This is a genomic window from Duganella sp. GW822-FHT06D06 (assembly GCF_058799615.1).
The window spans coordinates 561,988-676,899 of the sequence record NZ_JBXALQ010000001.1 but is presented as its reverse complement, the minus strand read 5'-3'; the positions used below and the strand labels follow the sequence as shown (position 1 = coordinate 676,899).

At 65.4% G+C, this 114,912-nt stretch carries 95 protein-coding genes and 2 tRNA genes (2 of these 97 cut by a window edge); 26 read left to right on the top strand and 71 right to left on the bottom strand.

The features are described from left to right. The 4 genes from AC1RMD_RS03105 to AC1RMD_RS03090 all read right to left on the bottom strand — a co-directional run. On the bottom strand, window positions 1-1,746 hold the 5' portion of the coding sequence (locus AC1RMD_RS03105; protein WP_492923528.1) for a CusA/CzcA family heavy metal efflux RND transporter. Its footprint begins 1,383 nt before the window's first position; the window shows 1,746 of its 3,129 coding nt (coding positions 1-1,746); the start codon lies at window positions 1,744-1,746; the stop codon falls past the left edge of the window. A 13-nt stretch (window positions 1,747-1,759) separates the two neighbouring features. Beyond that, window positions 1,760-2,953 carry an efflux RND transporter periplasmic adaptor subunit gene (locus AC1RMD_RS03100; RefSeq protein ID WP_492923526.1) on the bottom strand — a complete coding sequence of 398 codons (1,194 nt, stop codon included), beginning with the start codon at window positions 2,951-2,953 and terminating at the stop codon, window positions 1,760-1,762. Further along, window positions 2,946-4,166 carry a TolC family protein gene (locus tag AC1RMD_RS03095; protein WP_492923524.1) on the bottom strand — a complete coding sequence of 407 codons (1,221 nt, stop codon included), beginning with the start codon at window positions 4,164-4,166 and terminating at the stop codon, window positions 2,946-2,948. The genes AC1RMD_RS03100 and AC1RMD_RS03095 overlap by 8 nt, the downstream gene beginning before the upstream one ends. A gap of 75 nt (window positions 4,167-4,241) precedes the next feature. Then, window positions 4,242-4,586: a hypothetical protein gene (locus tag AC1RMD_RS03090; protein ID WP_492923522.1), complete on the bottom strand. Its 345-nt coding sequence runs from the start codon at window positions 4,584-4,586 to the stop codon at window positions 4,242-4,244. A 59-nt stretch (window positions 4,587-4,645) separates the two neighbouring features. Between AC1RMD_RS03090 and AC1RMD_RS03085 the strand changes: the two genes are divergently transcribed. Then, complete coding sequence (locus AC1RMD_RS03085) at window positions 4,646-5,236, top strand: hypothetical protein (protein WP_492923520.1); 591 nt, start codon at window positions 4,646-4,648, stop codon at window positions 5,234-5,236. Between the two features lie 15 nt (window positions 5,237-5,251). Here AC1RMD_RS03085 and AC1RMD_RS03080 read toward each other — a convergent pair whose 3' ends face one another. From AC1RMD_RS03080 to ssb, 5 genes are all read right to left on the bottom strand, one after another. Next, a complete protein-coding gene (locus AC1RMD_RS03080) occupies window positions 5,252-6,013 on the bottom strand; it encodes a substrate-binding periplasmic protein (RefSeq protein WP_492923518.1) in 762 nt (253 codons plus the stop codon). Next, window positions 6,010-8,061, bottom strand: coding sequence for a sensor histidine kinase (locus AC1RMD_RS03075; protein ID WP_492923516.1), 2,052 nt, complete (start codon window positions 8,059-8,061; stop codon window positions 6,010-6,012). The genes AC1RMD_RS03080 and AC1RMD_RS03075 overlap by 4 nt, the downstream gene beginning before the upstream one ends. A 128-nt stretch (window positions 8,062-8,189) precedes the next feature. After that, window positions 8,190-8,909, bottom strand: coding sequence for a substrate-binding periplasmic protein (locus AC1RMD_RS03070; RefSeq protein WP_492923514.1), 720 nt, complete (start codon window positions 8,907-8,909; stop codon window positions 8,190-8,192). Window positions 8,910-9,100: 191 nt separating this feature from the next. After that, window positions 9,101-10,471 (bottom strand): type II toxin-antitoxin system HipA family toxin YjjJ, encoded by a 1,371-nt coding sequence (gene yjjJ, locus AC1RMD_RS03065; protein WP_492923512.1) that lies wholly within the window; start codon window positions 10,469-10,471, stop codon window positions 9,101-9,103. Between the two features lie 200 nt (window positions 10,472-10,671). Further along, window positions 10,672-11,181: a single-stranded DNA-binding protein gene (gene ssb, locus AC1RMD_RS03060; RefSeq protein WP_445231155.1), complete on the bottom strand. Its 510-nt coding sequence runs from the start codon at window positions 11,179-11,181 to the stop codon at window positions 10,672-10,674. Window positions 11,182-11,434: 253 nt separating this feature from the next. On the opposite strand from ssb, the gene uvrA reads away from it, so the two are divergent. Then, the gene (gene uvrA / locus AC1RMD_RS03055; RefSeq protein ID WP_492923510.1) at window positions 11,435-14,281 is read left to right on the top strand and encodes an excinuclease ABC subunit UvrA; all 2,847 of its coding nucleotides are present in this window, start codon (window positions 11,435-11,437) and stop codon (window positions 14,279-14,281) included. A gap of 51 nt (window positions 14,282-14,332) precedes the next feature. Here uvrA and AC1RMD_RS03050 read toward each other — a convergent pair whose 3' ends face one another. The 3 genes from AC1RMD_RS03050 to AC1RMD_RS03040 form a co-directional block, all read right to left on the bottom strand. Next, window positions 14,333-16,141: a DUF885 domain-containing protein gene (locus AC1RMD_RS03050; RefSeq protein WP_492923508.1), complete on the bottom strand. Its 1,809-nt coding sequence runs from the start codon at window positions 16,139-16,141 to the stop codon at window positions 14,333-14,335. A 316-nt stretch (window positions 16,142-16,457) separates the two neighbouring features. Continuing rightward, complete coding sequence (locus tag AC1RMD_RS03045; RefSeq protein ID WP_492923506.1) at window positions 16,458-17,075, bottom strand: TetR/AcrR family transcriptional regulator; 618 nt, start codon at window positions 17,073-17,075, stop codon at window positions 16,458-16,460. A 101-nt stretch (window positions 17,076-17,176) separates the two neighbouring features. Continuing rightward, window positions 17,177-19,045, bottom strand: a complete 1,869-nt coding sequence (locus AC1RMD_RS03040) for a phosphoenolpyruvate carboxykinase (GTP) (protein WP_492923504.1) — start codon at window positions 19,043-19,045, stop codon at window positions 17,177-17,179. A gap of 282 nt (window positions 19,046-19,327) precedes the next feature. On the opposite strand from AC1RMD_RS03040, the gene AC1RMD_RS03035 reads away from it, so the two are divergent. Beyond that, entirely contained in the window at window positions 19,328-20,323 is a 996-nt protein-coding gene (locus tag AC1RMD_RS03035) for a D-2-hydroxyacid dehydrogenase family protein (RefSeq protein ID WP_492923502.1), read from the top strand. On the opposite strand, the gene AC1RMD_RS03030 is transcribed toward AC1RMD_RS03035, so the two are convergent. Continuing rightward, complete coding sequence (locus tag AC1RMD_RS03030) at window positions 20,324-21,091, bottom strand: L-asparaginase (RefSeq protein ID WP_492923500.1); 768 nt, start codon at window positions 21,089-21,091, stop codon at window positions 20,324-20,326. Between the two features lie 139 nt (window positions 21,092-21,230). On the opposite strand from AC1RMD_RS03030, the gene AC1RMD_RS03025 reads away from it, so the two are divergent. Continuing rightward, window positions 21,231-21,716, top strand: a complete 486-nt coding sequence (locus AC1RMD_RS03025) for an asparaginase domain-containing protein (protein WP_492923498.1) — start codon at window positions 21,231-21,233, stop codon at window positions 21,714-21,716. Window positions 21,717-21,732: 16 nt separating this feature from the next. On the opposite strand, the gene AC1RMD_RS03020 is transcribed toward AC1RMD_RS03025, so the two are convergent. From AC1RMD_RS03020 to AC1RMD_RS02990, 7 genes are all read right to left on the bottom strand, one after another. Then, the gene (locus AC1RMD_RS03020; RefSeq protein WP_492923496.1) at window positions 21,733-24,942 is read right to left on the bottom strand and encodes a hypothetical protein; all 3,210 of its coding nucleotides are present in this window, start codon (window positions 24,940-24,942) and stop codon (window positions 21,733-21,735) included. A gap of 154 nt (window positions 24,943-25,096) precedes the next feature. Next, on the bottom strand, window positions 25,097-32,869 hold the full coding sequence (locus AC1RMD_RS03015) for an SPM autocatalytic domain-containing protein (RefSeq protein WP_492923494.1): 7,773 nt from the start codon (window positions 32,867-32,869) through the stop codon (window positions 25,097-25,099). 172 nt (window positions 32,870-33,041) lie between these two features. Then, window positions 33,042-33,938 carry a recombination-associated protein RdgC gene (locus AC1RMD_RS03010; RefSeq protein ID WP_492923492.1) on the bottom strand — a complete coding sequence of 299 codons (897 nt, stop codon included), beginning with the start codon at window positions 33,936-33,938 and terminating at the stop codon, window positions 33,042-33,044. Between the two features lie 185 nt (window positions 33,939-34,123). Then, the gene (dinB, locus tag AC1RMD_RS03005) at window positions 34,124-35,275 is read right to left on the bottom strand and encodes a DNA polymerase IV (RefSeq protein ID WP_492923490.1); all 1,152 of its coding nucleotides are present in this window, start codon (window positions 35,273-35,275) and stop codon (window positions 34,124-34,126) included. A 70-nt stretch (window positions 35,276-35,345) separates the two neighbouring features. Next, window positions 35,346-36,176, bottom strand: a complete 831-nt coding sequence (locus tag AC1RMD_RS03000) for a helix-turn-helix domain-containing protein (protein WP_492923488.1) — start codon at window positions 36,174-36,176, stop codon at window positions 35,346-35,348. A 91-nt stretch (window positions 36,177-36,267) separates the two neighbouring features. Then, the gene (locus AC1RMD_RS02995) at window positions 36,268-36,624 is read right to left on the bottom strand and encodes a nuclear transport factor 2 family protein (protein WP_492923486.1); all 357 of its coding nucleotides are present in this window, start codon (window positions 36,622-36,624) and stop codon (window positions 36,268-36,270) included. 70 nt (window positions 36,625-36,694) lie between these two features. Continuing rightward, the gene (locus AC1RMD_RS02990; protein WP_492923484.1) at window positions 36,695-37,969 is read right to left on the bottom strand and encodes an MFS transporter; all 1,275 of its coding nucleotides are present in this window, start codon (window positions 37,967-37,969) and stop codon (window positions 36,695-36,697) included. 179 nt (window positions 37,970-38,148) lie between these two features. Between AC1RMD_RS02990 and AC1RMD_RS02985 the strand changes: the two genes are divergently transcribed. After that, window positions 38,149-38,224: transfer RNA gene (locus AC1RMD_RS02985), tRNA-Val, on the top strand. Window positions 38,225-38,247: 23 nt separating this feature from the next. Then, window positions 38,248-38,324: transfer RNA gene (locus tag AC1RMD_RS02980), tRNA-Asp, on the top strand. 111 nt (window positions 38,325-38,435) lie between these two features. On the opposite strand, the gene AC1RMD_RS02975 is transcribed toward AC1RMD_RS02980, so the two are convergent. Continuing rightward, window positions 38,436-39,113 (bottom strand): Fic family protein, encoded by a 678-nt coding sequence (locus AC1RMD_RS02975; RefSeq protein ID WP_492923482.1) that lies wholly within the window; start codon window positions 39,111-39,113, stop codon window positions 38,436-38,438. Window positions 39,114-39,182: 69 nt separating this feature from the next. Between AC1RMD_RS02975 and AC1RMD_RS02970 the strand changes: the two genes are divergently transcribed. The 4 genes from AC1RMD_RS02970 (at window position 39,183) to AC1RMD_RS02955 (ending at window position 42,608) form a co-directional block, all read left to right on the top strand. Next, window positions 39,183-40,331: a hypothetical protein gene (locus tag AC1RMD_RS02970; RefSeq protein WP_492923480.1), complete on the top strand. Its 1,149-nt coding sequence runs from the start codon at window positions 39,183-39,185 to the stop codon at window positions 40,329-40,331. Further along, a complete protein-coding gene (locus AC1RMD_RS02965) occupies window positions 40,322-40,939 on the top strand; it encodes an ABC transporter ATP-binding protein (RefSeq protein WP_492923478.1) in 618 nt (205 codons plus the stop codon). The genes AC1RMD_RS02970 and AC1RMD_RS02965 overlap by 10 nt, the downstream gene beginning before the upstream one ends. Before the next feature lie 65 nt (window positions 40,940-41,004). Beyond that, complete coding sequence (locus AC1RMD_RS02960) at window positions 41,005-41,487, top strand: cyclic nucleotide-binding domain-containing protein (RefSeq protein ID WP_116993826.1); 483 nt, start codon at window positions 41,005-41,007, stop codon at window positions 41,485-41,487. After that, a complete protein-coding gene (locus AC1RMD_RS02955; protein WP_492923475.1) occupies window positions 41,484-42,608 on the top strand; it encodes an AI-2E family transporter in 1,125 nt (374 codons plus the stop codon). Before AC1RMD_RS02960 ends, AC1RMD_RS02955 begins: the two co-directional genes overlap by 4 nt. Window positions 42,609-42,701: 93 nt before the next feature. Here AC1RMD_RS02955 and ahpF read toward each other — a convergent pair whose 3' ends face one another. Continuing rightward, window positions 42,702-44,297 (bottom strand): alkyl hydroperoxide reductase subunit F, encoded by a 1,596-nt coding sequence (gene ahpF, locus AC1RMD_RS02950; RefSeq protein ID WP_492923473.1) that lies wholly within the window; start codon window positions 44,295-44,297, stop codon window positions 42,702-42,704. A 108-nt stretch (window positions 44,298-44,405) separates the two neighbouring features. After that, window positions 44,406-44,969 carry an alkyl hydroperoxide reductase subunit C gene (gene ahpC / locus AC1RMD_RS02945; RefSeq protein WP_492923471.1) on the bottom strand — a complete coding sequence of 188 codons (564 nt, stop codon included), beginning with the start codon at window positions 44,967-44,969 and terminating at the stop codon, window positions 44,406-44,408. 262 nt (window positions 44,970-45,231) lie between these two features. On the opposite strand from ahpC, the gene AC1RMD_RS02940 reads away from it, so the two are divergent. Next, a complete protein-coding gene (locus tag AC1RMD_RS02940) occupies window positions 45,232-46,440 on the top strand; it encodes a cation:proton antiporter (protein ID WP_492923469.1) in 1,209 nt (402 codons plus the stop codon). A 22-nt stretch (window positions 46,441-46,462) separates the two neighbouring features. Here the strand turns inward: AC1RMD_RS02940 and AC1RMD_RS02935 are convergent, their stop codons facing one another. The 3 genes from AC1RMD_RS02935 to AC1RMD_RS02925 all read right to left on the bottom strand — a co-directional run bounded on the left by AC1RMD_RS02935 (window position 46,463) and on the right by AC1RMD_RS02925 (window position 53,383). Further along, entirely contained in the window at window positions 46,463-49,276 is a 2,814-nt protein-coding gene (locus tag AC1RMD_RS02935; RefSeq protein ID WP_492923467.1) for an EAL domain-containing protein, read from the bottom strand. A 145-nt stretch (window positions 49,277-49,421) separates the two neighbouring features. Beyond that, complete coding sequence (locus tag AC1RMD_RS02930) at window positions 49,422-50,855, bottom strand: RCC1 domain-containing protein (RefSeq protein WP_492923465.1); 1,434 nt, start codon at window positions 50,853-50,855, stop codon at window positions 49,422-49,424. 227 nt (window positions 50,856-51,082) lie between these two features. After that, the gene (locus tag AC1RMD_RS02925) at window positions 51,083-53,383 is read right to left on the bottom strand and encodes a YgiQ family radical SAM protein (protein ID WP_492923463.1); all 2,301 of its coding nucleotides are present in this window, start codon (window positions 53,381-53,383) and stop codon (window positions 51,083-51,085) included. A 234-nt stretch (window positions 53,384-53,617) separates the two neighbouring features. Here AC1RMD_RS02925 and AC1RMD_RS02920 point away from each other — a divergent pair, with 234 nt between their 5' ends. Continuing rightward, window positions 53,618-54,127 (top strand): DUF1269 domain-containing protein, encoded by a 510-nt coding sequence (locus tag AC1RMD_RS02920; protein WP_492923461.1) that lies wholly within the window; start codon window positions 53,618-53,620, stop codon window positions 54,125-54,127. 46 nt (window positions 54,128-54,173) lie between these two features. On the opposite strand, the gene AC1RMD_RS02915 is transcribed toward AC1RMD_RS02920, so the two are convergent. From AC1RMD_RS02915 to AC1RMD_RS02905, 3 genes are all read right to left on the bottom strand, one after another. Then, window positions 54,174-54,455, bottom strand: coding sequence for a DUF4404 family protein (locus tag AC1RMD_RS02915; protein ID WP_492923459.1), 282 nt, complete (start codon window positions 54,453-54,455; stop codon window positions 54,174-54,176). Window positions 54,456-54,463: 8 nt separating this feature from the next. Next, window positions 54,464-54,673 carry a VF530 family protein gene (locus AC1RMD_RS02910; RefSeq protein ID WP_492923457.1) on the bottom strand — a complete coding sequence of 70 codons (210 nt, stop codon included), beginning with the start codon at window positions 54,671-54,673 and terminating at the stop codon, window positions 54,464-54,466. 86 nt (window positions 54,674-54,759) lie between these two features. After that, complete coding sequence (locus tag AC1RMD_RS02905) at window positions 54,760-56,889, bottom strand: M3 family metallopeptidase (protein ID WP_492923455.1); 2,130 nt, start codon at window positions 56,887-56,889, stop codon at window positions 54,760-54,762. A 214-nt stretch (window positions 56,890-57,103) separates the two neighbouring features. Here AC1RMD_RS02905 and AC1RMD_RS02900 point away from each other — a divergent pair, with 214 nt between their 5' ends. Continuing rightward, on the top strand, window positions 57,104-57,493 hold the full coding sequence (locus AC1RMD_RS02900) for an MmcQ/YjbR family DNA-binding protein (protein ID WP_492923453.1): 390 nt from the start codon (window positions 57,104-57,106) through the stop codon (window positions 57,491-57,493). On the opposite strand, the gene AC1RMD_RS02895 is transcribed toward AC1RMD_RS02900, so the two are convergent. Beyond that, window positions 57,462-58,019 (bottom strand): TMEM175 family protein, encoded by a 558-nt coding sequence (locus tag AC1RMD_RS02895; RefSeq protein WP_492923451.1) that lies wholly within the window; start codon window positions 58,017-58,019, stop codon window positions 57,462-57,464. The genes AC1RMD_RS02900 and AC1RMD_RS02895 overlap by 32 nt on opposite strands. A 307-nt stretch (window positions 58,020-58,326) precedes the next feature. On the opposite strand from AC1RMD_RS02895, the gene AC1RMD_RS02890 reads away from it, so the two are divergent. Beyond that, window positions 58,327-58,704 carry a BTB/POZ domain-containing protein gene (locus AC1RMD_RS02890; protein WP_492923449.1) on the top strand — a complete coding sequence of 126 codons (378 nt, stop codon included), beginning with the start codon at window positions 58,327-58,329 and terminating at the stop codon, window positions 58,702-58,704. 49 nt (window positions 58,705-58,753) lie between these two features. On the opposite strand, the gene AC1RMD_RS02885 is transcribed toward AC1RMD_RS02890, so the two are convergent. Together AC1RMD_RS02885 and AC1RMD_RS02880 are read right to left on the bottom strand one after the other, a co-directional pair. Next, complete coding sequence (locus AC1RMD_RS02885) at window positions 58,754-59,206, bottom strand: DUF2846 domain-containing protein (protein WP_492923447.1); 453 nt, start codon at window positions 59,204-59,206, stop codon at window positions 58,754-58,756. Window positions 59,207-59,340: 134 nt separating this feature from the next. Next, window positions 59,341-59,787, bottom strand: coding sequence for an SRPBCC family protein (locus AC1RMD_RS02880; RefSeq protein ID WP_492923445.1), 447 nt, complete (start codon window positions 59,785-59,787; stop codon window positions 59,341-59,343). A gap of 115 nt (window positions 59,788-59,902) precedes the next feature. On the opposite strand from AC1RMD_RS02880, the gene AC1RMD_RS02875 reads away from it, so the two are divergent. Next, entirely contained in the window at window positions 59,903-60,370 is a 468-nt protein-coding gene (locus AC1RMD_RS02875; RefSeq protein ID WP_492923443.1) for a heme-degrading domain-containing protein, read from the top strand. Here the strand turns inward: AC1RMD_RS02875 and AC1RMD_RS02870 are convergent, their stop codons facing one another. The 4 genes from AC1RMD_RS02870 to AC1RMD_RS02855 all read right to left on the bottom strand — a co-directional run bounded on the left by AC1RMD_RS02870 (window position 60,371) and on the right by AC1RMD_RS02855 (window position 64,257). Continuing rightward, a complete protein-coding gene (locus tag AC1RMD_RS02870) occupies window positions 60,371-60,586 on the bottom strand; it encodes a SlyX family protein (RefSeq protein WP_020703788.1) in 216 nt (71 codons plus the stop codon). A gap of 45 nt (window positions 60,587-60,631) precedes the next feature. Continuing rightward, window positions 60,632-61,087 carry a cache domain-containing protein gene (locus AC1RMD_RS02865; RefSeq protein WP_492923441.1) on the bottom strand — a complete coding sequence of 152 codons (456 nt, stop codon included), beginning with the start codon at window positions 61,085-61,087 and terminating at the stop codon, window positions 60,632-60,634. Window positions 61,088-61,151: 64 nt separating this feature from the next. Continuing rightward, window positions 61,152-63,212: a UvrD-helicase domain-containing protein gene (locus AC1RMD_RS02860; RefSeq protein ID WP_492923439.1), complete on the bottom strand. Its 2,061-nt coding sequence runs from the start codon at window positions 63,210-63,212 to the stop codon at window positions 61,152-61,154. 52 nt (window positions 63,213-63,264) lie between these two features. Further along, window positions 63,265-64,257, bottom strand: coding sequence for a zinc-binding alcohol dehydrogenase family protein (locus AC1RMD_RS02855; RefSeq protein ID WP_492923437.1), 993 nt, complete (start codon window positions 64,255-64,257; stop codon window positions 63,265-63,267). 101 nt (window positions 64,258-64,358) lie between these two features. On the opposite strand from AC1RMD_RS02855, the gene AC1RMD_RS02850 reads away from it, so the two are divergent. Beyond that, entirely contained in the window at window positions 64,359-65,267 is a 909-nt protein-coding gene (locus AC1RMD_RS02850) for a LysR family transcriptional regulator (RefSeq protein WP_492923435.1), read from the top strand. A gap of 82 nt (window positions 65,268-65,349) precedes the next feature. Next, complete coding sequence (locus AC1RMD_RS02845; RefSeq protein WP_492923433.1) at window positions 65,350-65,832, top strand: SRPBCC family protein; 483 nt, start codon at window positions 65,350-65,352, stop codon at window positions 65,830-65,832. 7 nt (window positions 65,833-65,839) lie between these two features. Here AC1RMD_RS02845 and AC1RMD_RS02840 read toward each other — a convergent pair whose 3' ends face one another. Continuing rightward, window positions 65,840-66,976: an HD-GYP domain-containing protein gene (locus tag AC1RMD_RS02840; RefSeq protein WP_492923431.1), complete on the bottom strand. Its 1,137-nt coding sequence runs from the start codon at window positions 66,974-66,976 to the stop codon at window positions 65,840-65,842. A 70-nt stretch (window positions 66,977-67,046) separates the two neighbouring features. Next, window positions 67,047-68,489 carry a dihydrolipoyl dehydrogenase gene (locus AC1RMD_RS02835; protein WP_492923429.1) on the bottom strand — a complete coding sequence of 481 codons (1,443 nt, stop codon included), beginning with the start codon at window positions 68,487-68,489 and terminating at the stop codon, window positions 67,047-67,049. Between the two features lie 145 nt (window positions 68,490-68,634). Here AC1RMD_RS02835 and AC1RMD_RS02830 point away from each other — a divergent pair, with 145 nt between their 5' ends. Next, the gene (locus AC1RMD_RS02830) at window positions 68,635-69,525 is read left to right on the top strand and encodes an ArgP/LysG family DNA-binding transcriptional regulator (protein WP_492923427.1); all 891 of its coding nucleotides are present in this window, start codon (window positions 68,635-68,637) and stop codon (window positions 69,523-69,525) included. Between the two features lie 94 nt (window positions 69,526-69,619). Here AC1RMD_RS02830 and AC1RMD_RS02825 read toward each other — a convergent pair whose 3' ends face one another. Next, window positions 69,620-71,653, bottom strand: coding sequence for a primosomal protein N' (locus tag AC1RMD_RS02825; protein WP_492923425.1), 2,034 nt, complete (start codon window positions 71,651-71,653; stop codon window positions 69,620-69,622). Here AC1RMD_RS02825 and AC1RMD_RS02820 point away from each other — a divergent pair. After that, on the top strand, window positions 71,652-71,870 hold the full coding sequence (locus tag AC1RMD_RS02820; protein ID WP_492923423.1) for a hypothetical protein: 219 nt from the start codon (window positions 71,652-71,654) through the stop codon (window positions 71,868-71,870). The two genes, AC1RMD_RS02825 and AC1RMD_RS02820, sit on opposite strands and share 2 nt — an antisense overlap. 566 nt (window positions 71,871-72,436) lie before the next feature. Here the strand turns inward: AC1RMD_RS02820 and hemE are convergent. Then, window positions 72,437-73,531: a uroporphyrinogen decarboxylase gene (hemE, locus tag AC1RMD_RS02815; RefSeq protein ID WP_492923421.1), complete on the bottom strand. Its 1,095-nt coding sequence runs from the start codon at window positions 73,529-73,531 to the stop codon at window positions 72,437-72,439. A 114-nt stretch (window positions 73,532-73,645) separates the two neighbouring features. On the opposite strand from hemE, the gene AC1RMD_RS02810 reads away from it, so the two are divergent. From AC1RMD_RS02810 to AC1RMD_RS02795, 4 genes are all read left to right on the top strand, one after another. Beyond that, on the top strand, window positions 73,646-75,607 hold the full coding sequence (locus AC1RMD_RS02810) for a dipeptidyl-peptidase 5 (RefSeq protein ID WP_492923419.1): 1,962 nt from the start codon (window positions 73,646-73,648) through the stop codon (window positions 75,605-75,607). Window positions 75,608-75,613: 6 nt separating this feature from the next. Next, window positions 75,614-79,777 (top strand): DEAD/DEAH box helicase, encoded by a 4,164-nt coding sequence (locus AC1RMD_RS02805; protein ID WP_492923417.1) that lies wholly within the window; start codon window positions 75,614-75,616, stop codon window positions 79,775-79,777. A 103-nt stretch (window positions 79,778-79,880) separates the two neighbouring features. After that, complete coding sequence (locus AC1RMD_RS02800; protein WP_492923415.1) at window positions 79,881-81,839, top strand: DUF885 domain-containing protein; 1,959 nt, start codon at window positions 79,881-79,883, stop codon at window positions 81,837-81,839. Window positions 81,840-81,957: 118 nt separating this feature from the next. After that, window positions 81,958-82,374 (top strand): coiled-coil domain-containing protein, encoded by a 417-nt coding sequence (locus tag AC1RMD_RS02795; RefSeq protein ID WP_492923413.1) that lies wholly within the window; start codon window positions 81,958-81,960, stop codon window positions 82,372-82,374. Between the two features lie 9 nt (window positions 82,375-82,383). On the opposite strand, the gene tatC is transcribed toward AC1RMD_RS02795, so the two are convergent. The 24 genes from tatC to AC1RMD_RS02675 all read right to left on the bottom strand — a co-directional run bounded on the left by tatC (window position 82,384) and on the right by AC1RMD_RS02675 (window position 99,447). Beyond that, entirely contained in the window at window positions 82,384-83,139 is a 756-nt protein-coding gene (gene tatC / locus AC1RMD_RS02790) for a twin-arginine translocase subunit TatC (protein ID WP_492923411.1), read from the bottom strand. Beyond that, a complete protein-coding gene (tatB, locus tag AC1RMD_RS02785; protein WP_492923409.1) occupies window positions 83,140-83,634 on the bottom strand; it encodes a Sec-independent protein translocase protein TatB in 495 nt (164 codons plus the stop codon). Window positions 83,635-83,673: 39 nt separating this feature from the next. Continuing rightward, complete coding sequence (tatA, locus tag AC1RMD_RS02780) at window positions 83,674-83,877, bottom strand: Sec-independent protein translocase subunit TatA (protein WP_492923407.1); 204 nt, start codon at window positions 83,875-83,877, stop codon at window positions 83,674-83,676. Window positions 83,878-84,002: 125 nt separating this feature from the next. Further along, complete coding sequence (locus AC1RMD_RS02775) at window positions 84,003-84,374, bottom strand: histidine triad nucleotide-binding protein (RefSeq protein WP_217941600.1); 372 nt, start codon at window positions 84,372-84,374, stop codon at window positions 84,003-84,005. Between the two features lie 22 nt (window positions 84,375-84,396). After that, the gene (locus AC1RMD_RS02770; protein WP_492923405.1) at window positions 84,397-84,735 is read right to left on the bottom strand and encodes a phosphoribosyl-ATP diphosphatase; all 339 of its coding nucleotides are present in this window, start codon (window positions 84,733-84,735) and stop codon (window positions 84,397-84,399) included. Continuing rightward, on the bottom strand, window positions 84,732-85,193 hold the full coding sequence (gene hisI, locus AC1RMD_RS02765; RefSeq protein WP_492923403.1) for a phosphoribosyl-AMP cyclohydrolase: 462 nt from the start codon (window positions 85,191-85,193) through the stop codon (window positions 84,732-84,734). The genes AC1RMD_RS02770 and hisI overlap by 4 nt, the downstream gene beginning before the upstream one ends. 24 nt (window positions 85,194-85,217) lie before the next feature. Beyond that, the gene (gene hisF / locus AC1RMD_RS02760) at window positions 85,218-85,979 is read right to left on the bottom strand and encodes an imidazole glycerol phosphate synthase subunit HisF (RefSeq protein ID WP_332853874.1); all 762 of its coding nucleotides are present in this window, start codon (window positions 85,977-85,979) and stop codon (window positions 85,218-85,220) included. 11 nt (window positions 85,980-85,990) lie between these two features. Beyond that, entirely contained in the window at window positions 85,991-86,782 is a 792-nt protein-coding gene (gene hisA / locus AC1RMD_RS02755) for a 1-(5-phosphoribosyl)-5-[(5-phosphoribosylamino)methylideneamino]imidazole-4-carboxamide isomerase (protein ID WP_492923401.1), read from the bottom strand. A 33-nt stretch (window positions 86,783-86,815) separates the two neighbouring features. After that, entirely contained in the window at window positions 86,816-87,454 is a 639-nt protein-coding gene (hisH, locus tag AC1RMD_RS02750) for an imidazole glycerol phosphate synthase subunit HisH (RefSeq protein WP_217941595.1), read from the bottom strand. Window positions 87,455-87,460: 6 nt separating this feature from the next. After that, window positions 87,461-88,051 (bottom strand): imidazoleglycerol-phosphate dehydratase HisB, encoded by a 591-nt coding sequence (gene hisB / locus AC1RMD_RS02745; protein WP_492923399.1) that lies wholly within the window; start codon window positions 88,049-88,051, stop codon window positions 87,461-87,463. A 19-nt stretch (window positions 88,052-88,070) separates the two neighbouring features. After that, window positions 88,071-89,171, bottom strand: coding sequence for a histidinol-phosphate transaminase (gene hisC / locus AC1RMD_RS02740; RefSeq protein ID WP_492923397.1), 1,101 nt, complete (start codon window positions 89,169-89,171; stop codon window positions 88,071-88,073). A gap of 13 nt (window positions 89,172-89,184) precedes the next feature. Then, the gene (locus AC1RMD_RS02735; protein WP_492923396.1) at window positions 89,185-90,003 is read right to left on the bottom strand and encodes a DNA-methyltransferase; all 819 of its coding nucleotides are present in this window, start codon (window positions 90,001-90,003) and stop codon (window positions 89,185-89,187) included. Then, window positions 90,000-91,316 (bottom strand): histidinol dehydrogenase, encoded by a 1,317-nt coding sequence (hisD, locus tag AC1RMD_RS02730; protein ID WP_492923395.1) that lies wholly within the window; start codon window positions 91,314-91,316, stop codon window positions 90,000-90,002. The genes AC1RMD_RS02735 and hisD overlap by 4 nt, the downstream gene beginning before the upstream one ends. A gap of 6 nt (window positions 91,317-91,322) precedes the next feature. After that, complete coding sequence (gene hisG, locus AC1RMD_RS02725) at window positions 91,323-91,985, bottom strand: ATP phosphoribosyltransferase (RefSeq protein ID WP_217941591.1); 663 nt, start codon at window positions 91,983-91,985, stop codon at window positions 91,323-91,325. Between the two features lie 2 nt (window positions 91,986-91,987). Beyond that, window positions 91,988-93,238, bottom strand: coding sequence for a UDP-N-acetylglucosamine 1-carboxyvinyltransferase (gene murA, locus AC1RMD_RS02720; protein ID WP_492923394.1), 1,251 nt, complete (start codon window positions 93,236-93,238; stop codon window positions 91,988-91,990). Window positions 93,239-93,244: 6 nt separating this feature from the next. Further along, window positions 93,245-93,481: a BolA family protein gene (locus tag AC1RMD_RS02715; protein WP_008443072.1), complete on the bottom strand. Its 237-nt coding sequence runs from the start codon at window positions 93,479-93,481 to the stop codon at window positions 93,245-93,247. 15 nt (window positions 93,482-93,496) lie between these two features. Beyond that, window positions 93,497-94,264, bottom strand: a complete 768-nt coding sequence (locus tag AC1RMD_RS02710) for an ABC transporter permease (protein WP_492923392.1) — start codon at window positions 94,262-94,264, stop codon at window positions 93,497-93,499. After that, a complete protein-coding gene (locus AC1RMD_RS02705; protein WP_492923390.1) occupies window positions 94,261-95,184 on the bottom strand; it encodes an ABC transporter ATP-binding protein in 924 nt (307 codons plus the stop codon). The genes AC1RMD_RS02710 and AC1RMD_RS02705 overlap by 4 nt, the downstream gene beginning before the upstream one ends. A 186-nt stretch (window positions 95,185-95,370) precedes the next feature. Beyond that, entirely contained in the window at window positions 95,371-95,796 is a 426-nt protein-coding gene (locus AC1RMD_RS02700; RefSeq protein ID WP_492923388.1) for an STAS domain-containing protein, read from the bottom strand. Between the two features lie 22 nt (window positions 95,797-95,818). Continuing rightward, entirely contained in the window at window positions 95,819-96,463 is a 645-nt protein-coding gene (locus AC1RMD_RS02695; protein WP_492923386.1) for an MlaC/ttg2D family ABC transporter substrate-binding protein, read from the bottom strand. A gap of 31 nt (window positions 96,464-96,494) precedes the next feature. Beyond that, window positions 96,495-97,343, bottom strand: coding sequence for an MlaA family lipoprotein (locus AC1RMD_RS02690; protein WP_492923384.1), 849 nt, complete (start codon window positions 97,341-97,343; stop codon window positions 96,495-96,497). Beyond that, window positions 97,340-97,810: an outer membrane lipid asymmetry maintenance protein MlaD gene (mlaD, locus tag AC1RMD_RS02685; protein WP_492923382.1), complete on the bottom strand. Its 471-nt coding sequence runs from the start codon at window positions 97,808-97,810 to the stop codon at window positions 97,340-97,342. The genes AC1RMD_RS02690 and mlaD overlap by 4 nt, the downstream gene beginning before the upstream one ends. 36 nt (window positions 97,811-97,846) lie before the next feature. Continuing rightward, on the bottom strand, window positions 97,847-98,632 hold the full coding sequence (gene mlaE, locus AC1RMD_RS02680) for a lipid asymmetry maintenance ABC transporter permease subunit MlaE (RefSeq protein ID WP_492923380.1): 786 nt from the start codon (window positions 98,630-98,632) through the stop codon (window positions 97,847-97,849). Continuing rightward, window positions 98,629-99,447 carry an ABC transporter ATP-binding protein gene (locus AC1RMD_RS02675; protein ID WP_070267833.1) on the bottom strand — a complete coding sequence of 273 codons (819 nt, stop codon included), beginning with the start codon at window positions 99,445-99,447 and terminating at the stop codon, window positions 98,629-98,631. Before AC1RMD_RS02675 ends, mlaE begins: the two co-directional genes overlap by 4 nt. Before the next feature lie 261 nt (window positions 99,448-99,708). On the opposite strand from AC1RMD_RS02675, the gene AC1RMD_RS02670 reads away from it, so the two are divergent. From AC1RMD_RS02670 to AC1RMD_RS02660, 3 genes are read left to right on the top strand one after another with little or no spacing between them, the layout of a single operon-like run. Continuing rightward, window positions 99,709-100,527 carry a PEP-CTERM sorting domain-containing protein gene (locus AC1RMD_RS02670; protein WP_492923378.1) on the top strand — a complete coding sequence of 273 codons (819 nt, stop codon included), beginning with the start codon at window positions 99,709-99,711 and terminating at the stop codon, window positions 100,525-100,527. A gap of 18 nt (window positions 100,528-100,545) precedes the next feature. Then, entirely contained in the window at window positions 100,546-101,421 is an 876-nt protein-coding gene (locus AC1RMD_RS02665) for a GNAT family N-acetyltransferase (RefSeq protein ID WP_492923376.1), read from the top strand. A 25-nt stretch (window positions 101,422-101,446) separates the two neighbouring features. Continuing rightward, window positions 101,447-103,279 carry an alkaline phosphatase family protein gene (locus AC1RMD_RS02660; protein WP_492923374.1) on the top strand — a complete coding sequence of 611 codons (1,833 nt, stop codon included), beginning with the start codon at window positions 101,447-101,449 and terminating at the stop codon, window positions 103,277-103,279. A 68-nt stretch (window positions 103,280-103,347) separates the two neighbouring features. On the opposite strand, the gene AC1RMD_RS02655 is transcribed toward AC1RMD_RS02660, so the two are convergent. The 7 genes from AC1RMD_RS02655 to AC1RMD_RS02625 form a co-directional block, all read right to left on the bottom strand. Further along, the gene (locus AC1RMD_RS02655; protein ID WP_492923372.1) at window positions 103,348-104,811 is read right to left on the bottom strand and encodes a glutamate synthase subunit beta; all 1,464 of its coding nucleotides are present in this window, start codon (window positions 104,809-104,811) and stop codon (window positions 103,348-103,350) included. A gap of 35 nt (window positions 104,812-104,846) precedes the next feature. Beyond that, complete coding sequence (locus AC1RMD_RS02650; protein WP_492923370.1) at window positions 104,847-109,574, bottom strand: glutamate synthase-related protein; 4,728 nt, start codon at window positions 109,572-109,574, stop codon at window positions 104,847-104,849. A gap of 194 nt (window positions 109,575-109,768) precedes the next feature. Beyond that, window positions 109,769-110,470 (bottom strand): REP-associated tyrosine transposase, encoded by a 702-nt coding sequence (locus AC1RMD_RS02645; protein WP_492923368.1) that lies wholly within the window; start codon window positions 110,468-110,470, stop codon window positions 109,769-109,771. Between the two features lie 57 nt (window positions 110,471-110,527). Continuing rightward, window positions 110,528-112,123, bottom strand: a complete 1,596-nt coding sequence (locus AC1RMD_RS02640) for a methyl-accepting chemotaxis protein (RefSeq protein WP_492923366.1) — start codon at window positions 112,121-112,123, stop codon at window positions 110,528-110,530. Window positions 112,124-112,227: 104 nt separating this feature from the next. Next, entirely contained in the window at window positions 112,228-112,908 is a 681-nt protein-coding gene (locus tag AC1RMD_RS02635; RefSeq protein ID WP_116991391.1) for a response regulator transcription factor, read from the bottom strand. 55 nt (window positions 112,909-112,963) lie between these two features. Next, window positions 112,964-114,097, bottom strand: coding sequence for a PAS domain-containing sensor histidine kinase (locus AC1RMD_RS02630; RefSeq protein ID WP_492923364.1), 1,134 nt, complete (start codon window positions 114,095-114,097; stop codon window positions 112,964-112,966). After that, window positions 114,098-114,912: the 3' portion of a DEAD/DEAH box helicase gene (locus AC1RMD_RS02625; RefSeq protein WP_492923362.1), read on the bottom strand. Its footprint extends 2,335 nt past the window's final position; only the last 815 of its 3,150 coding nucleotides appear in the window; its start codon lies off the right edge, out of view — the gene reads right to left on this strand; the stop codon is at window positions 114,098-114,100.

Genomic DNA, 114,912 nt, shown 5'->3' with positions numbered 1-114,912 from the left:
CTGCGTCAGGCTGGTGCCGGGGATGCGCAGCGCCTGGATCGCGATGTCGCCCTCGTTCAGGCTGGGCACGAACTCGCTGCCCATGCGCGTGGCCAGCAGCACCGACAGCGCCACCGCGATGCCGGCGAAGGTCAGCACCACCGGCGTGTTGGCCAGCACGCGTTCCAGCACCGCCGCGTACCAGCCGGTGATGCGGCGCTGCTCCTTCTCGACCACATGGTCGCCGATGAACAGCGCCACGGCGGCCGGGATGAAGGTGATCGACAACAGCATCGCGCCCACCAGCGCCATCACCACCGTCAGCGCCATCGGATGGAACATGCGCCCTTCGACACCGGTCAGCGCGAAGATCGGCAGGTAGACCACCATGATGATCAGCTGGCCGAACAGCAGCGGCCTGCGGGCTTCGCGCGCGGCGGCGTACACTTCCGCGTAGCGCTCGGCGCGCGTCAGCACGCGGCCGTGGCGCGCCTGCGCGTGCGCCAGCCGCCGCACGCAGTTCTCGACGATGACCACCGCGCCGTCGACGATGATGCCGAAGTCCAGCGCGCCGAGGCTGAGCAGGTTGGCGCTGACCTTGTAGGTCACCATGCCGCTGAAGGTGAACAGCATCGCCAGCGGGATCACCAGCGCCGTGATCAGCGCCGCGCGGATGTTCCCGAGGAACAGGAACAGCACCACGATCACCAGCACCGCGCCTTCCAGCAGGTTCTTCTTGACGGTGTCGATCGCCTTGTCCACCAGCGTGGTGCGGTCGTACACGGTGACCGCCTGCACCCCGGGCGGCAGGCTGCGGTTGATGTCGACCATCTTGCGGTCCACCGCCTGCGACACCGCGCGGCTGTTCTGCCCGATCAGCATGAAGACGGTGCCCAGCACCACCTCGCGGCCGTTCTCGGTGGCGGCGCCGGTGCGCAGCTCGCGGCCGATATCGACCTCCGCGACGTCGCGCACCCGCACCGGCACGCCGTCCACGTTGCTGAGGATGATGTTGCGGAGGTCGTCGAGCGTCCGCACCTGTCCCGGCGCGCGCACCAGCAGCTGCTCGCCGCGCCGCTCGATGTAGCCGGCGCCGGCGTTGCCGTTGTTGCGCTCGAGCGCCGTCACCACGTCCTGCAAGGTCAGGCCGTAGGAGGCCAGCCGCTGCGGGTTGGGCGCCACCTGGTACTCCTTGGCGTAGCCGCCGATGGCGTTGATCTCGGTCACGCCGGGCACGTTGCGCAGCTGCGGCTTGATGATCCAGTCCTGGATCTCGCGCAGGTCGGTCGGCGTGTAGGGCGTGCCGTCGGCCTTCTTCGCCCCCGGCCTGGTCTCCACCGTCCACAGGTAGATTTCGCCCAGGCCGGTCGAGACCGGGCCCATGGCCGGCGTGACACCGGCCGGCAGCTGCGCGCGCGCTTCCTGTATCCGTTCGCTGACCATCTGCCGCGCGAAGAAGATGTCGGTGCCGTCCTTGAAGATGACGGTGATCTGCGACAGCCCGTAGCGCGACAGCGAGCGTGTCTGCTCCAGCCTGGGCAGGCCGGACATCAGGGCCTCGATCGGGAAGGTCACGCGCTGCTCGGTCTCCAGCGGCGAGTAGCCGGGCGCCGAGGTGTTGATCTGCACCTGCACGTTGGTGATGTCGGGCACGGCGTCGATCGGCAGCTTCTGGTAGTTGTAGACGCCGAGTGCGGCCATGCCGGCCACCGCCAGCAGGACCAGCCAGCGCTGGGCGATGGCGAATTGGATGATGCGTTCAAACATGGTGTCCCCCGTCTCAGTGCGCGTGCTCGGCGCTGTCTTTGCCCAGCTCCGCCTTGAGCACGAAGCTGCCCGCCGCCGCGTACTGCGCGCCGGCCGCCAGGCCCTTGAGGATCTCGGTCAGCTTGCCGTCGCTGCGGCCGAGCACCACCGGCTGCGCGCGGAAGCCGCCCGCCACCTTGACGAACACCACCGGTTTGTCTGCCACCGTCTGGATCGCGTCCGCCACCACCGTGACGGCGGCGTCGGCGGCCTGGCCCGACAGCACATCGACGCTGACGAACAGGCCGGGGCGCCAGGCGCGGTCGGGATTGGCCAGCGCCACGCGGGCCTTGGCGGTGCGGGTCTGCTCGCCCAGCAGCGAGCCGACATAGGTGATCTTGCCGCTGGCCTGGGCCTCGAAGGCGGAGGCCTTGACCAGCACCGTCTCGCCCACGCGCACCAGCGCCAGGTCCTTGGGCGGCACGGCGATCTCGGCCCACACGCCGGACAAATCGGAAATCGTGAACACGGCGGCATCCTCCTTGACCGCCTCGCCCAGCGCCAGATGCTTCTCCATCACCACGCCGTCGAACGGCGCCCGCAGTTCCAGCCGGTTCAGGTCCGCGCCCGCCGCCGCGCCGGTCGTGGGGCCGGCGCCGATGGCGCTCAGTTTCTGGCGCGCGTTGCGCACCGCGATCTCGGCTTCGCTCAACGCCTGCTGCGCTTGCAGGTAGTCCTGCTCGGCGGAGATCTTGTCCTGCCACAGGCGGCGTTCGCGTTCGAAGGTGGTGCCGGCCAGCGCCAGCCGCCGCTGCGCCGACAGCAGCTCGCTGCGCTGCTCGGACAGGCCGCTGCTGGCGATCACCGCCAGCACCTGCCCCTGCTTGACGTTCTGCCCCAGCTCCGCGCGCACGCCGGTGACCACGCCGGCCAGCTTGGGCACGACGTGCGCGGTGCGGTCCTCGTTGAAGCGGATCTCGCCCGGCAGCGTGATGGCGACGCTGATCCGGGCCGGCGCCGCCACGGCCAGCGCAATGCCGGCGGCCTTGGCCTGGGTCTCGTCGAGCGCGATTTTTTCAGGCTGCGCATCCGCGTGCCCGCCGTGCTCCGATTCCGCCGGTGCCGCCGCCGCCGGGGCTGCGCCGCGCCTGGGCATCAGCATCAGGGCCGCCAGCAACAGTCCGATGAGCGCCATGACGGCGATGGTGATTTTCTGCTGCTTATTCATGTTCTTCTCCGAGGATGCGGCCGATGACGGCCAGCGCGCGGTGCGCGTCCGCCAGGGCGTTCAGATATAGCGTTTTCGCCTGCAGCAAGGTGCGCTGGGCGTCGAGCACGTCGAGAAAACCGAACTTGCCGTATTCGAAGCCGGTGCTGGCGGCATCGTAGGCGCTTTGCGCGCCGGGCAGGATGTCGTCGCGCAGGGCCTGCGCCTGCTGGCGGGCGAGGTCGAACTCCGCGCGCGCCTGCGCCAGCTCGGCCTCCAGCCGCAGCGCGGTGGCGGCCAGCTCGTCGCGCGCCTTGTCGACGCGGCGCGCCGACTCCAGCACGCTGCCCTGGTTGCGGTCGAACAGCGGCAGCGGCACCGAAATGCCGAACACCGCCTGGGTGCGCCCCAGTTCCTCCGAGCGCTTGCCGCCGAGGTTGAGCGTCAGGTCCGGCGTGCGCTTGCTGACCTCGACCTGGGCCAGCGCCTGACGCCGCGCCAGTTCCGAGCGGGCCAGCGCCAGCGCCGGCGCGCGCTCCAGCCGACGGCGCATGGCCTCGGCCGGGGCCAGTTCCGGCAGCGCCTCGATGGCGCCGTCGACCCGTTCGAAGCGCGGCGCCGGATTGCCCCACAGGGTCGCCAGCCGCTGGCGCGCGCCGGCCAGCAGGCTGCGGGCGCGGATCAGGTCCAGCTGCACCGACGCCGCGGCCACGCGGGCGCGGGTCTGCTCCACCGGCGACACCTTGCCGGCCACCACGCGGCGCGCGGTGGCGCCGGCCGCGCGCTGCGCCAGCTCGGCCGCCTGCTGCGCCAGCCGCACATGCTCTTGCGCGGCCAGCACGGCGAACCAGCCGTCGATCGCGGCGGCGCGCAGCTCGGCCTGGCGCACTGCCAGTTCGGCGGCGGCGCTGTCGCGGCCACGCTCGGCCGCCTGCACGCGGGCGGCGCGCTTGCCGCCCAGCTCGAGCGGCTGGCTCAGCTGGAAGGTGGTCTCGCGGGTAGCACGCCGGGTGTCGAGCCGTTCGACCGACAGCGTGGGATTGGGCAGCAGGCCGGCCTGCTGCACCGCGCCGTCCAGCGCGCCCAGCTCATGGCGGGCGGCGGCCAGTTCGGCGTTGGCGGCGCCGGCCAAGGTCAACGCGGCCTTCAGCGTCAGCGGCGCGGACGGCTCGATTTCGGCCTGCGCATAGGCAGGCCACGCCGCTACGACGAGCGGCAACAGATACTTGTACATCGAATTCTCCAGACGACAGGAACAGGAATTCGACGAGACTCAGGCGTCTAAAAAAGGGGCGAGGGCCTCGTCGCGCTAGGCGACGAGCAGCCAATTGGGCCGCGCGGGCCCGTCGGAGATATGGGACAGGTAGAGCGCCGGCAAAGGCGGCGCGTGGCCGCCCACGGTGGCGGCCAGCGCCGGCGTGGCGCCGCCCGGCACCGAGGCCTGCACCGCGTGGTGGCACACCTCGCAGTCGCTGTGGACCTTGACCGGCTTGCTCTGGTCGGCGCCGTCGTCGGACTGCGCCTGGTGCTGATGGCCATGGTGGCCGAAATGGGTGACCTTGGCCGGCTCGTGCTGGCAATAGACGGCCGCCATCGACCAGGCGTACTGGATGGGCAGAATGGTCAGCAGCAGGATCAGCAGAATCTTTTTCACGCCGCTATTGTAGCTTGAATTTACAATAAGGCTTCCCGCTCATCGAATAGGCGCAGCGCATGAATCCCGACCAGCAGCCCGCGACATCGCAAGGCGATTTCTTCAACACGCTCAACGACAAGGTCGACGCCCACGGCGCGCTGGTCGACCGCTTCCACCTCGACCTGCAAACCCTGGCCAGGCAGATCGCCGGCTGCGACAAGCTGGTGCGCATGGCGCATATCAGCCTGAACCAGATCGACGCCCGCATCGCCGAGGCGGTGCGGATCGAGACCCAGGCCGCGGTCCAGCTCGAGGCCACCGGGCGCGAGGCGGCGCGCGCCGCCACCGAGGCGGCCAACGCCGCCGTCGCCGGCATGGTCGGCCAGATGCAGGCCGCCAGCCGCGAGGCCGAGCAGGTCTGCCGCGCGCTGCACCGCGCGCGCGGCCAGACCGGCCTGTGGCTGGCCGCCTACGTGGCCGGCACGCTGGCGCTATGCCTGCTGAGCGGCTGGATCGCCTACCAGGTCCACCCGGAGACGCCGCCGCCGCCCGAGCTGGCCGGCCTGGCCGAGCAGGGGAAAAAGCACGCGGCGCTGCTGGACAAGGCCAGCGACAAGGAGCTCAAGCTGATCAGGGAAATCCAGGCGCGCCGCGCCAGGCCGAAATAGGCCGCCAGCGCGGCCTCAGTTGCCGGCCAGGCCGTACTTGCGCTGGATGCGCGCCAGGCCGCCGTCGGCGCGCAGCGTTTCGTAGGCGGCGCGCCACTTGCGCGCCTCGTCCTCGCTGAAGTCGAGCGAGCCGCCCAGCCAGACGTCGCCGCTGCGGATGGTGGGGCTGAAGTCGAAGTCGGCCTCGCGGTTGCCGTCCAGGTTGGCGGCGTGGCGGTGGATGTCCTCGCCGCCGTAGGTGGCGTCGGCCACGCCCTTGCTGACCATGCGCATGCAGTCCTTGACGCTGGCGCATTCGGCCACCGCGCTGAAGTGCAGCGACTGCAGCATCAGCTTGTGCGGCGAGCCGCGCAGCACCGCCAGCGGCCGCCGCGCCAGCGCCGCCGGGTCGCGCAGTTCGCGCGGGTCGATGCTGCCGCGGCGGGCGACAAACACGAAGTTCTGCTGGCGCAGCCGCACCAGCCAGCGGTAGTGCGGCTCGCGCTCGGGCGTGCGGGTCAGCGGCAGCACCGCGGTGCGCGGCAGCACGCCGGTCAGCGCCAAGGCGCGCTGCCACGGGTAGAACTCCACCGTGGCCGGCGTGCCCACGCGGCGCGCCAGCTCCTGCACGATCTCCACCAGCAAACCAGGGCTGTCGCCGCCGGCCGCGATCGCATACGGCGGCAGGTCGGCCGCCACCAGCCGCAACGGTGCCGGCGCCTGGGCGCGCGCCGGCGCCAGCGCCAGCGCGCACAGCAGCACGGCGCCCAGCCTGGCCCCTGCCTTGGCCCCCATCATGCCGCACCGCCGTCGCCGTGCGGCAGGCGCAACGACACCCGCGTGCCGCGCTGCACCGTGCTGGCCAGCGTCACCTGGCCGCGCATCAGGCCGACCACCATGCTGTGCACGCTGGCCAGGCCGAGCCCGGCGCCGGTCAGGCCCAGCTGGGTGGTGTAGAACGGTTCGAACACCTGCGCCAGGTGCTCGGGCGCGATGCCGCAGCCGTCGTCGCTCCAGTCGATGACGATGGCGTCGGCGGCGGCGCGCGCCTCGACCACGATGGCGCCGCCGGCGCGGCGGGCGAAGGCGTGCAGCAGGCAGTTGTCCAGCAGCTGCTGGAACACTTGCTGGCAGGCGCCCGGGTAGCCGTGCAGCCACAGCTGGTCCGGCAGCGCCAGGCTCAGGCTGACGCCGCGCGCCTGCAGGCCGTGGGCCCAGGCGCCGGCGCAAAAGCGCAGCCGCTCGGCCAGGTCGAAGCGGCTGGCCGGCTCCTGGGTCGGCTGGCCGGACAAGCCCTTGAAACGCTCGACCAGGCGGTTGATCTGCGCCAGCGCGCGGTCGACCAGTTCGCCGCCCTGGGTGACGCTGGCCAGCAGGCCGGCCACCTCGCTGCGGCGCAGCGCGCCGGCGTCCAGGCCGCGCCGCAATTGTTCGGCCTGGGCCGTGATGGCGCTGGCCGCCACCCGCGCATTGCCCAGCGGCGTGTTGAGCTCGTGCGCCATGCCGACCACCATGCGCGACAGGCCCAGCTGCTTTTCCTGCTGCATCAGCGCGCGCATCGCGTGGCCCAGCTCGTCCGTGCGCTCGCGCACCTGCTGCTCCAGCCGGTCGTGCGCGCCCTGCAGCGCCGCCTCGGCGGCCTGGCGCACCGCCACCTCGCGCCGCAGCGTCTCGAGCGCCTCGCCCAGCTCCTGGTTGCGCTGCACCAGCGAGTTCTCCAGCACCGTGCCGTGCTGCGCCAGCAGGGCGTTCTGGTGCAGCAGCTGCGGCCGCTCCATCACCGCGCTCAAGGTCTCGCCCAGCGAGGTCGCCAGCGCGCGCTTGTGGCGCCGCTCCAGCCCGACCTGGGCGATGGTGGCCCGCAGCGCCGCGTCGAGCCGGCCCCAGCGGCGGCCGTAGCGGCGGATCGCGCACAGCGTGATCTCGCGCAGGCGCGTGCCCTGCGGGGTCTGGTCGTCCAGGCCGGCGTCGTAGGCCAGCAGCGCCGGCCAGGCGCTGGCGCGCTCGCCGTCGGCGCAGTCGGCCAGCAGCGTGCACAGCTGCAGCCACGGGCTCCAGTAGCCGTCGCGGCCGAACCGGGCGCGCAGCTGGGCCATGTAGCCGCGGCTGGCGTCGGCCTGCTCGCAGCTGGCGCTGACCACGGCCAGGTTGAGCAGCGCCAGGCATTCCTGCGCGTCCAGGCCGAACTCGCGGGTGCGGCGCAGCACCAGCTCGCGCCGCGCCAGGCAGTCGCGCCACAGCGGCGCGGCGGCGTCGTCGTCGGGCTCCTCCAGCGCCAGGTAGTAGGCGCCCGAGGCCGCGCTGTCGAGCAGCATGACGTGGATGGCCGGCGTCAGCTCGCCCGGCTCGGCCAGCATGGCGGCGCAGAATTGCAGCAGCTCCAGGTGCATCTCGGCGCCCAGCAGCACGCGGCAGCGGGTGGCGCGCATCTGCGTGGCCAGCCGCGGCAGCGCGCCGCGCGCGTACAGCTCGGCGGCCGTGGCCAGGCTGTCGAGCGCCGCGTGGTGCAGGCGCAGGCGCATCTGCACCCAGTGCAGCGCCCGCAGGGCGGCGGCCTGGGCCAGCGGGTGCTGTTCGGTCTGGGCTTGCAGCTGCAGATTCCTGGCCGGCAGCAGCAAGGTGTCGGCGGCCACGGCGACGTCGGCGGCCCGCGCCAGCAGCTGGAACGCCGCCAGCTCCAGCGCCTGCGAGCCGTTCAGGCGGCAGCCGGCCAGTTGTTGCAGGGTCAGGGCGTGGTGCGGCATCTCTTGCGGCATCAGGCAGGCGCGCAGTACCTGCAGCAGCTGCTCGGCCGCGGCCACCTGGTCGGCGCGCGCGGCATAGGATCGTGTTTCAGATGCAGACATGGCACTGCCCCCGTAGCGAACTCATGTCGGCCCAGTATTACACGAAGTCGCTTTCAGCTGAACCGCCATGCGGCGGGCTGTTGCAAAAACGTGTAATCGGCGGCGATCGCCAGGCCATGACGCCGGCGCTAGCGAAAGCGCGTCAGCATGTGGGCCAGGCTGCCGTCCCTGGTCGCCTGGCCGATGGCCTGGTCGATTTCCGCCAGCGCCACACGGCCTTTGCGCGACACGGCGCAGCGCGTGGTGAAGGACATGACGGAGAGCGGCGGATGGATCGCCAGCGGCTGCTGGCGGAGGCGCTGGTAGTAGTCGAGCACGACCCTGGTGATCAGGATGTGCCGCACCCGGCCGCGCATCAGCTTCTCCATATTGCTTTCCATATTGGGCGCGTTGTCGCGCACAAAATCCTTGCCCAGCAGCGCCTCCATCTCGGGATGCAGATAGCCCAGGATGGTGCCGACCGGCTTGCCGCGCAGCTCCGCGATCGCACGCACAGGCGGAGCGCGCGTATCCGTCACCAGCACCTCTTCCGTCGTGAAGACGACGCGGCTCCACAGATAATCGCCCGTCAACCATTCCGGCATGTAGGCGCACAGGACGTCGGCCTCGCCGCTTTGCAGCGCATGCTCGAGGCGCTTGCGGGGCAGCATCACAAAGCGCACCTGGCGCCCCATGTGGCGCGCCAGGATCTCGCCGATTTCCTTGTGCACGCCGTCGACCAGGCGGCCGTTGTCGACCAGCGCCATCGGCATATTGGCCGTGCTGTCGACCATGACCACCAGTTCGGCCGTCCGCGCCGGCCAGGCCGCGCCCAGCAGGCACGCCATCAATAGGAGGTTTGCGCGCATCGTCTCGCCACTTGAATACATGGAGAACCCATGGGTCAACTCATTCTACAGATATTTCTGCGCGACAAACCTAACCGAACACGATCAAACGGCCCGACCTGACATCGACGATCTTTTTGAAGAACCGCGCCAGATGGCTTGGCTCATGGAAGCCGCAGGCAGGCAATGGCAGCCCAAGCCCACGCTCGGACCTAAGCCCGCCGATCAGCTCCTGCCGCGGGAGCAAATGGCCGGATCGCCGTCACATGGCGATCCGCGACGGCTTTGAAGTCCTCCGAGATACGAGGATCGTCGACCACGTCCTGCCAAAATTGAAGCGCCATGGCATAACACTTCGATAGATGCCTCAACTCCATTCGGCCCATGTAGGCTGGCAGCCACTCCCGCTCAATAATCTCGCCGTGCGAATTGGGACGATACAGCATGGGAAGCATGTCATATGCATCCAGCAATCGGTGCTTGCGTTCAAATGTCCACGAGACCGCGATATTCCCATGATGCTTGTCTGTGTTGCCGATGAATGAACCGAAAAGGTCGAGTATCTCAACGGTCGTCATGTCTTTCCCAGACAACTCTCCGAGGCGGCCAAGCTCACGGGCGACAGCTGTCCAGTTCTGATCCATCATCCCCAGATCGCCATCCAATGCGAAGAAAGTAGCCATCGGTCGCCGTCCTCGCAACCCGACGCGATCAAACCGAACCACCTCTAAAAAAACACGGGAGCCCGATTCGAGTATCGTAGTTTTAGCCGCGGCGATACCATTGCGAGCGAGAACTTGTAGCGCCAGATGTTCACATATGAGCAAGTCTCCCCAACGTCTCCCAGAGGGAGTGCCAACTTGCGGAGAGAATTTGACTATGACGTGCTCAACCAACATCCCGTCATCGTCACGACGGATCACGGCAGTGAACTTGGGCTGCTCGCCACCTGCGGACGAACCCGGAGACTCGCCTTGCATGGCGTGTTCCGCCATCCCGGGGTAGCGCCCAACACGCTCCCCAACTGGTATAACTTGCCTCTCCAACGCGGCGCAAGACTCGATATACCTGGCACAGGACTCGTTACCAAGAATGAGGTCTCCCGCAGCATGCTCACTGCGCCGGGAAATGTATTTCAATATCTGCTCATCCGTCCAGTGCAAGATGTTGTCTGGCAAATCCAGATCCCGGTTTCTTCCCGGCTCCATGCGCCCCAAAAATCCTTGAGGACGGAGATCGCGGGTGAAAAATGGCATGCCCTTAAACACGGCATAGCCGGTCCCCTCCAAGGGCATCATGGCGTAAAACCCGCCTTGAAGGACGTCCAGGTAGCCTATGGGGGCGAGCCCGCCCTCTTCAGAAACACGAAATATGGGAACAGGAACCTCGATTCCCTGGACGTGACGCCTCAAGGCGTACTGTCGGGCCTTACCCGCGCCCAACACCACCCCGTCTCGTACAGTTGCCCATAGACGGGAGAAAGTAGGCTGGCTGATGTCAAGTTCCCTCAGAATAGATGCCGTTTTTGCCGGCCCCTGCTGGAGAAAATGTCGCAACTTTTCAATGTTTTGGGTTTTAGCCACTATGTTTTCGACATTCGATGAATAGAAAAATTAGCTTGTTTTCATAGGGGCTAGTCCATTTTTGAATACTAAAATGAATAGTATTATGAATGGAATAATCGTATCACATGAAAGAGGCGGCGCATCGAGGCCGGCAAGAAAAAAGCCCTATGGATCAATGATCTATAGGGCTTAGTTTGCAAATGAGGGACGACTAAATCTTAGAACGGGATATCGTCATCCATGTCCGAGAAGTTCGGCGCTGGGCGTGGCGCCGGGCGCGGTGCTGGTGCCGGTGGCGCCATCTGCGGACGCGGCGCCGGGGCCTGGCGCTGCTGCTGTGGCGGGGCTTCGTAGCCGCCGCCGTCGTCCATGCCGCCGCCTTCACCCATGCCTTGACGGCCACCCAGCATTTGCATCTGCTCGGCGATGATGTCGGTCGCGTATTTCTCGACGCCGTCTTTGTCGGTGTACTTGCGGGTCTGCAGGCGGCCTTCGACGTAGACCGACGAACCTTTTTTCAGATACTGGCCGACGATTTCAGCCAGGCGGCCGAAGAACGAAATGCGGTGCCACTCGGTGAGCTCTTTCTGCTCGCCGGTGTTGCGGTCCTTCGATTTGTACGATGTCGCCACAGCAATGTTGGCGATCGCGTCACCGCTAGGCATGTAGCGAATTTCCGGATCGCGACCCAGATTGCCGACGATGATGACTTTGTTGACTGATGCCATGTATAAAACTCCTGAGTAACGGCGGCCGCGAGGGCGGGCTGTTTATGTGTTGCGCAAACAGCGATTATAGTCGAACAGGCCAGCCACCCACCAAAAATTCCATTGCCGCTGTTCATGCTGCAAGTTGAAACAGTGTAAGAAAATACTGGTATTATATACAGTGTCGAGCCACCGGAACGCGATCCAGCGCAAGGTCGGCGCAAGTAATCAAACCCGGCTATAGTAACGGGTTGACCCGAAAGGCAAAAAATCCATGGAACAGATCCGCATCCGCGGCGCACGCACGCACAACCTCAAAAACATCAACCTCGACCTGCCGCGCAACAAGCTCATCGTGATTACCGGCCTGTCCGGCTCCGGTAAGTCCTCGCTGGCTTTCGATACGCTGTACGCCGAGGGCCAGCGCCGCTATGTGGAATCGCTGTCGGCCTATGCCCGCCAGTTCCTGCAACTGATGGAAAAACCCGACGTCGACCTGATCGAAGGCCTGTCGCCGGCCATCTCGATCGAGCAGAAAGCCACCTCGCACAATCCGCGTTCGACGGTCGGCACCGTCACCGAAATCCACGACTACCTGCGCCTGTTGTATGCGCGCGTCGGCACGCCCTACTGCATCAACCACCCGGAGCACGCCTTGGCCGCGCAAACTGTCTCGCAGATGGTGGACGCCGTGCTGGCCATGCCGGAAGCGACCAAGCTGATGATCCTGGCGCCGGTGGTGGCCAACCGCAAGGGCGAGCACTCCGACCTGTTCGAGCAGATGCAGGCCCAGGGCTTCGTGCGCTTCCGCGTGCAGAGCGGCACCCACGACGCCAAGATCTACGAAGTGGACGACCTGCCCAAGCTGAAGAAGACCGAAAAGCACACCATCGACGTGGTGATCGACCGCGTCAAGGTCAGCGCCGACATCAAGCAGCGCCTGGCCGAAAGCTTCGAGACCGCGCTGCGCCTGGCCGACGGCCGCGCCATCGCGCTGGAAATGGACAACGGCACGGAGCACGTCTACTCCAGCAAGTTCGCCTGCAACGAGTGCGGCTATTCGCTGCAGGAGCTGGAACCACGCCTGTTCTCGTTCAACAACCCGATGGGCGCCTGCCCGGAATGCGACGGCCTCGGTCACATCGAGTTCTTCGATCCCAAGCGCATCGTCGCGTTCCCCAACCTGTCGCTGGCCTCGGGCGCGGTCAAGGGCTGGGACCGCCGCAACCAGTTCTACTTCCAGATGCTGTCCAACCTGGCGGCCTACTACGAGTTCGACCTCGACCTGCCGTACGAGCAGCTGCCGAAGACCGCGCAGGAAGTGATCCTGCACGGCTCGGGCAAGACGCACATCCCGTTCACCTACGTCAACGAGCGCGGCCGCACCGTCATCAAGGAGCACGCGTTCGAAGGCGTGGTCACCAACCTGTCGCGCCGCTACCGCGAAACCGATTCGATGGCGGTGAAAGAGGAACTGGCCAAGTTCATCAACGAGAAGCAGTGCCCGTCCTGCCACGGCGCGCGCCTTCGCGTCGAAGCGCGCTTCGTCAAGGTCGGCACCGGCAAGCAGGAAAAAGCCATCTACGAGATCGCCGAGAAGCCATTGCGCGACACGCTGACCTTCTTCGAGCAGCTGAAACTGAAGGGCGCGAAAAAAGAGATCGCCGACCGCGTGGTCAAGGAGATCATCTCGCGCCTGAAGTTCCTCAACAACGTCGGCCTCGACTACCTGTCGCTGGACCGCAGCGCCGACACGCTGTCCGGCGGCGAAGCGCAGCGCATCCGCCTGGCCTCGCAGATCGGCTCCGGCCTGACCGGCGTGATGTACGTGCTCGATGAACCGTCGATCGGCCTGCACCAGCGCGACAACGACCGCCTGATCGAAACGCTGAAGCACCTGCGCGACATCGGCAACAGCGTGCTGGTGGTGGAGCACGACGAGGACGCGATCCGCACCGCCGACTACATCGTCGACATGGGCAAGGGCGCCGGCGTGCACGGCGGCGACATCATCGCCCAGGGCACCCTGGCGGACATCCTGAAGAACAAGAATTCGCTGACGGCCCAGTACCTGAAAGGCACGCTGAAGATCGCCGTGCCGGCCAAGCGCCACGTGGCCGACCCGGACAAGCAGCTGGTGATCAGCGGCGCCACCGGCAACAACCTGAAGAAGGTCAACCTGCACCTGCCGGTCGGCCTGATGACCTGCGTGACCGGCGTGTCCGGCTCCGGCAAGTCCTCGCTGATCAACGACACGCTGTACCCGGCCCTGTCGCGCCACCTGTACGGCTCGCAGACCGAACCGTCGCCGCACGACTCCATCAGCGGCCTGGAACATTTCGACAAGGTGATCTCGGTCGACCAGGCGCCGATCGGCCGCACGCCGCGCTCGAATCCGGCCACCTACACCGGCCTGTTCACGCCGATCCGCGACCTGTTCGCGACCGTGCCGACCGCCAAGGAGCGCGGCTACAGCGCCGGACGCTTCTCGTTCAACGTCAAGGGCGGCCGCTGCGAAGCCTGCCAGGGCGACGGCGTGATCAAGGTCGAGATGCACTTCCTGCCGGACGTATACGTGCCGTGCGACGTCTGCCACGGCAAGCGCTACAACCGCGAAACGCTGGAAGTGCAGTACAAGGGCAAGAACATCACCGAGATCCTCGACCTGACCGTCGAAGACGCGCACGAGTTCTTCAAGCCGGTGCCGCTGATCGCGCGCAAGCTGCATACCTTGCTGGACGTGGGCCTGGGCTACATCAAGCTGGGCCAGAGCGCCACCACCTTGTCGGGCGGCGAGGCGCAGCGCGTCAAGCTGTCGCTGGAGCTGTCCAAGCGCGACACCGGACGCACCTTGTACATCCTGGACGAGCCGACCACCGGCCTGCACTTCCACGATATCGATTTGCTGCTGAAGGTGATCCATCGCCTGCGCGACCAGGGCAACACGCTGGTCATCATCGAGCACAATCTGGACGTGATCAAGACGGCCGACTGGATCGTCGACCTGGGACCGGAAGGCGGCGCGGGCGGCGGCAAGATCATCGCCGCCGGCACGCCGGAAGACGTGGCCGCCAATCCTGCCAGCGTGACCGGCAAGTATCTGGGACCGCTGCTGAAATAAGCGGTCGGGTAGCACGCCGCCTGCAGTGCGCTGCAAGCGGCGCTTGGAACGTTACTGCGCGGTGACGCGGGTCTGCTTCAGCTTTTCCGCGACGACCCAGTCCTTGATGTGCGACTCCAGCACATCCATCGGCAACGCGCCCGCGCCCAGTACCTGGTCGTGGAAGTTGCGGATGTCGAAACCGGTGCCCAGTTCCTTGCGTGCGTAGTCGCGCAGCTCAAGTATCTTCAGCTGGCCGATCTTGTAGCCCAGCGCCTGGCCCGGCCACACGATGTAGCGGTCGGTCTCGCTCTGCACGTCCACTTCCTCGATGCCCGAGTGGTCGTGGAAGAAGTCCACCACCTGCTGGCGGCTCCACTTCTTGTAGTGCAGGCCGGTGTCCACCACCAGGCGGATCGCGCGCAGCATCTCATCCTGCAGGTGGCCGTAGTAGCTGTACGGGTCTTTGTAGAAGCCCAGCTCCTCGCCCAGACGCTCCGAATACAGCGCCCAGCCCTCGGCATAGGCGGTGTAGTTGCCCTGCTGGCGGAAGGTCGGCAGACCTTCGATCTCCTGCGCGATGGTCAGCTGCATGTGGTGGCCCGGCACGCCTTCGTGCAGCGCCGTGGTCTCGATGCCGATGGTCGAGCGGTGCTCGAAGTCGCCGGTGTTGACCATCACGCGGCCGGCGCGCTTGCCGTCCGGCGAACCCGTCATGTAGGCCGCCGCCGAGGCGCCCTTCTCGCGGAATTCCTCGACCTGCTTGATCTCCACCTTACCCTTGGGCAGCACGCCGAACTGCTGCGACAGCTGGGTGTACATCTGGTCCGTATATTTCTGGTACAGGTCGACGATTTCCTGGCGCGATTTCGGATGCAGCTCCGGCTTGGCGGCCAGCGCCTTGTTGAAGCTCTTCAGGTCCTGGTAGCCCAGCTTTTGCGCGGTCGCCAGCATCTGCGCCTCGATGCGCTTGACCTCGGACAGGCCCAGCTGATGGATCGCTTCCGGCGCCATCTCGGTGGTGGTCGAGGACTTGGCCTTGTAGGTATAGCGCGCCGCGCCGTCCGGCAGCGACCACATGCCCACGTCCATGCGGCCGTAAGGCGCATACTTGGTCTTGGTGAACACGGCCAGCTTCTTGTAGGCCGGGATCACGTCCTTCTGCACCGCCGCCAGCACTTCCTTGCTCAGGCGCGCCTTGTCGGCGGCCGAGAACTCTTTCGGGAATTTCTTCAGCGGCTCGGCGAACGGCGAATCGGCCGGCTTGATGGCCGCCACGTCCTCGCACTGCTTGACGATTTTCGGGATCAGGAATTTCGGCGGCATCAGCTTGTCGCGCACGCCTTTTTCCATCTGCACGCGGGTCTCGTCGAACAGCTTCGGCAGCGTGTGCAGGCGGACGATGTAGTCCTCGTAGTCCTTGACGGTGTCGAACGGCAGCGCCGACACCAGCTGCGGCGCATCGATGTGGATGCCGGAGTTCTGCGCCAGCGGCATCTCCCATTCCTTGAAGCGCCCGCCTTCGACGTTCTGGCGCAACTGGCGCACCATCAGGTCGCGGTTCAGCTGCTCCTGCAGCGGGAAGCCGGAGGTGTCCAGCGCTTCGAAGCGCTTGAGGAAGTCGGCCGTGAGCTTGAGGTCGGCGTCGATGCCGGCCTGCGAGAAGTCGGACCACTTGTCGTTGTAGCGCTTGTCGCCCAGCAGCGACGCCCATTCAGGGCTGGCGCGCATCGTGTATTCCCACTGTTCCTTGATCAGGGAGTTCAGTGCTTCGCGGCGACCCGCCAGGTCGGGAGCTGCCGTGTCGGCATGGGCCACGCCCAGGATCAGGGAAAACAACAGGGCGCTGGCGACGCCGATACGGGTAGTTGCAGTTGTCATGTCTAGAGGCCTATCAGGAAAAAATGTTGAACATGCACTGTAGGCCTGCGCCCGCCCCGGCGCGCGCGAATTGCGCCGGAATGTTGAAACAAGGGCATGAACTGCATTTTTCCGCGATGGGCGTGGTTTGCTCAAAACAGGACGAAGTCCTCGTTGCAGCTCGGTAGCGAACGCAGCACGCACCACAACGGGCTGCGATAGGCAAAGTATAGTCCGACGGGGATCAGCATCAGCAAGGCGGCCATCATATTCTCCTTTTTTCGCACATGTGTGCGAAATTAGTTTCAAGAAAACCGCAGACGCGCTGCGGCCGGGTTTATTCCAAGTCGTTGAAGCTTTTGTAAGTCGAGATCAAGCGGCTGAAGGCGCGTTGCATGTGGCGCCTGGCCTGCTCGTCGCGCAGGAAACGGGTGTCGTGCATCAGCCCCACGATCAGGCTGTAGATTTCGTAGACCAGCTGGCCGGCGTCGGTGTCGGGCCGCAGGTGGCCCAGCTCCATCGCCTGCAGGATGGTCTTGCGCAGCGCGGCGCGCCAAGCCATCACGCCCTGTTGCAAACGGTCGCGCAGGGGGCCGTGCTGGTCGTCGAACTCGAACGCGCCGGCGCTGTACAGGCAGGCGTTGTTCAAGCCCTCGTCGCAGGCGCGCCGCGACCAGGTGCCGACCAGCGCGATCAGGCGCGGCAAGCCCCTCGGCTGTTGCAGCGCAGGCAGGAACACTTCCTGCGCAAAGCGGCGGTCGTATTCGTCCAGCACGGCGGCCTGCAAGGTCTCCAGCGAGCCGACGCGGGAAAACACGCCGCTCTTGCTGATGCCGGTGCGCTTGGCCAGCTCGCCCAGCGACAGCTTGCCGATGCCCTCGGCCGCCGCCATGGCCAGCGCGGCGTCGATGATGGTGGCGAAGGTCGCTTCGCTTTTTGCGGTCAGGGTGTCCATGTGTCGAACTTTAGCACACCTGTGCGAAACTACAAGCAAAAAAAACCCCGTGTGGCGTTGGCATGCACACACGGGGGTTTTTCGGTCTCCTCCAGGCCGGCTTATCGTGCCAGGCGCTTCTCCAACTCAGCCTTGACGGCCGTCAGTTCGGTCGGCAGATGGTAGGCCAGTTTGGCGAACAGTTCATCGTGCAGTTTCAGTTCTTCGCGCCAGGCGTCCTTGTCGATCGAGGTGATCGTTTCGAACTCTTCCGGCGAGAACGGGATGCCGTCCCACTTCAGGTCGCCGAAGCGCGGGGTGGTGCCGAAGATGTTTTCGACGCCGCCGGCCGTGCCTTCGATGCGTTCCAGCATCCACTTCAGCACGCGCATATTGTCGCCGAAACCAGGCCAGACGAAATGACCCTGGTCGTCGGTGCGGAACCAGTTGACGCAGTAGATCTTCGGCAGCGTCGCGGCGTTGAGCTTGCCCAGCTTCTCGCCCATGTTCAGCCAGTGCTGGAAGTAGTCGCTCATGTTGTAGCCGATGAAAGGCAGCATCGCGAACGGGTCGCGGCGCACGATGCCCATCTGGCCGGCGGCGGCGGCGGTGGTTTCCGAGCCCATGGTCGCGGCCATGTAGACGCCCTCGACCCAGTTGCGCGCTTCGGTCACCAGCGGCACGGTGGTCGAACGGCGGCCGCCGAAGATGAAGGCCGAGATCGGCACGCCGGCGGGATCGTCCCAGGCCGGATCGATCACCGGGTTCTGGGTCGCGGCCACGGTGAAGCGGGCGTTCGGGTGGGCGGCCTTGGTGCCGGAGGCCGGCGTCCAGTCCTTGCCCTGCCAGTCGATCAGGTGCGGCGGCGCTTCCTTGGTCAGGCCTTCCCACCAGATGTCGCCGTCGTCGGTCAGCGCGACGTTGGTGAAGATGGTGTCCGAACCCAGCGACGCCATGCAGTTCGAGTTGGTGCGGGTGTTGGTGCCCGGCGCCACGCCGAAGTAGCCGGCTTCCGGATTGATCGCGTACAGGCGGCCGTCGGCGCCCGGCTTGATCCAGGCGATGTCGTCGCCGATGGTGGTGACTTTCCAGCCGTCGAAGGTGGTCGGCGGGATCAGCATGGCGAAGTTGGTCTTGCCGCAGGCCGAAGGGAAGGCCGCCGCGACGTAGTGCTTCTTGCCTTCCGGCGATTCGACGCCCAGGATCAGCATGTGTTCGGCCAGCCAGCCGGTGCCGCCTGCTTGCGCTTCCTGATGCCCCATGTTGGAGGCGATGCGCAGCGCGAAGCACTTCTTGCCCAGCAGCGCGTTGCCGCCGTAGCCGGAACCGTAGGACCAGATCTCGCGGGTCTCGGGGAAGTGCACGATGTATTTGGTGGCGTTGCAAGGCCAGGCGACGTCCTTCTGGCCGGCGGCCAGCGGCGCGCCGACGGTGTGCACGCACGGCACGAACGCGCCGTCGGTGCCCAGCACGTCGTACACGGCCTTGCCCATGCGCGTCATGACGCGCATATTGACCGCCACGTACGGCGAGTCCGACAGTTCCACGCCGATGTGGGCGATCGGCGAGCCCAGCGGGCCCATCGAGAACGGCACCACGTACATCGTGCGGCCGGCCATGCAGCCGTCGAACAGCGGGTTCAGGGTGGCGCGCATGTCCGACGGCGCCATCCAGTTGTTGGTCGGGCCGGCTTCTTCCTTGGTGTTGGAGCAGATGAAGGTGCGGTCTTCGACGCGGGCGACGTCGGTCGGGTCGGAGCAGGCCAGGTAGGAGTTCGGACGCAATTCCTGGTTCAGCTTTTTCATGGTGCCGGCGGCAACCATTTCGCCGCACAGGCGGTCGTATTCTTCCTGCGTACCGTCGCACCAGTAGATGCGTTCCGGTTTGGTCAGGGCGGCGATTTCCGCCACCCAGTTGATCAGTTTTTGCTGCTTGATGTAAGCTGGGACGTTGAGCAGTGCCGCAACGCCACCCATGACGGGTTGATTCATACTACCTCCAATGCTAATTAAAATTCTGCATGCGGCAGGATCGTCGTCAGCTTTTGGCTTGCGCTCAGATGCCCATTCGAAATGGGTCGGCGGGGTCACGGCGGTCTTGCGCGGCCCGGATGCGTGATCGACAGGCCTTATTTTTGAGGCGATTGTACACCCGTCAATAGCCGTTTCAGTCAAAAATGTAGGAGAATTAGTTGAGTAAAGTAGTAAGCTATTCAGGTTCTTTTGCAAGCCGTTATTTCCCTACGAAATTCACCATAAAATCGGTTATCTCCCATGAAAATTGCGATTCTAGACGACTATCAGAATGCCACGGCCACGCTGGCCTGCTTTAATTTATTGCAGGAACACGAGGTCAAGGTGTTCAACAGCTCGACCCGCGGACTGGGCCAGCTGGCGATCCGGCTGGCCCCGTTCGACGCGCTGGTGCTGATCCGCGAGCGCACCGCGCTCAACCGCGCTTTGCTGGCCAGGCTGCCCAACCTCAAGCTGATTTCGCAGACCGGCAAGCTGGCCGGCCATGTCGACGTCGACGCCGCGACCGAGCTGGGCATCGCGATCGCCGAGGGCGTCGGTTCGCCGACCGCGCCGGCCGAGCTGACCTGGGCGCTGATCATGGCGGCGGCGCGCAAGATCGTGCCCTACGCCGCCAACCTGAAGGATGGCCTGTGGCAGACGGCGTCGACCAACCCGCAGCTGAACGGGCTGGGCGTGGTGCTCAAGGGCCGCACGCTGGGCATCTGGGGCTACGGCAAGATCGGCCAGATCATCGCCGGCTACGGCCGCGCCTTCGGCATGCAGGTGATCGTCTGGGGCAGCCAGTCCAGCCGCGACAAGGCGGCCGCCGACGGCCACGCGGCGGCCGCCTCGCGCGCGGCGCTGTTCGAGCAGGCCGATGTGCTGAGCCTGCACCTGCGGCTGCATCCGGACACGCGCGGCGTCGTCAGCGCCGACGACCTGGCGCGCATGAAGCCGAGCGCGCTGTTCGTCAACACCAGCCGCGCCGAGCTGGTGCAGCCCGGCGCGCTGGAGCAGGCCTTGCCCCAGGGCCGACCCGGCTACGCCGCGCTGGACGTGTTCGAATCCGAGCCGCTGGCGGCCGACAGCCCGCTGCTGCGCATGCCGACCGTGCTGGCCACGCCGCACCTGGGCTATGTGGAGCAGGACAGCTACGAGCTGTATTTCCGCCACGCGTTCCAGAACATCGTCGATTTCGCCGCCGGCCGCTGCGAGCAGATCAACAACCCCGGCTACCGGGCCAACGCCCGCTAGCTAGTCGGTCTGTTCGGGGATTTCCGGCAGGCCGCTCAGGTTGATGCGGGGGACGGGCATGGCGTGCACCTTGCTCCACAGCCCTGCCCAGCCGGGCGGCCACGGGATGTCCGGGCCGGCATACGGCGGCAACGTGGCGCGCACCGGCACCACCGGCACCGGCGGCATGTCGAGCAGCGGGCCGCCGTCGGGGCGCTGCATGTCCAGGCTGTACATATAGCCCGGCAGCAGCGCGTCGCACACGCCGGCGAACCAGGCCGTGTGGTCCTCGTCGCGCCCCAGCGCCTGCGCCAGCCCATGCGGGTCGAAGCGGGCCAGCGCGTGCACCAGCTCCTCGGTGCTGGCGCCCGGCGTGTCGCCCCAGCCCAGCACCGGATTGACGTTGTAGTCGGCGCCCGAGCCATACCAGCCCTCGCGCCACGAGCGCTGCATCCAGTCGCGCCCGCCGGTGAACAAATGCCAGCGCCAGTGCAGGCCGGACGGCTTGGGCCAGGAATACAGGTAGAGCCGCTGGTAGCCGGCCTGGTGCAGCGCGCGCACCAGCGCCATCAGGCGCGCGTGCGGCATGCGGTCGGGCGGGGCGCGGCGGAACAGGATGGCTTCGCCGTCGGCGAACTGCACCTCGTCGGTGGACAGGTTCAAGTCCAGCGTCCTCGCCTCGCTGCCGAACCGGGCCGAGATCCAGCCGGTCAGCAGATTGACCGACGTGATGACGCCGTAGCCGCGATGGCGATGGAAAATGACGGTTCCGGGGGCAAGCGCTTTCATGGTATCGAAACGAACAAAGAAACCAGTGTAGCCATAGTATGCCCAAGTTTCCAGCCCGCCGACGGACTCTTTTCGGGTTCTGGGGCGGTTGCGGTTTGGGTTATGATGCAGATCATTTTAATCTGCCCGAGCTTTCACCATGACCCTGCGCATCCTCGCCACCGGCGGCACCTTCGACAAACACTACAACGAACTGAACGGCACCCTCGGCTTCGCCGACAGCCATGTGCCGGCGCTGCTGGCGCGCTGCCGCCTGACGGTGGACGTGGCGCTGGAACAGCTGCCGCTGATGGATTCGCTGGACATGGCGGACGCCGACCGCGAGCGCATCCTGGCCGCGTGCCGCGCCGCCAGCGAAAAGGCGATCGTCATCATCCACGGCACCGACACCATGCCGCAGACCGCCGCCGTGCTGGGACCGGCCAAGCTGGGCCAGACCATCGTGCTGACCGGCGCCATGATCCCCTACTCGATCGCCAATTCCGACGCGATGTTCAACCTGGGCTTTGCCGCCGGCGTGGCGCAAACCCTGCCGCCGGGCGTGTATGTGGCCATGAACGGCCAGATCTTCGCGTGGGATAACGTGCAGAAAAACAAAGCGGCTGGAGTGTTCCAGCCGCTGTAAGGGTTTTCCCCGGCGCCTACTTGCGCGGCAGCGCCAGCAAGTCCTTGGCCTCCGGCGACAGGATAGCCAAACGCAAGCCATCGGGCGCGGCCAGCATGCCGGCCCCCTCGTTCAGCGCGCCCGGCATGGTCAGCGACGACTGCCCGGCCGCCGCCGGCTGGCCGGCCTCGTTGAAGGCCGCCAGCGCCTCCACCATGCCGCCCACCCGCTTGCGCAACGACGGCCCGCCCTGCGCCGTCAGGTGCGGCAGCCTGGCCGCCGCCAGCGCCGCCAGCTGCGCCGTGCTCAGGCCGGCCGTCTGCGCGGTCGTGAACACCAGCGCCTGCGCCGTCGTCAACGCGCCGAGCTGGGTGGTCGACAGCACCGCCAGCTGCGCGCTGCTCAGCGCCCGCAGGTCGCGCGTTTCGATCGCCGCCAGGTCGTCCGACCCCAGCGCCGCCAACAGCGGCTTGCTCAGCGCCGCCACCTGGCTCGACGTCAGCGCCACGATCTGATCGGTGGTCAGCACGTCGCCGCCGGCGATGTGCGCGGTCGGCAGCGCCGCGATCTGGCGCTGCGACAAGGCGGCGATCTGCCCGGTGCCGAACGCTTGCAACTGTTCCGGCAGCAGCTGGGCGATGGCGATGGTGCTCAGGCCGCCGATCGCGGCGGTGCTCAGCGCGGCCAGGCCGTCGCTGCCCAGGCCGCGCAACTGCGTGGCCGCCAGCGCCGCCACTTGCGCCGCGCTCAGCGCGCCCACCTGCGTGATCGACCAGGCCGCCAACTGCGCCGTGTTCAGGCTGGCGATCACCTGCGACGACAGCGCCGCCAACTGGCCGCTGCGGATCGCCGCCACTTCCTCCGCGGTCAAGGCCTGGTACTGGCGCGAGGTGAGCACGCCGAACTGCGTGACCGTCAGCCCCGCGAACTGCTCCAGGCTCAGTCCGGCCAGCGCGGCGGTGGTCAGCGCCGCCACCTGGCCGCCGGCCAGCGCGCCGATCTGGCGGCTGGTCAGCGCCGCCAGCGTGGCCGGCGACAGGTTGGCGATCACCGAGGTGTTCAGCCGCGCCAGGTCGCTCAGCTGCAGATTCGCCACCACCTCGGCCGACAGCGCGCCGAACTGTGTGCTGCTGAGCATGGAAACCTGGCCGGCCGTCAGCGCGTTGATCTGGTCGCTGCCCATGGCTTGCAACTGGTCGCTGCGCAGGCCGACGATGGCGCCGAGCTGCAGCGCGGCGATTTCCGCCGTCTGCATCTGCGCCATCACGTCGCTGGACAGGGCGGCGATGTGCTGGCTGCCCAGGCCGGACGCCTGGGCGGTGGTCAGTCCCAGGATCTGTTCGCTGCCCAGCACCGCCAGCTGCGCGGTGCGCAAGCCGAAGATCGCCGCCGCTCTCAGCGCCGCGAAGTCCTGCGGCTCCAGCGCCGCCACCGCCTCCAGCGACAGCGCGGCGATCTGCGCGCCGCTCAGCGTGGCCGCCTGCGCCGTGCTCAGCGCGATGGCCTGCCCGACCGTCATGCCGGCCAGCGTGGCCGGCTTCAGCTGGGCGATCTGCGCCGTGCTGAGCAAGCCGATCTGGTGTTCCGCCCCGCCCAGCACGGCGAACTGCGCCGAGTTCAGCGCGCCGAACACGGTGGCCGGCAAGGCCGCCAGCGCGGCCGGCGACAGCGCCGCCAGCTTGGCGGTCGACAGGCCGACCGCCGACGCCGGGTTCAGCTTGGCGATCTGCGCCGTGCTCAAGGCCTGGAATTGTTCGATGCTCAGGGCGTTCAGGCTGGCCGAGCCGAACGCGGTGAGCTGGCGCGGCGTCAGCGCGGCGATGCGGTCCGGTCCCAGCAGCGCCAGCAGGCGGGTCGACAGGCCGGCCAGCGCGTTCGGTCCCAGCGCGGCCAGGTCGGCGGTCTCGATCGCGGCGAAGGCGTCGCTGCCGAGCGCGTTGACCTGGCTGCTGCTCAGCATGGCCACCTGGGCCGTGGTCAGCGCCGCCAGCTGTTCACCGTTGAGCGCGGCGAGCTGGCGCGTCTTCAGGCCGGCGATGGCGCTCGCCTTCAAGGCCGCCAGGTCGCCGCCGTCGAGCGCGACGATGGCCTGGGTCGACAAGCTGCCCAGCTGCGTCGCGTTCAGTGCGGCGGCCTGGGCGCTGGTCAGCTGCGACGCTTGCTGCGCCGTCAGGCCCGACAGCGCGGCGCTGCCCAGGGCCGCCACCTGCGCGCTCGAGAACAGGCCGAAATCGCCGTCACCGTTGGCGCCCATCGCGGCCAGCTGGGCCGAGGTCAGGCCCATCATCACCGCCACCCGCAGCGCGGCCAGGCTGGCGCCGTCCAGCGCCATGATGTCGTCGGTCGACAGCACGCCGAACTGGCGCGCGGTCAGCGTGGCCAGCTGGGCGCTGCTCAGCGCGTGCAGCTGGGCCGCCTGCAGCGCATGGATTTGCGCCGTGCTCAACGCGCCGATGAGCGCCGCGCTCAGCACATGGATGCGCTCGGGATCGAGCGCCTGGATCTGCCTGCTGCCCAGCGCCGCCACCTGGCGGCTATGCAGCGCGTGCAGCTGGTCCAGGCTCAGGGACATCAGTTGCGCCACGCTCAGCACGCCGATCTGGCGCGAGCCCATGGCCGCGACATCGGCCGTTTCGATGGCCGCCAGCTCGGTGGCGCTCAGCTGCGTCAACAGCGCCGTGCTCAGCGCGCCGATCTGCTGCGTGGAAAACGCCGCGATCTGGTCGGCGCTGAACATGTCCTCGCCCTCGCGCCGGCGCGACGGCAGCGCGGCCACCTGGCCGAGCTTGAGCGCGGCGATCTGGCCGGCGCTCAACGCATGCACCTGCTCCGGTCGCAGCTTGTCGATCAGCGCCACCGCCAGCGCGTTGACCTGGCGCGTGCCCATGGCCGCCAGGGCCTCGGGCGACAGTCCGGCGATGCCCTTCACGCTCAGCAATCCCGCCTGCGCCACCGTCAGCGCGCCCAGTTGTTCCGGCGTCAGCGCCGCCATGAAGGCGGTCGATTGCGACGCCTGGTTCAGCGCGTAGGTGCGCAAGGCCGCGAAGTCGGCCGGCTGCAGCGCGCCGACGCTGGCCGCCGGCAGCGCCGCCAGTTGCGGAGCGCTCAGCGTGCTGGCCTGCGCCGTGGTCAGCGCCGCGATGTACTCCACGCCCAGCTGGGCCATGTCGGCGGTGGTAAGCCGGCTGATCAGACGGGTGCCGCCGGCGGCAAACTGCTCCGGGGTCAGGCTGCTGTCGAAGCTCATGGTGTTTCCTTTTTGATGAAGTGGTAGCGAGCGTGAGTTGGGGGAAACGGAAAGGTTAAGGATTTGCTACTCGCGTGCGCAAAAAAAACCGCCTGCACCGAACGCGGTCTTGAGCGCGTTCAGGCTGGCGGTTTTGGGGGGGCGGCTAGTCAGGCTATTTCGGCACCGCCAGCAGACCGTGTCCCGCGGCCGTCTGCAGGGCTTTCAGGCGCAGCGTGTCGCTGTCCACCTGGCCGCCCGCGGCGTTCCGGCCGAGGTCGTGGAACTGTTGCAGCACGTCGGCCAGATGCGCCGCGTTGGCCGCCAGGGGACCGGCCGGCCGGCCGCCGTCGAACGCCAGTCCGCCGCGCGGCGCCTGCGGCGCGCCGGCGTCGTACGCGGACAAGGCTTGCGCCATGCCGCTGACCTGCGCGCTCAAGCCCTGCTGGAACCAGACGTCGGCGGCCGCGTGCTGCCGGCCGTCGGTGCTGGTGTAGCTGGACGTCAGGCCGATGAGGTTGCCATGCTCGACAGCGCCGCCCCGCTGCACATCCAGGTTCAGGCTGGCGATGCGCAGAGCCGCCAGCGTCTTCAGCTCGCCGGACTGGCTGACGCCGTCGGCGTTGGCGTCGACCCACACGCGCAAGTCGCTGTAGCCGGCGTCGAGCGCGCTGACCATGCCGTCGTGGTTGCCGTCGAGTTCCGCCAGCGCCTGGTAGCCGTTGGCGGCGGTGCCGCCGGCGGCCAGCCGGGTGGACGAGCCGAACAGCTCGCTGCCGTCGTCGATGCCGCCGTTGTGGTTGCGGTCCAGCGCCAGCAAGCCGTCGCCCGCCCCCACCCAACCGGTGGCCCGTTGCCGGCCGTTGGCGGCCAGGTCGAACTGCACGCCCGCCTCCAGCCCCAGCGTGGTGACGCCGTTGCCGTCCAGGTCCAGCACCAGCGGCGTGCTGAACGGCATGGCGCTCAGCTGCGCCGCGCTGAAGGCGAGGATCTGTTCGTCGCTCAAGGCGTTGTACTGGACCAGGGAGAACGCATGGGTCTGGCTCGTGGTCAGCGCCGCCAGCTGCGCCGTCGCCAGCGCCTGCATCTGCGTCGTGCTCAGCGCGGCGAACTGGCGCGTGCTCAGGCCGGGGATGTCGCGCGTTTCGATGGCGCCAAGGTTGGCCGCCGTCAGGTCGGCGATCAGCGCCGTGCTCAACGCCCCCAGCTGGGCCGAGGACAGCGCCGCCATCTGGGCGCCGGTGAACTGGCTGGCGGCGGAAGCGTTGGGCAACAGCGCCGCCACTTGCGCCAGGCTGAGCGCGGTGATCTGGTCGGTGCCCAGCGCCAGCAGCTGGTCGTCATGCAGCGCGCGGATCGCGGCCGTGCCCAGCGCCGCGATATCGGCCGTTTCAATCGTCGCCAGCGCCAGCGCCTGGATCTGCACCAGCGCCGCCGAACCGAGCGCGGCGAACTGCGCCGTGGTCAACGCGCGCAGCTGGGCGGTGCCCATGCCCGACAGCAGATTGCCGTCGCGCGCGGCGGCGTTCAGCACCAGCGGCTTGATCGCACCCACATCTTCCGTGCCCAGCGCCGCCACCTGGCCGGCGCTCAACGCGATCAGCTGGGTGCTGCCCAGCGCGCCCAGCTGGGCGCTGCCCAGCGCCGCCAGCTGGGCGTTGGTCAAGGCCTGCATCTGCTGCGTCTTGAGGCCGGCGATGGCCGCCGTTTTCAGGGCCGCCACATCCGCCGTTTCCATCGCCGCCAGCACCGTCGACTGCAGCGCGCCCAACTGGGCGCTGCCCAGCGCCGCCGCCTGGGCCGTGGTCAGCGCCACGACCTGGGCCGTGCTCAGACCCAGCAAGGCGGCGCTGCGCAAGGCGACGATCTGCTCGGTGCCGAGCGCGGAGATCAGTTGCGCCGCGCTGCCCAGCGGATCGGCGCCGAGCACCGCCATCTGCGCCGACGACAGCCCGGCCAGCGCCGAGGTGCTCAGCGCGGCCAGGTTGTCGGTGCGGATGGCGGCCACGTCGTCGACCGACAGGCGCGCCAGCTGTTGCGAGCTCAGCGCGCGGATCTGCGCCGAGTTGAGGCCGTAAATCTGTTGCGTGCTCAATGCGTCGAGCTGGGCCGTGCGCAGCGAGCCCACCTGGACCGACGTCAGGCCGGCCAGTTGCGCCGCGCTCAGGCTGGCGAAGCTGGCGCCCGACAGGCCGCCCAGCGCACTGGTGCTCAACGCGCCGAGATCGGCGCTTTCCAGGCCCGACAATGCAGCCGTGCTCAGGGCCGCCACCTGGGCGCTGTTCAGTACGCCGGCCTGGGCGGTCGTCAAGGCCGCCAGCTGCAAGCTGCTCAGCGCCGCGACCTGGGCGGTCCGGATGCCGGCCACGGCGGCGGTGCGCAGCGCCGCGATTTCCTGCGTGGACAAGACCGTCATCAGCGCCGGCGCCAGCGCCGCCAGCTGCGCGCTGCTCAGCACCGCCACCTGGCGGGTGCTCAAGGCCAGCACCTGGACCGCCGTCAAGCCCTGCATGGCGGCGGTACTGAAGGCCGCCACCTGCGCCGTGGTCAGCGCGCCGACGAAGGACGGCGAGCCGTTCGGCTCCACGCCCAGCACCGCCATCTGCTCGGTCCGCAGGCCGGCGATCGCCGCCGTGCTGAGGGCGCTCAGATGCGCGGTGTCGAGCACGACCATATTGGCGGTCGACAGGCCGGCCATCTGGAGCGTGCCCAGCGCGCCGGTTTGCGCCAGCGTCAGCCCGGCCACCTGGGCGCTGCCGAGGGCGGCGATCTGCTGGCTCCGCAGCGCCGTCACCTGGCGCGTGCTCAAGCTGTTGAGCTGGCTGAGCGACAGATTGGCCAGCAACGACAGGTTCAGGCCGGCCACCGCTTGCTGGCTCAAGGCGGCCAGGTTGGTGGTGGACAGGCCGACCACCATCTGGCTGCTCAGGGCGCCGATCTGCGCACTGCTGAGCACGCCGAACTGCGCGCTCGTCAACGCGCCCAGCTGGACGCTGTTCAGCGCCGCCAGCTGGGCGCTGCCCAGGCCGGCGATGGAGGAAACTTTCAGCGCGGCCAGGTCGGCCGTCTCGAGCGCGGCGATCTGCCGGGTCGACAGCGCGGCCACCTGCTGGCTCAGCAGGGCCGCCGCCTGCGTCGTGCTCAGCGCGACGATCTGGCGCGTGTCCAGGCCGGCCAGCGCGGCGCTGCGCAATGAAACGATCTGGGCCGTCGTCAAGGCGTCGAAATGGCTGACGCCGGCGGTGTCGGTGCCCAGCACGGCCAGCTGGCCGGAACTGAGGGCGGCGATGGCGGCGGTCTTCAGCGCGGCCAGGTCATCGGTTTGCAAGGCGGCGATCTGCGCCGAGCTGAAGGCGGCGATCTGGGCGCTGCCGAAGGCGGCCGCTTCGCCGGTGGTCAGGGCGACCAGCTGCGCGCTGCCCAGTCCCGCCAGGGCGGCGGTGCTGAGCGCGGCGATCTGCGCGCTGCGCAGCGAGGCGAACTGGGCGCTGGCGAGGTCGCCGCCGAGGGCGGCCAGTTGCGCCGAATTGAGCGCGGCGATCGCGGCCGTGCTCAGGCCCGGCAGCGTGCGGCTGTCGAGCACGGCCAGGTCGATGGTGCTCAGGCCGGCGATCTGGCGCGAGCCGAACGCGCCCAGCTGCGCCGAGCTGAAGGCCAGGATTTGCTGGGTGCCGAGGGCGGCGATCTGGTCGCTGCCCAGCGCCATCAGTTGCTGCGTCTTCAAGGCCGCCAGCTGCGTCGCCCCCAGTTGCGAGATCACCCGCGTGGTCAGGCCGCTGATGGCGGCGGTGGTCAGCGCCGACAGATTGGCGGTCGACAAGCCGGCCAAGGTGCTGCTGGACAAGGCGCCCAGTTGCAGGCTGCTCAAGGCGGCCATCTGCTGGGTGGTCAATGCGGCCAGCTGGGCCGCGGTCAGCGCCCGCATCTGGTCGGTCGACAGGCCGCTCAGCGCGGCCGCGCGCAAGGCCGCCACATCCACCGTTTCCAGCGCGGCGATGGCGCTGGTGCCGAGCGCGGCCAGATGGGCGCTGCTCAGCGCGGCCGCCTGGGCCGTGCTCAGGGCGACGATCTGGCGCGTGCTCAGGCCGCCGATGGCGGTGCTGCGCAGCGCGCCGATCTGCAAGGTGGACAGCAGGTCGATATGGCTGGCGCCGCCGGCGTCGTTGCCCAGCTGGGCCAGCTGGGCCGAGCTCAGCGCGGCCAGCGCGGCGACCTTCAGGCCGGCCACGGCGGCGGCGTCGAGCGCATCGATGGCGGCCGTCGACAGCGCGGCGATCTGGTTGGAACCGAAGGCGCCCAGCTGCGCCGACGTCAGCGCGGCCAGTTGCGCGCTGGCCAGGCCGGCCAGCTGGTCGGTGCCGAGGGCGCCGACCTGGCGCGTGCTCAGCGACGCGACCTGGGCGCTGCTCAAGCGCAGCAGCGCGCCGACCGGCAAGGCGGCGATCACCGCCGTGCCGAGCGCGCCGACATCGCTGGTCTGCAAGCCGGCCAGGGCCGAGCTCGACAGCGCCATCACCTGGCTGCTGTTCAGCGCGCCGACCTGGGCGCTGGTGAGCGCGGTCACCTGGTCGCTATTGAACGCGGCCATTTGCTGGGTGCTCAGGCCGGTCAACGCCGCGGTCCTGAGCGCGGCCAGGTCCGCCGTTTCCAGCGCGGCGATGTCGTTGCTGGAGAAGGCGGCCAGCTGGCCGCTGCTCAGCACGGCGGCTTGCGCGGTGCTCAGCGCCACCACCTGGCGGGTGCTCAGGCCGGCCAGGCCGGTGCTGCGCAACGCGGCGATCTGCGCCGTGCCCAAGGTGCCGAACAGGCTGCCGGACGGATCGTCGGCCAGCGCGGCCAATTGCTCGGCGCTCAGCGCGGCCAGCGCCGAGGTGCTCAGGGTGCGGGCGGCGACGGCGCTGAGGGCGGCCATGTCGGCGCTCGACAGGCCGGCGATGTTGCGCGAGCTCAGCCCCAGGATTTGCGGCACGCCCAGGCTGGCGATCTGCGCCGTTTGCAGCGCCGCCAGCTGGCTGCTCGACAGCACGCCAAACTGCAGCGAGGACAGGCTGGACAATTGCAGCAGACTCAGGTTGCCGACCGCGGACGGACTCAGCGCCGCGATATTGGCGGTGCTGAAGGCGGCCATATTGGCGCTGGCGAAGCCGGCGATGGTGGCGGACGACAGCGCCGACAACTGCGACGCGTTCAGGGTCAGGAATTGCGCCATGGTCAGCGCGGCCAGCTGGCTGCTGGTCAGCGCCGCCACCTGGGCCGAGCTCAGGCCGGGAATGGCGGCGGTGCGCAGCGCGGCCAGGTCGAGCGGCTCCATGGCGGCGATCGCTTGCGTGCTCAGCGCGCGCAGCTGGCTGCTGCTCAACGCGGCGACCTGGGTGGCCGTCAGCGCCGCCATTTCGGCGGTGGTCAGGCCGGCCAGCGCGGCGCTGCGCAGCGCGACGATCTGGGCCGTGGTCAGCAACTGCACCTGTCCCAGCGCGGCCAGCTGGTCGCCATTGAGTGCGGCGATCGCGGCCGTGCGCAGCGAGGCCAGCGTGGCCGTGCCGAGCGCCGCGATGTCGGCGGTCGACAAGCTGCCCACTTGCAGCGAGCTCAGCGCGCCTACCTGCGCGGAGTTCAGGCTGTGCACCTGGGCGGTGCTCAACGCGGCCAGCTGGGCGCTGCCCAGCGCCGCCACCTGGCGCGTGCCGAGGCCTGCCAGTTGCGTCGTGCTCAGGGCACCGACGCTGGCGGAAGCCAGGCCGGCGATAGCATTGGTGCCCAGCGCGGCGAAGTCGTCGCCTTCCAGTCCGGCCATGCCGGTCGTGCTCAGCGCATTGAGCTGCTTGCTGCCCAACGCGCTGATCTGGGTCGTGGTCAGGGCCGTCACTTGCGCGCTGCTCAGCGCCCCGGCCTGCAGCGTGCTCAGCGCCGCGATCACATTGCTGCGCAACGCGGCCAGGTCCGCCGTTTCCAGCGCCGCCAGCTGCACCAGCGACAGCGCGGCGAATTGCGCGCTGCTCAGCACGGCGGCTTGCGTCGTGCTGAGCGCCGCCACTTGTGCGGTGCCCAGGCCGGCCAGCGCGGCGGTGCGCAGCGTGGCGATCTGGGCGGTGGTCAGCTGACCGAACAGGTTGCCGCCGGCGGCGTCGCCCAGTTCCGCCAGCTGCGCCGAATTCAGCGCGGCCAGCGCGGCGGTGCTCAGCGCCCGCAGCGCGGCGCTGCCCAGCGCGGCCAGGTCGGCCGGCGTCAAGCCCAGCGCCTGGCGCGAACCCAGCGCGCCGATCTGCAGGGTCGACAGCGATTGTATTTGCGTGCTGCTCAGCGCGGCGATCTGGTCGCTGCCCATCGCCGCGTAGTGGCGCGAGCCGAGCGCGCCCAGTTGCGCGCTGTTCAACGAAGCCAGCAGCAACGGCGTCAGCAGGGCCACCGCGCCGGGATTGAGCGCGGCCAGGTCGGCGCCCGGCAGGCCGGCGATCGAGGCGCTGGACAGGGCGGCCAGCTGCTTGCTGCTCAGCGCGGCGAATTCGGCGGTGGTGAACGCGCCCAGCTGGGCGCTGCTCAGCGCCGCCATCTGCTGCGTGCTCAGGCCGGTAATGGCGGTCGTCTTCAGCGCCGCCAGGTCGGCCGTTTCCAGCGCGGCCAGCTGCGCCAGCGACAGGCCGTTCAGCTGCGCGCTGCTGAGGATGGCGGCCTGGGTGGTCGACAGCGCCGCCACCTGGGCTGTGCTCAGGCCGGCCAGCACCGCCGGCCGCAGCGCGGCCAACTGGGCCGTACCCAGCAAGTCGATCTGGTTGCCGGCCGCGCCCAGCTGGGCCAACTGGGCGGAATTGAGCGCGCCCACCGCCGCCACGCTCAAGGCCTTGATGCCGGCGCTGCCGATGGCGGCCACGTCGTCGGTCGACAGGCCGGCCACCTGGCGCGAGCCCAGCGCGCCGATCTGCGCCGAACTGAGGGCCTGGATCTGGGTGCTGCTCAGCGCCGCGATCTGCGCACTGCTCAGCACGGCGATCTGGCGGCTGCCGAAGGCATTGATTTGCGCCGTGCTCAGCGCGGCCAGCAAGGCGGTGCTCAGTTGCGGCACGACGGACGGATTCAGGGCCGCCAGGTCGGCGCCCGGCAAACCGGCCAGGGCGTTGGTGGACAGTGCGCCGATCTGGGCGCTGTTCAGTGCGGCGAATTCAGCGGTGGTCATCGCGCCCAACTGGGTGCTGGTCAGCAGCGCCAGCTGGCGGGTGGCCATGGCGGCGACGGCGGCGGTTTTCAGCGCGGCGACGTCGGCCGTTTCCAGCGCGCCGACGGCGTCGCTGGACAGGGCGTTCAGCTGCGCGCCGTTGAGCGCGGCGGCTTGCGCGGTGCTCAGCGCCACGGCCTGCTGCGTGCTCAAGGCGCGCACTTGCGCCGTGCTCAAGCCGGCGGTGGCCTGCGTGCCCAGCGCGGCGATGCCGCGCGTGCCGATGGCCAGGATGTCATCGGCCGAGAAGGTGGCCAGCTGGCGCGTGCTCAGCGCGGCCAATTGGCCGCTGCTCATCAGGGCCACCTGGTCGGACGACAGGCTGGCGATATTGGCGGTGCTCAAGGCGGCCAGGTCGGCCGTCTCAAACGCGGCGATCGCCTGGCTGCTCAGTCTGATGAAAGCCTGGCTGCCCAGCGCCGCCGCCTGGGCGGTGGTCAAGGCGGCGATCTGGGCGCTGCCCAGCGCGCCCATGAAGCCGGACGGCAAGGCGCCCACGGCGTTCAGGGTGGCGGCCTTGATGGCGGCCAGGTCCTGCGTGGTCAGCACCGCGACATTGGCGCTGGCCAGGTAGGCCAGCTGGGCGCTGGTCATGACGAACAGGTGATCGGTGCGCAGGGCCGGCACCTGGAGCGTACTCAACGCCGCGATATCCTCGCTCGTCCACGACAACACGTCCAGGGTGGTCAGGTCGTTGGCGATTTGGGACGTGCTGAGGATGGGAACGAAGGTGCTCATCACGAGTTCCTAATTTGATAACATCTTTCACTATAGCAGAAATCGCGCTAATTTCTACAGAGCAACGAAATTATTTTCCCGGTTTTTTATCAAAAATTACATGAAAAATGCCGCAAAATCAAAGACTTTGCGGCATTCTTAACCAACAGGCAGGGCTTTTGTTGCAGTGCGATCAAGCCTTGGCTTCGCCGCCCAAAGCCTCGACCACGTCGGCCATCAGCTTGGCCAGTTCGCCGGACATCAGCATGAAATCGCCGTCGAAGCGTTCGTCGTCGTTCTTGGTGCTCGATTCCTTTTCGGCGATCACGTCCAGCGGCTTGATGCCCTTGATCGCCAGCGATTCGGTCAGCACGAAGGAGATCTTGCTGTCCCAGGTCATGGCCAGGCGGGTGCACTGCTTGCCGGCCGCGATATGGCGCCGCACTTCGTCCGCTTCCAGCGTGTGGCGCACATAGCGCACCGCCGCCTTGCTCTCGCCGGTGGCGCGCAGTTCGGTGTCCATGTCGACCGTGAAGCCGGCCGGCGCATCGTCCGCCTGCAGCCATTCGGTCATCACGCCCACCGGCGAGCGCTGCACGCGCAGGCTTTCCAGCGGCAGCTTGTCGACCGCCTTCAGCAGCAGCTTGATCACTTCGTCGGCCTTGGCCGGGCTGGCCGCGTCGACCACCAGCCAGCCGTTGACCGGATCGATCCAGGTCCAGACGTTGCTGCGGATCGAGAAGGCGCGCGGCAGCAGTTCGTCGGCCACGCGCTCTTTCAGTTCCTTCATCGCCTTCTTGCCTGGAGCGAAGCCCTGGGCCTCTTCCATTTCGGCGGCGCGCGCCTTGGCGACCTGGTTGATGACGGTGTTCGGCAGCAGCTTCTTCTCGGTGCCCAGCAGGATCAGCATCTGTTTGTTGACCACGTGCACCAGGCCGCCGTTCGGACGCGGCGTGTCCCAACCCTGGCGCAGCAGCTCATTGCTGCTGGCTGGGACGAAGGAGTGGGGCGCCAATGCTGCTTCCAGTTGTTCGGGGGTATAGGCCCAAGGGGCCGGCAGACGGTAAATCTGTAGATTCTTGAACCACATGTGTTGAGCCTTGTTTCAGTAATGCCAGGGGAGCGCCATTTTACACGGTGATGGCGGCGCCGGACCGATTGTGTTGCGTGACCAAGAAGTTGTTTCAAAATGAGCGCAGCTAGGCGTGGGGCCGAAGACAGTGCGAATGCACGGCGAGGCGCCACAACGACGCTGCGGTCTTTTTGAAACAACTTCTAGGCGAACAATTCGCCTTGGCGGGGCAAAGCGGCCTGCCCGCCGGCGCCGGGCGGCTCCAGCGTGCTGGCGCGCACCCCCAGCAGGCGCAGCCGGCGTTGCAGCGGCACCCGCTTCAGGCACTCGCGCGCCGCGTGCAGGATGCCGGTGGTGTCGGCCACCGGCTGCGGCAGGGTGACGTTGCGGCTGACGATCTGGAAATCGTCGAAGCGCAGCTTGATGCTGATGGTGCGGCTGACGTAGCCCTTGCGCTTGAGGTCGTCCGCCAGCCGCGCGCACAGCTGGGTCAGGATGCCGGACAAGGTGTCGCGGTCCTGGCGCGCGTGCAGGTCGCGCTCGAAGGTGGTTTCGCGGCTGATCGACTTGCTCTCGGTGCTGGTGGAGATTTCGCGATGGTCGACGCCGTGCGCGGCCTCGGCCAGCCAGGCCGCGTAGTGGGCGCCGAAATGGTCTTGCAGCAGCCCGGCGTCGGCCGCCGCCAGCTGGCCGATGGTCGCTATGCCCAGCGCCGCCAGCTTCTCGGTGGCCTTGGGGCCGATGCCGTTGATCTTGCGCACGCCCAGCGGCCAGATGCGGGCCGGAATGTCGTCGTAGCCGAGGATGGTCAGGCCGTCGGGCTTTTCCAGGTCCGAACAGATCTTCGACAGCAGTTTGTTGGGCGTCACGCCGATCGAGCACGACAGCCCGGTGGCGTCGCGCACGGCCTGCTTGATGCGCTGCGCCAGTTCGCGCGTTTCGCCTTCCACATGGGTCAGGTCGATATAGATTTCATCGATGCCGCGGTCTTCGAAATCCGGCGCGATGGCGGCCACGGCGTTCTTGAACAGCCGCGAACAATGGCGGTAGGCGTCGAAGTTGACCGGCAACAGGATCGCGTCCGGCGCCAGCTTGGCCGCCTTCATCATGCCCATGGCCGAGCCGACCCCGAGCGCGCGCGCCTCGTAGGTGGCGGTGGTGATCACGCCGCGTCCCACGTAGTCGCGCAGACGGGCGAAGGTGTGGCTGCCGTCCGCCCGCGCCACCGGCTGGGCGTCGCGGCCGCCGCCGATGACCACCGGCAGGCCGCGCAACTCGGGATAGCGCAACAGCTCGACGGACGCATAAAACGCGTCCATGTCGAGGTGGGCAATGCGGCGCTGGTCTTCAGCCATGGTGCGGATAAAATTACTGTGAATACATACAGTATCCACGGAAATCATTCGCGCCGCAAGAGCCCTGCTTTTACCGCGCGCGGAACCAGGCCGCGCTGGCCTCGTCGGCCGGGAAGAACGATTCGATCCGCAGCTCGTGCACGGTGACGTCGTGCGGCGTGCCCAGGGTGGCGATGGTGGTGAACAGGTTCAGTTCGACGCCGTCCTTGCGCAGCGTCAGCGGCAGGAAGGGCAAGGCGCGCCGGTCCAGATTCGGCGCCGGATGGCTCACCCCGGACATGCCGGCGATGCCGGGCAGCGCCAGCAATTCGCCCAGCAGCAAGGTCGCTTCGCTGCCGGGGCCGTCGCTCATGGCTTCGCGCTGTATCCAGTGCAGCAGGTCGGCGCCGACCTCTTCCCAGTTGTGCAAATATTGGCGCACGCCGTGCGGGTCCAGCATCAGCTTGAGCACATTGACCGAGCCGTCGGTGGGAATGGCCGCGTCGTCCGGCAAGCCCAGCAGCCAGCGCATCATGCCGGCCGCCGGGGCGTTGGCCAGCGCCAGGTTCCACAGGCGGTCCACCACCAGCGCCGGATACGGCGCCTGCTGCGCCAACATGAAATCGAGCGCCTGGCGCACCGCGCCCAGCTCGGGGTCGGACAGCTTGCGCTCCTGGTAGGCCGGCGCGTAGCCGGCCGCCAGCAGCATGACGTTGCGCTGCCGCAGCGGGATTTCCAACACCATGCCCAGCCTGAGTATCAAGTCCTTGCTGGGCTGCGAGCGGCCGCTTTCCAGGAAGCTGATGTGGCGCTGCGAAATCTCGCTCTCGGTCGACAGGCGCAGCTGGCTGTAGCCGCGCTTGCCGCGCCAGTACTTCAGCGCGCTGGCGAAGTCGCTGAAATAGTCGGCCGCGCCGTTCATGCCGGCGCCACCATGTCAGCAGGGATGAAACCCGGTACGTTCGGTGCGGCCATGATGATCTCCTTGAACCCTCATGATAGCTCGACTGTCGTCAGGCGGCATTCAGGAAGCCGGTGACGCGGGTCAGGCGGCCGTCGGCGCCGAGCTCGGCGACATCGGTGCCGTGCGCCACCGGCGCGCTGCCGGGCACGGCCAACGTCCACGAGAAGCGCACCACGTGGTGGTGGCCGTCCGGCGTGCCGTCCAGTTCGAAGCGGAAGCCGGGGAACTGGCTTTGCGCGCCGGCGATCATGGCGTCGATGCCGTCGTGGCCGGCGCCGCGCATCATCGGGTCGAGGTAGCTGGCGTCCAGCGCGAAGGCGTGCGCCACCAGCGCGCGGCGCGCGGCGGCGTCGCGTTCGTTCCAGACGGCCAGGTATTGTGTAGCGATGTGGGCTGCGGTGCTCATGTCGATCTCCTTGAGTGGGTGGTGTCGTAGCGACAGCAACCATTCTCCGGAAATCAGCGTGCGGCGGCGATTACGTCCCAGGTAATCGCCGCGCCACCACCAGCACGGCGCCGGCCACCAGGCTGGCCGCCAGCAGATAGATGCCGTTGGCGGTGCTGCCGGTGGCGTCCTTGATGGCGCCCACCAGGTAGGGACTGGCGAAGCCGGCCAGGTTGCCGACCGAGTTGACCAGGGCGATGCCGGCCGCCGCCGCCGCGCCGCCCAGCATCGCGGTCGGCAAACTCCAGAAAATCGGGAAGGTGGTCAGGATGCCGGCCGTGGCCACGCTCAGCGCGGCCATGGCGATGACGGTGTTGTCGCTGTAGACGGTGGCGACCACCAGGCCCAGCGCGCCGGCCACAGCGGCGGTGGCGGCGTGCCAGCGCCGTTCGCCGCTGCGGTCCGAATGGCGCGCGGCCAGCACCATCACCAGCGCCGCCACCGAGTACGGGATCGCCGTCAGCAGGCCAATGTCGAACACGTCCTTGACGCCGCTGTTCTTGATCAACTGCGGCAGCCAGAAGCTGACGCCGTACAGCCCCATCACGAACAGGAAGTACACCAGCGCCAGCAGCCATACCTGGCCATTGCCGAACACCTGCGCCAGCGGCAGGTGCTGCTGATGCCGGCCATCTTCGACGATGGCGCGCTCCAGCTGCCGCTTGTCGTCCTCGCTGAGCCAGTTGGCGCCGCGGATGCCGTCGTCCAGGTAGAACAGGGTCCAGACGCCGAGCAGCACTGACGGCAAGCCTTCCAGCAGGAACAGCCATTGCCAGCCGCTGAGGCCATATAGGCCGGCGAAGGTTTTCATGATCCAGCCCGACAGCGGCCCGCCGACCACGCCGGCCACCGCCACCCCGCTCATGAACAGCGCCACCATGCGCGCGCGGCGATGGGCCGGATACCAGTAAGTCAGATACAGGATGATGCCGGGGAAGAAGCCGGCCTCCGCCGCGCCGAGCAGGAAGCGCAGCAGATAAAACGTCGCCACGCTGTTGGCCAGCATCAGCGCCGACGAGATCAGGCCCCAGCTGATCATGATGCGGGCGATCCAGATGCGGGCGCCGGTGCGCGTCATCAGCAGGTTGGACGGCACCTCGAACAGGAAGTAGCCGATGAAGAAGATGCCGGCGCCGATGCCGTACACGGTGTCGGAAAAGCGCAGGTCGGCCAGCATCTGCAATTTGGCGAAGCCGACGTTGACACGGTCCAGGTAGGCGGCCACGTAGCACAGGAACAGGAAAGGCATCAGCCGCCAGCTGACGCGGCGGTACAGGGGATCGAGCTGTTGATCGTGGCGGGGCATGGTGGCGGTCCTTATTCGGGGTGTTGGGCGCGCGGCCATAGTGACACCGGAAAGCGGGCCGCCAACAAATTTTCTAAATTATTTTCAAAAACCCTTGCGGAACGGATAAACCAGCTTGTAGAATACGGCCTCGTTCAGCAGTTGTGACAAAGTAGTGAAGCAAAGCTGATATGTTTTCTGGGTGCTTAGCTCAGTTGGTAGAGCGGCGCCCTTACAAGGCGTAGGTCGGGAGTTCGACCCTCTCAGCACCCACCAAGAAAACAGAAACAACGAAATTTGGAGCGGTAGTTCAGTTGGTTAGAATACCGGCCTGTCACGCCGGGGGTCGCGGGTTCGAGTCCCGTCCGCTCCGCCAAATTCCTTTAAGGGCCCGATTCGTCGGGCCCTTAATCATTTCTGCGCTGCTTTTTAGCCCAACTCGTACCAGACTCCGCGCCCGCTGCCGTGCCGCCTCAGCTGCCCTTGTTCAACCAGGTTGCGAAAGTGCGGTTTCAAGGTATTGCGGTTGCGGGCGGTAATCAGCAATGCATCGGCCATCGTGACGCGGCCATGCTCGCGCGCAAACTGGACAATCCGCAACGACAATTCCGGCAACGCAGCCAGGACCACACGTTCCAACTCGATTTTTTTCTCCAGCCGACGTATCAGCTCGGCCAGCGAACGCAGGAAAAACAGCAGCCAGGGTTGCCAGTCCGGCGCATCGCTGCGGATCGTCGCTTGCGTACGCCTGAGCGCTGTTGACGCTGGTCTTGTACTTGCCACGATGCCGCTCGTCCTTGTCGCTATGGCCCAGCAGCATCTGGTGTAGTTGCTTGATATGGTTCTCCGTCAGGAGAATGTCTGGCCAGGAGTGGAATACCACATCCATTAATTCCGCATAGCCTGCCACCTCCTGCTCGTCGCGCGTGGCAAAGGACTTGATCTTGAGATTGGAAAGCAACTGAGCTACCTGGCGATCTGACAGGCTGGCGCCTTCGATGCGCGTGGAGGAACCTATGCTTTCAATGGTAGCGACGCGGCGTAGGGCGGACAAGCGATCCGGTGCGAGCCGGCCCAAGGCTCGCCAAGCCCCCTTGAATTCATCGATCCCGGCGATAAGATTGAGTATCTCAGGGGTGATGTGCAGTGTATCGGTACGCAGCATGCAACCGATAATACACCCATTTACAACCAATTAAGTCTCGCCTAATTGGACGGGTGTTATCCTTCCGGCATGAGTATTTCGGCGCCTTTTCAACACCCATATCTGCGTTTCCGCATCCGCATGGCGCACCAGGCGATGGTGCAGTTCGTGGCCAGCTTCACGACGTCGCTGGAATACATACTGCTCGGTTTCGGCCAGGTGCTGGTGGGGCTGGTCGCCTGCCTGGCCCTGCCCGGCTTGTTCGCGGCGACGCGGCCGTGGCCGCAGGCGCTGGGCTTGTTCGCCGGCCAGACGCTGATCGCCTGCGCGCCGGTCTGGCTGCTGCGCAAACGGCTGTTGCCGGCGCAGGCGCTGCTGTGGTGCCGTCCGCTGCCGATCCCGGCAAGCCAGCAATGGCGCGCCAATATCGCCGTGGCCGGGATGATCATCGTTCCATTGAGCATGGCCTACGCAATTTCCACCACGATATGGCTGTATCAATGGCCGGACTGGCTGCGACCGGTCGCGCCGCAGGCGCTGCTGCTGACCATAGGCTCGTTGCTGCTGGGCTGGATCATCTCGACCTTGGTGCTGGCCCGGCGCTGCCGCATGCCGGCCGCCGCCAGGCTCGATCCGGACCGTCCCGCGCCCGCCCCCTATGCGCCGCGCATGCCCGCCAACGCCGGCGCCCCGGCCCAGCGCGCGCGCACCGCGCTGTACCACTGGCGCCAGCTGTTCTGGCTGCCGTTCTGGCGCGCCGAGAACCTGGTCGGCATCCAGCAGACCGTGCTGCTGCTGGGCGCCGCGCTGGGCATCGCCGTGTGGCTATGGCACCCGCCCGTGGTGCCGCCGGCGCTGTGGGGCTTCAACGCCGCGATCCTGCTGATGCTGCTGACCGACCGCGGCGACAAGGCCGTCAGCGAACAGATCGCCCTGCTGCGCCCGGTCGCGACGGCGTGGCCGGTGCGCATCGAACGCCTGTTCCGCTTTGCGCGCGTGTCCGCGCTGCTGCCCGGCCTGGCCGTGATGGCCTGGTTCGCGCTGCTGACCTTGGGCCATCTGGGCCGCGCCAGCACGGTCGGCTACAGCACCACCGTCGCCACCGTCTGGCTGTGCTTGGCCGGCGTCGCCCAGATCGCCGTGATCTCGCTGCGCCGCCTGAGCGTGCGCGGCCGCGTTGGGCTGGTCATCAGCGCCATCATCATCCTGACTGCCATTGGAAGCGAACTATGGAATTGAAACCCGTGCTGCGCATCGAACAACTGACCTTCGAATTCGCCAGCCATCCGCTGTTCCGCCGCTTCGACCTGCGACTGGGTACGGGCATCACCTGGCTGCGCGGCGAAAACGGCGCCGGCAAGACCACGCTGCTGAAGCTGGCCGGCGGCGCGCTGACGCCGCACGCCGGCGCCATCACGCTGGACGACCTGGACATCCAGGCGCAGCCGCTGGCCTACCGCCTGCAGTGCTACTACTGCGGCGGCGACACGCCGCAACTGCCGTGGCTGACCGTGCGCGAAATCCTCGACCTGCACCTGTCGCTGTATCCCGACACCGATGCGGCGCTGCTCAACGCCGAGCTGCAGGCCTTCCACCTGCTGCACACGCTGGACCAGCCGGTCACCACGCTGTCGCTGGGCCAGCACAAGAAGATGCAGCTGTCGCTGGCGCTGGCGCTGCCGGTGCGGCTGCTGCTGATCGACGAGCCGTTCAACGGCCTCGACGCGGACGCCATGGCCTATCTGCGGCAACAGCTGGCGGCGCCCGAACGGCTGGCGCGCCAGTGCATCCTGCTCACCAGCCACCTCGACCCGGCCTTGCCGCTGTCCGCTACCGTGCAACTTTAAGTTATCATTGGATCGATAAAGCCGGGCCGGCCCGGTCCGCGCACCTTGCCCTGCACGGAGTTCCCTTGATCTTTGGTTTCCTCAAATCGCCCGTTTTGTCGCCGCGTTTGCTGCGCCTGAAGGAATCGGCGCTGTTCGCCACGCTGACCCCGCTCGAACTGAACATCGTCGACGGCCTGATGCACGAACGCCGCTACCTGGCCGATGAAATCATCTTCGACGAGGGCGAGGAAGGCCAGGCGCTGTACCTGGTGATGTCGGGCCGGGTGATCATCAGCCGCCAGCTGGGCGCCACGCGCGAAGTGGTGGCCGAGCTGTCGGCCGGCTCCTTCTTCGGCGACCTGGCGCTGCTGGACAACACGCCGCGCAACGCCCAGACGCGCGCGCTGGACAACTGCGAACTGGCGGTGTTCTTCCGCGCCGACTTCATGGGCCTGATGGAGACCGACGCCGTGATCGGCTACAAGATCTCGCTGGCCCTGGCGCGCCACATCGGCAGCCGCCTGCGCGACTGGATGACCGGCAAGCCGCAAGTCGAGGCGCTATGAATTTCCTGCCGAGCCAACAGCGGGCCGGGCCGGTGGTCTGGAGCGGCATCATCGCCGCCACCTGCGTGCTGTTGTTCCTGCTGCAGCAGATGCTGTTCCTGGCCATCCCCTTCCTGCTCGGGATCGTGCTGTACTACATCCTGCAACCGCCGATGCAGCGCCTGATCCGCCTGGGCCTGAGCCACAACGCCGCCACCTTGATCGTCGGCGGCGTGTTCCTGTTGTTGCTGGTGATGGCCGGGCTGGTGTTCATCTACTGGGACAGCGGCCCGTCCGACTCGTGGCAGGACATGCTGGGCAAATACCTGAGCGGCGGCCTGGAGTTCGTGCGCCACACGATGCTGTCGCTGGAGCAGCAGTTCCCCATCCTCAAGCAGATCAAGCTGGCGCGCACCGTCAACAGCCGCGTCAGCGCCTTCACCGGCACCTTCGTGCAGAAGCATTTGACCGACATCCTGGTGTCGGTGGCGGCGTGGCTGCCGTCGCTGCTGCTGGCGCCGTTCCTGACCTTCTTCTTCCTGCGCGACGGCCTGCGCTTCAAGAAGTTCCTGGCGCGCGCCGTGCCCAACGCCTTCTTTGAAAAGACCCTGCGCCTGCTGCACGAAGTGGACCAGACCGCGCACCGCTACTTCCAGGGCCTGTTCAAGCTGACCATCCTCGACACGGCTGTGCTGGCGTTCGGGCTGTGGGCGATCGGCGTGTCGTCGCCGCTGGTGCTGGGCTTGATCGCGGCGATGCTGGCGTGGGTGCCGTACGTGGGCTCGATCCTCGGCTGCGTGCTGGTGGTGATGGTGGCCTCGACCGACGCGCCGGCCGATCCGGCGGTGGCCTACATGGCGATCGGCGTGTTCATCACGGTGCGGCTGCTGGACGATTTCGTCTTCATGCCGATGACCTTGGGCCGCAGCCTGCACATCCATCCCTTGATCACGGTGCTGATGATCTTCATCGGCGGCTCGGTGGCCGGGGTGGCGGGGCTGATGCTGGTGCTGCCCTTGCTGGGCGTGGTGATGGTGGTTGGCGAAACGCTGGGCCGGCTGATCACCGACCCGCGCCTGCGCGCGCGCCACCGCAACGCCATGGAGCTGCGCGCCAGGCAGGCCAGCGCCGACCTGATCTAGTCGGGGGTCAAGTCTGACAATCGGACACGGGCTCTGCCGTAATAATCGTTACGGCAGAGCCCGTGTCCGATTGTCAGACTTGACCCCCGGCGTTTAAGCGGTCATCGCCTGCTGGTCGGCCGACTCGGCCACCACTTCCTCGTCGTCCGAGCGGATCAGGTGATCGAAGGCCGACAGTGCCGCCTTGGCGCCGTCGCCGGTGGCGATGATGATCTGCTTGAACGGCACCGTGGTGACGTCGCCGGCCGCGAACACGCCGGGAATCGAGGTCTGGCCGCGGGCGTCGACTTCGATCTCGCCGTGACGCGACAGCGCCACCGTGCCTTTCAGCCACTCGGTGTTCGGCACCAGGCCGATCTGCACGAACACGCCTTCCAGCTCAACCTTCTGCAGCGCGCCCGAGATCCGGTCGTTGTAGCTCAGGCCGTTGACGATCTTGCCGTCGCCGTGGATCTCGGTGGTCTGCGCCGAGACGATCACGGTGACGTTGGCCAGGCTGCGCAGCTTGCGTTGCAGCACCGCGTCGGCGCGCAGTTCGGCGCCGAACTCGATCAGGGTCACGTGCTTGACCAGGCCGGCCAGGTCGATCGCCGCTTCGACGCCGGAATTGCCGCCGCCGATCACCGCCACGCGCTTGCCCTTGAACAGCGGGCCGTCGCAGTGCGGGCAGTAGGCCACGCCGTGGTTGCGGTATTCCTTCTCGCCCGGCACGTTGATCTCGCGCCAGCGGGCGCCGGTGGCCAGGATCACCGACTTGGCCTTCAAGATCGCGCCGGAGGCGGTCTGCACTTCGATCAGCTTGCCCGGCACCAGCTTGGCGGCGCGCTGGGTGTTCATGATGTCGACTTCGTATTCCTTGACGTGCTGCTCCAGCGCCACGGCGAATTTCGGACCGTCGGTGGCCTTGACCGAGATGAAGTTCTCGATCGCCAGCGTGTCGAGCACCTGGCCGCCGAAACGCTCGGCCAGCACGCCGGTCTTGATGCCTTTGCGGGCGGCGTAGATGGCCGCCGCCGCGCCGGCCGGACCGCCGCCGACGATCAGCACGTCGAACACCTCTTTCTTGCTCAGCTCAGCGGCCTGGCGGGCGCCGGCGTTCTTGTCCAGCTTGGACAAAATCTCTTCGACGTTGGTGCGGCCCTGGCCGAAGTGCTCGCCGTTCAGGAACATCATCGGCACCGCCATGATCTGGCGCGCCTCGACTTCCTTCGGGAACACGCCGCCGTCGATGGTGGTCACCTTGATGCGCGGGTTGATCACCGCCATCGCGTTGAGCGCCTGCACCACTTCCGGGCAATTGTGGCAGCTCAGCGAGATGAAGGTTTCGAATTCGTAATCGCCATCGAGGTTGCGGATCTGCTCGATCACGGCGTCGTCGAATTTGATGGTGTGGCCGCCGACCTGCAGCAGGGCCAGCACCAGCGAGGTGAATTCATGGCCCATCGGGATGCCGGCGAAACGCACGCCGATATCGGTGCCCGGGCGGTTGATGCTGAACGACGGCTTGCGTTCGGCATCGTCGGTGCGCTTGACCAGCGTGATCTTGTCGCTCAACAGGACGATCTCCTGGAGCAATTCCTCCATCTCGCGGGCCTTGGCGCTGTCATCGAGAGAGGCGACGATCTCAATCGGTTGCACCACTTTTTCCAAGTAGGCTTTCAACTGGGTTTTGAGAGTTGCATCTAACATGATTTTTCTTCCTTTTTACAAATATTTAGGCGTATGCCGGGCCGGACGCCCGGACCGGCATCGCGGTATTACTTGTGTGCTGCGGTCTCTTTCAAGACGTGCTCAGACTTAGATCTTGCCGACCAGGTCCAGCGATGGGGTCAGGGTCGCTGCGCCTTCGGTCCATTTGGCTGGGCAAACTTCGCCTGGGTGGGATGCCACGTACAGCGCTGCCTTGACTTTGCGCAGCAGTTCCGAAGCGTCGCGGCCGATGCCGTTGTCATGCACTTCCAGCACTTTGATGAAGCCTTCCGGATTGATGACGAAGGTGCCGCGGTAAGCCAGGCCTTCTTCTTCGATCATCACTTCGAAGTTGCGCGACAGGGTGCCGGTAGGGTCGCCGATCAGCGGGTAGTTGACTTTTTTGATGGCATCCGAGGTGTCGTGCCATGCCTTGTGCGCGAAGTGGGTGTCGGTCGACACGCCGTACACGTCCACGCCCAGCTTGGCGAATTCAGGCTGGTGATCGGCCAGGTCTTCCAGTTCGGTCGGGCACACGAAGGTGAAGTCGGCCGGGTAGAACATCAGAACAGACCACTTGCCCTTCAGGGACTCGTCGCTCACGTCGATGAATTTGCCGTTGGCGTATGCGGTTGCCTTGAATGGTTTTACTTGGGTATTGATCAGAGACATTGTGGTTTCCTCGTTGGGTTGTGAATCATTGAGACGCCAGTTTAAGGGCTTTCGCCCCATTTGCAAAATTGATTGTTCCAATAGTTTCAATAGTCACTAACTATAGAACAGGCAAAGCGAATAGCTATTATCGCTGTTTCGGGCTGGGCAGGAAGTCAGAGCCCTGTGTGGAAGCGATACCACACTCCGCAAGCCGGCATTGCGCGGGGTCCTCCGCATTGGATAACATTGCTCGAATTACACCACGAGAAGGCAGTGAGCCATGAACACCACAGAGATCTTCCTGATCGCGATGCTGCTGATCTTTACCGTACCGTATCTGGTGTGGCGGATCTTCAAGACCGATTATTACGCGCCGCTGGTCATCGTCCAGATCGTCGGCGGCATCGTGCTGGGGCCCGGCGTGCTGGGCGCGGCCTTTCCCGAGTATCACCAGTTCGTCTTCGCGCCGGACGTGGTCAAGGCCTTGAACGGCATCGCCTGGTGGGGCGTGATGCTGTTCGTGATGATCGCCGGCATCGAGCTGGACCTGAAAAAAGTCTGGCAATACCGCCGCGAGAGCGCGACCACCGCCGGCTTCGCGCTGGGCATGCCGCTGCTGTTCGGCTGCGCCGCCGCCGTGCTGCTGCTGGGCTACCAGGGCTGGAAAGGCGCCAAGGGCCAGGACTGGCAGTTCACGCTGGGCGTGGGCATGGCCTGCGCCGTGACCGCGCTGCCGGTGCTGGTGCTGCTGCTGGAAAAACTCGACATCCTGCGCCAGCCGATGGGCCAGCGCATCCTGCGCTACGCCAGCCTCGACGACGTGGCCATCTGGGGCGTGCTGGCGCTGATCCTGCTCGACTGGCAGCGCATCGGCCGCCAGGCCGGCTTCATCCTGGCGTTCGGCGTGCTGACCTTGGTGTTCCGCCGCGTCATGGCGCGCCTGCAGGAAAACGACCGCTGGTATGCGGCGCTGATCTGGCTGGTGATCTGCAGCTTCGGTTCCGACTGGGCCGGCCTGCACTTCATGGTCGGCGCCTTCCTGGCCGGGGTGGTGATGGACGCGCAGTGGTTCGACCGCGGCACGCTCGACACGCTGTTCAAGCACGTGCTGCTGATCCTGATGCCGGTGTTCTTCCTCAGCACCGGCCTGCGCACCAAGTGGGAGCTGGGCGGCTATTCGGTGTTCTTCGTCGGCGGCTTGCTGCTGCTGGCGTCGGTCGGCGGCAAGCTGGCCGGCGTGCACATCGCCGGCAGGATGTTGAAGTGGAAAACCGGCGAGGCGGCCATCATCGGCTGGCTGCTGCAGACCAAGGGCCTGATTGAAATCATCTTCGCCAACATCCTGCTCGACAAGCAGATCATCACCAACGAAACCTTCACGGCGCTGCTGTTGATGGCGGCCACCAGCACCATGCTGACCATCCCGGTCGTGCATCCCAGGCTGAACCGCCCGGCGCAGGCGGGGCTGGTGCAGCAGGCCGGCTCCTGAACCAGGCGACCGGAACCGGGCCTTACTGGCCGCGCAGCAGCTGGTCGAACTGCTCGGCCGGCATGGGGCGGGCGAACAGATAGCCCTGGCCGTAGTCGCAGCCGGCGGCGGCCAGCAGGTCGCGCTGTTCCGGCGTTTCCACGCCCTCGGCGATCACCCGCAGGCCCAGCTTGTGGGCCATGACGATGATCGCGTCCGACAACGCCATGTCGCTCGAATCGGGCGCCAGGTTGCGGGTGAAGGAGCGGTCGATCTTCAGGTAGTCGATGTCGAACTTCTTCAGGTAGGACAGCGACGAGTAGCCGGTGCCGAAGTCGTCCAGCGCCACCTGGATGCCGGCGTCGCGCAACTGCAGCAGCTTGTTACTGACGGTGGTGTTGGCGTCGAGCAGCAAGCCCTCGGTGATTTCCACCACCACCGACTGGCCCGGCAGGTTCAGCGCCTGCAAATAGCTCAGCCAGGTGTCGTAGGCGCCGTCCTCGCGCGCGAACTCCAGCGGCGACTGGTTGACGCTGACCTGGAATTCCGGATGGTGCTCATGCCGCCAGCGCTGCACCCAGCGCGCCGATTCGCGGAACACCCATTCGCCGATGTCGATGATCAGGCCGCTGGCCTCGGCCAGCGGGATGAAGTCCATCGGGCTGACCACGCCGCGCTGCGGGTGGTTCCAGCGTATCAGCGCCTCGGCCTTGTGGATGCGGCCGCTCTTCAGGTGGACGATGGGCTGGAAATACAGCTCGAACTGCTCGGCCTTGAGCGCGCCGCGCAAGTCGTTGGTCAGGCGCATGCGGTTCAGCGCGGCCACCTGCAGCGTCGGCGTGAAATAGCTGTAGCGGTTGCGGCCGGCGCCCTTGGCGGCGTACATGGCCTGGTCGGCGTGCTTGAGCAGGTCGTCGATGTCGAGCGCGTCGTCCGGGTACAAGGTGATGCCGATGCTGGCCGAGACGAAGGCCTGCTCCTGCCCCAGCGGGAAGGGCAGTCGCAGGCTGTCGATGATGTGCTGGGCGATCTGCTCGACCCGCTCGGTGCCGTCCAGCTCGGACAGGATCACGGTGAACTCGTCGCCGCCCAGGCGCGCCACCGTGTCCGACTTGCGCACGCAGGCGCTGATGCGGCGCGCCGCGTCCACCAGCAGGATGTCGCCCTGGTGGTGGCCGAGCGTGTCGTTGACCTCCTTGAAGTGGTCGAGGTCGATGAACAGGATGGCGATGTGCGAGCGGTCGCGCTGGCTCTTGAGCATGTCGTGCGCCAGCCGGTCGTGGAACATGCGGCGGTTGGGCAGCTGGGTCAGCGGGTCGAAGTTGGCCTGCTGCCAGATCAGCGCCTCGCTCTGCTTCTTGTCGGTGACGTCCTCGATCATGCACAGGTGGTGCGGATGGCTGCCCTTCTCGGTCTCGATGGCGGTGACCGACACCTCGATCCAGACCAGCTCGCCGTCCGGGCGGAACAGCCGGTTGGTGATCTTGAAGCTGCCGATCTCGTGCACCAGCAAGCGCCCCATCTGCACCTTGAGCTGCGCCACGTCCTCCGGATGACCGGCCTCCAGCCAGCGCATGGCGCTCAGCTCGACCTGCGAGCGGCCGACGATTTCCTGGAAGCGCGGGTTGATGTCGCGGTATTCGTAGGTCACCGAATCGACCAGCGCGATGCCCAGCGGCGAGGCCTCGAACATGGTGCGGAAGCGCTGCTCGCCGGTGCGGATGGCGGCGTTGGCGCGGCGCCGTTCGCGCGCCAGCAGGCTGAAGTGGACGGCCGCGCCCAGCGCCAGCACCAGCGCGGCGCCGCCCAGCACGCGGTACAGCCACAGCAGGCTGGCGCCGCCGCCGTCGATCTGATACATGAAGCCGTCGAAATTGGCGTTCTTCGGCACCATGCCCAGGCCGGCGTAGACGTCGGCGATGTGGCGCCAGCGTTCCGGATTCTGATAGCCGATCTCGACGAGCACCGGCTGCACCAGCGGCACCATCTGGCGCGCCTCGTACAGCAGGTGGGCGCGGTCGCTGCGGCGGCTGTACTTGCTGAGGATGACGTCGGCCATCTCCTCCTGGTGGCTCATGGCCCACTGCCAGCCGCGCATGCTGGCGGCGCGGAAGGCGCGCACCCGCTGCGGATGGTTGGCGATCTCGCGCTCGCTGGTGAACAGGTTGTCGCCGTAGAAATCGATGCCGACCGAGCGCGGGCTGTAGATGTCGTAGGGGAAGCCGAGGCGGTCGAAGGTGTCCGGCTCGTTGGTGGTGTAGACCGAGATGGCGTCCACCTTGCCGCTGATCAGGTCGGCCGTGTTGTAGCTCGGTTCGACCCGCTGGAAACTGCTGGCGGGGATGCCTTCCTTGATCAAATAGGCCAGCAGCTCGTCGGCGCTGCCCAGCTCGTCGATCAGCGAGCCGATCATCGCGCGCTTGCCGATGATGCGGCGGATGTCCGGCTCGGCGCTGGTCTGGCGCATCGCCAGCGCGTACGGCGAGTGCTGGAACACCACCCCCAGCACCACCACCGGCTTGCCGGCCAGGCGCGCCAGCAGCAGGCTGCTGGCGCCAACGCCGTACTCGGCCTTGCCGGCGGCGACGTCGCGCTCCGGCTCGTTGCCGTCCGAGCCTTCGAGGATGGTCACGTCCAGCCCGGCCTCGCGGTAATAGCCCTGCTCCAGCGCGGCGTAGTAGCCGGCGAACTGGAACTGGTGGCGATGCTTGAGTTGCAGCGTGACCTGGTCCTGGGCTGCGGCGGGCGCCAGCCACAGCGCGGGCAGCAGCGCCAGCAGCGTCAGGCCGGCACGGCGCCACCGGCGCGGCGCGCGGCAGGCGGGGGAAATGGTGGGGACAGTATCACGTACAGGCACTAGTGTTTTTCCAGAGAATCGCGGGCTAGCTGTAGTGTAGCTGCTTCGGCGGCCGAAATCGTCGCTTTCTGACAATACTCGGGCATAAAACACAACGGACGGCCAGGCGTGCGCCTGCCGTCCGTTGCGATGCCGGTAGTACTACTTAGTTGGGGATGGCGACCGGCACCGGCGCCTGGGCGTTGTCGCCCTTGCCCAACTGGCCTTCCGCGTTGCGGCCCCAGCCCCACAGCGTATTGTCCGAACGCAGGCCGAAGCTGTGCAGCGCGCCCGCGGTGACCGACAGCCAGTTGTTGGCGGTGCCCACCTGTACCGGCGTCGGGCTGTCCGGGCCGCCGGTGCCGAGCTGGCTCTCGAGGTTGCTGCCCCAGCCCCACAGCTGGCCGTCGCGGGTCACCGCCATAGTGTGGGTGGAGCCCGCCGCCGCCGCCAGCCAGTTGCTGCCGACGCCGATCGGGGTGGGCGCGTTGATGTTGGTCGAGCCATTGTTGCCGACCTGGCCAAAGGTGTTGTTGCCCCAGCCATACATGGCGCCGTCGGTGCGGATCGCCACCGAGTGGTTGGCGCCGGCCGCCAGCGACGACCATTGGAAGGCGCCGATCTTGGCCGGCGCAACGATGTCCACCAGGCCGCCGTTGCCGACCTGGCCGCTGGAATTGCCGCCCCAGCCATACAGGTTCAGGTTGTCCTTGATGATGGCCAGCGTGTGGGTGTCGCCGGCGCTGACCGACAGCCACGCCTTCAGGCCGGTCGGCAGCGGTATCACGACCGGCGCCAGCCGGTCGATGTTGGTGCCGTCGCCCAGCTGGCCGTTGAAGTTACGGCCCCAGCCGTACATGGCGCCGCTGGTCTTGATCGCGAACGCGTGCGACTTGCCGGCCGCGACGAAGGCCCAGTCGGTGTCCTTGCCGACCTTGGTCGGGACCGGATGCGGGTCGGTGTCGGACGTGCCCAGGCCCAGCGTGCCGTTCTGGTTGGAGCCCCAGGTCCACAGGGTGCCGTCGCTGCGCAACGCCACCACGAACTGTTCGCCCACCACCATCTGCTTCCACAGCGTGCTGCCGCCGCTGACCAGCACCGGCGTGTTGCGGTCGGTCTTGGTGCTGTCGCCGAGCTGGCCGCGGATGTTCGAGCCCCAGCCGTACAGGCTGCCGTCGGACTTGTGGCCGATGGTCTGGTTGCCGCCGGCGGCGACGCCGTTCCACTGCGCGATGACGTTGATGGCGAGGGTGCCGACCACGCCGTCCTGGGTCGCGGTGACGGTGTCGGAGCCGACCGCCTTGCCGGTCACATTGCCGGCCGGGACGATGGTGGCCACCGCGCCGGTGCCTTTGAAGGCCCACACCAGGCCGGTGCTGGTGCTGAGCGCCTTGGTGCTGTTGTCCGAATAGGTGCCGGTGGCCGTCAGCGGCACGGCGATGCCGATCGGGATGGTGGTGGCGCTGGCCGTGATGGCGATCGATTTGAGCGTCACCACCGCCGGCGTGGCCGGCGTGCTGCTGCCGCCGCCGCCGCCGCATGCGGCCAGGATGGCCAGCACGGGTACCAGCAGCAGGGTCGAGAATGTAAAGTTTTTCATGTTCTTCCAGTTCACAGAATGAGGTCTGCGTGCGGGGCCACCCGGACCGGTGGCCAGCTTGCAACCAGTGTAGCCGCAAGCGGTCTCCACGCATCGTCGGAGCAAGCCTGAATTATCCACGCAATTGCACCGATAGGGGTATTTAACAACATTTCCTGAAGGGAATGGGCGAAAAAAAAGCAGCGCCACCATCGTGACGCTGCTCGCCGGGCCGGCCGGTGTGCAGCTTATCTGCGGCCGCGCGGGGCCGGCTTGGCGCCCTTGGCGGGCGCGGCGGCGGCCGGCTTCTTGACCTTGATGGTGTCGAGAATCGAGGCGCGCGGCTTGGTGTCGAGCGACTGGCGCGCCGTCAGCGAACCGGTCAGCGCATTGGCGCGCTGCCCCTGCAGGCGCGCCGGCGGCTGGGCGCTGGCGACGATGCCGGAGCGGGCGCCCTTGGCGCTGGGCGCCGGGCCGGACGGCGTGCGGCGGCTCGGATCCGGCGCATTGCCTTCGCCCGCCGACCACGACGGGATCAGGTGCTTGTCGCCGTTGCCGATCAGGTCGCCGCGTCCCATGGCCACCAGCGCCTCGCGCAGGATCGGCCAGTTCTCCGGATCCTGGTAGCGCAGGAAGGCCTTGTGGGTGCGGCGGATCTTGCCGCTGCGCGCGGTCTCGACCACTTCCGAATCCGCGCTCACCTTGCGCAGCGGGTTCTTGCGCGTGTGGTACATGGTGGTGGCCATGGCCATCGGCGTCGGCATGAAGGTCTGCACCTGGTCCAGCTTGAAGTTGTTCTTCTTCAGCCACAGCGCCAGGTTCAGCATGTCGAGGTCGGTCGTGCCGGGGTGGGCGGCGATGAAATACGGGATCAGGTATTGCTTCTTGCCCGCCTCCAGCGAGAAACGGTCGAACATTTCCTTGAACTCGTCATAGGCGCCGATGCCCGGCTTCATCATCTTCGACAGCGTGTTTTCTTCCGTGTGCTCCGGCGCGATCTTCAGCAGGCCGCCCACGTGGTGGGTCACCAGTTCCTTGACGTACTCCGGCGAACGCACCGCGATGTCGTAGCGCAGGCCCGACGAAATCAGGATCTTCTTCACGCCGGGAATCGCGCGCGCCTTGCGGTACAGCGAGATCAGCTTGCTGTGGTCGGTGCCCAGGTTGACGCAGATCGACGGGTACACGCACGACAGGCGGCGGCACGATTCCTCGATCTTCGGGTCCTTGCAGGCGAGCCGGTACATATTCGCGGTCGGGCCGCCGAGGTCGGAGATGGTGCCGGTGAAGCCCTTGGTCTTGTCGCGGATGTGCTCGATCTCGCGCAGGATCGACGGCTCCGAACGGCTCTGGATGATGCGGCCCTCGTGCTCGGTGATCGAGCAGAAGGTGCAGCCGCCGAAGCAGCCGCGCATGATGTTGACCGAGAAGCGTATCATTTCCCACGCCGGAATGCGGGCCTTACCGTAGGACGGGTGCGGCGCGCGCGCGTAGTTCATGTCGTACACGCCGTCCATCTCGTCCATGCGCAGCGGCAGCGGCGGCGGGTTGAGCCAGACGTCGCGCTCGCCGTGCGCCTGCACCATGGCGCGGGCGTTGCCGGGATTCGATTCCAGGTGGAACACGCGCGAGGCGTGCGCGTACATCACCGGATCGGTGCTGACGGTCTCGTACGACGGCAGCCGCACCACGGTCTTGTTGTGCTTTTCCTTGGCCATGGCCTGGCGCTCTTCGCGGCTCATGATGCGGATAGGCTTGATCACCTCGACCGGCACCACCGGCTTCGGCTCGACCATGCCTTCGTCCACGTCGCCCTTGGCGCCGCCGTTCTCGGTGGCGCACGACGACGTGTTCTGCTGCACCATCATGTACGGATCGGGATGGGTGTCGACCTTGCCCGGCACGTCGACGCGGGTGCTGTTGTGCACGCCCCAGTCCTGGTCCGGCAGCCAGCCGGCCGGCACCATGAAGGCGGTGCCGCGCAGGTCGCGGATGGACTTGATGTCTTCGCCGGCCGCCATGCGGTGGGTCAGGTCGACCAGCGCGCGCTCGGCGTTGCCGAAGATCAGCAGGTCGGCCTTGGAATCGGTCAGCACCGAACGGCGCACCTTGTCCGACCAGTAGTCGAAGTGGGCGATGCGGCGCAGCGACGCTTCGATCGAGCCGATCACCACCGGCGTGCCGGGGTAGGCTTCGCGCACGCGCTGGGCGTAGACGGTGACGGCGCGGTCGGGGCGCTTGTTCGGCTCGCCGTTGGCGGTGTAGGCGTCGTCGGAGCGGATCTTGCGGTCGGCCGTGTAGCGGTTGACCATCGAATCCATATTGCCGGCGGTGATGCCGTAGTACAGGCGCGGCTTGCCCAGCGCGCGGAAGGCCTCGGCAGAGGTCCAGTCCGGCTGCGAGATGATGCCGACGCGGAAGCCCTGCGCCTCCAGCAGGCGGCCGACCAGGGCCATGCCGAAGCTCGGATGGTCGATGTAGGCGTCGCCGGTGACGAGGATGACGTCGCACTCGTCCCAGCCGAGCGCAGCCATTTCGGCGCGGGACATCGGCAGGAAAGGCGCAACGGCAGCGCGGGCAGACCGTTTCGGGACGGTCGCAAATAAATTGGTAGGGGAGCTCATATCGGACAGCATTGTACCGGAAATGCCCCTGCTCCGCTCATGACCGAAAGAAAAATTCTTTTAGTATTCAATCACTTGAGTGTCAATGATGCAGGATTTACATTGCTATAGTCCGCAACTTTGCTATAACGGTTAGACAGCTGCCACCGGGAGACCATCATGCGACGCCGACTTTATTTCATGCTGCCCGACGTGCCGAGCGCCCGTGCCATGCTGGACGAGTTGCTGCTGGCGCGGATCGAGATCGGCCACATGCGCTTCATGGCCAGGGAGGCGCTGCCGTCGGACATGCCGGACGTTAACTTCCTGCAGAAGACCGACCTGGTGCACGGCGCCCAGCTGGGCGTGGTGATCGGCGCCATCGTCGGCCTCGGGGCCGGCGTGTTCCTGACCTTGTTCCCGGTCGACGGCATGACCTTGCGCACCGCCGCCATCCTGCTGGTGGCGCTGGGCGGGGCGATCTTCGGCGGCTGGGCTTCCGGCATGAACGCGGCGGCCGTGCCGAACACCCGGCTCAAGCAGTTCATGCCGCGCATCGAGCAGGGCCAGGTGCTGTTGATCGTGGACGTGCCGGTGCGGCGCGTCGAAGAAATCGAAGAGATGATCGCCAAACGTCATCCCGACATCAGCTTTGGCGGTATGGAACCGCCGATGCTGGCGTTTCCGTAACGCCGGCTGCCCGGGGACCTGGATTCCCCGGGTCCTCCCGCCTGCTTTAGATTCCCATGCTCGACAGGATATTGCCCAACTCGCGCAGGGCCGGCTCCAGTTGCGGATGCTGGGCGGCGAACTTGGCGGAGATTTCCTGCGTGCGTTCGGCCAGGCCGTAGGTGGTGCTCTCGGCCGGGTTGGCTTCGGCGGCGGCGCGGCGTTCCAGCAGCTGCTTGATGTCGCCGTCCAGCTGCTTGAGCAAGTCCTGCAATTCATCGTCGATCGGACCGGCGCTGGCCAGGTGGCTGCGCAGGGAACTCAGTGATGCCTTCAGATTGCTGTCCATAAAAACCCCTAGTCGGTAAATGTCGTGGCGACGTAGAGTTCTTCGACTCTGGCGCGCGCCCACGGTGTCTTGCGCAAAAATTTCAGGCTGGACTTGATGCTCGGATCGCTGATGAAGCAATTGATGTCGATCCGTAGCCCCAGCTGTTCCCAGCCGTAATGCGCGTGCAAACGGCTTACGATGGCTTCCAGCGTCACGCCGTGCAGTTCGTTACTCATAGTTCTATCTTACTCATAAAATGAAAGGGCCGGACTCGATTCTTACACAAATCGAGTCCGGCCCTGTTGACTTACTCTGCTTCGGCTTATTTACCGGTCAGGCCGCGGCGCTCCAGCAGCGGTTCGATGATCGGATCGCGGCCGCGGAAATTGCGGAACAGGTTCATCGCATCGTCGGTGCCGCCGCGCGACAACAGCTTGGCGCGGAACCAGTCGCCGTTTTCGCGCTTCAGGCCGCCTTTTTCCTTGAACCATTCGACGGTGTCGGCATCCAGTTTCTCGGACCACAGGTAGGCGTAGTAGCCGGCCGAATAGCCGCCCGAGAAGCTGTGCGAGAAGTAGGTGGTGCGGTAGCGCGGCGGCACCGGCGCGAAGTCGACGCCCATGTCCTTCAGCGCCTGCGCTTCAAAGCCCAGCACGTCGGTCGGGATCTGCGACGGCGCCAGCTGGTGCCAGCGCTGGTCCAGCAGCGAGGCCGACAGGTACTCGGTGGTCAGGAAGCCCTGGTTGAATTTCTTCGAGGCGACCACCTTGTCCAGCAGTTCCTTCGGCATGGCCGCGCCGGTCTTGTAATGCTTGGCGTAGTTGGCCAGCACCTCCGGCCACACGGCCCACATCTCGTTCACTTGCGACGGATATTCGACGAAGTCGCGCGGCACGTTGGTGCCGGAGAAGCGCGGGTACTTGACGTTGGAGAACATGCCGTGCAGCGCGTGGCCGAACTCGTGGAAGGCGGTCTTGACTTCGTCGTAGGTCAGCAGCGTCGGCTCGCCGGCCGGCGGCTTGGGAATGTTGAGGTGGTTGGCCACCACCGAGTGCGTGCCCAGCAGCGACGATTGCGAGCTGTACTCGTTCATCCAGGCGCCGCCCTGCTTGTTGCTGCGGGCGTACATATCGGCCAGGAAGATGGCCAGTTGCTTGCCGTTGGCGTCGAACACGTCGAACACGCGCACGTCCGGGTTGTACACCGGCAAGTCCTTGCGCTCCTTGAACGACAGGCCGTACAGCTTGCCGGCGGCGTAGAACACGCCGTTGGTCAGCACGTTGTTCAGCTCGAAGTACGGCTTCAACTGGTTCTCGTCGAAGGCGAAGCGCTGGGCGCGCACCTTGTCGGTGTAGAAGGCCCAGTCGGAAGCGTCGATCTGGAAGCCGCCCTTGTCGGCGTCGACCACGGCTTGCAGGTCGGCCGCTTCCTTCTTGGCGTTGGTGACGGCCGGCTTGGCCAGTTCGCCCAGCAGCTTGTTGACGGCGCTGGTGTCGTGCGCGGTCTGGTCTTCCAGCGAGTAGGCGGCGAAGTTGGCGTAGCCCAGCAGGGTGGCTTTCTCGGCGCGCGCCTTGGCGATCTTCAGCACCACGTCGCGGCTGTCGAACTCGCCGCCATGGCTGCCGCGCGTCAGCGACGCGGCCATCAGGCGCTCGCGCACGGCGCGGTTGGTCAGCACGGCCAGCGGCGGCTGGCCGCTGGTGTTGACCAGCGCCACCAGGAACTTGCCGTCCAGGCCCTTGGCCTTGGCGGCCGCCGCGGCGGCGTCGATGGCGGCGTCGGTCATGCCGGCCAGCTCGGCGCGGGTGTCGACCACCAGCGCCGAGGCGTTGGTTTCCTTCAGCACGTTCTGGGTGAAGCTGGTCTGCAGCGTGGCGATGGCGCCGTTGAGGGTCTTGAGTTTTTCCTTGTCGGCGTTGGACAGCTTGGCGCCGGCGCGGACGAAATCGGTGTGATAGCGTTCCAGCAGGTGCTTGGACTCGGCGTCGAGCTTGAGCTTGTCGCGCTTGTCGTACAGCGACTTCACGCGCGCATACAGCTTGGCGTTCAGGTAGATGGCGTCGCCGTGGGCGGCCATCTTCGGCGACATCTCGCTATCGATCGCATCGAGCTTGTCGTTGGTGTTGGCGCCTTGCAGGTTGCCGAAGGTGGTTTGCACGCGGGTCAGCAGTTCGCCGGATTTTTCCATGGCGACGATGGTGTTGTCGAACGTGGCCGGCTGCTTGTTGTCGGCGATCGCTTCGATTTCCTTCAACTGGATGCGCATGCCTTCGATGAAGGCTGGCTGGAAGTGCTCGTCCTTGATCTGGTCAAACGCCGGGTAGCGGAACGGCAGCGTGCTGGCGGCGGCCAGCGGGTTGCCGGCCAGCGCGGCGGCGGGCGCCGCGAGTACAGTCTGGGAGAACGCCAGGCCGAGGGTGGCCGCAATAACAAGCATCTGAGGACGGGACATGATGGAATCTTTCATTAAACGCCGGGGAAAAATGCTGACACAGCGAAGCGCAGCATGGAAGCGCAAGATGATATCAGGGTGATATGGCGACAGTCACTGGCAAAAAATGCTGCACTGCACTTGGTTGGAAAGCGGGGGCTTTTTCCGAAGAATGCTTTGTCGAATTGGCATTTTTGCGGCTACACTGAGGTTCCTTTGCAACATCCCCGCAGAAATGAACACGCAACAGCTGAAACGACATTGCCAGCAATACCCCGGCGCGGTGGCAACCCTGCACGGCGAGCCGTCGAATATCCTGGTCTACAAGGTCGAAGGCAAGACCTTCGCCTATTTCAAGACCAGCGAGCCGGAGCGCTGGCGCTTCAGTCTGCGCGTGACGCCGGACCGTTTCCTGGAACTGACCGATGTGCCGGGCGTGAAGCCGGCCCGCTACATGGGGCGCTTTCACTGGGTGACCATCGTCGACGTGGGCAAATTCCCGGCCGACTACCTGGCCGAGCTGGTGGCCGGTTCCTACCGCCGCGCGGTGGAGTCGCTCAGCAAGGCCAGGCAGAAGGCCTTAAGCCAGCAAGCTAGCGATGCTCGAAACGGCGATCCGGGATAAACCAGATCATCGCGACAATCACGTAGAGCGCGAAACCGGCCATCGGCTCGACCAGCGACAAGCCGATACCGACCAAATACAGCAGCGAAGACAGCTTGCCCTTGCGATCCTTGCCCAGCGCAATCCGCAGCGCCTCGTTGTTGACCGCCAGGCACTTGGCCAGGATGAAGTAGGCGGAGCTGGACATGAACAGGATGAAGCCATAGCAGGCCAGCGGCAGCGCGGCGAAATGGTTCTCGCCGACCCAGCTGGTCACGAACGGCACCAGCGACAGCCAGAACAGCAAATGCAGATTGCCCCACAGCGCGCCGCCGGTGACTTTGCTGACGGTGTGGATCAAGTGATGGTGGTTGTTCCAGTAGATGCCGACATAGATGAAGCTCAGCACATAGCTGAGGAACACCGGCCACAAAGGCTGCAACGCCGCCCAATCCGCGCCATGCGGCACCTTCAGTTCCAGCACCATGATGGTGATGATGATGGCGATGACGCCATCGCTGAATGCTTCCAGCCTGGTTTTGCCCATGTGGACACTTCCCTCAAAATTTAGACCAAGATACCGATGCTACCAGTTCAATTCAAGTGCGAACTCATAGCCTGTTCGCGTAGGCCCGCATGACCCGCCTATCCACTACGCATAAGTTGACATCGAAGGCCGAAATGCGAGGCAGCCTTCGCCATGGTTCGATCGAAGGTCCACAGTTCCGCTTGGTATTCTTGGCCAAAAGCTTCACTGCCGCGGCCGCCGAACCGTAGGGATCTGCATCAATCGTGCGCGCTATGCCGCGCGTGCAAGCTGGCGTAAAGTGGTGGATGCCTCCGAGGAGTCCACCATGAACGGCAATAATCAGCCTCAGCAGGAACAGCACCGCATCGCCGAACGCGTTGCCCGTCTTGAGACGGCCATCGACTATCAAAGCCAGGCCTTATCGGGGCGGCGCGAGGAAATGCGGGCCGGCTTTGTTCGTACCGACACTGGCTTCGATCGCGTGGACGCCCGCTTCGTTCGTGTGGATGACCACTTCGTTCGTGTGGACTCCCGCTTTGATCGCGTGGACGACCGCTTCGTTCGTGTGGACGCCGAATTTGTCCGCGTCCACGAGCAGCTGATGAAGATACGCACCACCGACTTCCGCATTCTACTGAGCATCAGCCTGACCACGGCCCTGGGCACGATGAGCTTGATCGTCAAGGTCTTCGGTCTGCTCTAGTCACGCTACATTTCCACAGGCGGGCATTAGTTCAATGCCCGCCTCACTTTTATTGCAACGTCGATTGGATTTGCACGCACTCGGCAACAGCCTTTTTACCGACTTCTTCAGCCACAAGTTGCAGCTTCGAGCCGGCCGACGGCAGGCCCATTTTCACTTCTTGCCATACATAATAGAGCTTGCCCGCTTCAGTGTTAACGGTCAGCTCGGACTCGTTACCCTGGGAAGTGATTCTATGCGCGCCAGCTGGCAGATTGAACTTGAAGAAGGAATTCGCTCCGGTGTTGCCGGCCAGTTTGCCATCCACCGTGACGGGCATGGACAGCGCCGCCCCCAGGGTTTCATTGCGATAAACATAGATCTGCGATGTTGCTGGATTTGGCTTGAACAGCTTCGAATCCGCATCAACGGTTGCAGGCGCTTTGTTGATGCTCGCGCACCCGGTCATAACCAGGACAGAAACAACGACTGCGAGTTTTTTCACTAAACTGTAATTGGACACAGGATCTCCTAAAGGTGGGGTGGGGTGGGGCTTTAAGATTGCATAAAAACAACTATAAAATAAACAAGCATTTCATTATACTCACAACCTTTACCCACCTCGCACACCCCATCAAATCGGGACACCTCCGTGGCTTACTCGCGTATTTCAGGCTCCACCAGTTGCGCCAGCAGCACCAGCGACTCCTGCCAGCCCAGGTAGCACGCTTCCGTGGGTATCATCGCCGGTATGCCTTCCTGCACCACCTTCAACTCCACGCCGCAGAACACTTCGCGCAGCGTCACCGTGGTCTGCATCACGCCCGGCAGGTTGGGATCGTCGAACTGCGCGCTGTAGACCAGCCGTTGGTTGGGCACCAGCTCCCGGTACTCGCCACCGAAGTGATGGCTGCCGCCGGTGGTGAAGTTGGTGAACGACATGCGGTAACCGCCGCCTACCTTGGCGTCCAGCGCATGCACCTTGCCGGTGAAGCCGTGCGGCGGCAGCCATTTGGCCAGCGCGTCGGCATCCAGGAAGGCGCGGTAGACGCGCTCCGCCTTGGCCTTCAGCACCCGTTGCAGTTGTACAGTATTGGTAGTCATGATCATATCTCCTGTGAGTGAGAGGACATCCCTCCGTAAGCTACGACGAACGGCGATACGCGAATTCGACATCCGCTAGGCTACACTGCCGTCTTGTACCGGAAAAGGACCAACGATGGAAAATTATGTCGAGCTGCTGGAAACCCTGGCGCAGCAGGAAAAGGAACTGCAATTCACCGCCTTCACCAGCGACACCGCGCTGGCGCTGGGCCTGAAGGTGGTCGAGCTGGCCAGGCAACGCGAAAAGAGCGTCACCGTCAACGTGACGGTCAACGGCAAAGTGCTGTTCCACCACGCGATGCAGGGCGCGACGCCCGACCAGGCCGACTGGATACGCCGCAAGAGCAATGTGGTGACGCGCTTCGGCCGCTGCTCGTTCCAGATCGGCACCGACTATAAAAATCGCGGCGTGGCGTTCGAGGAAGTGAAGTACCTGGACCCGAAAGAGTACGCGCCCTACGGCGGTGCCTTCCCGGTGGTGGTCAAGAATGTCGGACTGATCGGCACGGCCACCGTCTCCGGCCTGCGCCAGGCGGAAGACCATGCGATCGTGGTGGAAGCGCTGCGCGCCGTGCTGGCGTAATCAGTAGTGCGGGGGCGGCTCGTGCGCCAGCGCGCCGCCGCCGCCGCCGCCTTGCGCCTGGTCGCGCACATGCTGCACCAGCGCCGCGCACATCTGCTCCAGCTTGTCGATCTGCTGCTGTTGCTCGTAGACGCGCTGGTTCAGCGACTCGACGATGTGCTCCTGGTGCGCCAGTTTGATTTCAATATCGATAAAGCGGTCTTCGTTGGTGCTCACGGCGTGCTCCCTGCTGGAAAGCACGCATTCTACCGCCTTATGGCCTCACTTGAGGTAGACCCCGCCGCACACCACCATGTCGTCCTCCGGCACGCAGTACATGGACTTCGGCTCGATCTGGCCGCTGATCGGATTGGTGAACTTGTAGTCCTGCCAGAACGGCTGCTTTTTCTTCGCCAGCTCGACGCGCTCCTTGACGAAGGCCTTGCCGTCGACGTCCTTAATCTCCAGCAGGTTCTTGCCGATCATCTTGGCGTTGGCGCCGTGCGCGCGCACCGTGCCGTCCAGGCCGTACACGGTCAGGTACAGGTCGCGGTCGGTGAACGGACCGTCCTTCCTGTTAATCTCGGCATAGGTTTTTTCCTTGCCGTTGCCCTTCAAAAACTTCAGGCCTTTGTGCACCATCGCCTCCGCTTCCGGCTTGGTGGCAATCTCGGCGGCGCGGGCCGCGGGCAGCAGCGCGCAGGCGAGAACGACAGACGCAATAAGCTTGGTACGCACGTTTCACCTCCGGTGGAATCGCGCCAGACTGGCACATGCCGATGCTAGCACAAGGCCGGCCCGATTACGTCTTCGGTGTGGTTAATAGTTCCTTCATGCGTGCCAGCCGCTCCTTCGGCGTCAGCACCTCGGACTCGAACGGCACGGCGTTGCCGACGTCGAGCTCCATCTCCTTGATGAAGCGCGACGGATCGCAATGCACCTGCTCGCCCGCGCGCTTGCGCTTCTTGCACCAGGTGATCTGCAACGTGCGCTGCGCGCGCGTGATGCCGACGTACATCAGGCGCCGCTCCTCCTGCACGCGGGCGGCGATGGTCTCGGCCGGCGCATCGGGATCGCCCTTGTGCGGCAGGATGCCTTCCTCGACGCCGACCAGGAACACGTGCGGATACTCCAGCCCCTTCGACGCGTGCAGGGTCGACATGCGCACCGCGTCCGGATCTTCGTCCTGGCCTTCGAGCATGGACATCAGCGCCACCATCTGCGTCAGCTCCAGCACGTTTTTCTCTTCGCTGTCGCGGTCCTTGCCGCCGCGGCCGCGCTCCTTGAGCCAGTTGGTGAACTCCAGCACGTTCTGCCACCGGGCCTGCGCGGCGCGCTCGTCGAACATATCGTAGAGGAAGGATTCGTAGTTGATCGCTTCCAGCAAGTCATCCAGCACCTGGGCCGCGTTGTCGCCGCTGCCGCTCGGGCCGGGCCGGCTGGCGCGCGCTTCCAGGTTGTTGATGAAGTTGCAGAACTCGCGCAGCGGCAGCAGCTGGCGGTCGTTCAGCAAGCCCTCGATGCCGCCCTTGAACACCGCCTCGAAAAGCGAGCACTGCCATTGGCCGGAGAAGGTCCCCAGCGTCTCCAGGGTCGACTGGCCGACGCCGCGCCGCGGCGTGGTCACGGCGCGGATGAAGGCCGGATCGTCGTCGGTGTTGGCCAGCAGGCGCAGGTAGCTGATGATGTCCTTGATCTCGGCCTTGTCGAAGAAGCTCTGGCCGCCGGAGATCGTGTACGGAATGCGCTCCTTGCGCAGCGTCTGCTCGATGATGCGGGCCTGGTGGTTGCCGCGATACAGGATGGCGTAGTCGGACCATTTGTTCTTGCGCTGGAAATGGTCGGCCGAAATCATGATCGCCACCTGCTCGGCTTCCTGGTCGTCGTTGGCCATGCCCAGCACGTTGATCGGCTCGCCCAGGCCGTGCTCGGACCACAGCGATTTCTCGAACAATTTTGGATTGTTGCCGATCACCGCGTTGGCCGCCTGCAGGATGCGGGTGGTGGAGCGGTAGTTCTGTTCCAGCTTGATCACCTGCAGGTCGGGGAAGTCGGTTTGCAGCGTCTTCAGGTTTTCCACCGACGCCCCGCGCCAGGCGTAGATCGCCTGGTCGTCGTCGCCGACGGCGGTGAACATCGGCTTCTTGCCGATGCCCGTCACCAGCAGCTTGACCAGCTCGTACTGGCAGGTGTTGGTGTCCTGGTATTCGTCCATCAGCAGGTAGCGCAGGCGGCGCTGCCACTTGTCGCGCACCGGCTCGTTGCTGCGGAACAGTTCCACCGGCAGCCGGATCAGGTCGTCGAAATCGACCGCCTGGTAGGCCGACAGCGTCGCCACGTAGCTGGCGTAGATGCGCGCCGATTGCGCCTCGTCCTCGTCCTTGGCGTGGTGCAGCGCGAGCGCCGGCTCGACCAGGCCGTTCTTCCACAGCGAAATATCGGTCTGGATGCGGCGCACCACCTGCTTGTCGGTGGTGATCGCCATGTCCTGGATCAGCGAGCCGCAATCGTCGCTGTCCATGATGGAGAAGCGGTCCTTGAGGCCGACGCCGTTGGCTTCCTGGCGCAGGATCTTGACGCCCAGCGAGTGAAAGGTCGAGACCGTCAACTGCTTCGCCTGCCGAGGCTGCTTGAGCAGCTTGGCGATCCGCTCCTGCATCTCCAGCGCCGCCTTGTTGGTGAAGGTCAGCGCGGCGATGGTGCGCGGATCGTAGCCGCGGTCCTCGATCAGGTGGGCGATCTTCTGGGTGATCACGCGCGTCTTGCCCGAGCCGGCGCCGGCCAGCACCAGGCAGGGGCCGTCCAGGTACATGACGGCCTCGCTTTGCGGGACATTAAGACCGAATTGGGGGGCTTTGGACATCGGGCAACGATCTGGCTGGGGAACAGCCAGTCATTGTACAGCCCCCGACCGCTCAGAAGCCCGACAACACGATCTTGCCGATGGTGCGGCGGCTTTCCAGCGCCTCATGCGCGCGGCGCAGGTTGGCGGCGCTGATCTTGCCGTACACCTCGCCCAGCGTGGTCTTCAGCTTGCCGGCGTCGATCAGCGCGGCCACCTCGTCCAGCAAGCGGTGCTGTTCGATCATGTCCGGCGTGCCGAACATCGAGCGGGTGAACATCATTTCCCACACCCAGCTCACGCTCTTGGCGAACAGCTTGCCCAGGTCCAGCGGCGCGGTGTTGTGGACGATGCTGACCACCTTGCCCTGCGGCGCGATCACCTGGGCGATGGCGTCGAAGTGCGGGTCGGTGTCGCTCAGGCACAGCACGTAGTCCACGCTGGCGATCTCCAGCGCCAGCAGTTGCGCCGCCATGTCGCCGTGGTGGTCGATCACGTGGTCGGCGCCCAGCGCGCGCACCCACTGGGCCGATTCCGGACGCGAGGCGGTGGCGATCACGGTCAGGCCCGCCAGCTGCTTGGCCAGCTGGATCGCGATCGAGCCGACGCCGCCGGCGCCGCCGATCACCAGCACGCGCTTGCCGGCGTCGGCGCCGTCGCGGCGGATCGCCAGGCGGTCGAACAGCGCTTCCCAGGCCGTGATCGAGGTCAGCGGCAAGGCGGCGGCGTGCTTGAAGTCCAGGCTGGCCGGCTTGCGGCCGACGATGCGCTCGTCGACCAGGTGGAATTCGCTGTTGGCGCCGGGACGGATGATGCTGCCGGCGTAGTAGACCGCGTCGCCCACCTTGAACAGGGTCACGTCCGGACCGACGGCGGTCACGGTGCCGGCGGCGTCCCAGCCCAGCACGCGCGGGGCGGCGTCGGCCGCTTCGCCGGCGCGCACCTTGGTGTCGACCGGGTTGACCGAGACGGCTTCGATCTTGACCAGCAGATCGTGGCCGGTGGCGACCGGCACGGCGATTTCCACATCTTGCAGGGCGGTGTTGGTGACGGCGATGGCTTTCATGGTTTGCTCCAGATAAAAGTTTTGATGGACGCAGTATGAATCGCCGCATTTACTTTGATAATTGGCATAATGATGAAATCATTCTTCATCAAATCAATCAAATGGCTCTGGACCTGACCGACGTGGCGCTGTTTGTGCGGGTATGCGCGACCCGCAACCTGTCCGCCGCCGGGCGCGAATTCGGCCTGTCGCCGGCCGCGTCCAGCACCCGCATGGCGCAGCTGGAAAAGCAGCTGGGCGCGCGCCTGCTGCACCGGACCACGCGCCAGATCACCGTGACGCAGGACGGCGAGGTGTTCCTGGAACGCGCCGTGGCGCTGCTGGACGCGGCCGAGCAGGCCTCGGCGGCGGTCGGCCACGGCCACGCCCAGGCCCAGGGCCTGCTGCGGGTGGCGGCCTCGGTGACGTTCGGGCGGCTGTACATCGTGCCCGAGGTGGCGCGGTTCCTGGACGAGCACCCCGGCGTGCAACTGGACCTGCGCCTGTCCGACAGCACCCACGACCTGGCGGCGGACGGCATCGACGTCGCCATCCGCATCGGTCCGCTGCGCGATTCGGCGCTGGTGGCGCGGCCGCTGGCGCCGAGCAAGCTGGTGCTGTGCGCCTCGCCCGACTACCTGCGCCGGCGCGGCGCGCCGCAGCAGCCAGCCGACCTGTTGCAGCACGAATGCCTGGTGCTGCAGGCGATGAACCCGTGGCGGCTGCGCCAGCGCGACGGCGGTGACTTGCTGCTGCGCGTGGGCGGCCGCTTCCGCAGCGACAACGGCGAAGCGCTGCGCGACGCCGCCGTCGCCGGGCTGGGCATCAGCCTGTCGTCGACCTGGCTGGTGGCGGACCAGCTGCGCAGCGGCGCCCTGGTGCGGGTGTTGCCCGGCTACCAGACCACCGATTCGGTGATTTCCGCCGTCTACCTGAACCGCCGTTTCCTGCCGCCCAAGAGCCAGGCCTTCATCGACTTCTTCAGCCGGCGCTTCGGGCCGGAACCCTATTGGGACCAAGGCATCGCCTGAGCGGGCGCAGTCTTCTTGGTGACAGATGCGTTACCATGCGGGGATGAGGCGCGCGTGCGCCTGCCCTAAACATGGTTTTCCTATGAAATTCGAACATTTAATTGAAATTAACGACCCGCTGAATCCGCTGATCGATGCGCTGACCCTCAAGCAACTGTGGAGCGGCCTGGTGCTGCGCGCCGAATCGCCGAAACTGTTCGTGCCGCACCTGGACGAGTGCGTCATCGACGAGCGCGTCGAGAACGGCTTCCGCCGCCGCCTGAGCTACGGCAAGCTGGTCATCGAAGACCGCGTGGTATTGGAGCCGATGCGCCAGGTGCGCTACGAAGTGGCGGCGCAGCAGGACATCAGCCAGTCCAGCCTGACGATGACGATCGAAACGCCGACCGCCGACACGCTGTACGTGCGCTTCCAGTACGACGACGGCCACGACGCGGCGACCGACGCCGCCAACGCGATGTACGACGATTTCCGCCGCTCCGCCTACCAGGAGTCGGATATCGACACGGTCCGCGTGCTGCGCGACCTGGCGCAGCAGGGCCGGCTGGACGCGTTGCTGAACTAGACCTCGCCTACACGGCGGCGCTGCGGCCCCACACCTGCTCCATGCGCAGCGGCGGCGCCTGCAGCGTGGCCAGCTGCGCCAGGCTCAACACCTCGCGGATGCCGTGCAGCTCGGCGCGCGTGTCGCGTTGCAGGAACACCTCCAGCGGCGCGCCGCGCGGGCCGATCACCGATTCCACATGCGGCGTGGTCGATTGCAGGCCGCGGCGCGACACCACGCCGATCTCGCCGTTGATCAAGCGCACATAGGTACCGATGGGATAAATGCCCAGCTCGCGTATCAACAGTGCGGCCAGCTTGCCGTCCACCGTCACGTTCGATTCCAGCAGCAGGTCGCGCAGGGCGGCGTGCGGGGTCATGCTCTTGCGCCAGGCGCGCTCGGCCACGCGGGCGCAATAGCGGTCGGCCAGCGCCAGCAAGCGCGCCAGCGGCGGGATCTGCGCGCCCGACTTGCGCAGCGGATAGCCGCTGCCGTCCTCGTTTTCATGGTGGTGCAAGATGCAGTCCAGCCAGGCCTGATCGGCGATGCCGGCCAGCCGCAGCAGTTGCACGCCGGCTTCGGGATGGGCTTGCACCACGGCGCGGTCGGCGGCGCCCAGTTCGAGGCGGCTGTTCTGCAGGCGCTGGTGCTGGTCCAGCATGGCGACGTTCATCGTCAGCGCGGCCAGCGTCAGGCTCGCGGTCTGTTCCGGCGACAATTGCTTGGCCTTGGCCAGCAATTGCGCGACGACGGCGGTATCGATGCAATGGCGCACGGCGTAGGACGCGGCGCGCTGGTTGTGCAGGATGGTGGCGGCGGCGACGTCGACATTGACGGCCACGGCGTCGGTGACCAGCAGCGCCACCTCCTCCAGACGGCGGCGCAGGTCCGGCGGCGCGGCGCGCTGCGACACGGCCTGCAACAAGGCTTGCAGCTCCAGGCTGGCGGCGTTGAGCTTGCGCAGTGCCGAGTCCGGTTCGCGGACTGGTTCATGCAGCCCGCTGTGGTCCTCGAACGAACCGCGCTCCACCAGATAATCGATCTGGTTGGCGCTGGCGATCATATGCCCTTTGCGGACCAGCAGGGCGCCGTTATCGCCGTACACATTCCACGGTATCAACATGCCCAGTGTCAGATCGGCTGCCGTGACTTTACGTATCTTCATTGCCGTTGATAAAAAACTATCGAGCCAGCAGCATACGGGGTTTTAGTGACAATGTGTGAGATTGTTGTATTTAAGGCGCAGGCGTGCAATCGACGCAGCCGCAGTCGACCGCCGGGGCGTTGGCCAGCTGGTGCGCCAGGTCGCGCAGCGCGGTGCGCACGCCTTCCTCCACCACCGGGTGATAGAAGGGCATGTCCAGCATGGCGCTGACGGTCAGCCCGGCCTGGCAGGCCCAGGACAGCAGGTGGCCGACGTGCTCGGCACGGGGACCGATCATCTCGGCGCCCAGGAAGCGGCCGCTGGCATGTTCGGCGTACACGCGCAGCATGCCCTTGTTCTGCAACATCACGCGGCTGCGGCCCTGGTTTTCAAACGACACCTTGCCGACCGAGAAGCGGCCGGCGGACGACGCGCACAACTCCTCGTAGCTGGCGCCCAAGGTCGCGATTTGCGGCTCGGTGAAGGCGATGGTCAGCGGCGTGCGGCGCAGGCCCGGTTGCACGGCCGGATAGCGCGCCGCGTTGTCGCCGGCGATGCGGCCCTGGTCGGCCGCTTCCGGCAGTTGCGGCCGTTCGTTGTCGGCGTCGCCGGCGATGAAGATGGCGCTGGCGCCACACTGCATCGTCTGCTGGTGGTACAGCGGAATGCCGTGATGGTCACGCTCCAGCCCGGTGTTCTCCAGGCCCAGCTTGTGCACGTTCGGCCGCCGGCCGATCGCCGCCAGCAGGTAGCTGAACTGCTCGGTACGCTGCACGCCGTCGCCATCCTCGCTGGTGACGGCCAGGCCGTCGCCCTGCTGCACCACGCGCAGCACCTTGGTGTTGAAACGGACGTCGAGCTCATCGGCCATGGCGCGGCGCGCCACGGCCAGCACCTCCGGGTCGCTGAGCTGGGCGACGCTGCCGCCACGGCCGAACACGGTCACGCGCACACCCAGCCGCGCCAGCGCCTGGCCCAGCTCCAGCCCGATGACGCCGGTGCCGGCCACGGCGACCGAGGCCGGCAGGTCGTCCCAGTAAAACACCTCGTCGCTGGTGATCACGCGCGGGCCGGCCGCGCGCCATTCGTCCGGCAGCACCGGCGTCGAACCGGTGGCGATGACGAAGCGCTCCGCCTCGATCAGCGTGTGGTCGTCGATCTGCAGCTGGGTCGCGCTGAGGAAGCGCGCGTGGCCGCGGATCTTGTCCTCGGCCGGATAGCCGTCGACACTTTCCACGACGAAGCCGACGAACCGGTCCCGTTCGCTGCGCACGCGCGCCATCACGGCCTTGCCGTCGATGCGGACCTGGCCCGGATGCACGCCGAAGGCAGGCGCCGCGTGCAGCGCGTGCGCCGCCTCGGCCGCCGCGATCAGCAGCTTGCTCGGCATACAGCCGACGCGGGCGCAGGTGGTGCCGTAGACGTTGGATTCGATCAGCAGGGTTTTCTTGCCGCCGGTGGTGGCGGCGCGGTAGGCGGTCATGCCGGCGGTGCCGGCGCCGATGACGGCGACTTCAGTGCGTAGCGTTTTCATTTTCCAGAGTCTACACCGTTTGGCCGCACGGCATATCCGGCCAAAAGGCAAGCTTCCCGCGCACGATTACGTGACATCGAGTTTTACTTCAAAGCAAAACAGTATTAGTATCACTTATCGTTTCCAATTTATATAAGTGCAGCTTATGGGATCACTCGACTATCGCGCACTGGCTGTGCTGGACGCCGTTGCCAGCCAGGGCAGCTTCGAAAAGGCCGCCCTGGCGCTGGGCATCAGCCAATCCGCCGTTTCCCAACGCATCAAGGCGTTGGAGGACGCCGCCGGCCGGCTGCTGATCGTGCGCGGCCAGCCGGCCGTGCCGACCGGCCTGGGACAGCGGCTGGTGTCGCACCATCGCAACGTCCGGCTGATGGAAGCGTCGCTCGACATTGATCTGGGTCACAAGGTGAGCATGCCGGAGCTGGCGCTGGCGGTCGACGCGGCCAGCCTGGCGACCTGGTTCCCCATGAGTTTGCAGCCCTTGCTGTCGCCGCCGCGCTGTCAGCTGAAGGTGCAGCTGGCCGACCAGCGGATGGCGCTGCACCTGGTGCAGGAAGGCAGCGTATTCGGCAGCATCGCCGTGGCCCAGGAGCACCCCGACCAGCACGCCAACGGGCCGGACGTCACGCCGCTGGGCAAGATGCGCTACGTGTGCGTGGCCACGCCGGCGTTTGCCGGCCACTGGTTCGGCGATGGATTCTCGCTGGATGCGGCGCGGCTGGCGCCCGCCGTGGTCAGCGACCAGGACATGATGACCGGCTTCCTGCACAAGGTGCTGGAGCTGAACGGCCCGTATCCGCACCACACCATGCCGCAGTCGGCCGCCGCCACCGAGTGCGTCTACGGCAGCCTGGCCTACGGCCTGATGCCGCTGATCCAGGTGTCCGGCGCGCTGGCCAGCGAGCGCCTGGTCGACCTGGCGCCCGGCCACCACATCGACGTGGCGCTGAACTGGCACGCCTGGAACCTCGACACACCGTTCACCCGCGCGCTGACCGAGCAGATCGTCGCCACCGCCCAGCGCTTCCTGCTTTAAACCACGGGGGTCAAGTCTGACATTCGGACACGGCCTCTACCGTAGCGACTGCTACGGTAGAGGCCGTGTCCGAATGTCAGACTTGACCCCATTGTTAGATATCGAGCGGATCGACTTCCAGCGACCACTTCACGCGGCTCTTCATCTCCCGCAGAGTGAGTAGCCACTCCCGCAGAAACGCTTGCAGCATCGGCCTCGACGCCGACTCCACCAGCAACTGGGCGCGGTCGACGTTGTGCACCCGGGTCATGCTCATCGGGATAGGATCGTTGATCGTGATGCCCGGATGCTCGACGCAATCGCGGGCGATGGTCAGGAATTCGATGGCCGTGGCCAGCTCCGGCGCCTCGGCCCGCAGCAGCGCCTGGTACAAATAGGGCGGCAAGGCGGCCTGCTCGCGCTCCTCCAGCAGGGCCGAGGCGAAGTGATCGTAGTCATGCCGCACCACCGCGTCGTACAGCGGATGCTGCGGGTAGCGGGTCTGGATCAGCACCTCGCTGGCGCTGCCGCCTTCGGTCTGGGCCGAGCGGCCGGCGCGGCCCGCCACCTGCATCAATTGCGCGAACAGGCGCTCACTGGCGCGGTAGTCCTGCGAAAACAGCGCCGTATCCGGATTCAGGATGCCGACCAGGGTCAGCTTTTTAAAATCGTGCCCCTTGGCCACCATCTGCGTGCCGATCAGGATATCGACCTCGCCCCGGTGCACCGTATCGAAGGCGGCCTGCGCGCTGCCCTTCTTGCGGGTGGAATCGGCGTCGATGCGCAACACCCGCGCTTCCGGGAACATGGCTTGCAAGCCTTCCTCCACCCGCTGCGTGCCGCGTCCCAGCGGTTGCAGGTCGACATTGCCGCAGGTCGGGCAATGGCGCGGAATGCGCATCTCCAGGCTGCAATGGTGGCAGCGCAGCCGGTGCTCGGGACGGTGCAGCACCATGAACGAGGTGCAGCGCGTGCATTCGCTGATCCAGCCGCAGGACTCGCAACAGATCACCGGCGCATAACCACGCCGGTTCAGGAACAGCAGCGATTGCTCGCCGCGCTCCATGCGCTGCTTGATGGCAGCGATCAAATGCGACGTCAGCCCATCCTTGGGCTTGTCGCGCTCCATGTCCAGCAACTTCACTTGCGGCAGCACGGCGTTCTTGACGGCCCGCTCGCGCAGCTCCAGCTTGCGGTAGCGGCCGGACTGCGCGTGATGCCAGCTCTCCAGCGACGGCGTGGCCGAACCCAGCACGATAGGGATGCCCAGCTGCCAGGCGCGCCACACGGCCAGGTCGCGCGCCGAGTAGCGCAAGCCTTCCTGCTGCTTGTACGAAGGATCGTGCTCCTCGTCGATGACGATCAGCTTCAAGTTGGGTAGCGAGGCCAGGATCGCCAGCCGCGTGCCCAGCACGATGCGCGCCTTGCCATGGTGCGCGGCCAGCCAGTGCAGCATGCGCTCGCCTTCGGACAGGCTGCTGTGCAGGGTCGCCAGCATCACGCCGGGGAAGCGCGCGCGGATATTGCCTTCCAGCTGGGGCGTCAGGTTGATTTCCGGCACCAGGATCAAGATCTGCGCGTCCGGCTCCCGATCCAGCACCTGCGCGCAGGATTGCAGGTAGACCTCGGTCTTGCCGCTGCCGGTGACGCCGTACAGCAAGGTGGGCTTGAAACCCGCCGCACCGCCGATGGCGTCCGCCGCCTCCTGCTGCGATGAATTGAGTTGCGGCATGTTCAACGGCGTGCCGTCGTGCGGCGCGTCCAGCTTGGCCAGCTTCTTCAGCGCCCGGTCCAGCGCCACCGTGGTCAGCACGCGCAGGTTCTTCGGCAGGCCCGGCAGCGCCACCTCGCCCAGCGGACGCTGGTAATAGTCGGCGGCGAAGCCGGCCAGCGCCAGCCATTCCGGCGACAGCGGCCCCAGCTGGTTGCGCACGGCCAGCGCGTCCTTCAGCTTTTCTGCCGGCACATCGGTCTCGGCCGCCACGCCGACGATCAAGCCCATCACCTCGCGGCGGCCGAACGGCACCAGCGCCAGCTGGCCGACCTGCGGCTGTTCTGCCGCATCGCAATGCCAGCGGTAGTCGAAAATCGCGTTCAGCGGCGTATCAAGCGCAATCTGAAGGATGCAATGGTGGAAAAGGCCCTGCATGGATCCCGTCACAGTAGAAAATTCTTGCGGCAATTGGGCGCAAATACCGCCCCGTCTGGGGCGCTTTGAAGTATCCACAGTTTTTGTGGATAACTTTGTGGACAAAGGAATCTTAATCCCCGGAAAGCATAGACTTCTGGCTTGGCATCGTCGTAAACCGGGCAAAAATTCAAAATTATTTCTCTTTAAAATCAATCACTTGGAAAATGCTTCCTAGGAGAGGAAAAATTCGCGTTTTTTCTCCGCCGCTGTGTATAAGTGAAGTATTTAGGATGCTTTTTTTGACGAAATCAAGCATTTTTTAGAACTTATCCACCGATATTGCAGGGCACCATACGCTACTTCCGGTGGACCACATTCGACCTACCTTATGTATAAGGTTTGTCCGTTCGCAACTTCGTTATCACGACCAAAACTTTGCTCAAAAATCGTGCAACGCAACATAAACCTCAGGCAAAACAGCAACATTATGGCTAAGTCACGGTTTACTAAGTACTTTTATTTTTTATCCACAGTTTTTGTGGATAACTTTGTGGACAATGATGAAATAAACTAGTTTCAGCCGGTAGTCAAGGTTTACGACTTGCCATGTATTGCCTCTTCGACCACAAATTATATCCTTTGTAATCAATGACTTGCAACATCATCACGGGCTAGAAAAAAAGTGTTGCCTAATATTTCCGCAGTTAAAAAAATTGTGCATAAGTCGGTTTTACTCAGCCGTGAACACCAATGAAAAAGGGCACGCCTCCGGGGAAACGTGCCCTCTGTTCGAAAATTACATCAGGATGCGCGCTGGGCCTTGCTGTGGCTGTGAACGGCTTCGACCATGGCGGCCACGTTCTCCGGCGGGGTGAACTGGGAGATACCGTGGCCCAGGTTGAACACGTGGCCATTGCCGTCGGTCGGCTTGCCGTAGGCGTCGAGCACTTTATGCACTTCGGCGCGGATCTGCTCCGGGCTGGCGAACAGGATGGCCGGATCCAGGTTGCCCTGCAGGCCGACCTTGTGGCCGACCAGCTTGCGCGCCTGGGTCAGGTTGACGGTCCAGTCCAGGCCGACCGCGTCGGCGCCGATGTCGGCGATCTGCTCGATCCACTGGCCGCCGCCCTTGGTGAAGACGATGGCCGGGATGTTGACGCCGTCCGGGTCACCATCCCTGCGGCGTTTCAGCAGCGAAACCACCTGCTGCATGTATTTGAGCGAAAACTCCTGGTAGGCGCCGTCGGCCAGCGCGCCGCCCCACGAGTCGAACACCATCACCGCCTGGGCGCCGGCGTCGATCTGGGCGTTCAGGTACTCGGCCACGGCCTTGGCGTTGATGGAGAGGATGTGGTGCATCAGGTCCGGGCGGTTGTACAGCATCTTCTTGATGGTGTGGAACTCGCGCGAGCCCTGGCCTTCGACCATGTAGCAGGCCAGCGTCCACGGGCTGCCGGAGAAGCCGATCAGCGGCACGCGGCCGTTCAATTCGGTGCGGATCTGGGTCACGGCCTTGAACACATAGTCCAGCGAGCCCAGTTCCGGCGCGCGCAGGGCCAGCACGTCGGCCTCGGTTTTCAGCGGACGCTCGAATTTCGGGCCTTCGCCCTCGACGAAGTACAGGCCCAGGCCCATCGCGTCCGGCACCGTCAGGATGTCCGAGAACAGGATGGCCGCGTCCAGCGGGAAGCGGTCCAGCGGCTGCAGGGTGACTTCGGTGGCGTAGTCGGGATTGGTGGCCAGGCCCATGAAGGAGCCGGCCTTGGCGCGCGTGGCGCGGTACTCCGGCAGGTATCGCCCCGCCTGGCGCATCAGCCATACCGGCGTGTGGTCGGTCGGCTGGCGCAACAACGCGCGCAAGAAGGTGTCATTCTGGAGCGGGGCAAATTGTGGCATGGAAGGCAATCGAAATCGGTCAAAAGGCTATTATCGCATCCTGCGCGGATTTTTTTTGCTGGATGATAGTCCGTTCATTCTCTATCATGCGTAGCACCCGACTTTGGAGACGCCATGACATCTGCCACCACCATCACCGCGCCCTACGGCGCCTGGCCATCGACCATCAGCGCCGCGCGCGTGGCCGTCGGCGCCACACCGCTGTCCACGCTGATGCTGGGCGGCGCCGATGGCAGCGACATCTTCTGGCTGGCCGGCCGCGCCGCCGAAGCGGGCCGCAACACCCTGTTGCGCCACCACGGCGTGACCACCGGCGAACTGACGCCGGCCCCCTTCAATGTGCGCAGCCGGGTACACGAATACGGCGGCGGCGCCTATGCGGTGGACGGCGATACCATCTATTTTTCGCATTTTGCCGACAACGTCGTCTACAAACTTGATGTAGCCGACGACGGCGCGGCCCCCGTGGCGCTGACCAGGGCCGGCAAGCAGCGCTTCGCCGACTTCGTGGTCGACCGCGCGCGCGGGCGCCTGATCGGCGTGCGCGAGTTGCATGGCGATGATGCCCACGCCCAGCCCACCAACACGATTTGTTCCATCGACGCGGACGGCGGCGAGACCGTGCTGGCGACAGGCGCCGACTTCTACTCGTCGCCGCGCCTGTCGCCGGACGGCCGCTCGCTGGCCTGGCTGAGCTGGGACCATCCGCGCATGCCGTGGCAGGGCACCACGCTGTGGCTGGCCGACATCGGCGCCGACGGCCTGCTGGCCGCACCGGTGCGCATCGCCGGCGGCGCCGAGGAATCGGTGTGCCAGCCCGAATGGTCGCCCGACGGCCTGCTGCACTTCGTCTCCGACCGCAGCGGCTGGTGGAACCTGTACCGCCTGTGCCGCGAACGCGATCGCACCGAAGGCCTGTGCCCGATGGAGGCGGAATTCGCCTCGCCGCATTGGACCTTCGGGAACTCGATGTACGGCTTCCGCTCGGCCTCAGAAATCATCTGCACCTACATCGACAAGGGCGTGAGCCGCCTGGCGCGCCTGCTGCCGGGCAGCGGCAAGCTGGAAGCCATCGCCAATCCCTACGAGGAGATCCGCGAACTGCGCGTGGCCAAGGGCTACATCGCCATGCTGGCCGGCGGCCCGGCCATTCCAATGGAACTGGCGCGCATCGACTTCACCGAGGAGGGCGTGGAAATACTGGCGCAGTCGATCGAGGAGTTGCCGGACGAAGGCTATCTGTCCATCCCCGCCAGCATCAGCTACGCCAGCGCCAACGGCCGCACCTCGCACGCCTTCTTCTACCCGCCGCGCAACCGCGACGTGAAGGCGCCCGAAGGCAGCAAGGCGCCGGTGATCGTCATCAGCCACGGCGGCCCGACCGGCATGACCGTCAACACGCTGAACCTGAAGACCCAGTTCTGGACCAGCCGCGGCTTCGGCGTGCTCGATGTGAACTACGGCGGCAGCACCGGCTTCGGCCGCGCCTACCGCGACCTGCTCAAGGGCCGGTGGGGCATCGTCGATGTCGAGGACTGCGTGGCGGGCGCGCAGGCGCTGGTCGAGCGCGGCCTGGCCGACGGCGAGCGCCTGATCATCCGCGGCGGCAGCGCCGGCGGCCTGACCACGCTGTGCGCGCTGACCTTCCACAATGTGTTCAAGGTCGGCGCCAGCTACTACGGCGTGTCCGACCTCAAAGGGCTGGACCAGGACTCGCACAAGTTCGAATCGCACTACAATGAGTACCTGATCGCGCCGCAGCCGCAGGCCGAGGCGCTGTACCAGGCCCGTTCGCCGATCAACCACACCGACAAGCTGGCGCGCCCGATGATCTTCTTCCAGGGCCTGGACGACAAGGTCGTGCCGCCGCAGCAATCGGAGATGATGGTCGACGCGCTGAAGGCGCGCGGCGTGCCGGTGGCCTACGTGCCTTTGGCAGGCGAAGGCCACGGCTTCCGCAAGGGCGAGAACATCGTCCGCACGCTGGAGGCGGAACTGTACTTCTACCAGCGCATGTTCGGCCTGCACGATCCGGCGGCCACGCCGCCGGTACACATCGATAACCTGAAAGACTGACCCCGCATGGCCGACGCTAAGCTGCTCGCCGAATTTGACGCGCTGGAATTCAACGAAAAAATGATACTGGCGCTGCTCGCCCTGATCGGCGAGCCGGTGGGACGCACGGCCATCCTCGATCACCTGAACCACGCCCGCATCGAGGACAAGGACGGCAATGCCTACGGCGTCGGCACGCTGGACGAATCGATGCGCAAGCTGGAGCGGCTGGCCTTCATCAGCATCGTGACGGGACGCGGTTTTGTCTGCAACCCCAAGCTGCGCTGGCCGGCGATGCGCGCCTCGATCGGCACGCACGCGCTGGACGACTTGTGCAGCGCCTACGACGAGCTGACGCCGATGCGCCAGACCTGGAACAGCTTCGAGCCGCGCAGCTACCGCGCCGGCATGGCGCGCCTGCGCATGGGCCTTTTGCGCGGCCTGGCGCCGCAGCAGATCCAGCCGATACTGGCGTTCTGCCTGGGCAGCTATGAAGCGGCGCAGCTGCACCCCATCGTCGACATCTTCGGCCGTCCTTTCGAGCCGGGTATGCTGGCGCGCGTGCATCCGCTGCTGCAGGACGATGTGCTGATGGTGCTGCTGCAAAACGCCCAGCATGAATTCCTGACGGTGCCGGTGATCCGCGAATTCTGCGAGCAGCACATGCAGCGCCGCCTGGCCGCCAGGGACGACATCAGCCCCGAGCTCCGCATGGCGCTGGCGGAAGACGCCCTCCTGTGCGGCCGCCTGGACGACGCCAAGCGCTACCTGGAACGCACCGCCGGACCGCAAAGCCAGTACCTCGCCAGCGCGGTGGTGCTGCTGCGCGGCGCCAGCGGCGCGGCCATCGTCGGCTTCGACGCGGCGTTGAAGACGCTGCGCCGCGACACCGGCAAGCGCAAGCACCTGTTCGCCGGCATGTCCGGCTACCTGTACCTGCTGTCGATGCTGCGCAGCGGCGACGCCAAGCACCTGAAGGCGGCCGAGGCCTATCTCGAAATCGCCGTGCGCATGCCGCAGAACCACGACTCCGCCGTCCACCAGCAGATCGACATGCTGCGCCAGATCCGCGCCGGCACCATGCAGACCGACGCCGTCGCCGCGCTGGCCTGGGACAACAGCCTGCAAACGCAGATGTTCCAGTGCCTGCTGTATTTCTGGCTGTCGCTGCCGCAGCTGTCCGAGCGCAAGGCGCAGTTGCAGGAGCTGGCGCAGAACGCCGAGCGCGCCGGCTACCTGTTCATCGCCGGCCAGGCCGCCAGTCTGCTGGGCCACCTGGGCGACGTCGAGCAGCAGCGCCACGCGAACGCGCTGCGCTCGCGGCTCGGCTATCCCGACATGAGCGTGTGGTTCGAGCGCCAGGAAGCCTGGCAGCGGCAGCTGACGGCGCTGATCAATCTGCAGCAACCGGCCACCGCCGACGCCGCCGGCAGCACGCGGCTGGTGTGGATGCTGAACTACGACAACCGCCACGGCCTGACCGACGTCGCGCCGGTCGAGCAGAAGCGCGATGCGCGCGGCCTATGGAGCAAGGGCCGCGCCGTCGGCCTGAAGCGCTTGCGCTTCGAAGCCGAGCAGTTCGACTTCCTGACGCCGCAGGACGTCCGCGCGTCCGAGGCGATCTCGGTGGCGCACCGCAGCTACCAGTCCAGCGGCCTCGCCTACGAAATCGATCCGCAGCGCGCCGCGTCGGCGCTGATCGGCCATCCGCTGCTGTTCTGGGCCGACGCGCCGGACACGCGGGTGGAAATGCTGGCCGGCGAGCCTGAACTGCTGATCAAGAAAAGCCCCGGCAACCTGGAACTGCGCCTGCAACCGCCGATACCGGACGACAGCTCCTCCGTCATCGTCAGCAAGGAGACGCCGACCCGCCTGCGCGTGGTCACCATCCTCGACGAGCACCGCCGCATCGCCGCCATCGTCGGCAACGGTTTGAACGTGCCGGCCCACGCCGAGCAGCAGGTACTGCATGCGATCAGCTCCATCTCCTCGCTGGTGACGGTGCAATCGGAGATCGGCGGCGCCGCGCCGGACCTGGAACAGGTGGAGGCCGACATGCGCCTGCACCTGCACCTGCTGCCTTACCAGCACGGCCTGAAGATGCAGGTACTGGTGCGCCCTCTCTCCAACGGCGCGTACTACGCGCCCGGCGCCGGCGCCGACAGCGTGATCGCCGACGTCAACGGCAAGCCGGTGCAGGCGCGCCGCAAGCTGATCGACGAACGCGACGCCGAGCGCGAACTGATCGCCAAATGCCCGGTGCTGGAATCGGCCGAGCAGGAACACGGCGAATGGCTGCTGGGCCAACCGGCGCTGTGCCTGCAGCTGCTGGTGGAACTTCAGGAGATGAGCCCGGACACCATCGTGCTGGCCTGGCCGGAGGGCGAGAGCTTCCGCGTCACCGCCAAGGTGGAGACCAAGCAGCTGCGCCTGGCCATCAAGAGCAACAAGGACTGGTTCGCGGCCAGCGGCGAATTGCAGATCGACGAAGGCAAGGTCATGGATCTGAAAACGCTGCTGGAGCTGATGCAGAAAAGCCAGAGCCGCTTCGTGGAGCTGGGCGAGAACCGCTACCTGGCGCTGACCGAGGAACTGCACCGCCGCCTGATGGAAGTGTCGGTCTACGGCGAGATCACCGAGGACGGCGTGCGCGTGCATCCGCTGGCGTCGTTCGCGCTGGAAGAACTGGCCGACGATATCGGCGGCCTGAAATCGGACAAGCTGTGGAAGGAACACCTGGCACGCATGGAGGCGCAGGCGGCCTTCGTGCCGCAGCTGCCGAGCACTCTGCAGGCCGATCTGCGCGACTATCAGCTGGAAGGTTTCAACTGGCTGTCGCGCCTGGCCAGCTGGGGCGTGGGCGCCTGCCTGGCCGACGATATGGGCCTGGGCAAAACACTGCAGGCGCTGGCGCTGATCCTGTCGCGCGCGCCGCAAGGCCCGACCCTGGTGGTGGCGCCGACCTCCGTCTGCATGAACTGGATCAGCGAAGCCGCGCGCTTTGCGCCGACCTTGAACGTCAAGCTGTTCGGCCCCGGCGACCGCGCCGAGACCATGTCCACCCTGCAGCCCTACGACCTGGTGGTGACCAGCTACGGCCTGCTGCAGCTGGAGTCCGCGCTGTTCGCCGGCGTGCAGTGGAACACCATCGTGCTCGATGAAGCGCAGGCGATCAAGAACGGCGCCACCAAGCGCTCGCAGGCCGTGATGGCGCTCAAGGGCGACTTCCGCATGATCGCCACCGGCACGCCGCTGGAGAACCACCTGGGCGAGCTGTGGAACCTGTTCCGCTTCATCAATCCGGGCCTGCTGGGCAGCATCGAGCAGTTCAACCTGCGCTTCGCCGCGCCGATCGAAAAGCCGCAGGACCATCGCGCCGAAGTGGGCGCGCGCAACCGCCTGCGGCGCTTGATCCAGCCCTTCATGCTGCGCCGGACCAAGGCGCAGGTGCTGACCGAACTGCCGTCGCGCACCGAGATCACGATGGAGGTCGACCTGTCGGCGGACGAGACGGCGCTGTACGAATCGCTGCGCCGCGCCGCGCTGGAAAACCTGGCCGCGGTCGAAGGTCCGGCCGAGAAGAAGTCGATCCAGATCCTGGCCGAGATCATGCGGCTGCGGCGCGCCTGCTGCAATCCCAACCTGGTGGCGCCGGAACTGGGCCTGGCCAGCAGCAAGCTGGCGGCCTTCGCGCATCTGCTGGAGGGCTTGCTGGAGAACCGCCACAAGGTGCTGGTGTTCAGCCAGTTCGTCGACCACCTGTCGCTGATCCGCGCCCACCTGGACGCCAACAACATCAGCTATCAATACCTGGACGGCTCGACGCCTATGGCCGAGCGCAAGAAGCGGGTCGACCTGTTCCAGGCCGGCGAGGGCGAGGTGTTCCTGATCAGCCTGAAAGCGGGCGGCGTCGGCATCAACCTGACCGCCGCCGACTACGTGATCCACATGGACCCGTGGTGGAATCCGGCGGTGGAAGACCAGGCTTCGGACCGCGCGCACCGCATGGGCCAGCTGCGGCCGGTCACCATCTACCGGCTGGTGGCGCGCCACACGATCGAGGAAGGCATCGTCGACCTGCACCAGCACAAGCGCGACCTGGCCGACAGCCTGCTCGAAGGCAGCGACGTGTCGGGCCGCATGTCGGCCTCCGATATGTTGAATATGCTGCAAGAAGGAATGCGAAAGTAGCCGTCCGGTTACAAACCGGATGCGCTCAAACCAGCGGATTAGTGATAATCTCCTCCGCTTCGGCCCGGTACGCCGGGCCACTTTATCGACAAGGCTGTTCAAGATGATCAAGACAAAAATCGCACTGGCTGTATTGATGACGACGCTCGCCGTCGCACCAGCCGGCGCCACCACGCAACACAAGACCACCCATTCCTCGGCCAAGAGCAGCGGCAAGAGCGGCAGCCACGCGGCCCACGCGAAAAGCGGCAAGTCCGGCAAGGGCGCCAAAGCCGGCACCAAAGCCAACAGCAAGAGCACCGGCAAGCACGGCAAGACGAAAGCCGTCGCCGCCGCCGCAGTAGTGGCCGCCGTCGCCGCACCGTCGCTGAAGCCGTCCGGCACGCCGGAACGCCGCCAGGACCGTTCCTTCGACGGCCAGAGCAGCCAGTTCCTCAACGCGCTGTGGCGCATCGATTCGGAAAGCGCGATCTACGCCGGCAAGTACGATACCGCCGCCACGCTGTCCATTCCCGACAGCGCAGGGCAAGCCAAGGAACTGGCCTTCATCGACGAGTGGAAGAAGCGCTTCGGCGCGATCAACGCCAGCCAGTTGTCGGCCAAGCAGCGCACCGACCTGGCGCTGCTGATCAACAAGCTCGACAGCGACCGCTTCCGCCTGACCACCTTGAAGGAATACGAGTGGAACCCGGCCAGCTACAACGTGGCCGGCCCGATCGACCTGATCCTCAACACCGAATACGCGGCCCAGCCGCAGCGCCTGCGCACGCTGCTCAAGCGCATCGACGGCATCCCGGCCTACTACGAGGCGGCGCGCGCCAACATCGTCAACCCGACGCGCGAACACACGCGCCTGGCGATCGCGCAGGCGCCCGGCGTGCAGACCTTGCTGACCGAGGTGGACAAGGCGGCGCAGGCGTCGATCCTGACGCCGGTGGAGAAGCAGCTGTTCACCCAGCGCGTCAATGCGGCGCTGACCGCGGTCGACGGCTACGTCGCCTTCCTGACCGAGATGGACAAGCAGATGGACAGCAACGGCCGCCGCACCTTCCGCCTGGGTAGGGAACTGTACGAGCAGAAGTTCGCCTTCGACATCCAGTCCGGCAGCAGCGCCGAACAGACCTACCAGAAGGCGCTGGCCGCGCGCGAAGAGCTGCTGGCCAATATGGAGCGCATCTCCGACGAGCTGTGGGACAAGACCATGGGCGCCACCGCCAAGCCGGCCGACCGCTTTGCCAAGATCGGCAAGGTGATCGACAAGCTGTCCGAGCGCCACGTCAAGCGCGAGGATTTCTTCGCCGAGATCCGCCGCCAGGTGCCGGTGTTGCAGGACTGGGTGATCAGCCACAACCTGCTGACGCTGGATCCGAAGAAGCAGCTGGAAGTGCGGGCGACGCCTGCCTACCAGGCCGGCGTGGCGGGCGCCAGCATCGATGCGCCGGGCCCGTATCGTCCGCAGGACCGCACCTACTACAACGTCACGCCGCTCGACGGCGCGACGCCGGAAGCGGCCGAGAGCAGCCTGCGCGAGTACAACCACTGGATCTTGCAGATCCTGAATATTCACGAGGCGATACCGGGCCACTATGCGCAGCTGGTGTATGCCAACAAGTCGCCGTCGATCGTCAAATCCATCTTCGGCAATGGCGCGATGGTGGAGGGTTGGGCGGTGTACGGCGAGCGCATGATGCTGGAGTCCGGCTACGGCGACAACGCGCCGGAAATGTGGCTGATGTATTCGAAGTGGAACCTGCGCAGCGTCACCAACACCATCCTCGATTACAGCGTGCACGTGTTGGGCATGACCGAAGAGCAGGCGATCGACCTGCTGACGCGCCAGGCCTTCCAGACGCGCAGCGAAGCCGTTGAGAAATGGCATCGGGTGCAGGTGTCGTCGGTGCAGCTGACCAGCTATTTCAGCGGCTACAGCGAGATCATGGAATTGCGCGAGCAGCGCAAGCAGCAGCTGGGCGCCAGGTTTAACCTGAAGGAATTCCACGAGCAATTCCTGAGCTACGGCAGCGCGCCGGTGCGGGTGATCAAGGGCTTGATGACGCAGTAGCAGCGCATGGTTTGCGCGCACTTGAGTGCGCGCAAACGACTCAACCATTGATTCGATACGATAGTGAGCCGGCTCGCATTCTGCCCGGTTTCTGCTACGATTAAATCAGGGAGCGGTCATGAATATGCCTATCAAATTCGACACACTTTCATACGCCAGAAAACTCGAGGAAGCAGGGTTGCCTCAGCAGCAAGCCGAGGCCCAGTCGCTGGCCTTGCGCGACGCATTAGCCGAGTCCACGGTGACGCCTGGCGATCTGCTATTGCTGAAGACGGATGTTGTCGCGCGCATCGAGATGCTGCGCAGCGATGTGCACGCGCAGATCGAAAAGCTGCGCAGCGAAATACAAGCGCAGATCGAGAAACTGCGTAGTGACATGCAAGGGCAGATCGACGCGTTGAAAGCACAGATCGCCGAGTTGAAAGCGCACATGAATATCCGGTTCAACATACTTTACATGCTGACCGGACTCTCCTTGGCGCTACATGGCGTAACGCTCGGCGTGCTTTTTAAAATATTGAGCCGGCTGCCATAAGCCGATAACTCAGGCCTTCTCTTCCGGCGCCGTCGATATGCGCACGAACAACGGCGCCACCAGCAGGCCCAGTTCGAACAACAGGCACATCGGAATCGCCAGCGAGAACATGCTGACCGCATCGGGCGGCGTGACGATCGCGGCAATCACGAAGGCGCCGACGATGGCGTAAGGCCGTATCTCTTTCAGCTTGGCCACAGTCACCAAGCCCATACGCACCAAAATCACCACCACCACCGGCACCTCGAAGGTCGCGCCAAACGCCAGGCACATCGACATGACGAAATCCAGGTAGTTCTCGATATCCGGCGTCACCGCGATCGACTGCGGCGAAAACTCGGCAATGAACTGGAACACCCGCCCGAACACCAGGAAGTAGCAGAACGCCACGCCGGACATGAACAGCACCGACGACGAGATCACCAGCGGCGCGATCAGCCGCTTCTCATGCGCGTACAGGCCGGGCGCCACGAAGGCCCACAGCTGGTACAGCACCCACGGCAGCGACAGGATGATGGAAATGACCAGCGTCACCTTCATCGGCACCAGGAACGGCGAGATCACGCCGGTGGCGATCATCTTCGAGCCGACCGGCAGCGAGGCGATCATCGGCCGCGCGATGAAATCGTAGATCTGCGATGGACCGGGCCAGATCATCAGCGCGATGCAGACGATGGCAATGCCGATCGATGCCTTGACCAGACGGTCGCGCAATTCGATCAGGTGAGAGATAAAGGTCTCTTCGCCCTTTTCAGGTGTAGTCATTTAATAGAACGAAGAAGAGGAATTGCTGCCGGGACGGAAGCGCGCCACGCGCGCGGCGCCGGAGGTCACGTGCGTCTTGCCGCCGTGACGCTGCTTGTACCAGCCGGGGATGGCCGAATTGCGCACCAGCTTCTTGCGGCGAAACTCGCGCGCCTTGCGCGCCAGGTCGTCGGTGGTGGCGTTGCTGATGGTCGGCGAGTGGATGGTCGGCGTGTCGTGCCAGGCGTTTTCCACCTCGGCCACGTGCTGCGACATCGAATTCTCGACGTCCGCCTTCACGCTTTCCGCCGCCGACTGCACTTCCTTCTGGAGGTTTTTCAACTCTTCCAGTTCGATTTCGCGCGAGACTTCGGTTTTGACTTCGTTCAGGTAGCGCTGGGCGCGGCCGTACAAGGTCCCAGCCATGCGCGCTACCTTGGGCAGCTTTTCAGGACCGATGACGACCAGCGCAACCACGCCGATCACAGCAAGTTTGGTAAGACCGAGATCGATCATAGGGGTGTTTCAGCGAGAAGGGAGCATTGCTCCCCCAGCTTACTTCTTCTCTTTAGCGTCGACGTCGATGGTGCCGGGAGCCGCTGGCGCGGCCGGCTTGTCTTCGTCGCCCTTGACGCCGTCCTTGAAGCCTTTGACGGCCTTGCCGATGTCCGAACCCATATTGCCCAGTTTTTTGGTGCCGAACACCAGCATCACAATCACCAGGACGATCAACCAATGCCAAATACTGAATGTACCCATCATATTCCCCTTGCAAGGCGCACGCGCCCAATTTATCCGTTGATTCGAGAACTGCTGCAACAGTATAAGCGAACCGCCGCCTGTCATGTAGATGTCATGCGGCTATCGATATAACGCCATTGTGACTAGCGTTGTCCGCGCCAAGGGTGCGGGCCGCCGATCACGTGCAGATGTAAATGGTACACCTCCTGCCCGCCGTTGGGACCGCTATTAATCAGCGTCTTGTAACCGCCGGTTGGCGAGCCGTCCGCATCATAGCGGACCCCGCAGCCGGCTTCCTCTGCCAGACGGGGGGCCAGCGCCAGCATCTTGCCCAGCAGCGGTGCCTCGTTGGCGCTGCAATCCGACAAGGTCGAGAAATGTTTCTTCGGGATCAGCAGCAAATGCACCGGCGCGGCCGGGTTGATGTCTTTGAAGGCCAGCAGGTCTTCATCTTCGTAGACGATGGCTGAGGGGATTTTCTTTTCGGCTATTTTGCAAAACAGGCAGTTTTCCACAACGACTCCGTAAATGGGGGGATTATTCCTTGCGCGCGGCTTTTTCCTCGATGCCGGAGACGCCTTCGCGGCGCGCCAGCTCGTCGAGCACCTGCTGCGGCTTCAGATCGAACTGGGCCAGCAGCACCAGCGTATGGAACCACAAGTCGGCCACCTCGTACAGTACCTTGCCGCTGTCGCCGCCGGCGCGCGCATCCTTGGCGGCCATCACGGTTTCGGTGGCTTCCTCGCCGATCTTCTTCAGGATGGCGTCGTCGCCCTTGGCGAACAGCTTGGAGGTGTAGGACGTGGCGGGATCGCCTCCATTGGCCAGTTTGCGCGACTCGATGATGTCGGCCAGGCGGTCCAGGATAGTGCTCATGTCGATTTCTTCGCTTTGGTTTTCGCCACGCTGGCGGGAGTGTAGATGTCCGACGGGTCTTTCAGCACCGGCTCGGTGTTCTGCCAGTCGCCTTCCAGCGCGTCGCCTTCGAACTTCTGGAAGAAGCAGGAATGGCGGCCGGTATGGCAGGCGATGCCGCCGGCCTGCTCGATCTTCAGCAGCACCACGTCTTCGTCGCAGTCGAGGCGGATTTCCAGCACCTTCTGCACGTGGCCGGACTCCTCGCCCTTGTGCCACAGCTTCTTGCGCGAGCGGCTCCAGTAGACCGCCTCGCCCAGCTCGACCGTCTTGGCCAGCGCGTCGCGGTTCATCCAGGCGAACATCAGCACAGCGTTGCTGCCCGCTTCCTGGGCGATGACCGGCACCAGGCCGTGCTCGTCCCACTGGATTTTCTTCAGCCATTTAGCCTTGGCCAAGGCGCTTGCGGTAGTCGACATCTTGCTTTCCCAACTGTTATAGAACTACGCCAGGCGCATCGGAATGCCCTGCTGCGCCATGAAGCGCTTGGCTTCCTGCACGGTGTGCTGGCCGTAGTGGAAGATACTGGCCGCCAGCACCGCGTCGGCCTTGCCCAGCTTGATGCCGTCGGCCAGGTCCTGCAAGCCGCCGACACCGCCCGAGGCGATCACCGGGATGCCGACCGCGTCGGACACGCCGCGCGTCAGGCCCAGGTCGAAGCCGGACTTGGTGCCGTCGCGGTCCATGCTGGTCAGCAGGATCTCGCCGGCGCCCAGCTGCTCCATTTTCCTGGCCCATTCGATGGCGTCGATGCCGGTGGCCTTGCGGCCGCCGTGGGTGAACACTTCCCACTTGCCGGGCGCGATCTGCTTGGCGTCGATCGCCACCACGATGCACTGCGAGCCGTGCTTTTGCGAGGCGTCGAACACCAGCTGCGGATTCGACACCGCCGACGAGTTCATGCTGACCTTGTCGGCGCCGGCGTTGAGCAGGCGACGCACATCGGCCACTTCGCGCACGCCGCCGCCCACCGTCAGCGGGATGAACACCTGCGAAGCGACGGCTTCGATGATGTCCAGGATCAGGCCGCGGTTGTCGCTGGTGGCGGTGATGTCGAGGAAGGTCAGTTCGTCGGCGCCCTGCTCGTCGTAGCGACGGGCGATTTCCACCGGGTCGCCGGCGTCGCGCAGCTCGGTGAAATTGACGCCTTTGACGACGCGGCCATTGGTCACGTCCAGGCAGGGGATGATGCGTTTAGCGAGCATGGTATGTCACTTTAGTTTTCTTCCGAGTCGACTTCCAGGTCGCCGCTCAGTTCATCCGCGCGCAACTGGGCCGAGGCCAGGTCGATGGTGCCTTCGTAAATCGAACGGCCGCAGATCACGCCCTCGATGCCTTCGTCCTGGACGGCGCACAGCGCTTCGACGTCGGCCAGGTTGTGCAGCCCGCCCGAAGCGATGACCGGGATCTTGACCGCCTGCGCCAGCTTGACGGTGGCTTCGATGTTCACGCCGCCCATCATGCCGTCGCGGCCGATGTCGGTGTAGATGATCGACTCGACGCCGTAGGCTTCGAACTTCTTGGCCAGGTCGATCACTTCGTGGCCGGACATCTTGCTCCAGCCGTCGGTGGCGACCTTGCCGTCCTTGGCGTCCAGGCCGACGATGATGTGGCCCGGGAAGGCGCCGCAGGCGTCGTGCAGGAAGCCCGGCTCTTTCACCGCGGCGGTGCCGATGATGACGTAGCTGATGCCGGCGTCCAGGTAGCGCTCGATGGTGTCGAGGTCGCGGATGCCGCCGCCCAGCTGCACGGGGATTTCGTCCAGGTCGTTTTCTTCGGCGTATTCCTGCACCACTTTCAGGATGGCCTTGACCGCGGCTTCGTTCTTCGGCTTGCCGGCGAAGGCGCCGTTCAGGTCGACCAGATGCAGGCGGCGCGCGCCTTGCTTGAGCCAATGCAGGGCCATGTCGGCCGGATCTTCGGAAAATACGGTGGCGAGTTCCATATCGCCTTGTTTCAAGCGAACGCAGTGACCGTCTTTGAGGTCGATGGCAGGAATGAGCAGCATGATGGTTTCAGTAGATTTAAGGGGTAAATGAAATCAAGGGTTCCAGTGAACGAAATTTTTGTACAACTGCAATCCGGCCGCGGCGCTTTTCTCCGGGTGGAACTGGGTCGCAAAAATATTATCACGGGCGACGGCGCAACTGAACGCCGCACCGTAGACAGTTTGTCCAACGGTGTGCTCGGGCCGCTCTGGCTGGGCGAAATAGCTATGCACGAAATAGAAGTAACTGTTGTCGGCAATGTCTTGCCACATCGGGTGAGACGCGTTTTGGTGGACTTGGTTCCAACCCATCTGCGGCACCTTGAAGCGCGAACCGTCTTCCTGCAATTGACCGTCCAGCTGGAAGCGTACCACTTTACCCGGCAACAGGCCGAGGCCGGCGGCATCGCCTTCCTCGCTGACGTCGAACAGCATCTGCTCGCCGATGCACACGCCCATCAGCGGCTTGGTTTTGGCGGCCACCAGCAGCGCTTCCTGCACGCCGGATTCGCGCAGGCTGCGCATGCAGTCCGGCATGGCGCCCTGGCCGGGCAGCACGATGCGGTCGGCCGATTCGATGTCGGCCACTTCGCCGGAAATGAGCACATTGGCTTCGGGCGCGACGGCGCGCAGGGCCTGCGCGACCGAGCGCAGATTACCCATGCCGTAATCAACTACTACGATTTTTTTCATGATGTTTTACAGACTGCCCTTGGTCGACGGGATGGTGCCGGCGGCGCGCGGGTCCAGCTCGGACGCCATGCGCAGCGCGCGGCCGAAGGCCTTGAACACGGTTTCGCATTGGTGGTGGGCGTTGGTGCCGCGCAGGTTATCGATGTGCAGCGTGACCAGGGCGTGGTTGACGAAGCCGCGGAAGAATTCCAAGGTCAGGTCGACGTCGAAGCTGCCGATCATCGCGCGCGTGAACGGAATGTGGTACTCGATGCCTGGACGGCCGGAGAAATCCAGCACCACGCGCGACAGCGCCTCGTCCAGCGGCACATACGAGTGGCCGTAGCGGACGATGCCCTTGCGGTCGCCGATGGCCTTGGCCACCGCCATGCCCAGCGTGATGCCGACGTCTTCCACCGTGTGGTGGTTGTCGATATGGATGTCGCCGGTCGCTTCCACGTCCAGGTCGAACAGGCCATGTCGGGCGATCTGGTCCAGCATGTGGTCGAGGAAGGGCACGCCGGTGTTCAGCTTTTGCTGGCCGGTGCCGTCAAGGTTGATGGAAACGCGGACTTGCGTCTCGTTGGTGTTGCGGATGATTTCTGCGGTGCGGTTCATGAAGGGCTCGCGATGGGTCTCAGGATGCCAGCGATGCGGCAAAGGCATCGAGGAAGGTGGAATTCTCTTCCGGGGTACTGACCGTGATACGCAAACAATTGGCCAGCACATCATGCATTTTACCTACATTTTTGACTAATACCTTGCGGGACAGCAGTTTCGCGTAGGCATCGTCGGAATTTGGCACCCGTATCAAGATAAAATTCGCCGCCGAGGGAAATACCTCGACGCCGGGCATAGCGGCCAATGCAGCCGTCAGATCGGCGCGTGCGGCGCGTAAAGCGGTGGCCTGCTGGTTCAGCACCTCCACGTGGTCGAGCGCGAATTCGGCCGCTGCCTGCGTCAACACGTTGATGTTGTAAGGAGGCCGCACTTTGTCGAACTCCGCCAGCAATTGCGGCACCGCCGACATATAGCCCAGGCGGATGCCGGCCAGGCCCAGCTTCGACACCGTGCGCATCACCACCAGATTGTTAAACTCCGGCAGGCGGTGCATGAAGGTCTGCTGCGCGAACGGTTCGTAGGCTTCGTCGACCACGGCCAGGCCCGAGCCGTTCTCGTCGAGCGCCTGGATGATGGCGACGATATCGTCCGCCGCGAACAGGTTGCCGGTCGGGTTGTTGGGGTAGGACAGGAACACCAGCGCCGGCTTGTGCTGCCTGATCGCGGCCAGCATGGCCGGCAGATCCAGCGTCAGGTCGGCCTTGAGCGGCACGCCGACGTAATCCATGCCGGCGAATTGCGCCGAGCGCTGGTACATGACGAAGGACGGCGTCGGCGCCAGCACCACGGCGCGGCGCTCCTGCAGCGCGCAGCCCATGCACAGGATCGAGATCAGTTCGTCGGAGCCGTTGCCCAGCATGACGTCGTAGCCGGCCGGCACGCCCAGTTTGGCGCACACGCTTTGCTTGATGGAGGCGTAGGACGCCACCGGGTAGCGGTTCAGCGTCACGTCCACCAGGCGGCGGGCCAGCTCCTCGCGCAGATGATGCGGCAGGTGGTAAGGGTTCTCCATCGCATCCAGTTTGATATAACCACTCGCGTCGGCGACATGATAGCCATGAATGGCGCGCACGTCGGAGCGGATGGTGGTGTTGACCAGGGTGTCGATGGAAGACATCTTACTTAAGCTCCTATGAGTTAATTAAACTTCGCTTGGGTGAGGCTTTTTTCTTCTTTTCCGGCGGCGCCGGCACTTCCGGCATCGCCAGGCGTTCGGCGATGACGGCGCAGTAATCGGGATTGAGTTCGAAGCCGACGAAATTTCGGCCGCAGCGCTTGGCGGCGATCGCCGTCGTGCCGCTGCCCATGAACAGGTCCAGCACCACGCCGTCCGGCGGGCACGAAGCCTTGAGCATGCGCTCGATGATCTCCAGCGGCTTTTGCGTCGGATGGTCGGCGCGCTCGGGATGCTCCCGGTGCAGACGCGACACGCTCCACAAATCCTTGGGGTTGTAGCCCACTTCCAGCCATTTGGCGCCGATGAAGATCGAGCGCGAACGGGCTTTCTTGGTTTCGGCGTCGTAGGGAATGCGCACCGAGTCCAGGTCGAAATAGTAGTCCTTGCGGCGCACGAAGAAGCCGATGGTGTCGTGCACCGACGAGTAGCTGCGCACGCTGCCGCCCATCGACGGCACGCGGCGGTCCCAGATAATCTCGTTCATCATCGTCATGCGCTTTTTCAGCAGCACGAAGATCTCCGGCGAAAAGCGCCAGGTCAGGAAGATGTACAGGCTGCCGTTGGGCTTGAGCTTGGGCAGCGCGGCGTCGATCCATTGCTCGGTCCAGCGCAGGTACTCTTCCACCGTCTGCGAATCGGAGTCGTTGCCGTAGTCCTTGCCCAGGTTGTACGGCGGGTCGGTCAGTATCAGGTCGATGGAACCGTCCGGGATGCGCGGCAGGCCGGTCAGCGCATCCTCACAGAAGACCTGATTGATCCATGCTTCGTTCATTTGAGGCGCAGCTCCGCGCTGCGGGCGTGGGCTTGCAGGCCCTCGCCGTAGGCCAGTTCGGCCGCGACCTTGCCCAGCGTTTGCGCGCCGGCTTCGCTGACGTGGATGATCGACGAGCGTTTCTGGAAATCGTACACGCCCAGCGGCGACGAGAAGCGCGCGGTGCGCGAGGTCGGCAGCACGTGGTTGGGTCCGCAGCAGTAGTCGCCCAGCGATTCGGACGAATAACGGCCGAGGAACATGGCGCCGGCGTGGCGGATCTGGTCGGCCCACTGCTGCGGGTTCTCGGCCGAGATTTCCAGGTGCTCGGCGGCGATGCTGTTGGCGATGGCGCAGGCTTCGGCCATGTCGCGCACTTTCACCAGCGCGCCGCGGTCGGTCAGCGAGGTGCGGATCGTTTCCGCGCGCGGCATCTGGGGCAGTAATTTTTCTATGCTCGCCTCCACCCGGGCGATGTAGCCGGCGTCGGGGCACAGCAGGATCGCTTGCGCCAGTTCGTCGTGCTCGGCCTGCGAGAACAGGTCCATCGCCACCCAGTCGGGATCGGTGGTGCCGTCGCAGATGATCAGGATTTCGGAAGGGCCGGCGATCATGTCGATGCCGACGATGCCGAACACGCGGCGCTTGGCGGCGGCCACGTAGGCGTTGCCGGGGCCGACGATCTTGTCGACCGGCGCGATAGTCTCGGTGCCGTGCGCCAGCGCGGCGACAGCCTGGGCGCCGCCGATGGTGATGACGCGGGTGACGCCGGCGATCGCGGCGGCGGCCAGCACCATTGGGTTCTTCACGCCGTCCGGGGTCGGCACCACCATGATGATTTCCTGTACGCCGGCGACGTGCGCGGGAATCGCGTTCATCAGCACCGACGACGGATAGGCGGCCTTGCCGCCGGGGACGTAGATGCCCACGCGGTCCAGCGGCGTGACCTTCTGGCCCAGCACCGTGCCATCGGCCTCGGTGTAGGTGAAGCCGTTCAGTTCCTGTTTCTGGCGTTCGTGGAATACGCGGATGCGTTGCGCGGCGATGTGCAGCGCGTTGCGCTGCGCTTCGGGAATCGCGGCCAGCGCGGCCTGCAGTTCGGCTTCGGGAATATCGAAGGCGGCCATGCTGGTGGCGCCGCCGTTCGGAATGCGATCGAAGCGGTTGGTGTATTCCAGCACGGCGGCGTCGCCGCGCGCCTTGACGTCGGCCAGGATGGCGCCGACGGCGCGTTCGATCGCTTCATCGGTACTCGCTTCAAATGCCAGCAGGGCATCCAGGGACTTTTTGAAATCGGCTTGGGTGGAATCGAGCTTGGTAATTTGAATCGGCATGATGATTTACTTTTTAGAGGCGCGTTCGAATGCTTCGATAATCGGTTGCAGGCGGGCGCGCTTGATCTTCAAGGCGGCCTGGTTGACGATCAGGCGCGACGAGATGTCCATGATCGCTTCGACCTCTTTCAGGTCGTTGGCGCGCAGCGTGTTGCCGGTGCTGACCACGTCGACGATGGCGTCCGACAGGCCGACCAGCGGCGCCAGCTCCATCGAGCCGTACAGCTTGATCAGGTCGACGTGCACGCCCTTCTTGGCGAAGTGCTCGCGCGCGGTCTCGACGAACTTGGTGGCCACGCGCAGGCGCGCGCCCTGGCGCACGGCGGTCTCGTAGTCGAAACCGTTGCGCACCGCGACCGACATGCGGCAGGCCGCGATGTTCAGGTCGATGGGCTGGTACAGGCCTTCGCCGCCGTGCTCCAGCAGCACGTCCTTGCCGGCCACGCCGAAGTCCGCCGCGCCGTGCTGCACATAGGTCGGCACGTCGGTGGCGCGCACGATGATGACGCGCACGTCGGGATCGTTGGTCGACAGGATCAGCTTGCGCGAAGTCTCCGGATTCTCGGTGACGGTGATGCCGGCCGCTTCCAGCAGCGGCAGGGTGTCCTCGAAAATACGTCCCTTCGACAGCGCGAGGATCAGCTGCGAGTTGGCCTGGAATGCGCTCATGGTTATTTGATCCGTTTGATGTTGGCGCCCACTGCGGACAGTTTCACTTCCATCTGGTCGTAGCCGCGATCGAGGTGGTAGATGCGGTCGATCAGCGTTTCGCCGCGCGCGGTCAGCGCCGCGATCACCAGCGATGCCGAAGCGCGCAGGTCGGTCGCCATCACGGGCGCGCCCACCAGCTGCTCGACGCCTTTGATGAAGGCGGTGTTGCCGTCGGTTTCAATCGACGCGCCCAGGCGGTTCATCTCCTGCACGTGCATGAAACGATTTTCGAAAATCGTTTCGGTCACGCGGCTGGCGCCGTCGGCGATGGTGTTCACCGCCATGAACTGCGCCTGCATATCGGTCGGGAATCCCGGGTATTCGGTGGTGCGGAAGGTCACAGGCGTCGGACGCTTGTCCATCTGCGCGCGGATCCAGTTGTCGCCGATGGTCATCTGCAGGCCGATCTCGCGCAGCTTGTCCAGCGCGGCGTCCATGATGTCGACGCGGGTGTTGCGGATCGTGATGTCGCCGCCGGTGGCCGCGACGGCGCACAGGAAGGTCGCCGCTTCGATACGGTCGGAGATGACGGCGTGCCTGGCGCCGTGCAGCTCGGCCACGCCCTGGATCGTCAGGCGGTTGGTGCCGATGCCTTCGATCTTCGCGCCCATCGCCACCAGCAGGTTGGCCAGGTCGGTCACCTCAGGTTCGCAGGCGGCGTTTTCCAGCACGGTCTCGCCTTCGGCCAGGGTGGCGGCCATCAGCAGGTTCTCGGTGCCGGTCACGGTGATCATGTCGGTGACGATGCGCGCGCCCTTGAGCTTTTTGCACTTGGCGTAGATGTAGCCGCCTTCGACGGTGATGTCCGCGCCCAGCGCCTGCAGGCCCTTGATGTGCTGGTCCACCGGACGCGAGCCGATGGCGCAGCCGCCCGGCAGCGAGACCTTGGCTTCGCCGAAGCGCGCCAGCAGAGGGCCCAGCACCAGGATCGACGCGCGCATGGTTTTCACCAGCTCATACGGGGCTTCCAGCTTGTCGATGGCGCCGCCGTTGAGCGTGACCCTGTCGCCGTCCTGCGCCACTTTAAGGCCGGTCTGGCCCAAGAGCTTGAGGATGGTCGCCACATCGTGCAGGTGCGGCACGTTGGACAGTTCGACATCGCCCGACGTCAGCAAGCCGGCGCACAGGATGGGCAGCGCCGCGTTCTTCGCGCCGGAGATGTTGATGTCGCCGTTCAGGCGGTTGCCGCCTTGTATCAGGAGCTTGTCCATGCTTGCTTATCCTTGGTATTCGTCAGGGGTGAGGGTCTTCATCGACAGCGCGTGGATTTCTTCGCGCATGCGGTCGCCCAGCGCGGCGTACACGATCTGGTGGCGCTGGATCAAACGCTTGCCGACGAAGGCCGGCGAGACGATGACGGCCTGGAAGTGCTGGCCGTCGCCCTCCACCTCGAGGTGGGTGCATTCGAGGCCGGCGCTCAGGTAGCCGTGGATCAGTTCTGGAGTAGTGGTCATGATAAGTCCTTGGAATTAGTGACGCAGACGATATCCGCTGCGCAGCAAACGAATCGCCAGCAGTGCCAACACGACGAGGAAGGCGGAGACGATGCTCACGCTGACCAGCGGGTTGACGTCCGACTGGCCGAAGAAACCGTAGCGGAAACCGTCGATCATGTAGAAGAACGGGTTCAGATGCGATACCGTCAGCCAGAACGGCGGCAGCGAATGGATCGAGTAGAACACGCCGGACAGGAAGGTCAGCGGCATGATCAGGAAGTTCTGGAACGCGGCCAGCTGGTCGAATTTCTCGGCCCAGATGCCGGCGATCAGGCCCATGGTGCCGAGGATGGCGGCGCCCAGCAGCGCGAACACCACGATCCACAGCGGCGCCGTGAACGACAGGTGGGCGAACCACGCCGTCACCACGAACACGCCGAAACCGACCACGATGCCGCGCACCATGGCGGCCAGCACGTAGGCCGAGAAGATCTCCCAGTGCGACAGGGGCGTGAGCAGCACGAACACCAGATTGCCGGTGATCTTGGACTGGATCAGCGACGACGACGAATTGGCGAAGGAGTTCTGCAACACGCTCATCATCACCAGGCCGGGGATCAGGAAGGCGGTGTAGCTGACGCCCGCATACACGGTGACGCGGCCTTCGAGCACGTGGCCGAAGATCATCAGGTACAGCATCGCGGTCAGGATCGGCGCGGCGACGGTTTGCGTGGCCACCTTCCAGAAGCGCAGCGTCTCCTTGTAGACCAGGGTGCGGAAGCCGGTGGAGATGAAGTTCATACGGTACCCTTGTCCATGATCTGCAAGAAGATGTCTTCCAGGTCAGCTTGTTGCAATTGCATCTCGTCGATCACGGCGCCGGACTGGCGCAGGCGCGCCAGCAGGGTTTCGACTTCAGCGTATTCGTTGACGCGCAGGCTGTAGTTCTTGCCGCCGGAGTGAACATGCGAGGTCTCGGGATGCGTGACCAGGTGGCGCATGTCGTCCGGCAGGTCGCCGGCGGCCAGGTTGACCGTCAGCTGCGAGCCGGAGATGCGGCGGATCAGCGACGCCATCGTATCGAGCGCGACCACCTTGCCGCTCTTGAGCATGGCCACGCGCTTGCACATGGCTTGCGCTTCCTCCAGGTAGTGGGTGGTCAGCACCACGGTGTGGCCTTCGCGGTTCAGGCGCGAGATGAACTTCCACAGCGTCTGGCGCAGTTCGACGTCGACGCCGGCGGTCGGCTCGTCGAGCACGATCACGGGCGGCTTGTGCACCAGCGCCTGCGCCACCAGCACGCGGCGCTTCATGCCGCCGGACAGGGCGCGCATATTGACGTCGGCCTTGTTGGTCAGGTCGAGGTTGTGCATCACCTCATCGATCCAGGCGTCGTTGTTGGCCAGGCCGAAGTAGCCCGATTGCAGGCGCAGCGTCTCGCGCACCGTGAAGAAGGGGTCGAACACCAGTTCCTGCGGCACCACGCCCAGCCTCTTGCGGGCGGCGCGGAAATCGCCGGTGACGTCGTGGCCGTGGATGGTGACCTTGCCGGCGTCGGGACGGATCAGGCCCGCGATGATGGAAATCAAAGTGGTCTTGCCCGCGCCGTTGGGGCCCAGCAAGCCGAAAAACTCGCCCTCTTCGATCGAAAGGGACACGCCGCCCAGTGCCTGGAGCGACTTGTAGCGCTTCTCGACATTACTTATTTGGATCGCTGTCATGCTTGACTTATCTGTAAGGTGCGGCGGCGCGAACCGGCGCTGTGTGGCCTAAACGTGGCGGAAGATGCTGCGGGCGCCGCGGCTCTTAGGCAGCGGCAACGTTCAATTATATTGGAAATTCGGATCGGCAGAGCCGGACAGGCTATTTACCGGGGGAACTACAGGCGGCAGGGGGTAGGGCGAAGGTCAATGATGGTGGTGCGAGGCCGGGTCGTCGGCGAGACCGGTCTTTTTGGTGAAGAAGGTCTGCGGCGCATTGACCTGAGCGAATTCTTCGTGCAGCGGATTGGTCGCGCCAGGCGCACCCGGCTCCAGCGCGACGGACGGCGGGAACAGCAGCGAGCACACGCCATACAGCTTGGTCAGGCTTTGCAGCGCCGGCGGCAGGTTTTTCAGTTCCAGCTTGACGCCGGAGTCCTGGGCCGTGCGTTGCCACGCCAGCATGACCGACACCGCCACCGAATCCACCGTCAGCACATGGCGCAGGTCGAACACGGTCTGGCCGGCCTTGAGGGCCGCCAGGCCGCGCTCCAGCGCCGCGGAGGCGTTGAGCACGGTCAGGGTCGTGAGCGACTGCAAGTTGTCGATGGCTTCGGAAACGGCGGTGGACATGGCGGGTTGGCTTGGTTATGAATTACTTGGCGACGGTTTTCAGGGGCTTGTTGGCCAGCGACTTGTTCTTTTCCGTCAAGGTCTTGATCAGGCCGTCGATGCCGCCCTTGTTGATTTCGGAGGCGAACGTGCCTTTGTAGGTCTCGACCAGCCATGCGCCCAGCACATTGATATCATAGATCTTCCAGCCGGACGCGGTCTTGGCGACGCGGTAGTTCAGCGGGATCGGTTCGCCGCGGGCGACGTTGACCTGCGAACGCACTTCCACTTCGTTGTCGGTCGGGTCGGAACGCATCGGCTTGAATTCGATGGTTTCGTTCTTAATCTGCGACAGCGCGCCGGAGTAGGTGAAGATCAGCAGCGTGCGGAATTGTTCCGACAGCAATTTTTGCTGTTCGGGCGTGGCGTCGCGCCAGAAGCGTCCGGCCGCCAGCGCGGTCATGCGCTGCGAATCGACGTAGGGCAGGATCTTGCTTTCGACCAGGTCGAGCACTTTCTTCTGGTCGCCGGACTGGATGGCCTTGTCGGCCTTGGCCGTCTCGATCACGTCCTGGCTGATGCGCTTGACCAGCACGTCCGGTGCTTCGTTGGACGGCGCGGTGGCCGCGTGGACGTTGACGGCCAGCGCGACGGTTGCTAAAGCGATAAGTTGTTTGATCAATTTCATGTTGTCGTTACCTTTGTGTGGTTCTTCAGGGTCACGGGCTGACGATGGTCGCAGCCGGTGCGCCAGAGTTTAACTCTTTTGGCGCCGATTCGGATGACACCGGGACAGAACTTTGTGCGGCCACCGGCGCGGCGCCCGGCCTGGCGTCGATCTCGGCCGAATCGTCCTTCCTGGACTTGCGCGGCGCATCGTCGCCGTCGGGATGGATCTGGCTCTCGCGGCGCTGCAGGAAACCGTCGCGGATGAACTCGTAACGGTCCAGCGCGGCGTCTTCCAGCAGGCTGGTGGCGTTGAGCAGGTTGGCACGCTGGTCGACCACGCGCAGCGCGGTGCCGGTGTTGCGGATGTAGACCGGTTCCTTGTAGGCCCAGATGTCGCCCTTGATATCGAGCGGCAAGGCCGCGGTGTCGCGCACGGTCGATGGGCCCAGCAGCGGCAGCATCAGGTAGGGGCCGGACGGCACGCCCCAGGTGCCCAGCGTCTGGCCGAAGTCTTCCTTGTGCTTTTGCAGGCCGGCTTCCGAGGCGATGTCGAACAGGCCGACGATGCCCAGCGTGGAGTTCAGCGCAAAGCGGGTGACGTCCGACATGCCGGCTTCGCCCTTGCCTTGCAGCAGGTTGTTGACGCCGGTCCAGGCGTCGGCCAGGTTGCCGAAGAAGTTGTTGACGCCGGTCTGGACGAAGTTCGGCAGCACGTTGCGGTAGGCCGTCGCGGCCGGCTTGAGCGCGTAAGTGTCGACCGTGTCGTTGAAGCTGAACATGGCGCGGTTGAAACCCTCGTAAGGGTCGCGCGGGTTCGGGCCGGCGCAGCCGGCCAGCAGCACGGTGACGCCCAGCGCCAGCGCGGCGCGGCGGAGAGATTTCGGAGTACGGTAGGTCATTTACTGTCCTTTCCCTCTGCAGCTTTGCTGTAGATGAATTGATTGATCAGGTCTTCCAGTACGGCGGCAGACTGGGTACGGGCGATCTTGTCGCCGGCGCCCAGGTTGTTGGTGTCGCCGCCGGCTTCGATGCCCACGTATTGCTCACCCAGCAGGCCGGCGGTCAGGATCTTGGCCGAGCTGTCTTTCGGGAACTTGTAACCTTCTTCCATGTTCAAGGTTACCAGTGCCTGGTAACTCTTGTCATCAAACTTGATCTCTCCCACACGGCCCACCACCACGCCGGCCGCCTTGACCGCCGCTTGCGGGCGCAGGCTGCCGATGTTGTCGAACTTGGCGGTGATCGGATACACCTTGCCGAAGGACATGGAACCCATGTTGCCGGCCTTCAGCGCGAGGAACATCAGCGCGACGACGCCGACGACGATGAACAGACCGACCCAGATATCCAGAGATTTACGTTGCATAGCGATTCCTTAGTTTCTTATCTTGTACTTTAACGCTTATTTGCTGAACATCAGCGCCGTCATCATGAAGTCCAGCCACCAGATCATCAGCGATGAGATCACGACCGTGCGGGTGGTGGCGCGCGCCACGTCTTCCGGGGTCGGCTGGGCTTCATAGCCCTGGTACAGCGCAATGAAGGTGATGGCGATGCCGAACACCACGCTCTTGGCGAAACCGTTGAAAATATCTTTCCAGAGGTCGACGCCGCCCTGCATCTGCGACCAGAACGCGCCGTCGTCGACGCCGATCAGCTGCACGCCGACCAGCCAGCCACCCAGCACGCCAACCGCGCTGAACACCGACGCCAGCAGCGGCACCGCGATCACGCCGGCCCAGAAGCGGGGCGCCAGCACGCGCTGGATCGGGTTGACGGCCATCATTTCCATCGCCGACAACTGCTCGCCGGCCTTCATCAGGCCGATTTCGGCGGTCAGCGAGGTGCCGGCGCGGCCGGCAAACAGCAGCGCGGTGATCACCGGGCCCAGTTCGCGGGTCAGGCCCAGCGCCACCAGCAGGCCCAGCGACTGTTCGGCGCCGTATTTATTCAGCGTGTAGTAACCCTGCAAGCCCAGCACCATGCCGACGAACAGGCCGGACAGGGTGATGATCAGCATCGAATAATTGCCGATGAAGTGCAGCTGCTCGACCAGCAGCGCCGGACGGCGCAGCAGGCCGGGCGACACGCCCAGCATGGTGGCGAAGGTACGGGCGCCGTAGCCTATGCTTTCGACGTAGTCGCGCAGCGGCGCGCCCAGCTTGGACAACCAGTTCTTGACGCTCATAAGACTTGCACTCCCAGGCCCAGGTCATCGGCCAGGGACTTGCCTGGATAGTGGAACGGCACCGGGCCATCGGCCTCGGCGTTGACGAACTGCTTCACGTACGGGTCGGTCGACACCATCATGTCGGCCGGCGTGCCGTGCGCGACGATCTTGCCCTGCGACAGGAAGTACACATAGTCGGCGATGGCGAAGCATTCCTTGACGTCGTGCGACACCAGCACGGTGGTCGAGCCCAGCGCGGTATTCAGGTTGCGGATCAGGTTGGCGGTGACGCCCATCGAGATCGGGTCGAGGCCGGCGAACGGCTCGTCGTACATAATCAGTTCCGGGTCCAGCGCGATCGAACGCGCCAGCGCCACGCGGCGCGCCATGCCGCCGGAGATCTCGCCCGGCTTGAGCTTGGCGGCGTTGCGCAGGCCCACGGCGTGCAACTTCATCAGCACCAGGTTGCGGATCAGCTCTTCCGGCAAGTCGGTATGCTCGCGCAGCGGGAAGGCGACGTTTTCAAATACGGTCAGGTCGGTGAACAGCGCGCCGTGCTGGAACAGCATGCCCATCTTGCGGCGCAGCAGATACAGGCCGGCGGTGTTGAGTTTGTGCACGATCTGGCCCTGCACCTTGACGTGGCCGCGTTGCGGGCGGATCTGGCCGCCGATCAGGCGCAATACCGTGGTCTTGCCGCTGCCCGAGCCGCCCATCACCGCGATTACTTTCCCCCGTGGGAAGTCCATCTGGAGCCCCGACAGGATAGCCCGCTTTCCATAGGAGAAGTGTAAATCACGGATTTCGACTAGATTCGCCACGACTGAACTCATTATTTTTAATGCCGTATTGTAGTGCAGAAAGGTTAATCTCTGCTGGCGCCCCTGTCTTTTGTGACAGGAAGACGCATCGTAAGTAGCAGATAATACAACACTACTGAACCTAAAGTCAGCAATTTACACCTATCAAGAATTGTTACATTGCTGCATCGCACAACACAAAAGCCACATTATTGCCGCCAGAAACAATATGTCGATTGACAACATATGTGTAAATGATGACAATCTCTGTTCCCTTTCCGAAACAGAGCCGCCATGCCAAGTCCATCCAACATGTTGCCTAACAAAAAACTCGCCGGTACCGCCACGCTGCTGGCCCTGACCTCGCTGGCGGCGCATGCCGACGTGATCCGGGTCGACGGTCTCAACCAGACGCTGGGGCAATGGTACGTTCCCCCAGGGACCCCCGTATCTGTCGCCGTGGATGTGGACCACAATGGCACGACCGACTTCTCGCTGGCGAACAATGCGCCAGTCTATGGCCAGAGCTGGCACGTGATTGGCGGGATCGGCAGCACGGCCTCCTCGGTCACCGTGCTGGACCGCTCGGTCACGGTCGGCGCCCAAGGCGTGGCTGCGGGCGCGGTAGCCGCCGGCACGCTGATCGGGCCGTCGCTGGCGATGTCGCGCACGGCGACCCTGGACCAGACCACCAACCAGCGAATAGGCTACGTCATCGGATCCTGCAACAGCTCCGGCAAAGGTTCTGGCGGCAGCCAGCAATGCAACCACTTGTCGGTGCTGGCCAGCACTAACACCAACAATAATATCGGCAACAACCTGCTGGTGCCGTTCCAGTTCTCCAGTGGCCAGCAAACGCAATACGGCTGGATAGACGTGTCCATCCATGACTCGGTGAGCAACAACGCGCTCGCCACCTCCCAGTACGACGTGAAATTCAACGGTTACGGCTACGACAATACCGGCGCCGCGGTGGCCGCCGGCGCGGCCGCCTTCACCAGCCCGGTACCCGAGCCGTCGTCGCTGCTGATGCTGGCCAGCGGCCTGGTCGGCATCGCCGCCTACCGCCGCAAAGGCCGCGGCCGGCGCACCGACGCCGCGCTGCCGGCCTGAAGCGAGGTAGTGTCGCCGATGGCGACGGTGCATGTCGGCGTGGCGCAGCCGGGCGAACTGGACCTGGCTTTCGCCTTGCTGCCCCACGTCGCCAACCAGGGCGTGGCGGCCGAATCGGTGCTGGTCGCACGCCGCGCCGACGAGCACGCGATCATCGGCGTGGCGGCGTTTTCATCTATCCCGTGGGAAGTGCGGCGCAGCGGATTACGCGGCGCCATCTTCGTGCTGCCGTCACAGCGCCGGCGCGGAGTCGGCGGCGCGCTGCTGGCGGCGCTGAGTGCGGCGCTGCGGCAGTGGGACGTCGATTACCTGCACGCCTGGGGCGAATGGGACAGCGCCGATGCACCGCCCTTCCTGGCGCGCAACGGCTTCACGCCGCAGCGCGTGCTGCTGCATTTTGAGGTGGACACCCGCAACGCCTGCCAGCAGACCAGCCTGATGCTCGAACGCCTGCGCGCCGGCCGGCGCATTCCGGCCGGCGCCGCCGCCATGCCGCTGGCGCCGCGCCATCTGCCGCAGGCCATCGCGCTGTACAGCAGCTACGCCCGACTGCCGCATGGCACCGCCGCCGCTCGCTTCGATGCCGCACTGGCGGACCCGGCCTGCGCCGTGCTGTCGCAGGCGGTCGAACTGGATGGCGAGCTGATCGGTCTGTTGCTGTGCAAGCCCAACCAGGACTTGCCCGAAGTGGACCTGTGGATCACCCAACCCGGCCATCGCCACGGCTGGCCAGCCCTGATGTTGCTGGACGGGGCCGCCCGGCAACTGGCGAAGCTGGCGGGGCCGCGCTTCCGCTTCAGCTGCAACGACGCCGCCAGCGCCACCTTGCAGATGGCGCGCCGCGTCGACTCCACGCTGCTACACACCACCCATACCTATGCACTCGCCCTCTGACGCCCGGACCGCGCCCAAGTTGGTCATGCTGGCCCTCGACGGCGTCGACTGGAAGCTGTTGCAGGAACTGGACCAGGGCGGGCTGACGCCCTTTCTGTCCAGCCTGGTCGACGCCGGCACCTGGGCGCCGCTCGACTTTCCGCTGCCGGCCTGCGCCGACAGCGGCTGGACCAGCGTCGCCACCGGCATGCAGCCGGACCGCCACGGCATCCTGCATCCGCTGACGGCGATCGCCGGCTCGCTGTTCGCCCATGCGCCCGGCGCGGCCGCACTGCGCAGCGCCGCCGTCTGGCACGCCGCCGACGCCGCCGGCCGCCATGCGGCCGTGATCGGCTGGCCGGCCACGCGCGGGCTGCGGCTGCGGCATGGCACCGTGATCGCCCCCGGCGCCAGCACCGCGCCGGCCGACGACGAGCAAGCCTGGCCGCTGGACCCGCAGGCGGTCTGGCCGCCCGAGGCGCGCGAGCTGGTGCACGCGGCGCGCCTGGCGCCCGGCGACATCCAGGCGCCAGACCTGCACTTCCTGCTGGCTCCGCTGGATACGGCCGCCCGCCGCCGACTGGCGGGCGCGGCGGCGGCGGCGCTGGCCGAATGCGCGACCCTGCATGCGCTGGGCACGGCCGCCATCGAACAGCGCGGCGCCGAGGTGCTGGTGTTGCGCCTGCCGTTTATCGCCGTCATGGCCGCCGCGCTGGCCAGCGTGCCGGACCGGCAGGCCGCGCGCCTCTGCCTGGCCCGCTGCCACCAGTTTCTCGACCTGCTGTGCGGCCGCTACCAACACCTTGCCGGCCGCGACGCCTGTTACGCGATCCTGTCGAACGGCGCGCGCGACGCCGGCTTCATGCTGCTGTGCGGCCCGGGCATCGCACGCGACCACACCGTTAGCCCGGTGGCCGCCTGCGATATCTGGCCGACCGTGGCGGCGGTGCTGGACTTGCCGGCCGGCGTGGACCTCGACGGCCGCGTGATCGACGAGGCATTGACCACCGCGCCGGTCCGCATGCAAGCAAACGCGGCGAGCGCCGCAGTGGCGCCGCTGACGCCGGCCGATATCGGCGTCACCCCAGGCGCGCCGGCACTGTCGGCAGCGGAAGCGGCCATGTTCGAGCGCGAGGGCTTGATGCTGCCCGACTTCGCACCGCAGATCGCGTTTGTCCGCCAAATCGAATGCGAAACCCGCCTGGCGCTGGCAGCGATGACGGCGTTGCGCGGCAACCACGCCGCGGCGCTGGCGCAGCTGCGCGCATTGATGCAGCGCTTCGACGGCAACCTGAACGTGCGCATCGCGCTGGCCGAACAGTTGCTGCTGGCCGGCGAATTCGACGCCTGCCTGGCCATCGCCCGCGATTTTCCGCTGGTGCGGGCCGGCGGCGCCTGGGCCGACGCGACCGAAGGCATGGTCGCCTTTGCCAGCGGCGACTGGCCGCAGGCCCAGGCGCGCCTGGGCGCATTGGCGCAGCTTCAGGCCGGCGCCCCGGACGCCGCCATGCCGCCTATCAACGCCGCCATGTGGCTGGGCCGGGCCCACCTGGTGCAGCGCGAGTGGGAATTGGCGGCCGCCAGCTTCCGCGCCGCGATCGCGCACGACCGGCACGACCATGTCGCCTGGTCCGGACTGGGGATGGCCGAGCGCATGCTGGAGCGCTGGCGGCACGCGGCCACCGCCTACGGTCGCGCCGTCAGCCAGGGTCCGCGTTCAGCGGAAGCGCTGCTCGACCTCGCCATGGCATGCGAGCGCTGCGGCGACATGGAACCGGCCGCCCTGGCGCGCGCGCGGGCGATGCGGATCGATCCGGCGGCGGTCGCCAGGCACGCGGCGCGTGCGCGGGCCGCTGCCGGCATCACCGCCGCAGAATAAAAAAAACCGGCAGGAACGGGGATCACCCATTCACTACCGGCGGAGACAGGCTGCTTCGGCCGCAGGGATTAGCGCGGTAGTTCCGAAGAACCCATCAAAAACTCATCGACCGCGCGCGCGCACTGGCGGCCTTCGCGGATCGCCCACACCACCAGCGACTGGCCGCGGCGCACATCGCCGGCGGCAAATACCTTGGCAGCGGAAGTCTTGTAGCAGCCTTCGCCGTCCGTGCTGGCCTTGGCGTTGCCGCGTGCATCTTTCTCGACGCCGAAAGCGTCCAGCACGTTGGCGACCGGCGATACGAAGCCCATCGCCAGCAGCACCAGGTCGGCCTTCATTTCGAATTCCGAGTTCGGCACTTCGGCCATCTTGCCGTCTTTCCATTCGACACGGCAGGCGACCAGCTTCTCGACCTTGCCGTTCTTGCCTTCCAGGCGCTTGGTGGCCACCGCCCAGTCGCGCTCGCAGCCTTCCTCGTGCGACGAGGAGGTGCGCAGCTTGGTCGGCCAGTACGGCCACACCAGCGGCTTGTTCTCTTGCTCCGGCGGCATAGGCATCAGTTCGAACTGGGTCACCGAGGCGGCGCCGTGGCGGTTCGAGGTGCCGACGCAGTCGGAACCGGTATCGCCGCCGCCGATCACCACCACGTGCTTGCCGGTGGCTTTCAGCTGGTCTTTGACCTTGTCGCCGGCGTTGACCTTGTTTTGCAGCGGCAGGAAGTCCATGGCGAAATGCACGCCCTTGAGCTCGCGGCCAGGCACCGGCAGGTCGCGCGGCTGTTCGGCGCCGCCGGCCAGGACCACGGCGTCGAAGTCCTTGGCCAGGTCTTCAGGGAAGATGGTTTCCTTGGCCCAGTTGTTGACGTTGGCAGGGAAGTCCTTGCCGACCAGCACGCTGGTGCGGAACACCACGCCTTCGGCTTCCATCTGCTTGATACGGCGGTCGATATGCGACTTTTCCATCTTGAAGTCTGGAATGCCGTAGCGCAGCAGGCCGCCGACGCGGTCGCTCTTCTCGAACACGGTGACGGCGTGGCCGGCGCGCGCCAGCTGCTGCGCCGCCGCCAGGCCGGCAGGACCGGAACCGACCACGGCGACCTTCTTGCCGGATTGCTGCCCGGCCGGCTGCGGCACGACCCAGCCGTGTTCCCAGCCTTCGTCGATAATCTTGTGCTCGATCGACTTGATGCCGACCGGATCGTTGTTGATGCCCAGCGTACAGGCGGACTCGCACGGCGCGGGGCAGATGCGGCCGGTGAACTCCGGGAAGTTATTGGTCGAGTGCAGGGTGTCCAGCGCCTCGCGGTAGTTGCCGCGATATACCAGGTCATTCCAGTCCGGGATGATGTTGTTGACCGGGCAGCCGGTGTTGCAGAACGGGATGCCGCAATCCATGCAGCGCGCGCCCTGCACCTTGGCCTGTTCATTGCTCAGGGTGATGACGAATTCGGAATAGTTTTTCAAACGCGTAGCAGGCGGCAGATAGCTCTCTTCCTGACGCTTGAATTCCATGAAGCCGGTGATTTTACCCACGATAAGTCCTTAAATATTGTTCTGTACGGTCAGCATCAGGCTGCGATCGGCTGGGCGGATGCGGCTTCGTTCGCGAGGTCCTCGGCCATTTCGGCCAGGGCGCGCTTGTATTCGCTCGGGAATACCTTGACGAATTTGCCGCGGCCTTCGGCCCAGTTGTCCAGCAACAGGCGGGCACGGGTGCTGCCGGTGTGCTTGAAGTGGCGCTCGATCAGGCGCTTCAGGATCACTTCGTCCGCTTCGCGGCCATGGTCCTTGTGCTGCACGTGCCAGGTTTCGCTTTGGGCTTCCTGCTCCTTGGCGGTCAGCACCGGCTCCAGCGTCACCATCGAGGTGTTGCAGCGCGCTTCGAAGTCGCCGTCCGGGTCGTACACGTAGGCGATGCCGCCCGACATGCCCGCCGCGAAGTTGCGGCCGGTGGCGCCCAGCACCACCACGGTGCCGCCGGTCATGTATTCGCAACCGTGGTCGCCGGTGCCTTCGACGATGGCGGTGGCGCCCGAGTTACGCACGGCGAAACGCTCGCCGGCCACGCCGTTGAAGAAGGCTTCGCCGGCGATCGCGCCGTACAGCACGGTGTTGCCGATGATGATGTTGTTCACCGCCCAGCCGCGGAACTCGGTGTTCGGACGCACGATGATGCGGCCGCCCGACAAGCCCTTGCCGACGTAATCGTTGCCTTCGCCGACCAGGTCGATGGTGATGCCGTGCGCCAGGAAGGCGCAGGCCGACTGGCCCGCCGTGCCTTGCAGCTGGATGTGGATGGTGTCGTCCGGCAGGCCGGCGTGGCCGTAGCGCTTGGCCACTTCGCCCGACAACATGGTGCCGACGGTGCGGTTGACGTTGCGCACCGGCGAGATGAACGACACGCGTTCGCCTTTTTCCAGCGCGGCCTTGGCTTGCGCGATCAGCTTGTGATCGAGCGCCTTGTCCAGACAGTGGTCCTGTTCCTTCGTGTGATAGATGGAATCGCCGCTCGGCACTTCCGGCGAGTAGAAGATGTTGCTGAAGTCCAGGCCCTTGGCTTTCCAGTGCGTGATCGCCTTGGACTTGTCCAGCAGGTCGACGCGGCCGATCAGCTCGTCATAGGTGCGGATGCCCAGTTGCGCCATCAGCTGGCGGGCTTCCTCGGCGACGAAGAAGAAGTAGTTGACGACGTACTCGGGCTTGCCGGAGAACTTGGCGCGCAGCACAGGATCCTGCGTGGCGACGCCGACCGGGCAAGTGTTCAGATGGCATTTGCGCATCATGATGCAACCCTCGACCACCAGCGGCGCGGTGGCGAAGCCGATTTCGTCGGCGCCCAGCATGGCGGCGATGACGACGTCGCGGCCGGTACGCATCTGGCCGTCGGCCTGGATGCGGATGCGGCTGCGCAGGCCGTTCAGCACCAGGGTTTGTTGGGTCTCTGCGAGACCCAACTCCCACGGCGTGCCGGCGTGCTTGACCGACGACAGCGGCGAAGCGCCGGTGCCGCCGTCATGGCCGGCGACCACCACGTGATCGGCCTTGGCCTTGGTCACGCCGGCGGCCACGGTGCCGATGCCGACTTCCGACACCAGCTTGACCGAGATCGAGGCGCGCGGATTGGCGTTCTTCAGATCGTGGATCAGCTGGGCCAGATCTTCGATCGAGTAAATATCGTGGTGCGGCGGCGGCGAGATCAGCCCCACGCCCGGCACCGAGAAGCGCAGCGTCGCGATGTATTCGGAGACTTTGTGGCCCGGCAGCTGGCCGCCTTCGCCCGGCTTGGCGCCCTGCGCCATCTTGATCTGGATCTGGTCGGCCGAGTTCAGGTAGGCCGCGGTCACGCCGAAACGGCCCGATGCCACCTGCTTGATGCGCGAGCGCAGCGAATCGCCTTCCTGCAAGGCAATATCGACCACCATCTGCTCTTTGCCCATGACCGACGCCATGGTCTCGCCCTGCTTGATCTTGATGCCTTTCAGTTCCATCGTGTAGCGCGATGGATCTTCGCCGCCTTCGCCGGTGTTGGACTTGCCGCCGATGCGGTTCATCGCCACCGCCAGCGTGGCGTGGGCTTCGGTCGAGATCGAACCCATCGACATCGCGCCGGTCGCGAAGCGCTTGACGATTTCCTTGGCCGGCTCGACCTCGTCCAGCGGGATCGCCTTGCTCGGATCGAGCTTGAACTCGAACAGGCCGCGCAAGGTCAGGTGGCGCTTGGTCTGGTCGTTGATGATCTGGGCGTACTCTTTATAGCTGGAGAAGTTGTTGCTGCGGGTCGAATGCTGCAACTTGGCGATCGCATCCGGGGTCCACAGGTGGTCTTCGCCGCGCACGCGGAAGGCGTACTCGCCGCCGGCGTCCAGGTGGTTTTCCAGCACAGGATCGTTGCCGAAGGCCAGGTTGTGCAGGCGCAGCGCTTCTTCCGCCACTTCGAACACGCCGATGCCTTCGACATTGGAGGCCGTGCCCTTGAAGTACTTGTCGACCAGCGACTTGTTCAGGCCGACAGCTTCGAAGATCTGCGCGCCGCAGTAGGACATGTAGGTCGAAATGCCCATCTTGGACATGACCTTCATCAAGCCCTTGCCGATGGCCTTGGTGTAGTTGTAGACCGCCTTGTCGCCGGTCATGTCGCCCGGCATGCCGAGCGACATCTCGACCAGCGTTTCCATCGCCAGGTAAGGGTGGATCGCTTCGGCGCCGTAGCCTGCCAGCAGCGCGAAGTGGTGGGTCTCGCGGGCCGAGCCGGTCTCGACGACCAGGCCGGTGGAGGCGCGCAGGCCCTTGCTGACCAGGTGCTGGTGCACGGTCGAGGTCGCCAGCAGCGCGGGAATCGCCACGCGCTCCGGGCCGACCGAGCGGTCCGACACGATCAGGATGTTGTGGCCGGACTTGACCGCGTCGACCGCTTCGGCGCACAGCGAGGCCAGGCAGGCTTCCACGCCGTCCTTGCCCCATGCCAGCGGATAGCAGATGTTGAGCTCATATGACTTGAACTTGCCGCCGGTATGCGCGCTGATGCCGCGCAGGCGGGCCATGTCGTCGAACCCCAGCACCGGCTGCGATACTTCCAGGCGCATCGGCGGATTGACGTTGTTGGTGTCCAGCAGGTTGGGCTTGGGGCCGATGAAGGACACCAGCGACATCACCATCGCTTCGCGGATCGGGTCGATCGGCGGATTGGTCACTTGCGCGAACAGCTGCTTGAAGTAGTTGTACAACGGCTTGAGCTTGTTGGACATGACGGCCAGCGGCGAGTCGTTGCCCATCGAGCCGGTCGCTTCTTCGCCGGCGGCGGCCATCGGCGCCATCAGGAACTTCAAATCTTCCTGGGTGTAGCCGAAGGCTTGCTGGCGGTCCAGCAACGACGGCGTGGCTTTTTCGCCCTGGGCCGGCGCGACGTCCTTGGCGCGGTTGCGCGCCAGCTGGCTCTCGCTGAGCTTGATTTCGTTGAGCTTGATGCGCACCGCGTTGATCCATGCCTTGTATGGCTTGGCGTTGGCGTAGGTGTCTTTCAACTCTTTATCGTCGATGATGCGGCCCGCTTCCAGGTCGATCAGGAACATCTTGCCTGGCTGCAGACGCCATTTCTGGATGATTTTCGATTCAGGAATCGGCAGCACGCCCGATTCCGACGCCATCACCACCAGGTCGTCGTCGGTGACGATGTAGCGCGCAGGTCGCAGACCGTTACGGTCCAGGGTGCCGCCGATGTAGCGGCCGTCGGTGAAGGCCATGGCGGCCGGGCCGTCCCATGGTTCCATCATTGCTGCGTGATATTCGTAGAACGCACGGCGATTGTCGTCCATCGTGCTGTGATTTTCCCAGGCTTCCGGGATCATCATCATCATCGCCTGGGCGATCGGATAGCCTGCCATCAGCAGCAGTTCCAGCGCGTTGTCGAAGCAGGCGGTGTCCGACTGGCCTTCGTAGATCAGCGGGAACAGTTTCTGCAGATCGTCGCCCAGCACGGCCGATTTCATCACGCCTTCACGGGCGCGCATCCAGTTGAAGTTGCCTTTGACGGTGTTGATCTCGCCGTTGTGGGCGATCAGGCGGTACGGGTGGGCCAGCGGCCATTCCGGGAAGGTGTTGGTCGAGAAACGCTGGTGCACCAGCGCCAGCGCGGAAATGCAGCGCGCGTCTTGCAGGTCCTTATAGTACACACCGACCTGGTCGGCCAGCAGCAGGCCCTTGTAGACGATGGTGCGGGCCGACAGCGAAGCCACGAAGAATTCTTTGCCGTGGATCAGTTTCAAGGCCTGGATGGCGTGGCCGGACGACTTGCGGATCACGTACAGCTTGCGTTCCAGCGCGTCGGTGACCATGATGTCGGCGCCGCGGCCGATGAAGATCTGGCGGATCACCGGTTCCTTGGCGCGCACGGTAGGGGACATCGGCATGTCGCAGTCGACCGGCACATTGCGCCAGCCCAGCACGACCTGGCCTTCGAGGCGCACGGCGCGCTCGATTTCCTGTTCGCAAGCGATGCGGGAGGCGTTTTCCTTCGGCAGGAACACCATGCCGACGCCGTATTCGCCTGGCGGCGGCAGTTCCACGCCTTGCTTGGCCATCTCGTCGCGGTAGTACTGGTCCGGGATCTGGATCAGGATGCCGGCGCCATCGCCCATCAGCGCATCGGCGCCGACGGCGCCCCGGTGATCGAGGTTTTTCAGGATCAACAGACCCTGTTCCACGATGGAGTGGCTCTTGTTGCCCTTGATATGGGCGACGAAACCGACGCCGCAGGCATCGTGTTCATTGGACGGATCGTACAGACCTTGGGCTTTCATGGGGGCTCTCCACTGCAATTTTGACTAACGAAAAGCTAGAGTAGTGCAATGCAGCGTAAACTTCAACCATAACAATTAGGGTCGGAGTCGGATTAATTTTTTGTGAGTTGCTGAAAATTTTAATTAGGGACAGAGTGATGCCGTATTAAAAAAAACCGCGGGAACTGGCGATTCCCGCGGTTTTGATATGCTGCTCAGGCCGCTTCTGGCTTGATCTTGAACGGCCTGCCGCGCTTGGCCGGCAGTACCTGGCGCTTGACCTTGTGCTGCAGCGCCGTCTTGAATTGCTCGCTGCCCAGCGGCCAGCCCTTGAGCAGCGCCTGGCCGATGCTGGCCACCTCGTCCTCGCTCAGCGCCGGTTCGGCCAGCGCGATGTAGGCCGCCTCGCGCTGGAACGGCGTGTTGCCCAGCTCCCAGAACTTCGGATGGTCGACGATCAGGCCGTCCGAGCGCAGCCCGGCGTGGTGCGGGTAGCTGGACCACGGATAATCCTCGGCCCGCCCCACCATGCCGTTGCGCACCGGATTGAACTCGATATATCGGCTGCACGACATGAAGTATTGCTCTGCGTCGATCAGCGAGGTTTTGTAGCGTCCGTTCCACAAAGTGCCGCTGCGGCCATATTTTTGGTTGAAATAGGGCACGTAGTAGCGGCCTATCCACTGCATCATCTGCCCCAGGCCGTCCGCATCGGCCGGCGTGACCAGCAAATGCAGGTGGTTCGGCATCAGCACATAGGCGTGCACCGCCACTTTGTAGTTCTTGGCGGCGGTGCGCAGCCAGCCCAGGAAGGTTTGATAATCTTCCGTGTCCTGGAAGATAGCCTGGTTGTTATTACCGGTCTGGATAACGTGGTGCGGCTGGCCGGGGACGATCAAGCGGGGTAGACGTGCCATAAATTTGCGCAAAATGTATCGAATGCGGCCATTCTACACCACTCTGTCCCCGATTATTCAGGCGCCCAGCAAAACCGGCATGACTCTGTCCCTCTTTTTGCTTAAATTGCCGGAAAGCTGGAACACGCTGACCACCCGGGCCAGCGCGCCGCTCTGGTCTTGCAGGGCGGCGGAGGCGGCCGCCGCTTCCTCGACCAGCGCGGCATTCTGCTGCGTCACCTGGTCCATCTGCGCGATGGCGCGGTTGATCTGCTCGATGCCATTGGTCTGCTCGGCGCTGGCGGCGGTGATTTCGCCGATGATATCGGTCACCCGCCGCACGTTGACGACGATTTCCCGCATCGTGCTGCCGGCCTGGGCCACCAGGCGCGCGCCGCTTTCGACCTTGTTGACCGAATCGCCGATCAAGGCCTTGATCTCCTGGGCGGCGCTGGCGCTGCGCTGGGCCAGGTTGCGCACTTCGGTCGCCACCACGGCGAAGCCGCGGCCCTGCTCGCCGGCGCGGGCCGCCTCCACCGCCGCGTTCAGCGCCAGGATATTGGTCTGGAAGGCGATACCGTCGATCACCGCGATGATGTCGACGATTTTATGCGCGGAAGCGCTGATCTCGCTCATGGTGTCGACCACTTCGTCGACCACGCTGCCGCCCTTGACCGCCACTTCCGAGGCCGACAGCGCCAGCGTATGCGCCTGGCGCGAGTTGCTGCCGTTCTGCTTGACGGTGGCGGTCAATTCCTCCATCGACGAGGCGGTCTGCTGCAGCGAACTGGCCTGCTGCTCGGTGCGGGCCGACAGATCGAGGTTGCCGCTGGCGATCTGGCCTGAGGCGGTGGCGATGGTGTCGGTGCCGCTGCGGACCTGGCCGACGATGTTCACCAGGCTGGCGTTCATGTCCTTCAGCGCTTGCAGCAACATGCCGGTCTCGTCCTTGCTGCGCACGTCGATCTTGCTGCTCAGGTCGCCGGCGGCGACGGTCTGCGCCACCCGCACCGCCTTGTGGATGGGGCCGGTGATCGAGACGCCGATGATGTAGGCGAACCAGGCGCCCAGCACCAGCGCGCCGGCCGTCAGCGCCAGCAGGAAGCGCTGGCCGGCATGGTATTGCGTCTGCACCTCCGCGCCCAGCGCGCGGCCGACGCCGGCCTCGTAGTCGCCGATTTTCTGCACGCTCTCCAGGTAGGCGTTGAATTGGGGCTCCAGCTTGCTGTCTGCCAGGGCGCGGGCGCCGGCGAGGTCGCCGCTCTTCTTGAGCTTGAACAACAGGTCGCGGCTGGCCGCATACCCCTTGCGCACCGACGCAACCGCCTCCAGCAAGGCTTTTTCCTCATTGCTGACGAGCAGGGGTTCGAGTTGCTTCTGGATGGCGTTGACGCGCGCGCGGGTGGCGGCGGCTTTTTCGGTGAGCGCCGGCGATTCGGCCGTTTCGGTATTGCGGGCAAAGGCCAGCACACTGACGCCGCTGATGCTGATCTGGTTATGCCATTCGGCGGTCAGGCGCTCCTTGACGCTGGCGCTGCCGACCATCTGTTCCGTCAGGTCGCCGACCGCCTGCAAGCGCCACATCCCTGCCATGGCCATGCCGACAACCAACAACATCACCAGGCCAAAGCCGCCGGCCAGGCGTATCCCAATCTTCCAATCGCTGTAACGCATTGCCATTCTCCCCAGCAGGTGTAGGTGGAGAATTCATGCTACGGCAAAGCTGCGCTTAGGAAACTCTCACATTTCCACACAACAAAATTACTATCGGGATTTGATCAAGACAAGTTGAAGCTGGCGGACAGGCTGTAGCCTTCGCCATAGGCGCTGCGCAGCGGCAGGTCCTGGCCCAGGCCGGTGCGGGCTTTTTTGCGTAAACGATACACCAGCATGTCGACCCGGCGGCCGGCGTCCGGATCGTCGCCGCCGATGCCGGCCACGATCACCTGGCGCGGCACGGGACGGGTGTTAATCGTCAGCAGATGCAGGAAATTGCATTCTTTTTCGGTCAGGGTGATCGCCATGCCTTGCAGCTCCAGCTGGCGGGCGCTGACTTTGAGGGTCCACTTGCTCGGCGCCGGGATGGTTTCCTGCGGACCGACGCGACGGTCCAGCGCCTCGATGTGGGCGGCCAGTTCCGGGAATTTGATCGGCTTGGTCAGATAATGGTCGGCGCCCAGGCGCAGACCGAGGATGCGGTTGTCGAACGCGACCCGGCCGGTCAACACCAGCAGACCGATCTGCGGGTACAGCTGGCGCATCCGGGGTATCACATTGAAACCGTCTTCGTCCGGCAGGCCCAGATCGAGCACCACCACGCCGACATTGCCCTGGCTCAGGGCGGACCACATTTCGCTGGCGTTGTTAGTGATGTGCACTTCGTGTTCAAGCTCAGTCAGGAACTCTGCCATTTCTTCGGCATAGTCCAGATTGTCTTCCACGATGAGTATTTGCGTCATTGATGCGCCATTCGATCGATTATTGAGCAACAGTGCTCAGTACTGCCTTGCTATTTCAGCTTGCGCTCAAGGAATTATCACTGCTGCCACCCGCCCGCGCAAGGCTTTTCCCGGCGCTGGCCGCTATGGGCAGCCAAATCCGAAATTCCGTGCCGCTTTCAGAAACATTTGTTGCCGTCAGCATTCCACCGTGTACATCGACCACCGCGCGCGCAATATACAGGCCCAAGCCGGACCCAGCGACGCCTGCGGCATTGCTGCCGCGGAAGGATTTGTCGAAAATATGCGCCAATTCCGCGGCCGGCACGCCGGCGCCGTGATCGCGCACCAGGAACTCGACGCCGCCCTCGCTTGCCATTTTGCCTATCAATTCTATCGGAGTATTGGCAGTCGTGTACTTAATTGCATTGTCGAGCAAAATTTCCAAGCATAAACGCACACCGGCGGGGTCGCAGCGCATCCATTGCGGCAGCGCTTCGATCCGCACGCTCACGGCCGGACGGCGGCCGCGGGCCTGCTCGGCCACCGCTTCCAGCAGCGTGGCGGGGCAGATTTCATTCGGCTGGCGCTCGCGGCCGATGCTGGCCATGCGATCGGGCGACAGGTACTCGTCCAGCATCGCCAGCATGCGGTCGACCGCGGTCTGGATCCTGCGGTAGCGCTTGCGGGTGCCTTCGTCGTGGTGGGCGCCGGTCATTTCCAGGCGCTGCACGGCGCCGTCGATGGTCGACAGCGGCGTGCGGAATTCGTGCGACAGCATGGAGGCGAACTTTTTCTGCTGCGCGGCCAGTTCGCGGCGCGCGCTCAGGTCGCGCACCACGCCGACCACGGAGACAGCGACGCCGCGCTGGTCGACGATCAGCGTCGATTCGATCTCCACCGGCAGCAGGCGGCCGTCGGCATGGGGCAGTTCGGTTTCACGCAGCAGGCGCACGCGGCTCAGGTCGCCGCCGGCGTGGCGTTCCAGCCGGGCGGGCAGCTGCAGCAACAGGCCGGCCGCCAGCGCCTGCGCCGAGTCCAGCGTGTAGCCGAACTGGCGCTCGGCGGCCGGACTGAGCCAGGACAGTTGCAAGGTGGCGCAGTCCGCCATCCAGCTGACCTCGCCGCTGTGCTGGAGCAGCAGCCGATAGCGCTCAGCCTCTTGCTGCGACTGGCGCAACGCCGCTTGCAGTTCGGCGACGGTCGCCACTTATTCCGCCAGCGGTGCGAAGATCTGCTGCAAGTCTTCCTGGGTGAGCGCCATTTTCTGCGACTCGCCTTCGGCCAGGATGGATTGCGCCAGATCGGATTTCTTCTGCTGCAGCACCTGGATTTTTTCCTCCAGCGTGCCCTTGGCGATCAGCTTGTAGACGAACACCGGCTTGTCCTGGCCGATGCGCCAGGCGCGGTCGGTGGCCTGGTTTTCCGCCGCCGGATTCCACCACGGATCGTAGTGGATCACGGTATCGGCCGCCGTCAGGTTGAGGCCGACGCCGCCCGCCTTCAGGCTGATCAGGAAGATCGGCACCGCGCCCTGCTGGAAGGCTGCCACTTGCGCGCTGCGGTCCTTGGTCTCGCCGGTCAGCAGCGCATACGGGATATCGCGCGCTTCCAGCTCTTCCTCGATCAGCTCCAGCATGCTGGTGAACTGCGAGAACACCAGGATCTTGCGGTTCTCTTCCAGCAAATCCTCGACCATCTGCATCAGGTCGATCAGCTTGGCCGAGCCGGCCGTCTGCTTCTTCGACGGCAGCGACTTGACCAGGCGCGGATCGCAGCACACCTGGCGCAGCTTCAGCAGCGCCTCCAGGATGACGATCTGGCTGCGCGCCACGCCCTTGCGGTCGATCTCGTCGCGCACCTTCTGGTCCATGGCCAGGCGCACCGTCTCGTACAGGTCGCGCTGGGCACCGGTCAGTTCGACCTTGCGCACCATCTCTGTTTTCGGCGGCAATTCCTTGGCCACGTTGTCCTTGGTCCGGCGCAGCAGGAAGGGCTTGATGCGGCGGTTCAGCAGCGCGCGCC

Bases quoted from the DNA above. Each gene is read 5' to 3' on its own strand.
- AC1RMD_RS03100 (WP_492923526.1), bottom strand. From the start codon at position 2,953: ATGAATAAGCAGCAGAAAATCACCATCGCCGTCATGGCGCTCATCGGA.
- AC1RMD_RS03095 (WP_492923524.1), bottom strand. From the start codon at position 4,166: ATGTACAAGTATCTGTTGCCGCTCGTCGTAGCGGCGTGGCCTGCCTAT.
- AC1RMD_RS03085 (WP_492923520.1), top strand. From the start codon at position 4,646: ATGAATCCCGACCAGCAGCCCGCGACATCGCAAGGCGATTTCTTCAAC.
- AC1RMD_RS03080 (WP_492923518.1), bottom strand. From the start codon at position 6,013: ATGATGGGGGCCAAGGCAGGGGCCAGGCTGGGCGCCGTGCTGCTGTGC.
- AC1RMD_RS03075 (WP_492923516.1), bottom strand. From the start codon at position 8,061: ATGTCTGCATCTGAAACACGATCCTATGCCGCGCGCGCCGACCAGGTG.
- AC1RMD_RS03070 (WP_492923514.1), bottom strand. From the start codon at position 8,909: ATGCGCGCAAACCTCCTATTGATGGCGTGCCTGCTGGGCGCGGCCTGG.
- ssb (WP_445231155.1), bottom strand. From the start codon at position 11,181: ATGGCATCAGTCAACAAAGTCATCATCGTCGGCAATCTGGGTCGCGAT.
- uvrA (WP_492923510.1), top strand. From the start codon at position 11,435: ATGGAACAGATCCGCATCCGCGGCGCACGCACGCACAACCTCAAAAAC.
- AC1RMD_RS03050 (WP_492923508.1), bottom strand. From the start codon at position 16,141: ATGACAACTGCAACTACCCGTATCGGCGTCGCCAGCGCCCTGTTGTTT.
- AC1RMD_RS03045 (WP_492923506.1), bottom strand. From the start codon at position 17,075: ATGGACACCCTGACCGCAAAAAGCGAAGCGACCTTCGCCACCATCATC.
- AC1RMD_RS03040 (WP_492923504.1), bottom strand. From the start codon at position 19,045: ATGAATCAACCCGTCATGGGTGGCGTTGCGGCACTGCTCAACGTCCCA.
- AC1RMD_RS03035 (WP_492923502.1), top strand. From the start codon at position 19,328: ATGAAAATTGCGATTCTAGACGACTATCAGAATGCCACGGCCACGCTG.
- AC1RMD_RS03030 (WP_492923500.1), bottom strand. From the start codon at position 21,091: ATGAAAGCGCTTGCCCCCGGAACCGTCATTTTCCATCGCCATCGCGGC.
- AC1RMD_RS03025 (WP_492923498.1), top strand. From the start codon at position 21,231: ATGACCCTGCGCATCCTCGCCACCGGCGGCACCTTCGACAAACACTAC.
- AC1RMD_RS03020 (WP_492923496.1), bottom strand. From the start codon at position 24,942: ATGAGCTTCGACAGCAGCCTGACCCCGGAGCAGTTTGCCGCCGGCGGC.
- AC1RMD_RS03015 (WP_492923494.1), bottom strand. From the start codon at position 32,869: ATGAGCACCTTCGTTCCCATCCTCAGCACGTCCCAAATCGCCAACGAC.
- AC1RMD_RS03010 (WP_492923492.1), bottom strand. From the start codon at position 33,938: ATGTGGTTCAAGAATCTACAGATTTACCGTCTGCCGGCCCCTTGGGCC.
- dinB (WP_492923490.1), bottom strand. From the start codon at position 35,275: ATGGCTGAAGACCAGCGCCGCATTGCCCACCTCGACATGGACGCGTTT.
- AC1RMD_RS03000 (WP_492923488.1), bottom strand. From the start codon at position 36,176: ATGAACGGCGCGGCCGACTATTTCAGCGACTTCGCCAGCGCGCTGAAG.
- AC1RMD_RS02995 (WP_492923486.1), bottom strand. From the start codon at position 36,624: ATGAGCACCGCAGCCCACATCGCTACACAATACCTGGCCGTCTGGAAC.
- AC1RMD_RS02990 (WP_492923484.1), bottom strand. From the start codon at position 37,969: ATGCCCCGCCACGATCAACAGCTCGATCCCCTGTACCGCCGCGTCAGC.
- AC1RMD_RS02975 (WP_492923482.1), bottom strand. From the start codon at position 39,113: ATGCTGCGTACCGATACACTGCACATCACCCCTGAGATACTCAATCTT.
- AC1RMD_RS02970 (WP_492923480.1), top strand. From the start codon at position 39,183: ATGAGTATTTCGGCGCCTTTTCAACACCCATATCTGCGTTTCCGCATC.
- AC1RMD_RS02965 (WP_492923478.1), top strand. From the start codon at position 40,322: ATGGAATTGAAACCCGTGCTGCGCATCGAACAACTGACCTTCGAATTC.
- AC1RMD_RS02955 (WP_492923475.1), top strand. From the start codon at position 41,484: ATGAATTTCCTGCCGAGCCAACAGCGGGCCGGGCCGGTGGTCTGGAGC.
- ahpF (WP_492923473.1), bottom strand. From the start codon at position 44,297: ATGTTAGATGCAACTCTCAAAACCCAGTTGAAAGCCTACTTGGAAAAA.
- ahpC (WP_492923471.1), bottom strand. From the start codon at position 44,969: ATGTCTCTGATCAATACCCAAGTAAAACCATTCAAGGCAACCGCATAC.
- AC1RMD_RS02940 (WP_492923469.1), top strand. From the start codon at position 45,232: ATGAACACCACAGAGATCTTCCTGATCGCGATGCTGCTGATCTTTACC.
- AC1RMD_RS02930 (WP_492923465.1), bottom strand. From the start codon at position 50,855: ATGAAAAACTTTACATTCTCGACCCTGCTGCTGGTACCCGTGCTGGCC.
- AC1RMD_RS02925 (WP_492923463.1), bottom strand. From the start codon at position 53,383: ATGTCCCGCGCCGAAATGGCTGCGCTCGGCTGGGACGAGTGCGACGTC.
- AC1RMD_RS02920 (WP_492923461.1), top strand. From the start codon at position 53,618: ATGCGACGCCGACTTTATTTCATGCTGCCCGACGTGCCGAGCGCCCGT.
- AC1RMD_RS02915 (WP_492923459.1), bottom strand. From the start codon at position 54,455: ATGGACAGCAATCTGAAGGCATCACTGAGTTCCCTGCGCAGCCACCTG.
- AC1RMD_RS02910 (WP_492923457.1), bottom strand. From the start codon at position 54,673: ATGAGTAACGAACTGCACGGCGTGACGCTGGAAGCCATCGTAAGCCGT.
- AC1RMD_RS02905 (WP_492923455.1), bottom strand. From the start codon at position 56,889: ATGTCCCGTCCTCAGATGCTTGTTATTGCGGCCACCCTCGGCCTGGCG.
- AC1RMD_RS02900 (WP_492923453.1), top strand. From the start codon at position 57,104: ATGAACACGCAACAGCTGAAACGACATTGCCAGCAATACCCCGGCGCG.
- AC1RMD_RS02895 (WP_492923451.1), bottom strand. From the start codon at position 58,019: ATGGGCAAAACCAGGCTGGAAGCATTCAGCGATGGCGTCATCGCCATC.
- AC1RMD_RS02890 (WP_492923449.1), top strand. From the start codon at position 58,327: ATGAACGGCAATAATCAGCCTCAGCAGGAACAGCACCGCATCGCCGAA.
- AC1RMD_RS02880 (WP_492923445.1), bottom strand. From the start codon at position 59,787: ATGACTACCAATACTGTACAACTGCAACGGGTGCTGAAGGCCAAGGCG.
- AC1RMD_RS02875 (WP_492923443.1), top strand. From the start codon at position 59,903: ATGGAAAATTATGTCGAGCTGCTGGAAACCCTGGCGCAGCAGGAAAAG.
- AC1RMD_RS02860 (WP_492923439.1), bottom strand. From the start codon at position 63,212: ATGTCCAAAGCCCCCCAATTCGGTCTTAATGTCCCGCAAAGCGAGGCC.
- AC1RMD_RS02855 (WP_492923437.1), bottom strand. From the start codon at position 64,257: ATGAAAGCCATCGCCGTCACCAACACCGCCCTGCAAGATGTGGAAATC.
- AC1RMD_RS02850 (WP_492923435.1), top strand. From the start codon at position 64,359: ATGGCTCTGGACCTGACCGACGTGGCGCTGTTTGTGCGGGTATGCGCG.
- AC1RMD_RS02845 (WP_492923433.1), top strand. From the start codon at position 65,350: ATGAAATTCGAACATTTAATTGAAATTAACGACCCGCTGAATCCGCTG.
- AC1RMD_RS02840 (WP_492923431.1), bottom strand. From the start codon at position 66,976: ATGAAGATACGTAAAGTCACGGCAGCCGATCTGACACTGGGCATGTTG.
- AC1RMD_RS02835 (WP_492923429.1), bottom strand. From the start codon at position 68,489: ATGAAAACGCTACGCACTGAAGTCGCCGTCATCGGCGCCGGCACCGCC.
- AC1RMD_RS02830 (WP_492923427.1), top strand. From the start codon at position 68,635: ATGGGATCACTCGACTATCGCGCACTGGCTGTGCTGGACGCCGTTGCC.
- AC1RMD_RS02820 (WP_492923423.1), top strand. From the start codon at position 71,652: ATGGATCCCGTCACAGTAGAAAATTCTTGCGGCAATTGGGCGCAAATA.
- AC1RMD_RS02825 (WP_492923425.1), bottom strand. From the start codon at position 71,653: ATGCAGGGCCTTTTCCACCATTGCATCCTTCAGATTGCGCTTGATACG.
- hemE (WP_492923421.1), bottom strand. From the start codon at position 73,531: ATGCCACAATTTGCCCCGCTCCAGAATGACACCTTCTTGCGCGCGTTG.
- AC1RMD_RS02810 (WP_492923419.1), top strand. From the start codon at position 73,646: ATGACATCTGCCACCACCATCACCGCGCCCTACGGCGCCTGGCCATCG.
- AC1RMD_RS02805 (WP_492923417.1), top strand. From the start codon at position 75,614: ATGGCCGACGCTAAGCTGCTCGCCGAATTTGACGCGCTGGAATTCAAC.
- AC1RMD_RS02800 (WP_492923415.1), top strand. From the start codon at position 79,881: ATGATCAAGACAAAAATCGCACTGGCTGTATTGATGACGACGCTCGCC.
- AC1RMD_RS02795 (WP_492923413.1), top strand. From the start codon at position 81,958: ATGAATATGCCTATCAAATTCGACACACTTTCATACGCCAGAAAACTC.
- tatC (WP_492923411.1), bottom strand. From the start codon at position 83,139: ATGACTACACCTGAAAAGGGCGAAGAGACCTTTATCTCTCACCTGATC.
- tatB (WP_492923409.1), bottom strand. From the start codon at position 83,634: ATGATCGATCTCGGTCTTACCAAACTTGCTGTGATCGGCGTGGTTGCG.
- tatA (WP_492923407.1), bottom strand. From the start codon at position 83,877: ATGGGTACATTCAGTATTTGGCATTGGTTGATCGTCCTGGTGATTGTG.
- AC1RMD_RS02770 (WP_492923405.1), bottom strand. From the start codon at position 84,735: ATGAGCACTATCCTGGACCGCCTGGCCGACATCATCGAGTCGCGCAAA.
- hisI (WP_492923403.1), bottom strand. From the start codon at position 85,193: ATGTCGACTACCGCAAGCGCCTTGGCCAAGGCTAAATGGCTGAAGAAA.
- hisF (WP_332853874.1), bottom strand. From the start codon at position 85,979: ATGCTCGCTAAACGCATCATCCCCTGCCTGGACGTGACCAATGGCCGC.
- hisA (WP_492923401.1), bottom strand. From the start codon at position 86,782: ATGCTGCTCATTCCTGCCATCGACCTCAAAGACGGTCACTGCGTTCGC.
- hisH (WP_217941595.1), bottom strand. From the start codon at position 87,454: ATGAAAAAAATCGTAGTAGTTGATTACGGCATGGGTAATCTGCGCTCG.
- hisB (WP_492923399.1), bottom strand. From the start codon at position 88,051: ATGAACCGCACCGCAGAAATCATCCGCAACACCAACGAGACGCAAGTC.
- hisC (WP_492923397.1), bottom strand. From the start codon at position 89,171: ATGTCTTCCATCGACACCCTGGTCAACACCACCATCCGCTCCGACGTG.
- AC1RMD_RS02735 (WP_492923396.1), bottom strand. From the start codon at position 90,003: ATGAACGAAGCATGGATCAATCAGGTCTTCTGTGAGGATGCGCTGACC.
- hisD (WP_492923395.1), bottom strand. From the start codon at position 91,316: ATGCCGATTCAAATTACCAAGCTCGATTCCACCCAAGCCGATTTCAAA.
- hisG (WP_217941591.1), bottom strand. From the start codon at position 91,985: ATGAGCGCATTCCAGGCCAACTCGCAGCTGATCCTCGCGCTGTCGAAG.
- murA (WP_492923394.1), bottom strand. From the start codon at position 93,238: ATGGACAAGCTCCTGATACAAGGCGGCAACCGCCTGAACGGCGACATC.
- AC1RMD_RS02715 (WP_008443072.1), bottom strand. From the start codon at position 93,481: ATGACCACTACTCCAGAACTGATCCACGGCTACCTGAGCGCCGGCCTC.
- AC1RMD_RS02710 (WP_492923392.1), bottom strand. From the start codon at position 94,264: ATGAACTTCATCTCCACCGGCTTCCGCACCCTGGTCTACAAGGAGACG.
- AC1RMD_RS02705 (WP_492923390.1), bottom strand. From the start codon at position 95,184: ATGACAGCGATCCAAATAAGTAATGTCGAGAAGCGCTACAAGTCGCTC.
- AC1RMD_RS02700 (WP_492923388.1), bottom strand. From the start codon at position 95,796: ATGTCCACCGCCGTTTCCGAAGCCATCGACAACTTGCAGTCGCTCACG.
- AC1RMD_RS02695 (WP_492923386.1), bottom strand. From the start codon at position 96,463: ATGAAATTGATCAAACAACTTATCGCTTTAGCAACCGTCGCGCTGGCC.
- AC1RMD_RS02690 (WP_492923384.1), bottom strand. From the start codon at position 97,343: ATGACCTACCGTACTCCGAAATCTCTCCGCCGCGCCGCGCTGGCGCTG.
- mlaD (WP_492923382.1), bottom strand. From the start codon at position 97,810: ATGCAACGTAAATCTCTGGATATCTGGGTCGGTCTGTTCATCGTCGTC.
- mlaE (WP_492923380.1), bottom strand. From the start codon at position 98,632: ATGAGCGTCAAGAACTGGTTGTCCAAGCTGGGCGCGCCGCTGCGCGAC.
- AC1RMD_RS02675 (WP_070267833.1), bottom strand. From the start codon at position 99,447: ATGAGTTCAGTCGTGGCGAATCTAGTCGAAATCCGTGATTTACACTTC.
- AC1RMD_RS02670 (WP_492923378.1), top strand. From the start codon at position 99,709: ATGCCAAGTCCATCCAACATGTTGCCTAACAAAAAACTCGCCGGTACC.
- AC1RMD_RS02665 (WP_492923376.1), top strand. From the start codon at position 100,546: ATGGCGACGGTGCATGTCGGCGTGGCGCAGCCGGGCGAACTGGACCTG.
- AC1RMD_RS02660 (WP_492923374.1), top strand. From the start codon at position 101,447: ATGCTGGCCCTCGACGGCGTCGACTGGAAGCTGTTGCAGGAACTGGAC.
- AC1RMD_RS02650 (WP_492923370.1), bottom strand. From the start codon at position 109,574: ATGAAAGCCCAAGGTCTGTACGATCCGTCCAATGAACACGATGCCTGC.
- AC1RMD_RS02645 (WP_492923368.1), bottom strand. From the start codon at position 110,470: ATGGCACGTCTACCCCGCTTGATCGTCCCCGGCCAGCCGCACCACGTT.
- AC1RMD_RS02640 (WP_492923366.1), bottom strand. From the start codon at position 112,123: ATGCGTTACAGCGATTGGAAGATTGGGATACGCCTGGCCGGCGGCTTT.
- AC1RMD_RS02635 (WP_116991391.1), bottom strand. From the start codon at position 112,908: ATGACGCAAATACTCATCGTGGAAGACAATCTGGACTATGCCGAAGAA.